This is a genomic window from Gordonia bronchialis DSM 43247, from assembly GCF_000024785.1.
GTDB classification, from domain to species: domain Bacteria; phylum Actinomycetota; class Actinomycetes; order Mycobacteriales; family Mycobacteriaceae; genus Gordonia; species Gordonia bronchialis.
On sequence record NC_013441.1, the window covers coordinates 3,148,727 to 3,264,069 of the forward strand.

108 protein-coding genes (2 of these 108 running past the window's edge) are annotated in these 115,343 nt (G+C 68.4%); 21 read left to right on the top strand and 87 right to left on the bottom strand.

Annotated features, from left to right (window positions below; translation table 11 throughout):
- From gltB to GBRO_RS14735, 25 genes are all read right to left on the bottom strand, one after another.
- On the bottom strand, positions 1–1,271 hold the beginning of the coding sequence (gltB, locus tag GBRO_RS14615) for a glutamate synthase large subunit (protein WP_012834666.1). Its footprint begins 3,304 nt before the window's first position; only the first 1,271 of its 4,575 coding nucleotides appear in the window; it begins with the start codon at positions 1,269–1,271; its stop codon lies beyond the left edge, outside the window.
- Positions 1,272–1,479: 208 nt separating this feature from the next.
- Positions 1,480–1,728: a hypothetical protein gene (locus GBRO_RS14620; protein WP_012834667.1), complete on the bottom strand. Its 249-nt coding sequence runs from the start codon at positions 1,726–1,728 to the stop codon at positions 1,480–1,482.
- Complete coding sequence (locus tag GBRO_RS14625; protein WP_012834668.1) at positions 1,725–2,009, bottom strand: hypothetical protein; 285 nt, start codon at positions 2,007–2,009, stop codon at positions 1,725–1,727. The genes GBRO_RS14620 and GBRO_RS14625 overlap by 4 nt, the downstream gene beginning before the upstream one ends.
- 200 nt (positions 2,010–2,209) lie before the next feature.
- Complete coding sequence (gene lgt / locus GBRO_RS14630; protein WP_012834669.1) at positions 2,210–3,967, bottom strand: prolipoprotein diacylglyceryl transferase; 1,758 nt, start codon at positions 3,965–3,967, stop codon at positions 2,210–2,212.
- Between the two features lie 22 nt (positions 3,968–3,989).
- Entirely contained in the window at positions 3,990–4,817 is an 828-nt protein-coding gene (gene trpA / locus GBRO_RS14635) for a tryptophan synthase subunit alpha (RefSeq protein ID WP_012834670.1), read from the bottom strand.
- Positions 4,814–6,181 (bottom strand): tryptophan synthase subunit beta, encoded by a 1,368-nt coding sequence (trpB, locus tag GBRO_RS14640; protein WP_012834671.1) that lies wholly within the window; start codon positions 6,179–6,181, stop codon positions 4,814–4,816. Before trpB ends, trpA begins: the two co-directional genes overlap by 4 nt.
- 55 nt (positions 6,182–6,236) lie before the next feature.
- A complete protein-coding gene (gene trpC / locus GBRO_RS14645; RefSeq protein WP_012834672.1) occupies positions 6,237–7,055 on the bottom strand; it encodes an indole-3-glycerol phosphate synthase TrpC in 819 nt (272 codons plus the stop codon).
- Positions 7,056–7,167: 112 nt separating this feature from the next.
- Positions 7,168–7,905 carry a TIGR02234 family membrane protein gene (locus GBRO_RS14650; protein WP_012834673.1) on the bottom strand — a complete coding sequence of 246 codons (738 nt, stop codon included), beginning with the start codon at positions 7,903–7,905 and terminating at the stop codon, positions 7,168–7,170.
- Positions 7,902–9,479, bottom strand: a complete 1,578-nt coding sequence (locus GBRO_RS14655) for an anthranilate synthase component I (RefSeq protein WP_012834674.1) — start codon at positions 9,477–9,479, stop codon at positions 7,902–7,904. Before GBRO_RS14655 ends, GBRO_RS14650 begins: the two co-directional genes overlap by 4 nt.
- Positions 9,476–9,655 (bottom strand): tautomerase family protein, encoded by a 180-nt coding sequence (locus tag GBRO_RS14660; protein WP_012834675.1) that lies wholly within the window; start codon positions 9,653–9,655, stop codon positions 9,476–9,478. The genes GBRO_RS14655 and GBRO_RS14660 overlap by 4 nt, the downstream gene beginning before the upstream one ends.
- A gap of 55 nt (positions 9,656–9,710) precedes the next feature.
- Positions 9,711–10,061, bottom strand: a complete 351-nt coding sequence (gene hisI, locus GBRO_RS14665) for a phosphoribosyl-AMP cyclohydrolase (protein ID WP_012834676.1) — start codon at positions 10,059–10,061, stop codon at positions 9,711–9,713.
- 72 nt (positions 10,062–10,133) lie between these two features.
- Positions 10,134–10,907 (bottom strand): imidazole glycerol phosphate synthase subunit HisF, encoded by a 774-nt coding sequence (gene hisF, locus GBRO_RS14670; protein ID WP_012834677.1) that lies wholly within the window; start codon positions 10,905–10,907, stop codon positions 10,134–10,136.
- The gene (locus GBRO_RS14675; RefSeq protein WP_012834678.1) at positions 10,904–11,764 is read right to left on the bottom strand and encodes an inositol monophosphatase family protein; all 861 of its coding nucleotides are present in this window, start codon (positions 11,762–11,764) and stop codon (positions 10,904–10,906) included. The genes hisF and GBRO_RS14675 overlap by 4 nt, the downstream gene beginning before the upstream one ends.
- Positions 11,761–12,504 (bottom strand): bifunctional 1-(5-phosphoribosyl)-5-((5-phosphoribosylamino)methylideneamino)imidazole-4-carboxamide isomerase/phosphoribosylanthranilate isomerase PriA, encoded by a 744-nt coding sequence (priA, locus tag GBRO_RS14680; RefSeq protein ID WP_012834679.1) that lies wholly within the window; start codon positions 12,502–12,504, stop codon positions 11,761–11,763. The genes GBRO_RS14675 and priA overlap by 4 nt, the downstream gene beginning before the upstream one ends.
- A 42-nt stretch (positions 12,505–12,546) precedes the next feature.
- Positions 12,547–12,861 carry a hypothetical protein gene (locus tag GBRO_RS14685; RefSeq protein ID WP_012834680.1) on the bottom strand — a complete coding sequence of 105 codons (315 nt, stop codon included), beginning with the start codon at positions 12,859–12,861 and terminating at the stop codon, positions 12,547–12,549.
- A complete protein-coding gene (gene hisH / locus GBRO_RS14690; RefSeq protein WP_012834681.1) occupies positions 12,858–13,493 on the bottom strand; it encodes an imidazole glycerol phosphate synthase subunit HisH in 636 nt (211 codons plus the stop codon). The genes GBRO_RS14685 and hisH overlap by 4 nt, the downstream gene beginning before the upstream one ends.
- Positions 13,494–14,108, bottom strand: a complete 615-nt coding sequence (gene hisB / locus GBRO_RS14695) for an imidazoleglycerol-phosphate dehydratase HisB (RefSeq protein WP_012834682.1) — start codon at positions 14,106–14,108, stop codon at positions 13,494–13,496.
- The gene (locus GBRO_RS14700; protein WP_012834683.1) at positions 14,105–15,229 is read right to left on the bottom strand and encodes a histidinol-phosphate transaminase; all 1,125 of its coding nucleotides are present in this window, start codon (positions 15,227–15,229) and stop codon (positions 14,105–14,107) included. Before GBRO_RS14700 ends, hisB begins: the two co-directional genes overlap by 4 nt.
- Complete coding sequence (gene hisD / locus GBRO_RS14705; RefSeq protein WP_012834684.1) at positions 15,226–16,551, bottom strand: histidinol dehydrogenase; 1,326 nt, start codon at positions 16,549–16,551, stop codon at positions 15,226–15,228. The genes GBRO_RS14700 and hisD overlap by 4 nt, the downstream gene beginning before the upstream one ends.
- 47 nt (positions 16,552–16,598) lie before the next feature.
- Positions 16,599–17,042: a PIN domain-containing protein gene (locus tag GBRO_RS14710; protein ID WP_012834685.1), complete on the bottom strand. Its 444-nt coding sequence runs from the start codon at positions 17,040–17,042 to the stop codon at positions 16,599–16,601.
- Positions 17,039–17,275 carry a DUF6364 family protein gene (locus GBRO_RS14715; RefSeq protein ID WP_012834686.1) on the bottom strand — a complete coding sequence of 79 codons (237 nt, stop codon included), beginning with the start codon at positions 17,273–17,275 and terminating at the stop codon, positions 17,039–17,041. The genes GBRO_RS14710 and GBRO_RS14715 overlap by 4 nt, the downstream gene beginning before the upstream one ends.
- Positions 17,276–17,359: 84 nt before the next feature.
- On the bottom strand, positions 17,360–17,914 hold the full coding sequence (locus tag GBRO_RS24750; protein WP_012834687.1) for a hypothetical protein: 555 nt from the start codon (positions 17,912–17,914) through the stop codon (positions 17,360–17,362).
- Between the two features lie 43 nt (positions 17,915–17,957).
- On the bottom strand, positions 17,958–18,863 hold the full coding sequence (gene nadC, locus GBRO_RS14725) for a carboxylating nicotinate-nucleotide diphosphorylase (protein WP_012834688.1): 906 nt from the start codon (positions 18,861–18,863) through the stop codon (positions 17,958–17,960).
- The gene (gene nadA / locus GBRO_RS14730; RefSeq protein ID WP_012834689.1) at positions 18,856–19,902 is read right to left on the bottom strand and encodes a quinolinate synthase NadA; all 1,047 of its coding nucleotides are present in this window, start codon (positions 19,900–19,902) and stop codon (positions 18,856–18,858) included. The genes nadC and nadA overlap by 8 nt, the downstream gene beginning before the upstream one ends.
- A gap of 137 nt (positions 19,903–20,039) precedes the next feature.
- Complete coding sequence (locus tag GBRO_RS14735) at positions 20,040–20,300, bottom strand: helix-turn-helix domain-containing protein (RefSeq protein ID WP_012834690.1); 261 nt, start codon at positions 20,298–20,300, stop codon at positions 20,040–20,042.
- Between the two features lie 81 nt (positions 20,301–20,381).
- On the opposite strand from GBRO_RS14735, the gene map reads away from it, so the two are divergent.
- Both map and GBRO_RS14745 read left to right on the top strand, forming a co-directional pair.
- Positions 20,382–21,143 carry a type I methionyl aminopeptidase gene (gene map / locus GBRO_RS14740; RefSeq protein ID WP_012834691.1) on the top strand — a complete coding sequence of 254 codons (762 nt, stop codon included), beginning with the start codon at positions 20,382–20,384 and terminating at the stop codon, positions 21,141–21,143.
- Positions 21,144–21,205: 62 nt separating this feature from the next.
- Positions 21,206–21,940, top strand: coding sequence for an NUDIX hydrolase (locus GBRO_RS14745; RefSeq protein WP_041919912.1), 735 nt, complete (start codon positions 21,206–21,208; stop codon positions 21,938–21,940).
- On the opposite strand, the gene GBRO_RS14750 is transcribed toward GBRO_RS14745, so the two are convergent.
- The 7 genes from GBRO_RS14750 to GBRO_RS14780 form a co-directional block, all read right to left on the bottom strand.
- On the bottom strand, positions 21,923–22,465 hold the full coding sequence (locus tag GBRO_RS14750; RefSeq protein WP_012834693.1) for a GNAT family N-acetyltransferase: 543 nt from the start codon (positions 22,463–22,465) through the stop codon (positions 21,923–21,925). The genes GBRO_RS14745 and GBRO_RS14750 overlap by 18 nt on opposite strands.
- A gap of 11 nt (positions 22,466–22,476) precedes the next feature.
- Complete coding sequence (locus GBRO_RS14755) at positions 22,477–23,160, bottom strand: DUF2567 domain-containing protein (protein WP_052298283.1); 684 nt, start codon at positions 23,158–23,160, stop codon at positions 22,477–22,479.
- A gap of 2 nt (positions 23,161–23,162) precedes the next feature.
- Positions 23,163–23,402: a biotin synthase auxiliary protein BsaP gene (bsaP, locus tag GBRO_RS14760; RefSeq protein ID WP_006898423.1), complete on the bottom strand. Its 240-nt coding sequence runs from the start codon at positions 23,400–23,402 to the stop codon at positions 23,163–23,165.
- Positions 23,403–23,478: 76 nt separating this feature from the next.
- On the bottom strand, positions 23,479–24,516 hold the full coding sequence (gene bioB, locus GBRO_RS14765) for a biotin synthase BioB (RefSeq protein ID WP_012834696.1): 1,038 nt from the start codon (positions 24,514–24,516) through the stop codon (positions 23,479–23,481).
- On the bottom strand, positions 24,513–25,331 hold the full coding sequence (bioD, locus tag GBRO_RS14770; protein ID WP_012834697.1) for a dethiobiotin synthase: 819 nt from the start codon (positions 25,329–25,331) through the stop codon (positions 24,513–24,515). The genes bioB and bioD overlap by 4 nt, the downstream gene beginning before the upstream one ends.
- Positions 25,328–26,470, bottom strand: a complete 1,143-nt coding sequence (locus GBRO_RS14775; protein ID WP_052298412.1) for an 8-amino-7-oxononanoate synthase — start codon at positions 26,468–26,470, stop codon at positions 25,328–25,330. Before GBRO_RS14775 ends, bioD begins: the two co-directional genes overlap by 4 nt.
- A gap of 62 nt (positions 26,471–26,532) precedes the next feature.
- The gene (locus GBRO_RS14780; RefSeq protein WP_012834699.1) at positions 26,533–27,834 is read right to left on the bottom strand and encodes an adenosylmethionine--8-amino-7-oxononanoate transaminase; all 1,302 of its coding nucleotides are present in this window, start codon (positions 27,832–27,834) and stop codon (positions 26,533–26,535) included.
- Between the two features lie 142 nt (positions 27,835–27,976).
- On the opposite strand from GBRO_RS14780, the gene GBRO_RS14785 reads away from it, so the two are divergent.
- The 4 genes from GBRO_RS14785 to treY all read left to right on the top strand — a co-directional run bounded on the left by GBRO_RS14785 (position 27,977) and on the right by treY (position 36,084).
- Positions 27,977–28,576, top strand: a complete 600-nt coding sequence (locus GBRO_RS14785; RefSeq protein WP_012834700.1) for a TetR/AcrR family transcriptional regulator — start codon at positions 27,977–27,979, stop codon at positions 28,574–28,576.
- A 141-nt stretch (positions 28,577–28,717) separates the two neighbouring features.
- Positions 28,718–30,934, top strand: a complete 2,217-nt coding sequence (locus tag GBRO_RS14790) for an acyltransferase family protein (RefSeq protein ID WP_041919913.1) — start codon at positions 28,718–28,720, stop codon at positions 30,932–30,934.
- Between the two features lie 163 nt (positions 30,935–31,097).
- Complete coding sequence (gene glgX / locus GBRO_RS14795; protein ID WP_041919914.1) at positions 31,098–33,761, top strand: glycogen debranching protein GlgX; 2,664 nt, start codon at positions 31,098–31,100, stop codon at positions 33,759–33,761.
- A gap of 4 nt (positions 33,762–33,765) precedes the next feature.
- Complete coding sequence (gene treY / locus GBRO_RS14800; protein WP_012834703.1) at positions 33,766–36,084, top strand: malto-oligosyltrehalose synthase; 2,319 nt, start codon at positions 33,766–33,768, stop codon at positions 36,082–36,084.
- Positions 36,085–36,163: 79 nt separating this feature from the next.
- On the opposite strand, the gene GBRO_RS24755 is transcribed toward treY, so the two are convergent.
- The 9 genes from GBRO_RS24755 to GBRO_RS14845 all read right to left on the bottom strand — a co-directional run bounded on the left by GBRO_RS24755 (position 36,164) and on the right by GBRO_RS14845 (position 45,914).
- Positions 36,164–37,192: a hypothetical protein gene (locus tag GBRO_RS24755; RefSeq protein WP_012834704.1), complete on the bottom strand. Its 1,029-nt coding sequence runs from the start codon at positions 37,190–37,192 to the stop codon at positions 36,164–36,166.
- 166 nt (positions 37,193–37,358) lie between these two features.
- Positions 37,359–38,531: an MlaD family protein gene (locus GBRO_RS14810; protein WP_012834705.1), complete on the bottom strand. Its 1,173-nt coding sequence runs from the start codon at positions 38,529–38,531 to the stop codon at positions 37,359–37,361.
- On the bottom strand, positions 38,528–39,673 hold the full coding sequence (locus tag GBRO_RS14815) for an MlaD family protein (protein WP_012834706.1): 1,146 nt from the start codon (positions 39,671–39,673) through the stop codon (positions 38,528–38,530). The genes GBRO_RS14810 and GBRO_RS14815 overlap by 4 nt, the downstream gene beginning before the upstream one ends.
- Positions 39,670–40,854 (bottom strand): MCE family protein, encoded by a 1,185-nt coding sequence (locus tag GBRO_RS14820; RefSeq protein WP_012834707.1) that lies wholly within the window; start codon positions 40,852–40,854, stop codon positions 39,670–39,672. The genes GBRO_RS14815 and GBRO_RS14820 overlap by 4 nt, the downstream gene beginning before the upstream one ends.
- Complete coding sequence (locus GBRO_RS14825) at positions 40,848–41,837, bottom strand: MCE family protein (RefSeq protein WP_012834708.1); 990 nt, start codon at positions 41,835–41,837, stop codon at positions 40,848–40,850. Before GBRO_RS14825 ends, GBRO_RS14820 begins: the two co-directional genes overlap by 7 nt.
- Complete coding sequence (locus GBRO_RS14830; RefSeq protein WP_012834709.1) at positions 41,834–42,868, bottom strand: MlaD family protein; 1,035 nt, start codon at positions 42,866–42,868, stop codon at positions 41,834–41,836. The genes GBRO_RS14825 and GBRO_RS14830 overlap by 4 nt, the downstream gene beginning before the upstream one ends.
- Entirely contained in the window at positions 42,865–44,175 is a 1,311-nt protein-coding gene (locus GBRO_RS14835) for an MCE family protein (protein ID WP_012834710.1), read from the bottom strand. The genes GBRO_RS14830 and GBRO_RS14835 overlap by 4 nt, the downstream gene beginning before the upstream one ends.
- 13 nt (positions 44,176–44,188) lie before the next feature.
- Positions 44,189–45,055 carry an MlaE family ABC transporter permease gene (locus GBRO_RS14840; protein WP_012834711.1) on the bottom strand — a complete coding sequence of 289 codons (867 nt, stop codon included), beginning with the start codon at positions 45,053–45,055 and terminating at the stop codon, positions 44,189–44,191.
- 1 nt (position 45,056) lies between these two features.
- Positions 45,057–45,914, bottom strand: a complete 858-nt coding sequence (locus tag GBRO_RS14845; RefSeq protein WP_012834712.1) for an MlaE family ABC transporter permease — start codon at positions 45,912–45,914, stop codon at positions 45,057–45,059.
- Between the two features lie 331 nt (positions 45,915–46,245).
- Here GBRO_RS14845 and treZ point away from each other — a divergent pair, with 331 nt between their 5' ends.
- A complete protein-coding gene (gene treZ / locus GBRO_RS14850; RefSeq protein ID WP_041920557.1) occupies positions 46,246–47,964 on the top strand; it encodes a malto-oligosyltrehalose trehalohydrolase in 1,719 nt (572 codons plus the stop codon).
- 34 nt (positions 47,965–47,998) lie between these two features.
- Here the strand turns inward: treZ and ilvA are convergent, their stop codons facing one another.
- Entirely contained in the window at positions 47,999–49,372 is a 1,374-nt protein-coding gene (gene ilvA, locus GBRO_RS14855; protein WP_012834714.1) for a threonine ammonia-lyase IlvA, read from the bottom strand.
- Positions 49,373–49,539: 167 nt separating this feature from the next.
- Here ilvA and GBRO_RS14860 point away from each other — a divergent pair, with 167 nt between their 5' ends.
- Positions 49,540–50,505, top strand: a complete 966-nt coding sequence (locus GBRO_RS14860) for an SMP-30/gluconolactonase/LRE family protein (RefSeq protein ID WP_012834715.1) — start codon at positions 49,540–49,542, stop codon at positions 50,503–50,505.
- On the opposite strand, the gene GBRO_RS14865 is transcribed toward GBRO_RS14860, so the two are convergent.
- The 5 genes from GBRO_RS14865 to lspA all read right to left on the bottom strand — a co-directional run bounded on the left by GBRO_RS14865 (position 50,468) and on the right by lspA (position 57,717).
- On the bottom strand, positions 50,468–50,746 hold the full coding sequence (locus GBRO_RS14865; RefSeq protein WP_012834716.1) for a hypothetical protein: 279 nt from the start codon (positions 50,744–50,746) through the stop codon (positions 50,468–50,470). The two genes, GBRO_RS14860 and GBRO_RS14865, sit on opposite strands and share 38 nt — an antisense overlap.
- A gap of 200 nt (positions 50,747–50,946) precedes the next feature.
- Positions 50,947–54,489: a DNA polymerase III subunit alpha gene (gene dnaE / locus GBRO_RS14870; protein WP_012834717.1), complete on the bottom strand. Its 3,543-nt coding sequence runs from the start codon at positions 54,487–54,489 to the stop codon at positions 50,947–50,949.
- A gap of 169 nt (positions 54,490–54,658) precedes the next feature.
- The gene (locus GBRO_RS14875; protein WP_041920559.1) at positions 54,659–56,086 is read right to left on the bottom strand and encodes a serine/threonine-protein kinase; all 1,428 of its coding nucleotides are present in this window, start codon (positions 56,084–56,086) and stop codon (positions 54,659–54,661) included.
- 52 nt (positions 56,087–56,138) lie between these two features.
- The gene (locus tag GBRO_RS14880) at positions 56,139–57,065 is read right to left on the bottom strand and encodes an RluA family pseudouridine synthase (protein ID WP_012834719.1); all 927 of its coding nucleotides are present in this window, start codon (positions 57,063–57,065) and stop codon (positions 56,139–56,141) included.
- Positions 57,058–57,717, bottom strand: coding sequence for a signal peptidase II (lspA, locus tag GBRO_RS14885; protein WP_012834720.1), 660 nt, complete (start codon positions 57,715–57,717; stop codon positions 57,058–57,060). Before lspA ends, GBRO_RS14880 begins: the two co-directional genes overlap by 8 nt.
- Positions 57,718–57,741: 24 nt before the next feature.
- Here lspA and GBRO_RS14890 point away from each other — a divergent pair, with 24 nt between their 5' ends.
- A complete protein-coding gene (locus GBRO_RS14890; RefSeq protein WP_012834721.1) occupies positions 57,742–58,683 on the top strand; it encodes a hypothetical protein in 942 nt (313 codons plus the stop codon).
- Positions 58,684–58,823: 140 nt separating this feature from the next.
- Here the strand turns inward: GBRO_RS14890 and GBRO_RS14895 are convergent, their stop codons facing one another.
- Positions 58,824–59,357: a hypothetical protein gene (locus GBRO_RS14895; RefSeq protein WP_012834722.1), complete on the bottom strand. Its 534-nt coding sequence runs from the start codon at positions 59,355–59,357 to the stop codon at positions 58,824–58,826.
- A gap of 181 nt (positions 59,358–59,538) precedes the next feature.
- Between GBRO_RS14895 and GBRO_RS14900 the strand changes: the two genes are divergently transcribed.
- The 3 genes from GBRO_RS14900 to GBRO_RS14910 are packed head-to-tail and all read left to right on the top strand — an operon-like array spanning position 59,539 to position 61,480.
- Positions 59,539–60,525, top strand: a complete 987-nt coding sequence (locus GBRO_RS14900) for an asparaginase (protein WP_012834723.1) — start codon at positions 59,539–59,541, stop codon at positions 60,523–60,525.
- A gap of 14 nt (positions 60,526–60,539) precedes the next feature.
- Entirely contained in the window at positions 60,540–61,292 is a 753-nt protein-coding gene (locus GBRO_RS14905) for a hypothetical protein (RefSeq protein ID WP_041919915.1), read from the top strand.
- Positions 61,292–61,480 (top strand): hypothetical protein, encoded by a 189-nt coding sequence (locus GBRO_RS14910; RefSeq protein WP_012834725.1) that lies wholly within the window; start codon positions 61,292–61,294, stop codon positions 61,478–61,480. The genes GBRO_RS14905 and GBRO_RS14910 overlap by 1 nt, the downstream gene beginning before the upstream one ends.
- Before the next feature lie 51 nt (positions 61,481–61,531).
- Here the strand turns inward: GBRO_RS14910 and GBRO_RS14915 are convergent, their stop codons facing one another.
- Together GBRO_RS14915 and GBRO_RS14920 are read right to left on the bottom strand one after the other, a co-directional pair.
- Positions 61,532–62,881 carry a DNA polymerase IV gene (locus GBRO_RS14915; RefSeq protein ID WP_012834726.1) on the bottom strand — a complete coding sequence of 450 codons (1,350 nt, stop codon included), beginning with the start codon at positions 62,879–62,881 and terminating at the stop codon, positions 61,532–61,534.
- Positions 62,882–62,984: 103 nt separating this feature from the next.
- Positions 62,985–63,431 carry a nitroreductase/quinone reductase family protein gene (locus tag GBRO_RS14920; RefSeq protein WP_012834727.1) on the bottom strand — a complete coding sequence of 149 codons (447 nt, stop codon included), beginning with the start codon at positions 63,429–63,431 and terminating at the stop codon, positions 62,985–62,987.
- A 110-nt stretch (positions 63,432–63,541) separates the two neighbouring features.
- Between GBRO_RS14920 and GBRO_RS14925 the strand changes: the two genes are divergently transcribed.
- Positions 63,542–64,234: a TetR/AcrR family transcriptional regulator gene (locus GBRO_RS14925; RefSeq protein ID WP_012834728.1), complete on the top strand. Its 693-nt coding sequence runs from the start codon at positions 63,542–63,544 to the stop codon at positions 64,232–64,234.
- 3 nt (positions 64,235–64,237) lie between these two features.
- Here the strand turns inward: GBRO_RS14925 and sigJ are convergent, their stop codons facing one another.
- From sigJ to GBRO_RS15045, 24 genes are all read right to left on the bottom strand, one after another.
- A complete protein-coding gene (gene sigJ / locus GBRO_RS14930) occupies positions 64,238–65,140 on the bottom strand; it encodes an RNA polymerase sigma factor SigJ (RefSeq protein ID WP_012834729.1) in 903 nt (300 codons plus the stop codon).
- Positions 65,140–66,369, bottom strand: coding sequence for an NAD(P)/FAD-dependent oxidoreductase (locus GBRO_RS14935; RefSeq protein ID WP_012834730.1), 1,230 nt, complete (start codon positions 66,367–66,369; stop codon positions 65,140–65,142). Before GBRO_RS14935 ends, sigJ begins: the two co-directional genes overlap by 1 nt.
- A 133-nt stretch (positions 66,370–66,502) precedes the next feature.
- Positions 66,503–69,640 carry an isoleucine--tRNA ligase gene (gene ileS, locus GBRO_RS14940; RefSeq protein WP_052298413.1) on the bottom strand — a complete coding sequence of 1,046 codons (3,138 nt, stop codon included), beginning with the start codon at positions 69,638–69,640 and terminating at the stop codon, positions 66,503–66,505.
- 444 nt (positions 69,641–70,084) lie between these two features.
- Complete coding sequence (locus GBRO_RS14945; protein ID WP_012834732.1) at positions 70,085–70,876, bottom strand: hypothetical protein; 792 nt, start codon at positions 70,874–70,876, stop codon at positions 70,085–70,087.
- 39 nt (positions 70,877–70,915) lie between these two features.
- Entirely contained in the window at positions 70,916–71,746 is an 831-nt protein-coding gene (gene wag31 / locus GBRO_RS14950) for a DivIVA-like cell division protein Wag31 (protein WP_012834733.1), read from the bottom strand.
- Positions 71,747–72,111: 365 nt separating this feature from the next.
- Positions 72,112–72,441 (bottom strand): YggT family protein, encoded by a 330-nt coding sequence (locus GBRO_RS14955; protein ID WP_012834734.1) that lies wholly within the window; start codon positions 72,439–72,441, stop codon positions 72,112–72,114.
- A gap of 57 nt (positions 72,442–72,498) precedes the next feature.
- A complete protein-coding gene (locus GBRO_RS14960; protein WP_012834735.1) occupies positions 72,499–73,266 on the bottom strand; it encodes a cell division protein SepF in 768 nt (255 codons plus the stop codon).
- Between the two features lie 94 nt (positions 73,267–73,360).
- The gene (locus tag GBRO_RS14965) at positions 73,361–74,140 is read right to left on the bottom strand and encodes a YggS family pyridoxal phosphate-dependent enzyme (RefSeq protein WP_012834736.1); all 780 of its coding nucleotides are present in this window, start codon (positions 74,138–74,140) and stop codon (positions 73,361–73,363) included.
- A gap of 5 nt (positions 74,141–74,145) precedes the next feature.
- Complete coding sequence (gene pgeF, locus GBRO_RS14970) at positions 74,146–74,904, bottom strand: peptidoglycan editing factor PgeF (protein WP_012834737.1); 759 nt, start codon at positions 74,902–74,904, stop codon at positions 74,146–74,148.
- Positions 74,905–74,912: 8 nt separating this feature from the next.
- A complete protein-coding gene (gene ftsZ, locus GBRO_RS14975; RefSeq protein WP_012834738.1) occupies positions 74,913–76,082 on the bottom strand; it encodes a cell division protein FtsZ in 1,170 nt (389 codons plus the stop codon).
- Between the two features lie 224 nt (positions 76,083–76,306).
- Complete coding sequence (locus tag GBRO_RS14980) at positions 76,307–77,005, bottom strand: cell division protein FtsQ/DivIB (protein WP_012834739.1); 699 nt, start codon at positions 77,003–77,005, stop codon at positions 76,307–76,309.
- A complete protein-coding gene (gene murC / locus GBRO_RS14985; protein ID WP_012834740.1) occupies positions 77,002–78,591 on the bottom strand; it encodes a UDP-N-acetylmuramate--L-alanine ligase in 1,590 nt (529 codons plus the stop codon). The genes GBRO_RS14980 and murC overlap by 4 nt, the downstream gene beginning before the upstream one ends.
- 76 nt (positions 78,592–78,667) lie before the next feature.
- Entirely contained in the window at positions 78,668–79,882 is a 1,215-nt protein-coding gene (gene murG, locus GBRO_RS14990; RefSeq protein WP_041920562.1) for an undecaprenyldiphospho-muramoylpentapeptide beta-N-acetylglucosaminyltransferase, read from the bottom strand.
- 50 nt (positions 79,883–79,932) lie between these two features.
- The gene (gene ftsW, locus GBRO_RS14995; protein ID WP_012834742.1) at positions 79,933–81,645 is read right to left on the bottom strand and encodes a putative lipid II flippase FtsW; all 1,713 of its coding nucleotides are present in this window, start codon (positions 81,643–81,645) and stop codon (positions 79,933–79,935) included.
- A 359-nt stretch (positions 81,646–82,004) separates the two neighbouring features.
- Positions 82,005–83,543 (bottom strand): UDP-N-acetylmuramoyl-L-alanine--D-glutamate ligase, encoded by a 1,539-nt coding sequence (gene murD / locus GBRO_RS15000; protein ID WP_012834743.1) that lies wholly within the window; start codon positions 83,541–83,543, stop codon positions 82,005–82,007.
- Positions 83,536–84,633, bottom strand: a complete 1,098-nt coding sequence (gene mraY, locus GBRO_RS15005; RefSeq protein WP_012834744.1) for a phospho-N-acetylmuramoyl-pentapeptide-transferase — start codon at positions 84,631–84,633, stop codon at positions 83,536–83,538. Before mraY ends, murD begins: the two co-directional genes overlap by 8 nt.
- The gene (locus GBRO_RS15010; protein WP_223374510.1) at positions 84,630–85,202 is read right to left on the bottom strand and encodes a UDP-N-acetylmuramoyl-tripeptide--D-alanyl-D-alanine ligase; all 573 of its coding nucleotides are present in this window, start codon (positions 85,200–85,202) and stop codon (positions 84,630–84,632) included. Before GBRO_RS15010 ends, mraY begins: the two co-directional genes overlap by 4 nt.
- Positions 85,199–86,869, bottom strand: coding sequence for a UDP-N-acetylmuramoyl-L-alanyl-D-glutamate--2,6-diaminopimelate ligase (locus tag GBRO_RS15015; RefSeq protein ID WP_012834745.1), 1,671 nt, complete (start codon positions 86,867–86,869; stop codon positions 85,199–85,201). The genes GBRO_RS15010 and GBRO_RS15015 overlap by 4 nt, the downstream gene beginning before the upstream one ends.
- A 103-nt stretch (positions 86,870–86,972) precedes the next feature.
- Positions 86,973–88,877, bottom strand: a complete 1,905-nt coding sequence (locus tag GBRO_RS15020) for a peptidoglycan D,D-transpeptidase FtsI family protein (RefSeq protein WP_012834746.1) — start codon at positions 88,875–88,877, stop codon at positions 86,973–86,975.
- Between the two features lie 84 nt (positions 88,878–88,961).
- A complete protein-coding gene (locus GBRO_RS15025) occupies positions 88,962–89,762 on the bottom strand; it encodes a hypothetical protein (protein ID WP_012834747.1) in 801 nt (266 codons plus the stop codon).
- A complete protein-coding gene (rsmH, locus tag GBRO_RS15030; protein ID WP_231140566.1) occupies positions 89,759–90,700 on the bottom strand; it encodes a 16S rRNA (cytosine(1402)-N(4))-methyltransferase RsmH in 942 nt (313 codons plus the stop codon). Before rsmH ends, GBRO_RS15025 begins: the two co-directional genes overlap by 4 nt.
- 212 nt (positions 90,701–90,912) lie before the next feature.
- Positions 90,913–91,353 (bottom strand): division/cell wall cluster transcriptional repressor MraZ, encoded by a 441-nt coding sequence (mraZ, locus tag GBRO_RS15035; protein ID WP_012834749.1) that lies wholly within the window; start codon positions 91,351–91,353, stop codon positions 90,913–90,915.
- Between the two features lie 502 nt (positions 91,354–91,855).
- Positions 91,856–92,254 (bottom strand): DUF3040 domain-containing protein, encoded by a 399-nt coding sequence (locus GBRO_RS15040; RefSeq protein ID WP_012834750.1) that lies wholly within the window; start codon positions 92,252–92,254, stop codon positions 91,856–91,858.
- Positions 92,255–92,439: 185 nt separating this feature from the next.
- Positions 92,440–92,937, bottom strand: coding sequence for an SAV_6107 family HEPN domain-containing protein (locus GBRO_RS15045; RefSeq protein WP_012834751.1), 498 nt, complete (start codon positions 92,935–92,937; stop codon positions 92,440–92,442).
- A gap of 286 nt (positions 92,938–93,223) precedes the next feature.
- On the opposite strand from GBRO_RS15045, the gene GBRO_RS15050 reads away from it, so the two are divergent.
- The 3 genes from GBRO_RS15050 to GBRO_RS15060 are packed head-to-tail and all read left to right on the top strand — an operon-like array spanning position 93,224 to position 96,476.
- The gene (locus tag GBRO_RS15050) at positions 93,224–93,895 is read left to right on the top strand and encodes a GNAT family N-acetyltransferase (RefSeq protein WP_012834752.1); all 672 of its coding nucleotides are present in this window, start codon (positions 93,224–93,226) and stop codon (positions 93,893–93,895) included.
- Positions 93,892–95,547, top strand: coding sequence for a phytoene desaturase family protein (locus GBRO_RS15055; protein ID WP_012834753.1), 1,656 nt, complete (start codon positions 93,892–93,894; stop codon positions 95,545–95,547). Before GBRO_RS15050 ends, GBRO_RS15055 begins: the two co-directional genes overlap by 4 nt.
- Positions 95,544–96,476 (top strand): LppM family (lipo)protein, encoded by a 933-nt coding sequence (locus GBRO_RS15060; protein ID WP_012834754.1) that lies wholly within the window; start codon positions 95,544–95,546, stop codon positions 96,474–96,476. The genes GBRO_RS15055 and GBRO_RS15060 overlap by 4 nt, the downstream gene beginning before the upstream one ends.
- A gap of 20 nt (positions 96,477–96,496) precedes the next feature.
- Here GBRO_RS15060 and GBRO_RS15065 read toward each other — a convergent pair whose 3' ends face one another.
- Complete coding sequence (locus GBRO_RS15065; protein WP_041919916.1) at positions 96,497–97,510, bottom strand: methylenetetrahydrofolate reductase; 1,014 nt, start codon at positions 97,508–97,510, stop codon at positions 96,497–96,499.
- An 11-nt stretch (positions 97,511–97,521) separates the two neighbouring features.
- On the opposite strand from GBRO_RS15065, the gene GBRO_RS15070 reads away from it, so the two are divergent.
- Both GBRO_RS15070 and GBRO_RS15075 read left to right on the top strand, forming a co-directional pair.
- Positions 97,522–98,652, top strand: coding sequence for a polyprenyl synthetase family protein (locus GBRO_RS15070; RefSeq protein WP_012834756.1), 1,131 nt, complete (start codon positions 97,522–97,524; stop codon positions 98,650–98,652).
- A 3-nt stretch (positions 98,653–98,655) separates the two neighbouring features.
- Positions 98,656–100,173: an alpha-(1->6)-mannopyranosyltransferase A gene (locus tag GBRO_RS15075; protein WP_012834757.1), complete on the top strand. Its 1,518-nt coding sequence runs from the start codon at positions 98,656–98,658 to the stop codon at positions 100,171–100,173.
- 21 nt (positions 100,174–100,194) lie between these two features.
- Here GBRO_RS15075 and GBRO_RS15080 read toward each other — a convergent pair whose 3' ends face one another.
- A complete protein-coding gene (locus tag GBRO_RS15080) occupies positions 100,195–100,560 on the bottom strand; it encodes an Rv2175c family DNA-binding protein (RefSeq protein WP_041920566.1) in 366 nt (121 codons plus the stop codon).
- A gap of 120 nt (positions 100,561–100,680) precedes the next feature.
- On the opposite strand from GBRO_RS15080, the gene GBRO_RS15085 reads away from it, so the two are divergent.
- A complete protein-coding gene (locus GBRO_RS15085; RefSeq protein WP_012834759.1) occupies positions 100,681–101,901 on the top strand; it encodes a protein kinase domain-containing protein in 1,221 nt (406 codons plus the stop codon).
- A 13-nt stretch (positions 101,902–101,914) separates the two neighbouring features.
- Here GBRO_RS15085 and GBRO_RS15090 read toward each other — a convergent pair whose 3' ends face one another.
- Together GBRO_RS15090 and GBRO_RS15095 are read right to left on the bottom strand one after the other, a co-directional pair.
- The gene (locus tag GBRO_RS15090; protein ID WP_012834760.1) at positions 101,915–103,321 is read right to left on the bottom strand and encodes a class II 3-deoxy-7-phosphoheptulonate synthase; all 1,407 of its coding nucleotides are present in this window, start codon (positions 103,319–103,321) and stop codon (positions 101,915–101,917) included.
- 58 nt (positions 103,322–103,379) lie between these two features.
- Positions 103,380–103,862: a polyadenylate-specific 3'-exoribonuclease AS gene (locus GBRO_RS15095; RefSeq protein WP_012834761.1), complete on the bottom strand. Its 483-nt coding sequence runs from the start codon at positions 103,860–103,862 to the stop codon at positions 103,380–103,382.
- A gap of 80 nt (positions 103,863–103,942) precedes the next feature.
- On the opposite strand from GBRO_RS15095, the gene GBRO_RS15100 reads away from it, so the two are divergent.
- On the top strand, positions 103,943–105,655 hold the full coding sequence (locus GBRO_RS15100; RefSeq protein ID WP_012834762.1) for a mannosyltransferase: 1,713 nt from the start codon (positions 103,943–103,945) through the stop codon (positions 105,653–105,655).
- Between the two features lie 34 nt (positions 105,656–105,689).
- Here GBRO_RS15100 and GBRO_RS15105 read toward each other — a convergent pair whose 3' ends face one another.
- From GBRO_RS15105 to GBRO_RS15130, 6 genes are all read right to left on the bottom strand, one after another.
- Positions 105,690–106,400 carry a lysophospholipid acyltransferase family protein gene (locus GBRO_RS15105; protein WP_012834763.1) on the bottom strand — a complete coding sequence of 237 codons (711 nt, stop codon included), beginning with the start codon at positions 106,398–106,400 and terminating at the stop codon, positions 105,690–105,692.
- 83 nt (positions 106,401–106,483) lie between these two features.
- Positions 106,484–107,548 carry an ROK family protein gene (locus GBRO_RS15110; RefSeq protein WP_012834764.1) on the bottom strand — a complete coding sequence of 355 codons (1,065 nt, stop codon included), beginning with the start codon at positions 107,546–107,548 and terminating at the stop codon, positions 106,484–106,486.
- Positions 107,548–108,078: a hypothetical protein gene (locus GBRO_RS15115; protein ID WP_012834765.1), complete on the bottom strand. Its 531-nt coding sequence runs from the start codon at positions 108,076–108,078 to the stop codon at positions 107,548–107,550. The genes GBRO_RS15110 and GBRO_RS15115 overlap by 1 nt, the downstream gene beginning before the upstream one ends.
- A 104-nt stretch (positions 108,079–108,182) precedes the next feature.
- Positions 108,183–109,400 (bottom strand): ArsA family ATPase, encoded by a 1,218-nt coding sequence (locus GBRO_RS15120; protein WP_012834766.1) that lies wholly within the window; start codon positions 109,398–109,400, stop codon positions 108,183–108,185.
- A 20-nt stretch (positions 109,401–109,420) separates the two neighbouring features.
- The gene (locus GBRO_RS15125; RefSeq protein ID WP_012834767.1) at positions 109,421–109,858 is read right to left on the bottom strand and encodes an SRPBCC family protein; all 438 of its coding nucleotides are present in this window, start codon (positions 109,856–109,858) and stop codon (positions 109,421–109,423) included.
- Positions 109,858–110,265, bottom strand: coding sequence for a hypothetical protein (locus tag GBRO_RS15130; protein ID WP_041919918.1), 408 nt, complete (start codon positions 110,263–110,265; stop codon positions 109,858–109,860). The genes GBRO_RS15125 and GBRO_RS15130 overlap by 1 nt, the downstream gene beginning before the upstream one ends.
- Positions 110,266–110,474: 209 nt before the next feature.
- On the opposite strand from GBRO_RS15130, the gene GBRO_RS15135 reads away from it, so the two are divergent.
- Positions 110,475–112,298, top strand: a complete 1,824-nt coding sequence (locus GBRO_RS15135; RefSeq protein ID WP_012834769.1) for an AMP-dependent synthetase/ligase — start codon at positions 110,475–110,477, stop codon at positions 112,296–112,298.
- A 28-nt stretch (positions 112,299–112,326) separates the two neighbouring features.
- Here the strand turns inward: GBRO_RS15135 and GBRO_RS15140 are convergent, their stop codons facing one another.
- The 3 genes in view from GBRO_RS15140 to GBRO_RS15150 are tightly spaced (at most 46 nt apart) and all read right to left on the bottom strand, a layout consistent with a single transcriptional unit that may run on beyond the window.
- Positions 112,327–113,451, bottom strand: coding sequence for a glycosyltransferase family 4 protein (locus GBRO_RS15140; RefSeq protein WP_012834770.1), 1,125 nt, complete (start codon positions 113,449–113,451; stop codon positions 112,327–112,329).
- Between the two features lie 17 nt (positions 113,452–113,468).
- Positions 113,469–114,857, bottom strand: a complete 1,389-nt coding sequence (locus GBRO_RS15145) for a hypothetical protein (protein WP_012834771.1) — start codon at positions 114,855–114,857, stop codon at positions 113,469–113,471.
- A 46-nt stretch (positions 114,858–114,903) separates the two neighbouring features.
- Positions 114,904–115,343 carry the end of a C40 family peptidase gene (locus tag GBRO_RS15150; RefSeq protein WP_083775604.1) on the bottom strand. The gene runs 643 nt beyond the window's last position, so the window shows 440 of its 1,083 coding nt (coding positions 644–1,083); its start codon lies beyond the right edge, outside the window; the stop codon is at positions 114,904–114,906.

The following is a 115,343-nucleotide window of genomic DNA, read 5'->3' on the forward strand; positions in this document are numbered from 1 at the left end:
AACATCCGTCCCGGTTCGAGGCGGCCCTTGGAGACAACGTCGTCGACCGGGACGTCGAGCACGCCGGCTTCCGACGCGAGGATCACCCGCCCGTCGCGCGTCTGCCACCACCGGCCGGGGCGCAGCCCGTTGCGGTCGAGTACTGCGCCGACCACGGTCCCGTCGGTGAACGTGACACAGGCCGGCCCGTCCCACGCCTCCATCAGCGATGCGTTGAACTGCAGGAAGGCGCGGCGTCGGGGATCCATGTCGGCGACGTTCTCCCACGCCTCGGGGACCATCATCATCACCGCGTGCGCCACGCTGCGGCCACCGAGATGCAGGAGTTCGAGAACTTCGTCGAGCGAGGCGGAATCGGAGGCCTCCGGGGTGCAGATCGGGAACGCACGTGTGAGGTCACCGGGGATGAGGTCGGTCTCGAGGAGCGCCTCACGGGCCCGCATCCGGTTGCGGTTGCCGCGCACCGTGTTGATCTCGCCGTTGTGCGCGACGAAGCGGAACGGATGCGCCAGCGGCCACGACGGGAAGGTGTTGGTGGAGAAGCGGGAATGGACGATGGCGATGGCACTGAGACACCGGTCGTCGCGCAGGTCGTCGTAATACAGCGGCAGCTGCATCGTGGTGAGCATGCCCTTGTAGACGATGGTGCGGCTCGACAGCGACGGGAAGTACAGCCCGGTGCCGGCTTCCTCGATCTCCGGGGTAACACGCTCGGCCTGCTTACGAAACGGGTAGATGTAGCGGTCGAGGGCGAGGCCGGAGAGCCGGTCACCGCCCGGTCGCTCGGGTTCGACGGTGACAAAGAGCTGCATCATGTGCGGCATGCACCCGAGGGCGGTGTCGCCGATGTCGGCGCGTTCGGCATCGACCGGCAGGTCGCGCCAGCCCAGGATGGTCACACCCTCGGCCTCGGCGAGGGCGGCGACACGGTCGATGGCCGCTTGGCGGAGTGCCGGGTCCACAGGCAGGAAGCAGACACCGGCCGCGTAGGTGTTGGAGCCGTCGGTTGCGGGCGTGGGCAGGTCGAAGTCCACGGAGTTGCGTAGCAGTTCGTCGGGCAGCTGGATCAGGATGCCGGCACCATCACCGCTGTTGACCTCGGCGCCGGCCGCCCCACGATGTTCGAGGTTCTCCAGTGCGAGCAGGCCGTCGGCGACGATCGAGTGGGAACGTCGGCCGTGGATGTCGGCGACCATGGCCACGCCGCAGGAATCGACCTCGGCCTCCGGGTCGTACAGGCCCTGTTTGGCCGGAAGTGCAGAAAATAACATCACTACCTCCACTCGATCCGGGACGAATCGCATGCTGGGAGTCCGTTGGGACAGCACTGGCCCGTGGAGCAGACTGGCGGCACTCGGGTCACCGACGTCGATGTGAGGCTGCATCGTCGGGGACCGGGTGTGTCGCGAAATTGCAGTCTATCCGACCCGGACCGTGGTTGCCGCCGGTGCGGACCGCAGTGCGAGCGGGAGATACGCCCTAATCGATCGGGACCACGAACACAGCTCCGAATCCGATCGTCACCGTGAGAAACCCACAGGCGATGCCGGTAGCGATCGGTCGCGAGTCGGCGGACACGAGCATCGCCAGTCCAGCGGCGATGACGACCACGGCGTCGATGATGAGACCCCACAGCAGGAAGAGGGAGAAGGCGTACAACGCCACCACCGACGCGACGATGGCGGCGAAGGGTGTCGCCGGCCCGAAGAATCTCTTGTCCACGCTCATCCGCCGATCGGGATCAGGGCGACGGCAGCGGCACACGCAGCGGCTGCGATCACCGCTGCCCACCGGTAGGCGGCCGGACGATGAAAGTTGACGACGACGCAGGCGAGGACGACTGAAATCGCGACGATCGACCACCGCTGTGCGGTGACCGAGAGAATGTGGACGTGGTACGGCGCGAGGTAGATCGTCGTCAATAGTGCCAGGGCAACGACCGTCTGAGCGGCGTGCTCACGCTGGCCCGAGTTCGTCCGGCTGGCAGCGGTGCCGTCGTGGGAGGTCACGCGGTACTCAAATGTGCGGTACTCAAATGTTCCGAAGGCGCACTCTCAGGTCTGCACTCGCAGCAACGTCGACTACTGAATTCCTTCTCTCGTGTCATCCAGTCCCCTCCACCTGGGCGGACCATCAGGATCTTAGTGCGGTGGCTACGCGTCGGACATCTCTCTCTGACGCTCGTTGATGTGCCGCGACGCTGTCGCTGTCAGGTGTTGTCACCCTCGGAGGACGCGGCCTCATGCTCGTCGTCCATGGAGCCGCCCTCAGCCGTCTGGGCGTCGGACCCCTTCGCGATCCCGGCCTCAGGTATCGCGGCCTCAGCGGATCTCGACTCGGGACCAACCTGGTCGTCAGACGAGGTGTCTTCGCTGTCAGGCGCGGTAGCCTCGACGGACTCGACTGTGTTGTCAACGTCGTCCGGTTCGGCGCCATCGCCGGAATGTGGAGTGCCCTCCGCGTCGGACTCAGAGCTCTCAGCGGAGTCCGAGGTGCTATCGGCTAGATCTGCGGTGCCCTCGGCGTCAGATGTGTTGTCGCCGGCGTCGGACTCGGAGTCCTCGGTGGAGTCTGCGGCGCCGTCGGCGGAATCGGCGGTGCCCTCGACGTCAGACTCGGTGCTCTCGCCGGAATCTGCGGTGCCCTCGGCGTCAGACCCGGTGCTGTCGGCATCGGCCTCGGTGCCCTCGCCGGAATCTGCGGTGCCCTCGGCGTCAGACCCGGTGCTGTCGGCATCGGCCTCGGTGCCCTCGCCGGAATCTGCGGTGCCCTCGGCGTCAGACCCGGTGCTGTCGGCATCGGCCTCGGTGCCCTCGCCGGAATCTGCGGTGCCCTCGGCGTCAGACCCGGTGCTGTCGGCGTCGGGTTCGGTGCTGTCGGCGGAATCTGCGGTGCCGTCGGCGGTGGACTTCTCGAGATCGACTGCGGGTGGTTCGTCGACTGCGGGTGGTTCGTCGTCGACTTCGTCTTCCAGGGTCGAATCGAGTTCGTGCGTAGGCTCGATGGATTCGTCCGGCTCGTCGAGGTCTTCGTCGTACCAGTCGTCGACGTAGCCGGCGACACCTTGTTCCTCGAGTTCGGCGGCACGCGCCGGGTGATACATCTCCAGACCCTGCTCGCGTCCCCGCGGCGCTATGACGAAATAGGCCGCCGCGCAGGCGAACACGATGGCTGCGGTGAAGACGTTGATGCGGATGCCGGCGATGAGGGTGGCCGGATCCGAGCGCAACAGTTCCACTCCGAGGCGGCCCACGCAGTAACCGGCCACATAGAGGGCGAACAGACGACCATGCCCGATGCGGAACCGGCGGTCGATGTACACCAGCGCCACCACGACGGCGACATTCCACAACAGTTCATAGAGGAACGTCGGGTGCACCACGGCCACCACGTCACCGTTGGAGACACCGCTGATCAGACCGGGGTCGCGATGGCCTGAGGAGTCGGTGCGCTCATAGATCTCCAGACCCCACGGCACCGCGGTCTCCCGGCCGTAGAGCTCCTGGTTGAAGTAGTTGCCGAGCCGGCCGATGGCCTGCGCCAGCAGGATGGGGGGTGCGATGGCATCGCCGAAGGCGGGCAGCCGGATGCCGTGCCGCCGCGCGCCGATCCACGCGCCGAGGGCGCCGAAGAACACCGCCCCCCAGATGCCGAGACCACCGTCCCAGATCTTCAGCGCGTCGATCGGGTCCTTGGGACCGTCGCCGAAATACGTACGCCAGTCGGTGATCAGGTGGTAGATGCGGCCACCGATCAGGCCGAAGGGCACCGCCCAGATGGCGACGTCGAGGACCTCGCCATCCTGGCCGCCCCGGGCGATCCAGCGCCGGTTTCCCCACCAGACGGCGACGATGATGCCGACGATGATGCACAGCGCGTAGGCGCGGAGCGGGAAGGGCCCGATGTTCCACACGCCCTGCGGCGGACTCGGGATGTAGGCCAGCAACGTCGTGGTCGGTGCGATCACGCTGCCACCCTAACCGACCCGCTCAGGCCGAGTCGTGATGGCCACGCACTCCCTCGGCGAGTTCGGCGACCAGTGCACCGAGGCGGTCCTGCCCGGCCTTGGCGGCGGTGACCAGCGCCGAGCCCACGATCACGCCGTCGGCGTACGCGGCGATCTCGGCGGCCTGTTCCCGGTTGCGCACACCGAGGCCCACGCCGATCGGGATATCGGCGTAGTCACGCACCCGCCGGCACAGTTCGGGGGCCATGTCGGAGACGGCGTCACGTGCGCCGGTCACACCCATCGTCGACGCCGCGTACACGAAGCCGCGGGAGGAGTCGACGGTCAGCGCGATCCGCTCGGTGGTCGATGACGGCGCCACCAGATAGATCCGGTCCAGGCCGTACTGGTCGGAGGCGGCATGCCATTGCGCACCCTCCTCCGGAATGAGATTGGGTGTGATGAGCCCCGCCCCGCCGGCCGCGGCCAGATCGCGGGAGAAGTTCTCGACGCCGTACTGCAGCACCGGATTCCAGTAACTCATCACCACCGAGCTGCCACCTGCCGAAGCGATGGTCTCGACCGCGCGGAAGACGTCACGCACGCGAACCCCGTTGCGCAGGGCCATGTCTGCGGCGTCCTGGATCGTCGGACCGTCCATCACGGGATCGGAGTAGGGCACGCCCACCTCGATGATGTCGCAGCCGGCCTCGACCATGGTCCGGAACGAGTCCAGCGACTCATCCACGGTCGGGAAGCCGACGGGCAGATACCCGATCAGCGCTGCGCGCTTCTCGGCACGGCACTTCTCGAAGACCGGACCGAGTTTCGAGGAGACACCGGCGTCCGATGCGGTGGCGGCCTGGCTCATCGGTCGGCTCCTGACTGCGCATGACCGGCGTCGGGATCGGTTGGGGCGTCCGGCGATTGCGCCGCCTCGTCCTGCGAGGGCGGCGGATCGAACAGGTGGAACCACCGGGCCGCGGTGTCGACGTCCTTGTCACCCCGGCCGGACAGGCTGACGACGATGATCTGGCCCTCGCCGAGTTCCTGCCCCAGCTTCAGCGCCCCCGCCACCGCGTGGGCGGACTCGATGGCCGGGATGATGCCTTCGCGGCGACTGAGCAGGGCGAGCGCGTCCATCGCCTCTGTGTCGGTGATCGGCCGGTACTCGGCGCGTCCGCTGTCCTTGAGGTAGGCGTGCTCGGGCCCCACCCCCGGATAGTCCAAACCCGCTGAGATGGAATGGGATTCGATGGTCTGCCCGTCCTCGTCCTGCAGCAGGTACGAGTAGGCGCCCTGGAAGGCACCCGGCGTCCCACCGGTGAAGGTCGCCGCGTGCCGACCGGTCTCCACCCCGTCGCCGGCGGCCTCGTAGCCGACGAGGCGCACCGTCGCGTCGTCGATGAACGGATGGAAGATGCCGATGGCGTTGGAGCCACCGCCGACGCAGGCGACGACGGCGTCGGGCAGCCGCCCGGCCAGTTCGAGGATCTGCGCGCGCGCCTCGAGTCCGACGACGCGCTGCAGGTCGCGCACCATCGTCGGGAAGGGGTGGGGTCCGGCCGCGGTGCCGAAGCAGTAATAGGTGTTGTGCGCGTTGGTGACCCAGTCGCGCATCGCCTCGTTGATCGCGTCCTTCAGCGTGGCCGATCCGTTGTCGACGGCCACCACCTCCGCCCCGAGCAGCCGCATCCGCGCGACGTTGAGGGCCTGCCGGTCGGTGTCCACCCGCCCCATGTAGACGATGCACTCGAGACCCAGTAGCGCACATGCGGTCGCGGTCGCCACGCCGTGCTGACCGGCTCCGGTTTCGGCGATGATGCGAGTCTTGCCCATCCGCTGCGCGAGCAGGGCCTGCCCGAGCACATTGTTGATCTTGTGCGATCCGGTGTGATTGAGGTCCTCGCGCTTGAGGAAGATCCGCGCGCCACCGGCCTGGTCGCTCAGTCGGGTGGCCTCATACAGCGGCGACGGGCGCCCGGTGTACTGGCGCTGGAGTCGGTCGAGTTCGGCGAGGTAGTCCTCGTCGGTGCGCATCTTGAGATAGGTGGCGGTGACCTCGTCGATGACCGCCATCAGCGCCTCGGGCACATGCCGTCCCCCGTACACACCGAAGTGGCCACCCTCGTCGGGTTCGAGGGAGGTACGAGTGGTCAGTCCGACGCTGGCCGCGGGCAGTGCGGCGTCGTCACGACTGCCGGTCTCGGATGGCGAATGCGCTCGAGCGGTCACACGATCTCACAGACTCTTCGGGCTCACACGGCGTAGGGATCACCCACAGCCGTTGTCAGCGAACAGGTTTCGGACAAGACGGATGCGTACCCGCGGTCACCAGTTCACTCACCGCGGCCCGCGGATTCCCACTGGTCACCAGCGCCTCACCGACCAGGACCGCATCGGCCCCGGCACCGGCGAAGGCGAGCAGATCGGCGGTCCCCCGCACGCCCGACTCGGCGATCCGGATGGTTTCCGTCGGCAGTCCGGGTGCGATCCGTCCGAAGCAGTCCCGGTCGACCTCGAGGGTCTTCAGGTTGCGGTTGTTGACGCCGATGACCGAGGCCCCGGCCTCGAGTGCGCGGCTCGCCTCTTCCTCGGTGTGCACCTCGACGAGCGCGGTCATGCCCAGGCTCTCGGTCCGGTCGAGCAGCGCGGCCAGCACATTCTGCTCGAGCGCGGCAACGATCAGCAGGATCACATCGGCGCCGTGTGCGCGGGCCTCATGAATCTGATACGGCCCGACGATGAAATCCTTACGCAGGACCGGGATGTCGACGGCGGCACGAACGCTGTCGAGATCGGCGAGGGAGCCGTGGAAACGTCGTTCCTCGGTCAGCACGCTGATGATCCGAGCTCCGGCCGACTCGTACATCGTGGCCAATTCGGCCGGGTCGGGGATGTCGGCGAGCGCCCCCTTGGAGGGGCTCGCGCGCTTCACCTCGGCGATCACGCCGATTCCCGGCTTACGCAGCGCGGCCAGCGCGTCGCGCGGTGCAGGAGCCTTCGCAGAGGCCGCCTTCACCGCCGCGTAGTCGACGACGGCTTCGCGTGCGGCGACGTCGGCTTTCACTCCCTCGATGATCGAATCGAGAACGGTGGGCGTGCTCACGGCGACTGGCTCCCTTTCGCTCGTCGTGTGTCCTCAGGGTAGACCGCGGCGCAGAACGACTCGCTTTCGGGTTGGCCGCTGCGCGGTCGGCCACTGCGGGAGCGGTGACGGGTCAGTTCTTGTCGTCGGTCGGTGCGCCGTCGGTGGGGTCTATGCCGGTGTCGAGCGCGTCCCACATCATGCGTTCATTGGCGGTGGGTTCAGGGGAATCCGGCGTGGTTTCCCCGCCGGCCCCCGGCGGTGGGGCGGCCTCGGTGGCGGCGGCCTTGCGTCGCTCGTGATCGGCGAAGATCTTGCGTTCCAGCTCCTCGCGGCGCGCGGCCGGCGTCTGGTACTTCGACGACATCGCGGCACCGTTGGCAATCCGCAACAACGCGACCCCGGCGATGACGCAGCAGACGGTGCCGATCAGCACCACCGCGGCGACCCAGCCGTTGGTGTCGATCCCGAGGATCTGGAATCGGTCGGGGATGTCGCCGGCTTGTGCGGCGTAGGCCGAGTCGGCGCCCCCGGTCACCAACGAGATCGCCGGGAACGCGGCGAGCACACCACCGGCGGCCACCAGGATGGCGAGCGCTCGCAATGCCCACCCGCGCACGGAGAACGCGGCGGCGATCGCGGCGAGCAGGACCAGTGCGAGCGGCGTCAGCCAGGGGCTCCAGTCGGCGCCGGACACCGTGAACTCCCGGTTGGGCGACAAGTGGTCCTCGGCGAACACGGTCGCCCAGGTGAGCCGCGACGCCACCCAGAAGGCGAGCGCCGCCGCTGCCAGCAACACCGCGGCGACCAGCTGGTGACGGCGCACGGATGTGCGGCGGATGGTCGCGACGTCGTCGTCGGTGAGTTTCACGACTGCTCGCCCCCGTCGTCGCCGCCGGTCGCGACCCGGCGCATCGTCTCAGCCGCCGCAACCGCGCTGAGCACCGTGCTCGCCTTGTTTCGGGCCTCGTTGTACTCGTACTCGGGTTCCGAGTCGGCGACGACCCCGGCGCCCGCCTGCACGTAGGCGCGCCCGTCGGTCATCACCGCGGTGCGGATGGCGATGGCGGTATCCGCGTTGCCGGCGAAGTCGAGGTATCCGACGATGCCGCCGTAGAGTCCGCGCCGGGTCTTCTCGTGCTCGTCGATCAGTTCCATCGCGCGCACCTTGGGAGCGCCGGTCAGCGTCCCCGCCGGGAAACAGGCCGTCACCGCATCGAGGGCGTCCTTGTCGTCGCGCAGCGCGCCGGAAACCGTCGAGACCAGGTGCATGACGTGGCTGTATCGCTCGATGTGGCGATAATCGCCGACCTTCACCGTGCCGGGCACGCACACGCGGCCCAGGTCGTTGCGCGCGAGATCCACCAGCATCAGGTGCTCGGCGTTCTCCTTCTCGTCTTCCATGAGGTCCTTGCCGAGTAGCAGGTCTTCCTCCTCGGTCGCCCCGCGCCAGCGGGTTCCCGCGATCGGGTGCGTGGTGGCCACCCGATCGGACACCGTGACCAGCGCCTCCGGGCTGCTACCCACGATGGTGAAGGACACCCCGTCGTCGTCGGTGCCGCCGGGCATCCGCAGCAGGTACATGTAGGGGCTCGGATTTGAGGCCCGCAGCGCGCGGTAAACGTCGAGCGGGTCGGCCTCGGTGTCCATCTCGAACCGCATCGACGGGACCACCTGGAAGGCCTCCCCGGCCTCGATCTCGCCGACCAGGCTGGTGACGATCGCACCGAATTCCTGCGGCGTTCGTTGCGCGCGAAACTCGGGGGCGGGTCGCGAGAACCGCGAGACGGTCGACTCGGCGGGAGCGGCCAGCGCGTTGGTCATCCGGTCGAGTCGCTCGACCGCGTCGGCGTAGGCCGCTCCGGCGCGGGCGTCGGTGCCGTCCCAGTTGACCGCGTTGGCGATCAGCGTGATGGTGCCCTCGTGGTGATCGACGGCCGCGAGGTCTGCGGCGAGCACCATCGTCATGTCGGGTAGTCGCAGATCATCGACGGTGGTCTCGGGGAGCCGCTCGAGGCGTCGGACCATGTCGTAGGCCATGAACCCCACGAACCCGCCGGTGAGAGGTGGCATACCGGGCAGCGGGTCGGTGGCCAGCAGACGCAACGACTCGGCCAGCGTGGCCAGCGGGTCACCACCGTCGGGTGCCCCGGCCGGCACCGACCCCCACCAGCGGGCCTGCCCGTCGACGACGGTGAGTGCCGACGGTGAGCCGGCCCCGATGAACGACCACCGTGACCAGGACCGGCCGTTCTCCGCCGATTCCAGCAGGAAGGTGCCGGGACGTTCCCCGGCGAGTTTGCGGTATGCCGACAGCGGCGTCTCCGAATCGGCCAGCACCTTGCGGGTCACCGGCACGACGCGATGGTCGCGGGCGAGGTCGAGGAACTCCTCGAGGGTGGTGGTGTCGGAGTCCGGCTGCTGCGGCGCCGAGCGCCGGCTCATCCGAGCGGCTCGCCGCCGACGCCCCATTGCTGACGCGGGATCTCGTTGATCGTGACCCAGACCGAGTCGGGGTTCTTGCCGGTCGCCATGGCGTAGGCCTCGGTGACCGCGGCGATGGTCTCGCGCTTGACCCGGTCGCTCAGACCCGGGGTCTGGGTGATCTGGATGAGGGGCATGCGGGGTGCACCGCCTTTCTGTTCGGGGATCCCGGAGGACGGGACCCATTGTTCCTCAGCGCGCGTCGGCGAACGGCAGCGAAGCGGTGTCGAAGCAGCTGTGGTTGCCGGTGTGGCAGGCCGCGCCGACCTGGTCGACGACGAGCAGGACGGTGTCGCCGTCGCAGTCGAGGCGCGCATCGTGCACGTACTGGGTGTGGCCGCTGGTCTCGCCCTTGACCCAGTACTCCTGGCGCGAGCGCGAGTAGTAGGTGGCGCGCCGGGTCGCCAGCGTGCGTTCCAGGGCGGTGTCGTCCATCCACGCGACCATCAGGACGGTCCCGGTGTCCCGTTCCTGCGCGACGGCGGTGAACAGTCCGTCGTCGTTGCGTTTCAGCCGGGCGGCGAGGTCGGGGTCGAGTGCCATAGAGTCCAGTTTCCTCCCGGGCGGCGACGATGGGTCAGGTGGGTCCCCGGCGAACCGCGGTCACCGATCAGGTCAGCGCACCGTGATGCCCGCGGCCCGCATGGCCGTCTTGACGTCGCCGATGGTGAGTTCGCCGAAGTGGAAGACGGATGCCGCGAGCACCGCGTCGGCGCCGGCCTGCACAGCGGGTGCGAAGTCATCGACCGAACCGGCACCGCCGCTGGCGATCACCGGTACTGTCACCGCCTCTCGCACCGCGTGCAGCATGCGTAGGTCGAAACCCTGTTTGGTGCCGTCAGCATCCATCGAGTTCAGCAGGATCTCGCCGACGCCGAGTTCCTGACCGCGGCGCGCCCATTCGATGGCGTCGATGCCGGTGCCCTTGCGGCCGCCGTGGGTGGTGACCTCCCAGCCCGACGGGGTGGGCGTGGCATCGGCGGGCACGGTGCGTGCGTCCACCGACAGCACGATGCACTGTGAGCCGAAGCGTCGGCTCATCTCTTCGAGGACTTCCGGGCGCGCGATGGCGGCGGTGTTGACCGACACCTTGTCGGCACCGGCCCGCAGCATGGCGTCGACGTCGTCGACGGTGCGGATACCGCCGCCCACGGTGAGCGGGATGAAGACCTGATCGGCGGTCCGTTTGACCACGTCGATCATCGTCGAGCGTCCCGAACTCGACGCCGTCACGTCCAGGAAGGTCAGTTCGTCGGCGCCTTCGGCGTCGTAGCGTTCGGCGAGTTCCACCGGGTCGCCGGCGTCGCGCAGGTTGGCGAAGTTGACGCCCTTCACCACCCGCCCGGCGTCCACATCCAGGCAGGGAATGACTCGAGTCGCAAGAGTCATCGGACTTCTCCTTCTTCGCGGCCGAATTCCTCAGGCCGCGTTGACCATTCGTCACCGGTCGTTTCAGAGATGATGGACAGGAGTTCGTCGTGCAGACCCGGTGCGCCTGTGACGATGCCCACCGAATGCGCGTTCCACGGGGTGCCGCCGAGATCGGTCGCCAGCCCACCGGCGGCACGGACGAGTGCCGCTCCGGCCACGTTGTCCCAGGGATGGCGCCCGAAGGCGATGGCCCCACCGAAGATGCCGGCGGCGGTGAACGCGAGGTCCACCCCGGTGCTGCCGGTCATCCGGATGCGGGCGACGCGGGCGCTGAGTTCGCGGATGACGTCGGCGCGCAACGCCCCCGCGTAGCGGCCGCCGTGTGCGGAGTTGAACGGGCCGTAGGCCACGGCCGCGGTGGCGAGTTCGGTGTGCGTCAATGGCGGGGCGGGACGGCCGTCGATCAGCAGTGGGCCGTCGGCGTGACCCGCGTAGCGACGGTTCTGCAACGGTAGCCAGGTGAGGCCGAGGACGGGCTCGCCGTCGACCAGCAGGCCGAGCAGGATGCCGGTCAGCGGCATCCCGGTCGAGTAGTTGTAGGTGCCGTCGATGGGGTCGAGGACCCACACCGCCCCCTCGTCGACGGGTGGCCCGCCGAACTCCTCGCCGTGCACCGGGATCTGGGTGGCCTGGGCGATCTCGTCGGCGATCCGTCGTTCGAGATCAAGGTCGACCTGGGTGGCGAAGTCGGTGGCGCTCTTGGTGACCGCGCTGGGTGCGCCGACGCCGGCGACGAAGTCGTCGACTGCGGAGTCGAGGACCGAACCCGCGACATCGAGGAGTCGCGGAAAGTCGAGGGTGGCGGGAGCGGTCATGCGTTCGCGACGGCGGTCAGCGCCTCGGGCAGGGTGAACCGCCCCGCGTAGAGCGCCTTGCCGACGATGGCGCCTTCCACTCCCTGACCGACCAGACCCGCGATGGCGACCAGATCGTCGACGGCGGACACGCCGCCGGAAGCGACGATCGGCGCCGAGGTGGCCGCGGCGACCTCGGCGAGGAGGTCCAGGTTCGGGCCCGCCAAGGTGCCGTCCTTGGACACGTCGGTGACCACGTACCGGGCACAGCCGTCGCGGTCGAGTCGGGTCAGGACCTCCCAGAGGTCGCCGCCGTCGGTGACCCATCCGCGACCGCGCAGCCGGTAGGACTCGCCGTCACGGATCACGTCGAGGCCCACCGCGATGCGGTCGCCGTGTTCGGCGATGGCGCGAGCACACCATTCAGGGTTCTCCAGGGCGGCGGTGCCGAGGTTGACGCGGGTGCAACCGGTGGCGAGTGCGGCGGCCAGTGACTCGTCGTCGCGGATGCCGCCGGACAGTTCGACCTTCACGTCGAGTTCACCGACGACGGCCGCGAGCAGGTCCCGGTTGTCGCCACGTCCGAAGGCGGCGTCGAGGTCCACCAGATGGATCCACTCCGCGCCGTCATTCTGCCAGGCGAGGGCGGCGTCTCGGGGTGACCCGTAGGAGGTCTCGGAGCCGGCGGCACCCTGCACCAGCCGGACCGCCTGCCCGTCGGCGACGTCGACTGCGGGGAGGAGCTCAAGGGTGGTACCCATCGGTGTCGGTGTTCCTGTCTGTCGGTTGGTGTGGGCTGGTGGTCAGTTGGTGTCGGGACGCTGCTGTTGCGCGGTCAGGTAGTCGTCTCGGGCAGAGTTCACCATCCGGGTTGCCACCGTACCGATCGCCGCGATCACCGCGACGACGGCGATCAGCACCGCGACGAGACCGGCGATGGGTGACCAGCGGGCCGCGACGACGATGATCGGGACCGAGATGGCGAGGACCACGACGCCCGCGCCGAGGGCGTAGAGCGCGAGTTTGGCGATGGAGAAGCGCAGCCGGGGCGTGGTCCCGTCAGGTGCGTGTGCCGGGCCGGGGGCGTGGGTACCGTCGGGTCCACCGTTGCGGGTCACGACAGACCCTGCACCCAATTGAGCAGCAGTTGCGCGCCGGCGTCACCGGACTTCTCGGGGTGGAACTGCGTCGCCGACAACGCCCCGTTCTCCACCGCGGCGAGGAAGGGTCCACCGTGCTGCGACCACGTCAATTTCGGCGCGGCCAACGGGGATCCGAGGTTGTCCATCTCCCATTGCTGCGCGGCGTAGGAGTGCACGAAGTAGAAGCGGTCCTCCGCGTCGAGCCCGGCGAACAGCACCGACCCCTCGGCCGCGGCGACGGTGTTCCAACCCATGTGCGGCAGGACGGGGGCGGGCAGCTGGGTGACGGCGCCGGGCCACTCTCCGCAACCGGCTGCCTCGACCCCGAATTCGACGCCGCGGTCGAAGAGGATCTGCATGCCGACGCAGATCCCGAGGACGGGCCGGCCACCGGCGAGACGGCGTCCGATGATCCGGTCGCCACGTACCGCTCGCAATCCCTCCATGCAGGCGGCGAACGCGCCCACTCCGGGGACCACCAGCCCGTCGGCGTTCTCGGCGATCTCGGGGTCGGCGGTCACGGTGACCTGCGCCCCGGTGCGTTCGAGAGCGCGCTGTGCCGACCGCAGGTTGCCCGACCCGTAGTCGAGGATCGTGACGTCCACCATCTACAGGGAGCCCTTCGTCGACGGCACGCCGCTGACTCGCGCGTCGGATTCGGTGGCGGCCCGCAACGCGCGGGCAACGGCCTTGAACTCGGCCTCGGTGATGTGGTGCTGGTCGCGGCCGTAGAGCACGCGGACGTGCAGGGCGATGCGCGCGTTGAGGGCGATCGACTCGAAGACGTGGCGGTTGATGACCGTCGAATACGGCACGCCGGGATATCCGCCGATGACCGCGGACAGCATGTGATCTGGTTCGCCGGAGTGCACGCAGTACGGGCGGCCGGACACGTCGACGACGGCTTGCGCGAGCGTCTCGTCCATCGGGATCCACGCGTCGCCGAAGCGGCGGATGCCCTTCTTGTCGCCGAGTGCCTGACCGAGCGCCTGACCGAGGACGATGGCGGTGTCCTCGATGGTGTGGTGCCCCTCGACCTCGACGTCGCCCTTGGCGTGCACCCTCAGATCGAAGCTGCCGTGCTGGCCGAAGGCGCCCAGCATGTGGTCGAAGAAGGCGATGCCGGTCGAGATGTCGGTGACCCCGGTGCCGTCGAGATTCAGTTCGACGGAGATCGAGGACTCCTTGGTGGTGCGTTCGACCTTGGCGATACGCGGTGTCACGTGGTGGTCTCCAGATCTGTCTCGGAAAGCGTGCGGCTGACGTCGAGGAAGGCGTCGTTCTCGGCGGGCAACCCGATGGTGACACGCAGATGTCCACCGATTCCGACATCGCGGATCAACACGCCGTGGTCGAGGTAACGCTGCCAGGACGCCGATGCATCCCGGAAGCGCCCGAACAGCACGAAGTTGGCGTCGGAATCGATCACGTCGAAGCCGGCCGAGGTCAGTTCACCGACGACGCGTTCACGTTCGGCGACGATCGCGGCGACCCCGGCCAGCGTCTCGTCGCTGTGGCGCAACGCGGCACGGGCCGCGGCCTGGGTCAGCACCGACAGGTGATACGGCAGACGCACCAGCAGCAGGGCTTCGACGATGGCCGGCGATGCCGCGAGATAGCCGAGGCGCCCACCGGCGAACGCAAAGGCCTTGCTCATGGTGCGGCTGACGACGACCTTGGCCGGGTAGGCGTCGATGAGTTCGACCGCGCTGGGTTGTGCGGAGAACTCGGCGTAGGCCTCGTCGACGATCACGATGCCCGGCGCCGCCGCCACGATGCGGCGCAGGTCGTCGAGTGCGATCGATCCGCCGGTCGGGTTGTTCGGTGAGGTCACGAAGACGACGTCGGGTCTGCGCGCCTCGATTTCGAGGACGGCGAAGTCGACCTCGAGCCCGAACCGACTGTCCCGCTTGGCTTCCAGCCAGGTGGTGTCGGTGCCGTCGGAGATGATGGGGTGCATCGAGTACGACGGGACGAAGCCGAGCGCCGAGCGCCCGGGACCGGCGAAGGCCTGCAATAGCTGCTGCAGGATCTCATTGGAACCGTTTGCCGCCCAGAGGTTCTCGACACCGAGCTCGACGCCGGTGGCACGGCTGAGGTACGCGGCGAGGTCGGTGCGCAGGGCCACAGCGTCCCGGTCGGGATAGCGGTGCAGTTCAGCAGCGGCCGACCGCACCGACTCAGCGATGTCGTCGACGAGCGCCGAAGTCGGCGGATACGGGTTCTCGTTGGTGTTGAGCACCACCGGAACCTTCAGTTGCGGTGCGCCGTAAGCACTCTTGCCGCGGAGATTGTCGCGCAGCGGCAGATCGTCGGTGGTGATCGCCGTTCCGGGCGCGCTCACGCGACTCCCCCGCCGAATCGCTGTGTGACCGCATCGCCGTGTCCGGGCAGATCTTCGGCGTCGGCAAGGGTGACGACCTTGTCGGCGACCGAGCGCAGCGCGGCCTCGTCGTAGTCGATGACATGCACGCCCTTGAGGAAGGTCTGCACCGACAGCCCGGAGGCGAACCGGGCCGAACCCGACGTCGGCAGAACGTGATTGGAGCCGGCGCAGTAGTCGCCGAGGCTCACCGGCGCGTACGGTCCGACGAAGATCGCGCCCGCGTTGTGTACGCGATCGGCCACCGTGGCCGCGTCGCGCGTCTGGATCTCGAGGTGTTCGGCGGCATAGGCGTCCACCACGGCGAGCCCGGCTTCGAGGTCGTCGACGAGGACGATCCCGGACTGCTCTCCGGACAGCGCGGTGGTGACGCGTTCGCGGTGCTTGGTGGCGGCCACCTGCTGCTCGAGCGCGGCGTCGACGGCGTCGGCGAGCTCGGCGCTGTCGGTGACCAGCACCGACGCGGCCAGGACGTCGTGCTCGGCCTGACTGATCAGGTCGGAGGCGAGGATGCCGGCATCGGCCGAGTCGTCGGCGAGGATGGCGATCTCGGTGGGACCGGCCTCGGAGTCGATGCCCACCACGCCCCGGCAGAGCCGCTTGGCCGCGGTCACGTAGATGTTGCCCGGCCCGGTGATGAGATCGACGGGATCAAGGACCGAACCGTCGGTTTCCTCCCCGCCGTAGGTGAGCAATGCGATGCCCTGGGCGCCGCCGACGGCCCACACCTCGTCGACCCCGAGCAGCGCGCAGGCGGCCAGGATCGTCGGATGCGGCCATCCACCGAAGTCCTTCTGGGGCGGAGATGCGACGACCAGCGAACCGACCCCGGCTTCCTGGGCGGGCACCACGTTCATGATCACGCTGGACGGGTAGACGGCGTTGCCGCCTGGTACGTACAAACCGACGCGACGCACCGGAATCCACTTCTCGCTGACCACACCACCGTCGACGACCTGGGTGCGGGTGGTCTCGCGGCGCTGGTCGGCGTGCACCTTGCGGGCCCGGGTGATCGATTCGCGCAGCGCATCGGCGATTGCCGGGTCGAGGCGCTCGAGGGCTTCGGAGATGGCATCGGCCGGTACCCGCACGCTCGCCGGGCGTACCCCGTCGAAGCGTTCCCCGTAGGAGAGCGCGGCTTCGACGCCGTGCTCGGCCACCGCATGCACCACCGGCTCCACCGTGTCGAGGACGGCGTTGACATCGGTGCCCCCGCGGGGCAGCGCACGACGCAACTGCGCCAGTGTCGGGGTGCTACCACGCAGGTCGGTTCGGGCGAGCATGATCTCTCCTGGTTGTAAAGGGTTCGTGTCCAGGATATGGGGTCATGTCATCCGGATTCGAATCCGGCGTCGCCGGAGGCGAATGGGTTCCGGACACGGACGCCTGCGATGACCTGACCGTCGTTGAGATCTTCGCTCCACAGCGTGTCGCATCCCATCCGCTGTGCGCTTCTGATCACCATCGCATCCCAGAACGAGAGTTGGGCAGACTCGGCAATCTCGGCGGCGGCGATCACGTCGGATGCCAGTGGTGAATGTGCCGGCCAGCGGCTCAACGTCCGAAGAATCTCCCGCGCGGTAGGCGGATCGAGTGGCACGCGAACCTTCCGCGTCACGTTGACGTAGAACTCCTGCAGCACCTGAACGCTCAGCACCCCCGCGCGCGACCTGCCGAGATCGGCGACCAACTCGAGCGCACGATCGTGGCGATGATCGCCGCCATCGTCGTAGGCATACAGAAGGACATTGGTGTCGACGAATTCGCCGGTCATCGGTCGTGCAACTGATCGCGGGTCCAGGTGACGTCCCCCACCGACATGCCACTGTGCGTCATGCGGTCAATCTCATGCGCCCAGGCGCGATCGAAGTCTTCTGAACCCCCGGCCAGATGCTCGACGAGTTCGGCGACGAGTGCGGACACCGACGTGTCACGTTCCGCGGCGATGACCTTGGCCTTGCGCACCAGTTCTTCGGGCAGCGACAGCGTGATGTTTCGATTGGCCACGTGATCCAGCGTAGCACTGGATCACAGTCGTTCTTCGGCCTCGGCCATCACCCTGAGATGAGGGGCGATTCGAGGTTTGGGCACTCAGTTGGGTAGACCCAGGTCCGGACGGTAGTGCCGGAGCCAGGCGCCGATCGTGCCCTGCGACCAATTCTCTTCGAACTCGGCTGGGAAGACGAGTCCGCTGTCGGATGAGAAGGGCTGTCCACCAGCCAGATTCGAGAGTCCGCCGTTGAGGCGGTCGTGGGCGCGCAGTTCGGCGCGCCGAGCATCGGGCAGCGGCGTGATGACGGCGTGGCCGACGATTCCCACGGCGATCTTGCGTTGGGACGCGGCGATACCGGCATTGGCGACCATCCCGGCCGGACCCGCGATGACGCCCGCCTTGCGGGTCGACAGCGCGGAGTTGCGCTCTTCGAGCCGCAGGATCCCCCGCAGGGTTTGCGACGCACCGATCACGACGAGCGCGACGAACCCCGCGAACAGGAACGTCACGATCGTCAGCGGGATTGCGCGCTTGAGTTCACCGGTTGGCGTCATCACACACCGCAGTTCAACCGGTGTGGTGAAGTCGCCACGGCCGGAGCCGGCCGGCGTCGGCGTCCCGGACGGATTCGGTGGCAGGTCGGATGTGCTCATGGCACCCAGTATTCACACGCGGGGCCGACCGATCCGCCGGGTGTCAGGGCGCCGGGATGTCGAGACCGAGGTCCAGGACCCGCACCGAGTGGGTGAGCGCGCCGACCGCGAGGTAGTCGACACCCGTCCGCGCGTAGTCCGCGGCGACGTCGAGGGTCAGGCCACCCGAGCTCTCCAGCTTGGTCTCTGGTGAGCGGGCATCGCGTCGCTGCACCGCCATCTGGGTTTCCCAGGGCTCGAAATTGTCCAGCAACACGAGCTGCGGACGCAGTGGCAACACCTCGTCGAGCTGCGCGAGCGAATCGACCTCGACCTCCACCGGGAGGTGCGGCGCGGCGGCCCGCACCGCCGCCAGTGCGGCACTGACCGATCCGGCGGCGACGACGTGATTGTCCTTGATGAGCGCGGCGTCACCGAGACCCATCCGATGATTGACACCGCCACCCGCGCGGACGGCGTACTTCTGCAGATACCGCATGCCCGGCAACGTCTTTCGCGAATCGCGGATGCGTGCGCCATGGTCGGAGACCGCGTCGACCCACTCGGCGGTCGCGGTGGCGATGCCCGACAGGTGGCAGATCAGGTTGAGGGCCGTGCGTTCGGCGGTGAGCAGCGCCGCGGTCGGCGCGTGGACCGCGAGCACCACGTCGCCGCGCGCCACCCGTGTCCCGTCGGGCACCGACGACGTCAACGTGTACGCGTCCGGCCCGATCACCTCGTCGAAGACGGCGAGGACTACCGGCACGCCGGCGATCACGCCGTCGGCGCGGCTGACGATCGCCGCGTCGGTCTCCGCTCCGGCGGGGACGGTCGACGCGGTGGTCACGTCGGGTCCGTACCGCAGATCCTCATCGAGTGCGGTGCGGATCAGGGCACGGACCTCGTCGGTGACGACGAAGTCGAGAGCCGGCGTCGACGTCGCCTGCCCGACGAATCCGGCCTCACTCACCGGAACCGGGGTTGCCGATGGCGATCATGCGCTCCACGCTCTTGCGGGCGCGTTCGGCGACGTCGTCGGCGACGAAGACCTCGTCACGTCCCTCCCGCAACGCCCGCAGCAATGCGGCCGGCGTGATCATCTTCATGTACGGGCAGGAGGCGCGGTCGTTGACGGCCTGGAAGTCGATACCCGGCGCGGCCTTGCGCAGCTGGTGCAGCATGCCGACCTCGGTGGCGACGAGGACCTGCGTGGCGCCCGTCTCCCGTGCGGCGTCGATCATGCCGCCGGTGGACAGGATCTTGACCCGGTTGTCGGGTACCGCACCTTCGCCGGCCAGGTAGAGAGCCGAAGTCGCGCAACCACATTCGGGGTGGATGAACAGGTCGGCGTCGGGATGAGCTGCAGCCTGCTCGGTGAGTTCGTCGCCGTTGATCCCGGCGTGGACGTGGCATTCGCCGGCCCAGATGTGGATGTTGTCGCGGCCGGTCTCCCGCTTGACGTGTGCACCGAGGAACTGGTCGGGCAGGAACAGGACGTCCCGATCGGGGTCGATGGAGGCCACCACGTCGACCGCATTCGACGACGTGCAGCAGATGTCGGTGAGTCCCTTCACCTCCGCGGTGGTGTTCACATAGGAGACGACGACGGCGTCGGGGAACTCGGCTTTCCACTCTCGCAGATCGTCGGCGGTGATCGAGTCGGCAAGCGAACAGCCGGCCCGTGCGTCGGGGATCAGCACCCGCTTGCGCGGGCTGAGGATCTTCGCGGTCTCGGCCATGAAGTGGACGCCACAGAAAACGATCTCGTCGGAGTCGACCTCGGCGGCGATCCGGGACAGTGCCAGCGAGTCACCCACATGGTCGGCGACGTCCTGGATGGCGGGCAGCTCGTAGTTGTGGGCGAGCAGCGTCGCGTTGCGCGCGCGGGCCAGGCGTCGGACCTCGTCAGCCCACTCCTGCGTCGGCTCCACCCCGGTGAAACCCGCCGGGGTGTCGTACCACTGCGCGTCGATCAGACCGTGTGCGGGACGGTCGCTGGTGATGCTCATAGCCACTCCTGTCGCCTGCCCTGATCGGGCGGGTTTCCCCGCACACGGGCCGTGTGTACCGGGAGGTTTTCGACTGGTGGTCGAAAACGCTGCCCATGGTAACACCCGCCACACTTCGGCCATTCCCGCGTGATCGCTCAGCGCACCGTCGCAGCATCGACCTCGAGGGCGCGAGCGAGATCGTCGAGGTCGGCGTCGAGGGCACGGGACAGCGCGACGATGGTCGCGAAGGCCGGTGTCGGCATGCGCCCGGTCTCGATCTTGCGCAGGGTCTCCGGCGAGATCCCGGCCACCGAAGCGATGTCGGCCGACGGGCGATCGCCGCGCAGCTCGCGCAATCGGGCACCGAGCCGGCGTCCCGCAGCGATCTGCGCGGGGGTCAGGGGATTACGCACCATGGCACCGAGGTTATCCGATGCGGTATACAAATACCATGGTATTTCTATACCGACCGATTACCGTGCGAGGAGGCTACCGAGATGGTCGAACTGAAGACGCCCGACGAAGTGGAGTCGATGAGTGTGACCGGCAGCTTCATCGCCGGACTGCTCGACGACCTGACCGAACACGCCGATGTCGGGGTCAACCTGCTCGACCTCGAGCATCGTGCCCGCGACCTGATCCGTGATCGCGGGGCGGAGTCCTGCTATTGGGACTATGCACCGTCCTTCGGGCGCGGTCCGTTCCACAACGTCATCTGCCTGTCCGTCAACGACGCGGTCCTGCATGGCCTACCCCACGACTATGTCCTGCGCGACGGTGATCTCCTCAGCCTCGACATAGCGGTATCGATCGACGGCTGGGTGGCCGACTCGGCGCGCAGCATCATCGTGGGTCATGCACGCCCGGCGGATCGTCGTCTCGTCGACGCCATTGAGGCAGCACTGGCCGCGGGCATCGACGCGGCCCGCCCGGATGCCCGGCTCGGCGACATCTCCGCGGCGATCGGGTCCGTCGCGCACGCGTACGGCTATCGGGTCAACACGCAGTTCGGTGGTCACGGGCTGGGACGCACCATGCACGAGGACCCGCACGTCGCCAACGTCGGCCGCCCCGGTCGCGGGATGCGGTTGCGGCCCGGACTGACCCTGGCGCTCGAACCGTGGTTCACCCTCGGCACCGACCGCATCATCTACGACGACGACGGCTGGACCATCCGGTCGGCCGACGGATCACGCGGGGCGCACAGCGAACACACGATCGCCGTCACCGACGGTGCGGCCCGGGTGCTCACCCGCTGAGCAGTTGGGCGCAACGGTCCGGTAGCCACGGCTCGATGGGTGCGGACTCTACAATCGACGCCATGTCAGCCGCCGGGTCTCAGTCGCCCTCCACCGACGACACATCCCCGACCGGCTCGAATGACCTGCGTGTCGAAGTCCTCAGCGTGGTGTTCAAGGTCCGCGAGGTGCAGCCCGACACTCCCCCGGCATTGTGCGTGTTGCTCACCCGGTCCGACGCCGCCCGGCCGTGGGCGCTGCCCGGCGGTGATGTCGGGGCGTCGGAGACATTGTCGGCGAGCGCGCGGCGATTGTTGGCCGAGAAGATGGACGTCCGCAAAGTCGCCCACCTCGAACAACTCTCGGTCTTCTCCGACCCCGACCGGGTGCCCGGCGCCCGCACGATCGCATCGACATATGTGGGTCTCGTTCCCACCGACGCGCCGGCGCGGCTACCCGACGAGGCGGCCTGGCAGCAGGTCGACGCGCTGCCCGAGTTGGCCTACGACCACGCACAGATCATCACTGCCGCGCGGCATCGGATCGCGGCGAAACTCTCCTACACCAATATCGCCTTCGCCTTGGCGCCGGCCCGTTTCCCGATGTCGGAGCTATCCGAGATCTATTGCGCGGCACTTGGTTACGCAGTAGACACGACCAACCTGCTGCGCATCCTGAGTCGCCGCGCGGTGGTGGTGTCGACGGGTACGGTCCGCAAGACCGGTCGTACCGGCGGGCGACCGCCAGCACTGTATGCCTTCGCCGACAACGAGTTACGGGTCACCGACGAGTTCGCCACACTACGTCCGCCGATGTGAGGATGCGCGCATCACGCGGGTGATGCCGAAGCGCAACGAGTCTCGCAACCGCCCACGAATCTCCAGGTGGTCGCGGATCAAGCCCTCGTAGCGCATGCCGGCTTTCTCGAGCACTCGGGCCGATGCGACGTTTGCCGGATCGCAGGTGGCCCAGACGCGGTTGACGTCGAAATGATCGAAGGCGAGATCGATCAGCAGCGCCGCGGCTTCACTGGCGTATCCACGCCCCCACACGCCGGCCGCAAACGCATAACCGATCTCGGCCGCCCCGTCACCGGCCGAGACGTCGATGTCGGCGGTGCCGATCAGTCGCTCATTCAGCCGAACCGCGGCCGTCAGCTTGGCGTCGTCGGGACGGTGTGCCCGGTCGAGGAACTCGCGCGTGTCGGCGACGGAGTTGGGTCCCCATGCCATGAATTCGACGACGCGCGAGTCGGAACCGATGGCGTGAACCTCGGCGAAGTCGCCTTCGTCGAATGAGGTCAACGATATCCGCGGGCCGCGGGCGTGGACGGTCGGGGGCATGACCGCCGAGACTACCGTGGCGATTCCGGTTGGTCACCCGGATTCTCGCCGGGTGGTACCGGTAACGGCCCGTCCCGATGCGGTCCGACCGCGAAACCACCGGCGCCCGGCGCTCCGGTCGTGGCACCCGCATAGGCCGGATCAGCAACGGCCGGTGCGTCGTCCAGATCGCCCACGCCGAGATCGGCTGTGCGCGAGGCCAGTACGCAGATGAGGTAGACCAGCGTGAGGATGAACGGCGCGCAGATGAGCAGAATCCACTGCTGCGCAGGGCCATCCACGGTTCCGCCGCGCAACCAGAGCCGTGGGATGACTTCGGCGGTGTCGCCGATCCGCACGGATCCGCGGTCGTCGCGTCGCCAGTCGATCACCCGCATTCCCACCTCGACGGCCAGGGCCGAACCCGCCACCGTCGCGATGAGTACGGCCAGGTAGCCGATGACTCCGCGCCAGGTGCGAGCCGCGAACCACGCGACGAGGGCCGCGACGAGGCCGTACACCGCCATCACGAACCCGAAGGTGGCGACGCTGCTGAACAGTCGCGCCGCCTCCTCGGGGGATCGGATGATGAAACCACCCTGCACCGCCTCCGCGGTGGCGGTCGGGGTGATCGCCGCCCAGGTGGCACCACCGACGACACCGAGCAACAGCACCACACCGACCACGGCCAGCAGAACGGGGAGGCGTCGGGGCACCCTCACCGTCGGCCCAGCTCTGCCGAGTCGACGGTGCCGTGCCGGGAACACCGGGCACTCCAGCCGTCCGGTCGCACCTGCACCACCATCCGGCGGCCGCACTGACCGCAGAATCGTGGCGGTTCCAGACCCAGCCGCGCGGCAGGCGGGATCGCGTCGGGCGACTGGAGTTCGAGTTCGATTCCGGTGTACACGCCGTAGCGGCACGGCTCGGCGAGCGGACCGGGGACGGTGTCGATCATGTCGGGCACGCCTTCGATGGTGTCACGCACGCCGGCGTGATGCGTCGGATGGTGTCACGCACGGTGGCCGAACCGGTCAGATCGTGTCGTTCAGCGTCTTGATCGGCATCGACAGGTCGCTCAGCAGATCGAGGTCATCCTCGGCGGGCCGGCCGAGGGTGGTGAGGTAGTTGCCGACGATGACCGCGTTGATACCGCCGAGAATGCCCTGCTTGGCGCCGAGATCGCCGAGGGTGATCTCGCGCCCGCCGGCGAAACGCAGGATGGTGCGCGGCAGGGCGAGGCGGAAGGCGGCCACCGCCTTGAGTGCCTCCGACGCGGGCAACACCTCGAGATCACCGAACGGAGTGCCCGGCCGCGGGTTGAGGAAGTTCAGCGGCACCTCGTCGGGCTCGAGTGAGGCGAGATCGGCGGCGAACTCGGCGCGCTGCTCCAGGCTCTCGCCCATGCCGAGGATTCCGCCGCAGCAGACCTCCATGCCGGCGTCACGGACCATGCGCAGCGTGTCCCACCGCTCCTCCCACGTGTGGGTGGTGACGACGTTCGGGAAGTGGCTGCGCGCGGTCTCGAGGTTGTGGTTGTAGCGATGCACGCCCATGTCGCGCAGTTGATCGACCTGCTCCTGGGTGAGCATGCCCAGGCTGCACGCGATCTGGATGTCGACCTCGTTGCGGATGGCCTCGATGCCGGCCGCGACCTGGCTCAGCAGCCGCTTGTCGGGGCCGCGGACGGCGGCGACGATGCAGAACTCGGTGGCACCGGTCTTGGCGGTCTGCTTGGCCGCCTCCACCAGCGACGGGATGTCGATCCAGGCGCTGCGCACCGGCGACGCGAACAAGCCCGACTGGGAACAGAAGTGGCAGTCCTCGGGGCAGCCGCCGGTCTTGAGCGAGATGATGCCCTCCACCTCGACTTCCGGTCCGCACCACCGCATCCGCACGTCGTGGGCGAGTTGCAGCAACTCGGTGAGACGATCGTCGGGAAGGCGGAGCACGGTCAGTACCTGGTCGCGGTCGAGTGCCTCGCCGCGTTCGAGCACCTGCGCTCGGGCCACGGCGAGGATGTCGTCGGATTCGGTGACGACGGTTCCGGAGGCAACGGTTGCCTGGGTCACGAGAGAACTCCTTCATGGGTGCTGGTGAAAGCGGTTGCTGCCGAACGAGATCGTGGTGCTGTCGGCGAGATTTGCGGTGCTGTCGCGGGGTTTCCGGGGGCCGGCCGGTGAAGACCAGGAGGCCGGCGGATCTCGGCGTCGAGCCAGTCGGTGTCGATCCAGCCGGGGGCAGCCGCGCGGAAGGCGGCGCGATCGAGTGCGCCGGCACCGGCGTCGATCACCCCGACGACCGGGACACCGGTGAGGCGCGGCAGGTCGTCGCGGTTGGTGCGCATGGCCAGGTCGGGACGCTCGGGCCAGGTGCCGATGACGAGACCGGCCGGCTCCAGGCCCCGCGCGCGGATGGCGTCGACGGTCAGCTCGGCGTGGTTGAGGGCGCCGAGTCCGGGGGGCACCACCACGACCACCCGCGCGGCGAGGTCCGCGGCCACGTCGAGCAGGGTCAGCGATTCGGCCAGCCGCACCAGCACCCCACCCGCACCTTCGACGAGGGTCAGATCATGAGTGGTAGCAAGTTCTTCGACGGCACAACGGATGTCGGGCCGCCGGACCGGTGGCAGTCCGCGCAGCCGTGCTGCCGTCTCCGGTGCGAGCGGGTCGGGATACCGGGCGCATTCGGTGGTGGTCACCGGTCCGGCGAGACCTGCGATGGTGTCGAGATCGCCCGGCTCGCCGGGCTCGACGCCGGTCTGAGCGGGCTTGCAGACGCCGACCGTCGCGCCCCGGGCCTGAGCCGCCGCCGCCAGCGCCGCGGTCACGATCGTCTTGCCGACGTCGGTCGATGTGCCGGTCACGGCCAGGATCGCGCCGCTCATCGGACGCCGACCTCACGTAACGCGGCGTCGACGACGTCGGCCACCCGATCAACGGTGGCCGCGTCGAGGTCCGCCCGGACCGTGATCCGCAAGCGCGACGTCCCCGCCGGCACCGACGGCGGGCGGAAGCAGCCCACCAGCACACCCCGGTCCCGGCAGGCGGCGGCTGCGGCGACGGCTTGCCGGGGATCGCCGACGATCAGCGAGATCACCGCGGCGGCGGGCACCGACGCACCACACCGCTGGGCGAGGCGTCGGGCGTTGTCGCTCAGGCGGGTCGGCAGTTCCGGATGGGCACGCAGGTGGGCCAGCGCCGCGCGGGCAGCGCCGACCGCGGCCGGGTTGAGTCCGGTGTCGAAGATGAAGGTCCGGGCGCAGTCGATCAGGTGGGTCCGCACGGCCCGCGAGCCGAGCACGACACCACCTTGAGCGCCAAGCGATTTCGACATCACCGCGGTGACGACCAGGTCGGGCGCACCCGACAGGCCCGCCTCGGCGATCAGGCCGCGTCCACCCGGTCCGCGGACCCCGAGCGCGTGTGCCTCGTCGACGAGCAACACGGCGCCGTGGGCGCGAGCCGCCGAGTACAGCTCGGCGATCGGTGCGGGTTCGCCGTCGATGCTGTACACCGAGTCGGTGACCACCAGGGCACGCTCCTCGGTGCGCTCGGCGAGCGCTGCGCGCACCGCGTCGTGGTCACCGCGCTCGACGACCACCACGCGCGCACGGGAAAGCCGGCATCCGTCGATCAGTGATGCGTGCGTACCCGTGTCGCTGACGATGAGGTCACCACGCCCGGCGAGGGCGCAGATCGCGCCGACGTTACCCAGATAGCCGGACGAGAAGGACAGTGCGGCTTCGAATCCGAGGAAATCGGCGATCTCCTCTTCGAAGTCGACGTGGGCTTGGGTGGTCCCGACGACGAGCCGCGACGCGGTCGATCCCGCTCCCCACTGCGCCAGTGCCGCCTGCGCGCCGGCGACGACGGCGGGATGGGTGGAGAGCCCGAGGTAGTCGTTGGATGCGAGATTGATGAGGTGCTCGTCGCTGCGTCGAACGTGCGGATCGCGATGCAGGCCGGCGGCCGACCGCGCGGCGGCGGCATCGTCGAGCCAGTCGAGCCCGGTCTGCGGTGCCATCGGCGCGAAATCCGTTGCTGCCGAGGCGAAGTCCACTGCTGTCGGGGAGAATTCGGGTGCGCTCACGAGGATGCTCCTGCCGGGACGGGGGTTGCGATGGTGGCCGTCACCGCGGCATGGATACCGTCGACGATGGTCGCGATGTCGTCGGCGTCACACAGGTAGGGCGGCATCGTGTAGACGAGATTGCGGAACGGCCGCAGCCACGCACCGGCTGCCACGGTGGCCGCGGTTGCCGCGGCCATGTCGACCGGCCGGTCGAGTTCCACCACACCGATCGCCCCGAGCACCCGGACCTCGCGAACACCGTCGAGGCGGCTCAGGGGTGCCAGACCGGCCCGAAGTTGCGCCTCGATGCGCGCGACCCGATCCCGCCAGGTGCCGTCGGCCAGCAGATCCATTGAGGCCACCGCGACCGCGCAGGCGAGCGGGTTGGCCATGAACGTCGGTCCGTGAGCCAGGCCGCCGGCCTCCCCCGCGCTGATGACCGTGGCGATCTCGTCGGTGCACAGGGTTGCCGCGAGCGTCAGGTAGCCGCCGGTGAGGGCCTTGCCGACGCACATGATGTCCGGCGAGACCCCGGCCTGCTCGGTGGCGAACATCGTTCCGGTACGGCCGAATCCGGTGGCGATCTCGTCGAAGATCAACAGCACGCCCTGCTCGTCGCAGATGCGGCGCAGATCGGCGAGGTATCGGGGATCGTGGAATCGCATGCCCCCCGCGCCCTGGACGACCGGTTCGACGATGATCGCCGCGAGCTCGTCACGATGGGCCCAGACCGCGGCTTCCAGGGTCGCCACGTAGTCGGCCCGGTAGTCGGCCGGCGGGGCGGGGACGAAAACCTGCGCGGCGAGCACATCGGTCCACATCGAGTGCATGCCGCCCTCGGGATCGCAGACACTCATCGGGGTGAAGGTGTCGCCGTGGTAGCCGCCCCGCCAGGTCAGCAGTCGGGTGCGCCCCGGACGCCCCCGACTGCGCCAGTATTGCAGCGCCATCTTCACCGCGACCTCCACCGACACCGAGCCGGAATCGCAGAAGAACACCTTCTGCAGCGACTCGGGCGTCAGCCGGATCAGGCGCCGTGCCAGTTGGGCGGCCGGTTCGTGGGTGAGACCACCGAACATGACGTGCGACATCCGGCCCACCTGCGCGCTCACCGCGGCGTCGAGGACCGGGTGCCCGTAACCGTGGATCGCGGCCCACCACGAGCTCATGCCGTCGATCACCTCCCGGCCGTCGGCCAGGCGCAGGCGCACCCCGTGCGCCGACTCGACGACCAGCGGCCGGGTACTCGGCGGCATCGCACCGTAGGGATGCCAGATGTGGTCGGCATCGATGCGGCTGATGGTGGCCTCGTCCACGGCAGACATTCCTCGGGGTCGAACGGGTTCGGGCGGTCGGCGACGCGATGAAGTGGGCTGGCTCACGCGTCGTCCTGGACACTGTACAGGCGTTGCCTGGACGGTGTACAGGCAGCGCGCGCCGGGGTCTTAGGGTGGAGCTGTGAGCAACAGTCGTGCCGATGTCCTGCGTGCCGCCCGCGACATCCTCATCGACCACAGCCTCGCCGACCTCTCGATGCGACGCCTGGCGACCGAACTCGGGGTCCGGCCCAACGCGTTGTACTGGCACTTCCCCAACAAGCAGACGCTCCTGGCCGCCCTGGCCGACGACATCCTGGGCCGGGTCGCGATCCCGGGTACCGACCTGGCATGGACCGAGCGGCTCGACTCCCTGGCCACCGGTATGCGCGAGGCATTGCTCGCCGTTCCGGACAGCGCCGAGGTGGTGTCGTCGAGCTGGGCGAGCGGCCTGTCGGTGAAAGCGATCGCCGCCGACATCACGGCCGCGGCCCGCGCCGGCGGCCTGCCGCTGCGCGACGCGGAGGCCGTCAGCACCGCGATCTGTCAGCTGGTCATCGGGCTCACCATCGAGGAGCAGACCCGCGCGCAGATGGAGCGGCTCGGGGTCATCGAACCGTCCGGACGCGACTTCGACGGGGAGTTCGCCGACGGCCTCGCGATCATCCTCGACGGTGCCCGTGCACGCAGCGCCGCCGACGCCGCAGTCGCCGCGATGACGGGTCAGAGTAAAGAAAAGTAAAGGTCAGCGCCCCGTGTGTCGTCGGGCACCGAGTCGATTTTTCACAGGTTCGGCAGGTACATTGCTACCCGATCCGCACAGTGGGCGCCCCCGCGCCGGCACGTGCCGTCCACCTCGCCGAGAGACAGAGAGCCCGATCCGTTGGCAGCCCCGACCCGTGTAGCGCCGCAGACGACCACTGCTTCGTCGGCGTCGCCACCGGTCTATCGGACCGACCTCGACGGCCTTCGGGGTATCGCGATCACTCTGGTCGCCTGCTTCCATGTGTGGTTCGGCAAGGTCTCCGGCGGCGTCGACGTCTTCCTCACCCTGTCCGGGTACTTCTTCGTCGGCTCGCTGCTGCGCCACGCCATCCACAGCCAATCGGCGCGCATCACCTTCCGCGACGCGATGAACCCGTGGCCGCGACTGTCCCGGCTGCTGCGCAGGCTGCTGCCCGCACTGCTGACCGTGCTCATCGCGGTGGCGGTCGGAACAGTGCTGATCCTGCCGCAGGTGCGCTGGTCCAACATCGGCCGCGAGTTGTTCGCCAGCGCCACCTACTGGCAGAACTGGTACCTGGCGTGGAACTCGCAGGATTACACCGCGGCGAGTTCGGCGAACAGCCCGCTGCAGCACCTGTGGTCGATGTCGATGCAGGGCCAGTTCTTCCTCATCACGCTGCTGACCGCCCTCGCGGTCACCGTGGTCATCAAACTGCTCGCCCGGGTGGTGTCGGTGGTCGCCGACCCGCGGGTGATCCGCGTGCTCGTCGGCCTCTCGGTCCTGCTGGTCGCACTCGCCTCGTTCTGGTGGGCGCATCGCGGTCTGGTCCTGCATCAGCCGTACAACTACTACGACACCTGGTCGCGGCTCTGGGAACCGCTCGCCGGCGGCCTCCTCGCGGTGTGGCTGCCGCGCTGGCGGCTGCCGAACTGGTTGCGAAACCTCGCCACCGCCGTCGCCCTGGGGCTGATCGTCACCTGCGGATGGTGGATCGTCGGGGTCGAGCAGTATCCGGGTCCGTGGGCGCTGGTCCCGGTCGGCGCCACCCTGCTGATCATCTGGGCGGGTGCCACCGACCTGCAGCGCGCGCGCCGCGCCAGCGATACCGAGTCCCCGACAGCGGCTCCGAGCGCTCCCGACCCGATGCCGATGCTCAACCGGGCGCTGGCAAGCCGATGGCCGGTCTGGCTGGGCACCATCGCCTACAGCCTCTACCTGTGGCACTGGCCGCTGCTGATCTTCTATCTGACGTGGCGAGAGAAGGAACACGCCTCGGTGATCGAGGGCGTCGGAATCCTGGCCGTCTCGATCGGATTGGCTGCGACGACCAAACGATTCGTCGAGGACCCGCTGCGCGGTGGGGACCGGGCCAAACTCAACCACGGGGACCGGTCCGGCCATCGCCGCTGGATCAACTACACCTCGGTGGTCACCAGCATCCTGCTGATCGGCACGATCGCCGTCGGTGTCGGCATCAAGGCATGGGATCGCCACGTCGCAACCATCTCGGTCGACACCCTCAACCTGGATCCGCGTGACTATCCGGGCGCCCGTGCCCTGCTCGACGGCACGCCGGTGCCCAAACTCGATCCGGTGCCCCAGCCGCTGGCGGTGATCAAGGACTTCCCCGAGACGTCCACCGACGGGTTCACCAGTGACTTCAAGGACGGCAGCATCCACGTCGGCGTGTACGGCGATCGGGCGGCCACGCGCACCATCGCACTGGCCGGCGGGTCGCACGCGGAGATGTGGATCTCGGCGCTCGACATGATCGGCAAACGCAACCACTTCAAGGTGACCACGTACATCAAGATGGGATGTCCGTTGTCCACCAACCCGGTTCCGCGCCAGCAGGGCGAACCGTATCCCCAGTGCTACGACTGGGGTCAGCGAGTCATCGCCGCGATCATCAAGGCCAAACCGGATGCCGTGTTCACCAATTCGACGCGTCCGCGCGACTACGAGAACGGCGACTGGACACCACCGGACTACACGCCGATCTTCGACCGGTTCATCGCCGGCGGGGTTCCCGTCCTGGGCATCCGCGACACGCCGTGGCCCATCCGCTCCGGCGTCGACACACCGATCTGCCTCAACGACGGCGGCACGGCGGAGAGCTGCAGAACCAAGCGGGTGGTCTCCATGGCACCGACCGATCCCGCCGAGCAGCTTCGGGCGACGCGACCGGATTTCCACCCGCTGGATCTGACCAACGGCATCTGCACCGCCGACTTCTGCCCGGCCATCGTGGGCAACATCATCGTCTACAAGGACCCACATCACCTCAGTGCGACCTATGTGCGCAGCCTGGCTGACGAACTCGAGCGACAGATGAAGCTCGCGATGCCGTGGATCGGCCAGCAGAAGCCGTGACCCGCGGAAACTGACGGACGTGCGTGGTGGCGACCACAATGGAAACCGAACCAGGCGCTCGAGATGACCGGGCGCCGCAACGCGACTACTGTCGGTCCATGACACCAGGCGTCGTCACCGGAGTATCCGGCGGAGCGTTGGTTCCCCGACAAGAAGGGTGGGTATGACCGTACCGCCAACCACCGGCGACCAGCCCGCCCCGGAAACCGTCGCGCCCACACCGGCACCCGACGCCTCGACACCGCCAGCGCCACCGGCGGCCGGCGAAGGGCGGGTGGCCACCGACATCACGACGGCTGCGCCACTGAGCAACGACGACGCCGGCTCCGCGCCCACCACCCTGCCCCCCTCGCCCGCTCAGGCGGACGCCCTGGTGGAGCCCGAGCCCGCACCGATCCCGGTGTGGCCGGGCACGGCCTTTCCGCTCGGCGCCACCTACGACGGTGTCGGCACCAACTTCTCGCTGTTCTCCGAGGTCGCCGAGGCTGTCGAGCTGTGCCTGATCGACCGGGACGGCCGGGAACGGCGGATCCGGCTCGACGAGGTCGACGGCTACTGCTGGCACTGCTATCTGCCGAATGTGGGCCCCGGACAGTTCTACGGCTTCCGGGTGTACGGCCCCTATGACCCGGCCCGCGGCCTGCGGTGCGACCCGAGCAAGTTACTCCTGGACCCGTACGGCAAGGCATTTCACGGCGACTTCGACGGTGACGCCTCCCTGTTCTCCTACCCGCTCCCGAAACCTCCTGCCACGGAACCCCCTACTGCGGAACCTACTACTGCGGAACCTTCTGCCACGAAACCTTCTGCGCCCGAGTCCGATTCGGCATCCAGCGCGGAGCAACACGCGGCGGTACCGGAATCCGATGGCGGCACCACATCGGGCGACGACGTCGCCGCCGACGATGCCGCGCCGGAGACGCCGCAAGCCGCCGACGGCGAGACACCCGGCGACGGCCCGGGTGCGAACGATGCGGCCGATACCGAGAACGGCGCGGACACAGAGGTTTCCGCAGCCGACGAGTCACCGCACGACGACGAGATCCCGGAGAGCACCCCGGAGAACCCGATGCCCCAGCTCGATTCGCTGGGACACACCATGGTGTCGGTGGTCATCAATCCGTACTTCGACTGGCAGAACGACCGTTCTCCACACCGGCCGTATCACCAGACGGTGATCTACGAGGCCCATGTCAAAGGCATGACGGCCACCCACCCCGACATCCCCGAACGGCTCCGCGGCACCTACGCGGGGCTGTGCCATCCGGTGATCATCGATCACCTGAAGTCACTGGGCATCACCGCGATCGAACTCATGCCCGTACATCAGTTCATGCAGGATTTCGTCTTGCGGGACAAGGGACTTCGCAACTACTGGGGGTACAACACCTTCGGGTTCATGGCCCCGCATCTGGAGTACGCGTCCAATCGCGACCAGCCGGGCAGTGCCGTCACCGAGTTCAAGGCGATGGTCCGTGAGTTCCACAACGCGGGCATCGAAGTCATCCTCGACGTGGTCTACAACCACACCGCCGAGGGCAACCACCTCGGCCCGACCATCTGCTTCCGTGGCATCGACAACGCCGCCTACTACCGGCTGGTCGACGGGCAGCCCGAGATGTACATGGACTACACCGGCACCGGCAACAGCCTCAACGGCCGGCACCCGCACACGCTGCAGCTGATCATGGATTCGCTGCGCTACTGGGTTCTCGAGATGCATGTCGACGGCTTCCGGTTCGATCTCGCGTCGACCCTGGCCCGCGAACTGCACGACGTCGACCGCCTCTCGGCGTTCTTCGATCTGGTGCAACAGGATCCGGTGGTCAGTCAGGTCAAGCTCATCGCCGAGCCGTGGGACATCGGTGAAGGCGGATATCAGGTCGGCAACTTCCCGCCGCTGTGGACCGAGTGGAACGGAAAGTACCGCGACACCGTCCGCGACTACTGGCGCGGGGAGCCGGCGACGTTGGGCGAGTTCGCCTCTCGGCTCACCGGGTCGTCGGATCTGTACGAGGCGACCGGCCGGCGCCCGCTGGCCAGCATCAACTTCGTGATCGCCCACGACGGTTTCACGTTGCGAGACCTGGTCTCCTACAACGAGAAACACAACATGGCCAACGGTGAGGACAATCGCGATGGCGAAAGTCACAACCGCTCGTGGAACTGCGGGGTCGAGGGACCCACGGACGATCCCGAGGTGCTCGAGCTGCGGGCCCGCCAGCAACGCAACATCCTGGCGACGCTGTTCCTGTCACAGGGCACGCCGATGCTCGCCCACGGCGACGAGATCGGCCGGACCCAGCAGGGCAACAACAACGTCTACTGCCAGGACTCCGAATTGTCCTGGATGGACTGGAGTCTCGCGGAGAAGAACGCCGAACTGCTCGAATTCACCCGCAGGGCCATCGCGTTGCGCACCCGGCATCCGGTGTTCCGGCGTCGCCGGTTCTTTGCCGGCAAGCCGATCCGCTGGGGCGCGGACACCCTCGACATCGTGTGGCTCACCCCGTCCGGCGAGGCGATGACGACCGACGACTGGGACAGCGGTTTCGGCAAGAGTCTCGCGGTGTTCCTCAACGGTGCCGGCATCGGCGAGAAGGACGAGCGTGGGGAACCGATCGTCGACGACAGCTTCATGATCTGCTTCAACGCCCACTACGAGGACATCGACTTCCGGATGCCCAGCGACCGCCTGGGACTGGAATGGGAAGGCGTGCTGTCCACCTCCCACCCGACCGGCGAGTCCGACATCGCGAGCGTGGCCTGCGGGGACTCCGTCGCGATCGCCGCACGATCGCTACTCGTCCTGCGTAAGGTCGCCTGAGGCGATGGCCGATCGTCGCCAACCGCGCGCCACCTACCGCGTGCAGTTGCACCCCGGGTTCGGATTCGCCGACACCGCAGGCATTCTGGGGCATCTGAGCGAGCTGGGTATCAGCCACCTCTACCTGTCCCCGATCGGTCGCGCGTCGGCGGGCTCCACCCACGGCTACGACTGGCTGCCGCCGCCGGAGGTCGCACCGGCCCTCGGCGGCCTCGACGGACTGCGGGAGCTGCGCGGGGCGGCGAACGCCGTCGACATCGGCCTGATCATCGACATCGTCCCCAATCACACCGGGGTCGCCGACGCCATGGCCAATCCGTGGTTCGCCGATGTCCTGCGCCACGGGCGGCACTCGGACTACAGCTCCTACTTCGACATCGACTTCTCGACCGGCAACGGCGCCGACGGCGCGATCGCCCTCCCGGTCCTCGCCGCCGACGGCGACCTCTCGCCGCTGGAGATCCACGACGACGAGTTGCGCTACTTCGAGCACCACTTCCCCATCGCCCCCGGGACCCTCGGCGGCACACCGACCGACGTGCACGACCGGCAGCACTACCGCCTGGTGCCCTGGAACAGCGGGCTGATCGGATATCGCCGGTTCTTCACCGTCAACGAACTCGCGGGTCTGTGCCAGGAGGACCCGAAGGTCTATGCGGCCACCCACGCCTGGCTGCGCGAGCTCATCGCCGAGGACCTGATCGACGGGGTACGCGTTGATCATCCGGACGGCCTGTGGGACCCGCAGGGATATCTACGGCGCCTGCGGGCCGACGTCGGGCGTGACCGGCTCATCTACGTGGAGAAGATCCTCGCCTCCGACGAGCCGCTGGAGCCGACGCTGCCCGTGGAGGGCACCACCGGATACGAGCAGATGCGCATCATCGACGCACTATTCGTCGCACCGTCGGGCGTGATCGAGCTCGCCGAGATCCATGACCGGGTGACCGGTGTACCCGGCGACTCGCGCTGGATCGAGACGACCGAGCACGAGCGAAAGCTGGTGACACTCACCGAGTCCTTTCCCACCGAGCACCGCAGACTCGTCCACACACTGACCCACTCCGATCCCGATGCCGACGAACCGGCGGTGGCGCACGCGACCGCCGAACTGATCGCGGGTCTGGGCGTGTACCGCGCCGACTATCCGACGCTGCGTCCGCGTCTCGTCGAGGCCGCGGCGTCGATCGCGCGGCGTCGGCCCGCGCTCGCCGATGCCCTGGCGCTCGTCGTCGCACAAACCGCCTCTCCCGGCGCGGCGGCGTCGCGGCTGGCCCAGACCTGCGGGGCGGTCACGGCCAAGAGCGTCGAGGACAGCCTGTTCTACCGGACCGCGCGCCTGGTATCGGCCCAGGAGGTCGGCGGCGACCCGGCGCATCCGGCCATGAGTCTGGACACCTTCCACGAGCACAATGCGACCCGGGCGGCGGAGTGGCCGCTGGCGATGACGGCCTCCTCCACCCACGACACCAAACGCGGCGAGGATGTCCGGGCCCGCATCGCGATGCTCGCCCAGATACCGGAGCGGTGGTCGCTCGTCGTGGACCGGATCTGGCGAACCACCGCAATTCCGGACGATCTGACGTGCTACTTCCTGCTGCAGAACATCGTCGGGGTCTGGCCGATCGGGGCGCCGGTATCTGCTGCCCTACGCGGCCGGCTGCACGAGTACGCGCGAAAAGCGATGCGCGAAGCCGGTTTACGCACCACCTGGACCGAGGTCGACGACGACTTCGAGTCCGCGGTACTCGACTGGATCGACGCGGTGACCGCCGACCCGGTCGCCGGTGTGATCACCGACCTGGTGGCCCGGATCGCCGATTCCTGGGAGCAGGAAGCGTTGGCGCGCAAGGCTATCGCGATCCTCGGGCCCGGCGTACCCGACATCTATCAGGGCACCGAGTGGTGGGACGACTCGCTGGTCGATCCCGACAACCGCCGGCCCGTCGACTTCACCCGCGGCATGGATCATCCCAAGGCGGCGCTGGTCCGCGCCGCGCTGTCGTTGCGTGCCGCCCACCCCGCCGCCTTCGGGACCCACGGGACCTACCGCCGTCTCAATGCCGATGGCCCGGCGGCCGACCACGCGGTAGCCTTCGCCCGGGGAGACGGCCGATCGGCGACGGTCGTGGTGGTGACGGCGCGATTCACCCACAGCCTGCGCGCGGACAGCGCTCGCGCCACCGCGGTCGTGCTGCCACCGGGCCGGTGGCGCAATGTGCTGACCGACGAAACACACTCCGGGACCGTCGATCTCGCAACTCTGCGCGCCACTCATCCGGTGGCGATGCTGGAAGTCGCGCCGACCTCCAACGCTCCCTGAGCTTCGAGGAGCGGGGCGAGCCACGAAAAGTGGGGAAGGAAATCCATCCCCTACTTTTGTCAGCCCGCACGCCCGAGCGTCAGCCGCCCGGTGCCGGTGTCGGCGCGGGTGCCGGGGCACCCGGGGTCGGGTTTGGCGCGCCCGGCGTGGGCGCCGGGGCATTCGGCGTGACCTCTGTTCCGTCGCCGAACAGCACGCTGCGGCCGGGCGCGTTCCCCAGATCGGAGACCAGCCATTTGCCGTCGTGCTTCTCCAGCGTGATGAGGTAGAAGATCGTCATCTTCTGCGGGGTGGTCGCTGCCGCACCGGTCGCGGTGACCTCGACCTGCAGCATCGTGGTCGCGGTATCGGCGGAGAACTTCTCGACCGTGGCCAGCTTGATGTCCGCGTTCGCACTCGTGACCTTGATGTCGCGCACCTGCTGCTCGGTGTCGGTGCGCTCGCGTTCCAGCGTCTTCTGGAAGTCGCCGGTGCTCAACGGGCCGAGCCGCTCCTTGTACTGGTCGGCGGTGTTGGTCGTCATCGTGCCGACCAACTCGTTGATGAAGTGCTTGGACGCCGCGAGGCTGTCGTCGAAGGCCTGGAGTTTCTGGTTCTGCTCGTAGACCTTCCAGCCCAGGAACCCGGCGCCCGCGATGACGGCGACCACCACCGGGACTGCCGCGGCACGCAGCAGCCCCCGACCGGTGATGGTGAGGGTGAATTCCTTCTTGCCCGCGGTCTTACTGGGTTCGGTCTTCTCGGTTTCGGTCTTCTCGGGGTCCGCCTTGTTGTCGTTCGCGGTGGGGGCGTCGCGATCGCGGGCGTTCTTCTTGCCGACCACGGGCGCCGTCACGGTGTCGTCGTCGGCACCGTCGGAGTCATCGCTGTCCGATGCCCGGGCCGCGGTGCCACGCACGCGCTTGCCCGCTTTCCCCTGTGGCGTCCGAGACGTACTCGATGCGGCATCCTTCTTCAGCACCACGGTGTCGTCGTCTGAACTGTCCACCTCGGTGAAGTCGTCGGCCGCTGTGGCATCCCCGGTCGTCGGGGAATCCACGGACTCCGCAGACGTGGTCTCGGCGTCGGTTTCGGCGCTGCTGTTGTCACGATCAGTCATCTCGGTCATCTCTGGTGTCTCTCCCCCGATGGGCACGTCCCGGCGTCTCCGGTGGGCACGGGCGGGGCACCCACCCGGAACTCCCCGCTGCCTTTCCTTCCCCGCTGCCTTCACCCCAGTGCTCGCGCACCGTGGTGCCCGCCCCGTGTGCGGGTCTGCTGCCGAAGCGGACAGGTCACCTGTCCATCGGCACGGTTCGTGCGTTCGGGTCGTAACCCGGTGGCGGACCGGCGGTGTCGTCGCCCTGGGGTCGGGGCGCGTTGGCCGATCCACGGATCTGCTGGTTCGGATCCTCCGTCACACAGTACAGATTCACCGGAACCGACAATTCGAGGATCTGCGTCGGACGTCGCGGCGTGACCGGGTAGTTGCAGGCCGGGCGCGGATAGACCGACCCGAATGCCCACCAGGCGCCGTCATGGAACATGGTCAGGCTCTTGATGCTCGCATCCCGGATGGCCGGCAGCAGGTTGGCGATCGCCGGTGCCCGCAGCGCGCCCTGGCGGGCCACATCGAGCATCTGGGTGAGCAAGTCGGCCAGCGGATCGTTCAGCTGACCCAACGAACCCGTCAGGCTGGTCAGTTGAGTCGGGCCGCGGTCGAGCAGGGTGCGGATCTCCTTGTCGGAGGCGACCGCGGCGTTCACGATCGAGCTGATCGAGGACACCGTGGTGCCCAGGTCGGGCTGGATACCCGCCGTGGTCTTGAGGATGGTGCCGCTGTCCTGGATCAGCTTCGTCGTCTGAGGTAGGACCCGGTAGAGACTGGCGAAGATCGTGCCACCCGAGTCGAACAGTGTGTGGAGCTGATTCTGACCGTCGTCACTGGTGACTGCGGTGTTCAGGTTGTCGATGATCGAGCGCAGCTTCTGCGGATCGATCTGCTCGATCAGGTCCAGCGACGATTCGAGCAACTGCGGGAACGGGGTCGTCACACGCGTCTGCCCGGCGTTGATGGTGTCGCCGTCGGCGAAGTACGGGCCATCGGCGCTCGGGGGCTGAAAGTCGACGTACTGTTCGCCCGCCGCCGAGAGTCCGAGTGCCGCCACGACCGCGTTCCGGTTGATCTTCACATCGTCGTCGACCGACACCTTGACCTGGACCGAATTCGGTTGCACCCGAATCGAATCGACGTCACCCACCTTGGTGCCGCGCAGCGTGACCCGGGAGGTGTCCTGCAGGCCGCCGGAGATCGGGAAGTTGATGGTGAGGTGATATTTCCCGGTGAACGGCTGCCAGCGCAGCGTCCCGAAGGCGAGGTAGGCGAACCCGATCAGCATCACCACGATGAGGGCGAGGTTGCCGAGTAGCACCGAGTGCTTCCGGAGGAAGCCGAACAGCCCGCTCATCCGCAGCACCCCCGTGTCCCGGTCAATCGTGCGAGCAGGCGGGTCAGCGTCTGCTGCAGTGCCGCCGACCCCGCGTCGAGGTCACCCATCTCGGGTAGCCGGCTCGCCGAGTCGAAGCCGACGCCCGGATTGAGCCAGTACACCTTGGCCGACAACGCGGCCGCACTGCCCTGCGTCGTCTTCACCCACCGGGGTACCAGGATGTGCAGGTTGTCCGACAGTGACCCGACGGTGCCCGACGCCTGACGCAGTCCCGACAGCACCGTCGCCAGGTGACCGATCATCTCGACCAGGTTGTCGCCGTTGGTGTTCAGGAAGTCGTTGGTCGCCGCGGTCACCGACTGGGTCTTGTCCAGCGTCGTCAGGATCGAACCGATCTGTCCGTTGACCGCGTTCACGGCCGGGCCGAGTTTGTTGATCGAGGCCATGATCTGTGCGCGCCCGGCCGCCAGCTCACCGGTCAGCACGCGGGTGTTGGCCATTGCCTCGTCGACCTCACCCGCATTCTGGTTGAACTTGCGGATGGCCGTGGTGAGGCCTTGGATCGAATCGTTCAACTCGGTGGGATGCGGTGAGACCGCAGCGCTGAGCTCGGTGATGATCGTCGTCAGCGAGTTGAGCGAGCCGCTGTCCACCACGCCGCTGACACTGATCAGGAGGTCTTCGACCGTCGCCGCCGCCGAGGTCGGTCCGGTCAGGGTGTCCCCCTCGCGGAGGAAACCCTTGGCCGCGCCGGGCGGCGGGAGCAGCGCGACGAACACGTCGCCGAGCGGCGTGGCCTGCCGCAATTCGGCGCCCGTGCCCACCGGCAGCTGCGTCGACTTGCTGACATCCATCTTGACGATCGCCCGGTAGTCCTTGGCGCTGATCTCGGTGACCTGACCGACGTCGGTGCCGTTGAGCTTCACCTTGGCACGCGAGGGCAGGTTGAGCGCGTTGTCGAAGGTGGCGGTCAGCTCGATGGCCTCACCGATGTTGCCCGGCGCCGGCAGCGGGATCTGTTCGACGGTGAGACCCGGCAGCGCACCGCACCCGGTCAGTCCCATCAATCCCACGACGAGGACGACGAGCAGACCACCGCGACGCAGCGGGCGGCGGGCCCGGCGTCGACGCACCGGCGAGGTGGTGATGTCAGCGCTCATTTGGTCAGCTCCAGCAGTCCCGAGTAGATGCCGAGATCCGGTCCGAAGTCCTTCAGCTTTCCGGTGCGGCAACCGTCCTTGTGCAGGTTGATCGTCTCGCAGAACTTCGCGAGCAGTTCGTTGTCGAGCAGCGACTTGTCCAGCAGTACCTGGGCGCGCCATGCTCCCTGCTCGGCCGAGACCGAGTTGCTCAGGTTCTGGAACAGCAGCGGCCCGAGGTCGATGGTCTCCACGACCTGCCGGGAGAAGTCACTCAGGTTCGCGGCCAGGGCGGCCAGCCGGCCCAGCGAGCTGCTGATGGTGCCGGTGTTGTTCTGCAGGAAACTCGTGGTGTTCTGCAACGCGGTGTTCAGGTCGCCCAACGTCGCGAGCAGACCCGGAGACTGCTCCCGCAACAGCATGGCGACCTGGTTGACCGAGTTGGAGAAGGCGGTCATCTTGGGATAGTTCGCGACCAGCTTGGAGGTCAGTCCCTGGATGGTGATGACCAGCTGGCGCAATGTGTCGCTGTTGCCGGACACCACCTCGGAGGCCGACCCGAGCTGATTGAGGGCCTCCCGGATGGCCTGCCCGTTGCCGGAGGCGATTCCGGAGGTGATGTCGATCATGTCGGCGAGCGGGCCGGCACCGTTGCCGTCGCCACCGAGTGCGACGACGAGCTGGTCGATCGAGTCGAAGAGTTCGCCCACCGACACCGGCGCCTTTGTCTGCTTGACGACGCCGCCGTCCTCGAGCTTGGGTCCCCCCTCATAGGCGGGGCTCAGTTCGATGTGGCGGGTCGTCACGATCGAGGTGTTGACGATGGCCGCGGTCGCCTCGGCCGGGACCGGTACGTCCTTGTTGATGGTGAAGGTCACCTTCACCCGGTTGCCCTGCGGCTCGACCTTGGTGACCTGCCCGACCGGCATGCCGAGCACCGCGACATCGTTGCTCTCGTAGAGGCCCGCGACGTTGTCGAAGTAGGCGGTGACCTCGATCGCCTGTCCCAGCCCGACCTTCCAGCCGGCCGGGATGAAGGAGCATCCCGAGACCCCGACGACGATGAACAACGCCAGGCATACCAGCCAGGCGGAGCGCTTGAGCCGGGAACGTGACCGGGCGGCCGAGTCGACGCCGGCGCCGGGACGTGTGGCCGACGAGTCCGGAGTCGGGTGATCGGTGGCGTGCTGGTTGGTCAGCATCCGTCCACCACCCGTGCCAGGCAGAGCCAGTTGTCGGGGAAGATGCCCCACGGCAGATATCCGTTCGCGTACGGCCCGTCACCGATGACGTTGTTGGTCAGTCGGGCGGTGACCGGCAGGATCTCGAGGAGCTTGCGCAGATTCGCGCGGTTCTTCTCCAGGCCCTGGGTGATGGTGTTCAGGTTCGCCATGATCGGCGCGAACTGGTTGCCGTTCTCCCCGGCGACCAGTTTGGCCTGTTCGGAGAGGGCGGCGATACCGTCGAGCATCCGCTTGACCAGCACATCGCGGGTGGCGATCTTCTGGGCCAGCTCACGCCCCTGGCCGACGATGATGGCGAGCTGGGCCTGGTTGTCGTCGACGATCGAGGTGACCGTCTTGGTGTCGGCGAGCAACTGGTTGATCTGGTCCTTGCGGTTGGTGATGACCTTGGACATCTCGGTGAGTGCGTCGACGGTGGGCTTGGTCACCGCGGGTGCGCCGGCGAGCTGCCGGTTGAGCGTCCGGATGCTGTTCGCGAGTTCGGGACTGTCGACGTTGTTCAGGATCGGGGCACCGGCCTCGATGGTGCGCTGCAGATCGTAGGGGACCCGCGTCTGTTCGATCTTTCCGTCCTTGAGGCCTTCGGTGGAGTCGCCGAGGGACAGATCGATGTACCGCTGACCGAGCAGTGTCGACAACTTGATCTCGGCCGAGCCGTTGGCCGTGACGTGGACGTCGTTGTCGACCTTCATCGTGATAGTGATGTGGTTGCCGTTGAGCTCGGTATCGGACACCTCACCTTTGTCGATCCCGGCGACGCGGACCTTGTCGCCGGGGCGGACGCCACCGGCCTGGGCGAAGTCACCGGTCAGCGTCTGCTTGCCGATATGGGCGGTCGCCAGGGCGGTCACGCCGAGGAGGATCACCACGATCACCGCGGCACCGATCAGCCCGTACCAGAATCGCTTGTTGTTGCGGAAATGCCCGCCGAGTCTGCTCATCGGCACACCACCGAGTGGTTGGTGCCACCGATCTTGTTGATCAGACCGGGCGGGAGCAGGACGTCACCGATCGCGATGTCGAGATCGCACGCGTAGATGTTCAGATACGAGCCCTCACCGAGAACCAGTGGGAAGTGACCGAGGAAGATCGGCAACTCCACCGCGAGCCGGTCGAGTTTGGGGCCGATCCCGATCAGTGTCCGGGTGGCGATGCGGGCGTCGGTGGCGGCCGAGGCGAGGTCGGCGCGGCTACGGGTCAACACGTCGGCGAATCCGCTCGCGGTCTTCCCGACGTCGGTGACCACGCGCCCGAACTTGGCCGAGTTCCCGTTGAGATCACCGATCAGGGTGCTGATGCTCTGGATGACGGTGCCGACCTGATTGCCCTGCCGGGAGAGGTCGCGCATCACCCCGCTGAGGTTGTCGATGACGGCGCCGATCACGGCGTCGCGGTTGGCGGTGTCGGCCGCCAGCCGGCCGACCTCCTCGACGGTCGAGCTCAGCGACACGTCATCACCCTGGAAGGCCTTGATCAGACCGAGCGAGAGCGCGTTGACCTGATCGGCGTCCAGGGTCTCGAAGACGGGCTGGAAACCGGCGAGCAACCGCGAGACGTCGAAGGAGTCCTCGGAGGGCAGCTTGAGTGCCGAACCGGCCGACAGCGGCTGCGACGGTGCGCCCTGTTGCAGGGCCAGGTTCAGGTATCGCTGGCCGATGAGGTTCTGATACCGGATGGCCGCCTTGGTGTTGGTGAACATCGGCTGGTCCTTCTGGACCTCGAAGTCCACTCGCGCCCGGCCGTTGTCGAGTTCGATCTTGTCGACGCGTCCGACGCGCACACCGGCCATCCGGACGTCGTCGCCCTTGGCCAGTCCGGAGGCGTCGTTGAAGAACGTCGTGTAGGTGTTCGTCGAACCCGACACCGAGCGTTCCAGCGTCGAGTAGATGATGTAGGTGAGCAGCAACGCGATCACACCGAAGATCGCAAAACCCAACAGCGGCTTGCGGATCGAAGCCTTACCGGCGCTCATCGTCCCCCTCCCTGGTCGTTGTCGCGCGCATCGACGGCCTGCACGAGCGGCCCCAGCATCAGTGCGTCGGCGGTGCTGGGTGTGCGACGCAGCGCCGTGCTGAGAGTCTTGGCGTCGTTGCCGGTGGTCACCATCCCGACGGGGCGATTACGCCGCATGCCGTCGGACGGATAGATCTGCAGTGGTCCCGAACTGGTGGGCCCGGTCCCGGTGCCCGGGCCGGTACATCCCGGTCCGCGTAGCTGCCCGTAGGGACCACCGTTGTACACCGGGCAGTTCTGGCGCGTGTAGCGCATGAACGCACCGAAGCTGACACCGATGTTGAGCTGGGCATGCCCGTTGACCCCGGTGAACACGGTCAGCACCTTGGCCGCCAGATTGTTCAGTGCGGTCAGGGCCTGGGGCAGGGCCTGCGGTTCGAGTACCGCGGCGCCGATCATGCGGTTGAGATCGGCGACGATGCGTTTGCCACCGTCGCCGTTGCGCGCGAACAGGACCTGGGTCTGATCGAGGACGCCCTGACCGGCCGACAGCAGCGCCGCGAGATCCTGCTGCTTCTCGGCGATCGTCATCGCCGGGATCACGCTGCGGCCGAGGGCGTCGAGCAGTTGCGGTGCCGACTGGGCCAGCCCGCGGACCGCGTTGTTGAAGTTGTCGAAGCCGGGCGGCGCCCCGGGCGGGAACTGATCGTTGATCGTCCGGAAATAAGTGTTCAGGATGCCCACGAACGATCCGAAGACCGCACCGCCGCCGTCGAGCGCGTCGGCGATCGTGCCGAGCAGGCCGGCGAGTTGTTCCGGCGGCACCGCCTTCAACAGGGTCCGCAGCTCGTTCTGCGCGTCCTGCAGACGAATGGTGGGCAGCGAGGTGTCGGCAGGGATCTGCGCGTCGTCGGAGATCCGGTCGGTGCTCGGGTTCGCCGGTGGCACCAGTTCCACCGAGTTCACACCGAAGAGGTTCGACGGCACCGTGCGGGCGGTGACGTTGGCCGGGATGCCGTCGGCCTGATCGGGCACCAGATCGATGTCGACGATCTTGAGCTGCGCGCTGCCGGTGGCGTCGGAGTCGTCGAGTCCGATCGATTTCACCGAGCCGACGATGAGGCCGTTGTAGCGGACGTCGGTGCCACTGATGAGGCCGTCACCCACGTCGTGCATCTTCGCGGTGACCGGGACCATCGAGCTGAACACGCCCTGATAGCGCATGATCAGCAGCGCCGCGATGATCGCCATCACGAGCAGGAAGGCGACGCCGCGCAGCACGTACTGCAGCAGCGACGGATTGCGGCCGTCGGTTGCGATGTTCATCTGCCCACTCCCCCTAACCCGAGATCTTGATGCCGGGCGAGGTGCCCCAGAACACCAGCGTCATGACGAGATTGGCGAACACGATGACGATGATCGCCAGCCGGATCGCGTGTCCGGCAGCAACTCCCACACCTTCCGGGCCACCGGAGGCGAAGTAGCCGTAATAGCACTGGATGAACGTCGTCAACAGCACGAAGATGATCACCTTGATGAAGGAGAACACCACGTCCCACGACACCAGGAACTGCGTGAAGTAGTACAGGTAGGTCCCCGCGCCCTGCCCGCTCTGGAACTGGAACATCACCTGACAGGCGATGTAGTTGGCGGCCAGCGAGACCGAGTACAGCGGGACGATCGCGAGGACCGCGGCGAGCATCCGGGTGGTCACCAGGTACGGCAGCGGCCGGATGGCGATGGCCTCGAGGGCGTCGATCTCCTCGGCGATCCGCATCGAGCCGAGCTGCGCGGTGAAGCGGCAGCCGGACTGGGCGGTGAAGGCGGTGGCCGCGAGCAGCGGTGCGATCTCGCGGGTGGTCGCGAACGCCGACAGACCACCGGTGACCGGGGCCATGCCGAGCAGGTTCAGCGCGGTATAGGCCTCGATACCCACCGTCGCTCCACCCATGATCCCGAGGATCACCATGACGCCGACGGTGCCGCCGCCGACGACGATCGCGCCGTTACCCCAGGCGACGTCGGCCAGCAGACGCCAGACCTCTTTGCTGTAGTGCCGGAAGGCCAGCGGTACCGAACTGATCGACCGGACCAGGAAGGTGATGAGGTGCCCCATCGCCGCCAGCGCGTCGCGCGGACCACGGTAGAGACCCTTGGCGGCCTCGAGGGGCCGCAGGGCCGGCGGTGTGTACCGAGATGCGGTCACCTCACACCACCTTCGCCGGTACGAGGATCGCGAACAACTGGGTCAGGATGACGTTGACGGTGAACAGCAACAGCACCGAGTTGACCACGGCGGCGTTCACCGAGTTGGCCACGCCGGCCGGTCCACCCTTGGTGGACAGGCCTCGGTCGCAGGCGACCACCGCCACGATCGCACCAAATATCACCGCTTTCCCGAGCGCGAACAACAGATCGGATGTCGAGGCAAAGGACGCGAAGGTGCCCGTGTAACTGCCTGGTGTGCCCCCCTGGAAATACACGTTGAAGGCGTAGCCGGTGATGAAGCCGACGAAGCAGACGAAGCCGCAGAGCAGGAAGCTGACCACCATGGTCGCGAGCAGTCGCGGCGAGATGAGGCGCTGGATCGGATTGACACCCATGACACGCATCGCGTCGATCTCGTCGCGGATGGTGCGTGAACCGAGGTCGGCGGCGATGGCCGACCCGACCGCGCCGGCGAGCAGCAGCGAGGTGACCAGCGGGGCGCCCTGCCGGATGACGCCGAGGCCGGTGGCCGCACCGGAGAACGAGGTGGCACCGATCTGGCCGGCGATGTTGGAGACCTGGATGGACACGATCACACCGATGGGGATGGCGACGAGCAGCGTCGGGAACACCGACGTCGACGACATGAACGCGCATTGACGGATGAACTCACCGAAGGGGAATCGCCGCTTGAAGATGTCGACGAACAACACCTTGAACACCTCGACGAACATGCCCATCTGGCGTCCGAAGGTGTCGAACGACGCCATGACGTGATCGCGGAACCACGACCTCACCGCGCCGGGGCGTCGTGTGCCCACTTTCTCGTCGTCCGACGTGGCTGTGTTTGTGCTCAATCCCTACCCTTGCGTCTCGGCTTCCGGATCGATGGTCGGTCGAAATCGAATATGAAACATGCCCCCCAGGGCAGGTGCGTGCGTAATATACCTCGCTCCCCCGGGTTATCGTGCCTCGCCTCACATCACCATGGGAGTGCGACGCGCTCGGGATGGACCTACCTTGTGTTGGGTGACCGATCCGTCGAGTGCCGCACCCCGCGATGTGACGCGCAATACAGCTGGTGTCGAGAGCCCCATAACTGGGTCGGTCGACCAATGGGCACCAAACCCCCCGTTTGGGACTTCGACGAGTCGTCGCCGGACGCCGCGGACCCTGTCCGACGTGCAGATCTGGGCGCCGAACGCGACGACGGTCGATGTGGTGACCACAACACACGGCACCGTCGGGATGACGCGACAGCCGGGCGGATGGTGGGTACTCGAGCAGACCTTCGGCGTCGAGCCGGACGTCCGCTACGCGATCTCCGTCGACGGAGGTGACCCGCGACCCGACCCGCGATCGGCCCGTCAGCCCGACGGCGTGCACGCACCTTCGGCGTTGTTCACCGTTGACGACACGGCCTTCTCCGATACCTCATGGCCCGGACGCAGCGTGGCCGGGGCGATTCTCTACGAACTCCATGTGGGCACGTTCACCTCCGATGGCACGCTCGACGCGGCGATCGAGCGACTCGACCATCTCGTCGACCTCGGCGTCGACTTCGTCGAACTGATGCCGGTGAACGCCTTCAACGGCGAGAACGGGTGGGGCTACGACGGCGTGGGCTGGTATGCGGTGCACGAGCCGTACGGCGGGCCGGCGGCACTGGTGCGGTTCGTGGACGCCTGTCATGCACGCGGTCTGGGTGTGGTGCTCGACGTGGTCTACAACCATCTGGGACCGTCGGGGAACTATCTGCCGGAGTTCGGTCCGTATCTCACCGAGGGCACCAACAGCTGGGGGTCGTCGCTGAACCTGTCCGAACCGGATTCCGACGAGGTCCGCTCCTTCATCCTCGCTTCGGCATTGCGCTGGTTCGCCGAGTTCCACATCGACGCGCTGCGACTCGACGCGGTGCATGCGCTCGTCGACCATTCCGCGGTGCACATCCTGGAGGAACTCGCCGCCGCCACCGACGCCCTGTCGGCCGAGCTCGGACGTCCGCTGTCGCTGATCGCCGAAAGCGATCTGAACGATCCGCGGATGATCCTGCCGCGGACATCGGGCGGTCACGGTCTGGCCGCACAGTGGGACGACGACGTCCATCACGCCGTACACGCCACGGTGTCCGGCGAGCGGCAGGGCTACTACTACGATTTCGGCGGCTCCGCCTCGCTCGCAAAGGTCTTGCGCGGCGGGTTCTTCCACGACGGCACGTACTCGTCGTTCCGGCGGCGACGCCACGGCCGGCCGATCCCCACCTCCCGGGTGCGCGCGTCCTCGCTGGTGGCCTACACCTGCAATCACGATCAGATCGGCAACCGCGCCCTCGGTGACCGACCCACCGCATACCTCGACGAGGGACAGCTCGCGATCAAGGCCGCGCTGGTGTTGCTCGCGCCGTTCACCCCGATGCTGTTCATGGGTGAGGAATGGGCGGCGACGACCCCGTTCGCCTTCTTCACCTCCCACCCGGAACCCGAACTCGGCGAGGCGGTGCGCACGGGCAGGCGCGGCGAGTTCGCCGAACACGGCTGGGACACCGAGGACGTGCCCGATCCGCAGGACCCGGCGACGTTCACGGCGTCGAAGCTGGACTGGTCGGAACCCGATCGTCCCGGCCACCGCCGGATGCTCGACTTCTACCGAGCCCTCATCGCGCTGCGGAAGACGCAGCCGGATCTGCACGCCGACGCATTCGACACCGTCGGCGTCGAGTTCGACGAGCAGGCAGGCTGGTTCGCCATGCATCGGGGCCGATGGTCGGTGATCTGCGTCCTGTCCGATTCCGAGACGGACGTACCGATCGCGGTGGACCCGGAACTGGTGTGGGAGCCGGTGTCGCCCGGCGCTGCCGGGTTCACGTCACCCGGGCACAACGTCGTCGTCGGCCGCCGCCGGAACTGACCTCCCGCCGTCGGCGAGAAAGCGGTGCCGTCGGTCAGGTGAGGTAGTCGTAGGCCGGCGTCCCGGGTTCGAGGCGCTCGCAGTTCAGACGTGAGTGCGCCATCCGATCCATCAGATCCGAAAGCCCGTCGGGTGAACCGAGTTCGACGCCGACGAGCGCCGCACCGGTCTCCCGGTTGTTGCGCTTGACGTACTCGAAGAGGGTGATGTCGTCGTCGGGTCCGAGCACCTCGTCGAGGAAGCGGCGCAGCGCGCCCGGCTCCTGCGGGAAGTCCACCAGGAAGTAGTGCTTGAGTCCGCGATGCACCAAGGAGCGTTCGATGATCTCGCCGTAGCGGGAGACATCATTGTTGCCCCCGGACACCAGGCATGCGACGGTCGCATCCGCGGGCAGGCGCAACCGGTCGAGTGCCGCGACCGCGAGCGCCCCGGCCGGTTCGGCGATGATGCCCTCGTTCTGATAGAGCTCGAGCATCGCCGAGCAGATCGCACCCTCGTCCACGTGCGTGATGTGGGTGGTGCCCGCGTGCACCTCGATCGGATCGTCGGTCAGGACGCGGGTCGTCGAGTGCACCGGTACCTCCGCGAGGGCCGGGTGGTCGGAGACGGCGGCACCCATGCCCGCCAGCACACCGTGTCCGATCGAACCGATTCGTTTGACCGCGGCACCGTCGACGAAGGGATCGATGGTGGGCAGCGTGTAGGGACCGCCGTGTACGAGGGCGGCGGTCAACGAGATCGCTCCCGTCGGTTCGACGCCGACGATCGCGACGTCGGGTCGTCGGGCCCGGAAGTAGGTGACCATGCCGGCCAGGCAGCCGCCACCGCCGACCGGTGCGACCACGACGTCGGGAACCCTACCGAGCTGATCGACGATCTCGAAGGCGATGGTGCCCTGCCCCGCCGCGGTGCGCGGGTCGTCGAAGGCGTGGATCCAGGTGGCGCCGGTTCGCAAGACGTCGGCCTGTGCCGCGGCGGCCGCAGCGTCATAGGTGTCCCCCACCGCCAGCAGTTCGACGAATTCTCCGCCATGCCAACTGATGCGGTCGCGCTTCTGCTTGGGGGTGGTGGTCGGCACGTAGATGCGGCCGTGCACGCCCATGGTGCGGCACGCGTAGGCGACGCCCTGCGCATGATTGCCCGCGCTGGCCGCCACGACGCCCCTGTCGAGCTCGGACCGGCTCAGTTGCGCCATCACGTTGTACGCGCCGCGGATCTTGTAGGACCGAACCGACTGCAGGTCCTCGCGTTTGAGGTGGATCTGCGCGCCGGTCGACGCCGAGATCCGCGGACAGGCCTCGAGCGGAGTGCGAATGACCGCGGGCGCGATACGCAACGACGCAGCCTCGATCGCGTCGGCGGTCAGCTCCGATGGGTGCTCGGGAACGGTCTCGGGTCGGCTATTCACGACGTCAATGTTCTCACCGGCGCCCTTGACCCGACGAACTGCGGGTCGTGGCGGCGTCGGTGCCCATACACTCGAGGACGCCGCCCGGACCGGACTGTAGCCCCCGGTACGGATCACCGAGCCGCGAAACGGACACCTCGTGTCCCCCCATCGACGCTCGGAGTGCCATGACACACCAGCCCAGATCACTCCTCGCCCGCACCGCCGCTGTCCTCGCCGGTGCCGCCCTCACCGCAGGACTCGCCACCGCTGTCGTCTCGTCGCCCGCCTCGGCTGCGCCCTGTGCGGGTGCGACGGCCCCACGGCTGGTCGGGTCGGTTCCCGGCGCGGCCCTCGAGGGTCTCACCGTGGACGCCTCGGGACGGCTCTATGCCACCGACCTGATCAGCGGTCAGGTGTTCCGGCTCACCCGTCCGGGTGCGCCGGCGGTACCGATCGCGCGGGTCCCCGGCGGGAGTGGGGCCGGCGCGCTGGCCTGGACCCCCGACGGTGTGCTCCTCGTCGGCTACGGCGCCGACCCCCGGGTCATCGTCGGCGACGTGATCCGCCATGCCGGGATCGCGCGACTCAACGTGACCACCCGCGCCATCCGGCCGTGGGTGGGCGGACTGTCGGCGGCCAACGGCATGGATGTGTCGGCCCGCGGAAACGTGTACGCCACCAACGACTTCGGCAATCTCATCGGTCGGGTCAGTCCCAACGGATTCGTGAACGCCGCCTGGGGTGTGCTGCCCAGCGCCAATGGTGCGGTGCTCAGTCGCGACGACCAATGGCTCTACGTGTCGCGCACGTTCGTCAACCCCGGTGTCAGCCGCATCTCGACCACCAATCCCCGAGTGGTGCAGAGTCTGCTGTCGGTGGGTGGCAACGCAACTCCCGACGGGCTGACCCTCGATGCGCAGGGCCGCCCGATCGTGCCGTTCAACGCGGCCGGCGAAGTGGTCCGGTTGACCTCACCCGGCCGCTACTGCGTCCTCGCCTCGGGTATGCCGCTGTCCAGTGTCGTCAGCTACGGCCGCGGTGATCGCGGATTCTCCACGGGACGACTCTTCCGGGCGGGCTTCGACGGGCGGATCTATGAGATCCCGGCCGGATTCAGCCGTGGAGCGACGGCGGCGTTCCCGGGGAGGTAGCGCGCAGAGCTGGAGCCAGCATCCGGCCACCCCACCAGACGGTCAGCACTGCGACAGCGGTGACCCACATGGTGATCTGACCGGAACCGGTGATGAGCAGGGCCCCGAGTCCCGCGAGCAGACCACCGATCACCGCGTACAGCTTGTACACCGGCCAGGCGACACCCGCAACGTCAACGGTGCGCGAGGTGCGCTCGGTGTGGTGCGTGGGGCCGTGCACGATCTCGATCAGCGTGGTCATCTGCCATCTCCTTATCAGGGGGCTGCCTGATACCAACACCGTACCATGTCGAAACGAAAAGTTCGGTGAGCCGAACACTTCACCGCGCACGCCGGGTGACCTGGGGTCAGTTCGATGGATCGACGCCACGCCGCAGCGTCGCGAGCAGCTTGTGACAGGGTTCGATGAGGTCGGCCGGGGTCCCCGGCCGACCGGCGTACTCAGCCCAGACAGCTCGGGCCGAGCAGTGCCTTGAGGTCACCCATCAGCGCCGACGACGGCGTCACCCGCAGTGACTCCGTGAGCCGAAGTTGCGTCTGCCGTTCATCACTGACCAGCGTGACGTGCACATCCGCGCTCCCGGGATGCCGGGTGAGTACCTGCTTGAGGGCCTGGACCCGGTCGGGTGTACACAACCGCGCGGACAGGGTGAGGGCGACGGGTTTGGTGGCGCCCGCCGACGACAGATCGGGAACGGCGAGGTCGTTGGCCGAGATCATCATCGAATCGTCGCGCAGGTTGACCCGCGCCTTGATGAGCACGATGTTGTCGGCGACGATGTCCATCCCGTAGGCGGCGAAAGCACGCGGGAAGAAGTACACCTCCACACCACCGACCATGTCCTCGAGGGTGACCGCCGCCCACGGTTCGCCCTTCTTGTTCACCCGGCGCGTCACCGACGAGATGATGCCGCCGATGGTGATCTGGGCGCCGTCGGCGATGTTGCCTTCGAGCAGGGTGGTGATCGAGGTGTCGGTGTGTGCGGCGATCGCGTGTTCGACGCCACTGAGCGGATGCCCGGACACGTAGAGCCCCAACATCTCTCGCTCGATGGCGAGTTTGTGTTTGGTGTCCCACTCCTCGTCGGGCACCTTGACCGCGAAGACCTCGGCCATGGTGTCGTCGGCTCCGCCCGCATCGCCGAACAGATCGAATTGTCCGATGGCCTCGGCCTTCTTGGTGCCGAGCACCGATTCGACGGCCTCACCGTGAACCAGGAACAGACCCTTGCGCGGATGCGCCAGCGAGTCGAAGGCACCGGCCTTGATCAGCGATTCCGTCACCTTCTTGTTGCAGGCGGTGACGTCGATCTTGCCGAGATAGTCCGAGAAGCTGGTGAACTTTCCCTTCTCCTCGCGCGCGGCCAGGATCGAGGAGACCACCCCGCTGCCGACGTTGCGGATGGCGGCCAGGCCGAAGCGGATGTCGGTGCCGACGGCCGCGAAGTTGCGCTGGGACTCGTTGACGTCGGGTGGTAGCACCGTGATGCCGAGCTTGCGGCAGTCGGCGAGATAGATTGCGGCCTTGTCCTTGTCGTCGCCGACGGAGGTGAGCAGCCCGGCCATGTACTCGGCGGGATAATTCGCCTTGAGGTAGGCCGTCCAGAACGAGACGAGCCCATAGCCGGCGGCGTGGGACTTGTTGAACGCGTATCCGGCGAACGGGAGGATCGTGTCCCAGAGCGCCTTGATGGCCGGCCCGGAGAACCCGTTGGCCTTCATGCCCGCCTCGAACCCCTCGAATTCGGCGGCGAGGACCTCGGCCTTCTTCTTGCCCATCGCGCGGCGCAGGATGTCGGCTCGGCCGAGTGAGTACCCGGCCACCTTCTGCGCGATCTGCATGATCTGCTCTTGGTAGACGATCAGACCGTAGGTGTCGGCGAGAATCTCCTTGAGCGGCTCGGCCAATTCCGGATGGATCGGTTTGACCTCTTGGCGACCGTTCTTGCGGTCGGCGTAATCGTTGTGGGCGTTCATGCCCATCGGACCCGGCCGATAGAGCGCGAGGACGGCGACGATGTCCTCGAATCCGGTGGGCTGCATGCGTTTCAGGAGTTCGCGCATGGCCCCGCCGTCGAGCTGGAACACGCCCAGCGTGTCACCTCGGGCGAGCAGCTCGTAGGTCTTGGGGTCGTCGAGCGGGGCGTCGTCGAGGTCGAGATCGAAGCCGCGGTTGATCTTGATGTTCTCGATGGCGTCACCGATGACGGTGAGGTTGCGCAACCCCAGGAAGTCCATCTTCAACAGGCCGATGGCCTCACAGGACGGGTAATCCCAGCCGGTGATGATGGCGCCGTCCTGGGCGCGCCGCCACACCGGGATGGCGTCGGTGAGCGGCTCCGAGGACATGATCACCGCACACGCGTGCACACCGGCGTTGCGGATCAGGCCTTCCAGGCCCAGTGCGGTGTCGTAGATCTTCTTGACGTCGGGATCGGTCTCGATGAGCGAGCGGACCTCGGCGGCCTCGTTGAACCGTTCGTGATCCGGATCGGTGATGCCCCAGACCGGGATGTCCTTGGCCATGATGGGCGGCGGCAGCGCCTTGGTGATCCGGTCGGCGATGGAGAAGCCGGGCTGCCCGAACTGCACCCGGGCGGAGTCCTTGATGGCAGCCTTGGTCTTGATGGTGCCGAAGGTGATGACCTGGGCGACCTTGTCGCTGCCCCACCGGTCGGTGGCGTAGCGCACCATCTCACCGCGCCGACGATCGTCGAAGTCGATGTCGATGTCGGGCATCGAGACGCGTTCGGGGTTGAGGAACCGCTCAAATAGCAGTCCGTGCGGGATGGGGTCGATGTTGGTGATGCCCAACGCCCACGCGACCAGGGACCCGGCCGCCGATCCACGGCCCGGTCCGACGCGGATGCCGACCTCCTGGGCGTGCCGGATGAGGTCGCCGACCACCAGGAAGTAGGCCGGGAACCCCATCTGGATGATGACGTCGAGCTCATAGTTCGCGCGCTCCTGATACTCCCGCGGCACCTCGGCGCCCGCGAAGCGGCGTTCGGCGAGACCCTTGGCGACCTCTTTGCGCAACCACGTCTGCTGGGATTCGCCTTCGGGCACCGGGAAGACCGGCATACGGTCGCGGTGGGTGAAGACGTCGGCGTAGCTCTGGACCCGTTCGCCGATCTCCAGGGTGTTGTCGCAGGCGCCCGGAACCACCGAATCCCACAGCTCGCGCATCTCGGCGGCGGACTTCAGGTAGTAACCGTCGCCGTCGAACTTGAAGCGGGTCGGGTCGGAGAGGGTCTTACCGGTCTGTACGCACAGCAGCGCCTCGTGGCTCTTGGCGTGATCCTTGGTTACGTAGTGGCAGTCGTTGGTCACCAACGGTTTGATGCCGAGCTTGCGGCCGACCTCGAGCAGCCCGTCGCGGACCCGCCGCTCGATCTCGAGGCCGTGCTCCATGAGTTCGAGGTAGAAGTTCTCCTTGCCGAAGATCTCCTGCCATTTGGCCGCCGCCTCGAGCGCCTCACGCTCATGCCCGAGGCGCAGGCGGGTCTGGACCTCGCCGGACGGACAGCCGGTGGTCGCGATGATGCCCTCGGCGTATTCGGCGATGATGTCGGCGTCCATGCGCGCCCACTTGCCGAGCTGTCCTTCGATGGAGGCCAGCGACGACAGCTTGAACAGGTTGCGCAGACCGGTGGCGTTCTCGGCCACCATGGTCATGTGGGTGTAGGCGCCGCTACCCGAGACGTCGTCGTCCTTCTGATCGCGGGTACCCCACGTGACGCGCTTGGTCTCGAAGCGCGACGCCGGCGCGACGTAGGCCTCGATGCCGATGATCGGCTTGATGTCGTTCTTGACTGCCGTGTTGTAGAACTCACTGGCGCCGAACATGTTTCCGTGGTCGGTCATGCCGATGGCGGTCATGCCCAGCCGTTTGGCCTCCGCGAACAGCGGCGCCACCTTGGCGGCACCGTCGAGCATCGAGTACTCGGTGTGGTTGTGCAGATGGACAAACGAATCGGTCACAGCGCCTCTTCAGCTACCTAGCGGTGGAAGTCGGTGGATCAGTCGATGAGAGTGGTCGGGGTAAGTCGCGATCCACTGTATTCGCTCCTACCGACAGCGCTGTGCAGGCGCCCCGGGCAGTGACAGATGTGACGCGACGGACGGGCGCGGGTGGCAACGGGGACACATCTCAGAGCGCCACCCCGAGCACGATCGCGGTCACGAGGAGCAGCAGGATCACCCCGACGACGCCGACTATCACGACCGGGTTGACCCCGCCCGAGGTCAGTGGAACTGGCTGGTCGGCCGGTGGCCGCCGACCGATCGGACCCGACGGTCCGCCCGGCGGATTCACCGACCTGGGAACAACCGCAGCGGGTCCGCTCGCCGCCGGGGGTCGCCGCAGCGGACCCGACGGCCCGGACCGGCCCCGCCCGGGCGGCGCGGCGCGCGGGAGATCGTCGGTCTGCCTGCGCGGCGTCGGGTTCGACGGATGCGGGGAGACCTGGGTGCGAGCCCAGGCGGCCTGATCGGGACGACCCTGGGGCCCCGGGGCGGGTCGTCGCGCCGGTGGCGGCGCCGGCGACGACGAACGGGGCGGAGGATGCGGCGCGGGCACCGGTCCCGGGGGCCGCGGTGGGGCGCCGGGAGGGCCGGCCGGACGGTGGCGCGGCGGGGCAATCCGGCCCGGCGGGCCCGCGGAGTGGACGGGCCGCCGGACGGCGGGACGGGTGTGGACCGCCACACTCAGCGCGGCGGCGAACTCGCGGCACGTGCCGAAGCGGTCGGCCGCGGATTTCGCCATCGCCCGGGCGATAACCGCGTCGACGGTGGGCGGGACGTCGCCGATCACCCCGGACACCTTGGGTACCGGGGTGTCGAGGTGGGCGGCGATGATCGCGGCGGTGTCCCGGTCGTCGAAGGGGACCCGGCCGGCCATCAGGTGAAACGCCGTGGCGGCCAACGAATACTGGTCGGTCCGACCGTCGAGACGTTCACCCGACAGTTGTTCCGGGGAGGCATAGGACAGGGTGGCGAGCACCGTGCCGACCGAGGTGAGTCCCTCGACCTCGTCGGTGATCTTGGCGACACCGAAGTCGGTCAGCACCACCCGCTGCTCGTCGAGGCCGGTCGCGCCGACGTCGTCGGACACCTTGGACAACAGGATGTTGGCCGGCTTGATGTCGCGGTGCAGCAGACCGTGTCGGTGTGCGTGGTCGAGGCCGCGCGCGATCTCGGTCACGATCCGCGCGACCCGCCGCGGCGAGAGCCGTCCCCGCGCGTCCACCTCCCGGGCGGCGTCGGTCCCGGCGACGTACTGCATCGCGATCCAGAGCAGGTCGTTGCTGCCCGACGAGTGTCCCGGGGGCGCTTCGGCCCGCCCACGGTTGTAGATGGTGACGATGTTCGGGTGATCGAGGGTCGCGGCGACCTCCGCTTCCCGCAGGAACCGCTTGCGGAACTGCTCATCGGCTGCCCCACCGGACGCGTTGAGCACCTTCAGGGCATCCGATCGCGGGAGTTCCGGATGCCGGGCGAGATAGACCGAACCCATGCCTCCGCTGCCGAGGACCCGCTCGATGCGGTACCCGGCGACAGACGTTCCCGGTTCGAGCACCTTCACAGGCTACCGAGAGACGCGCGGCGTTTCGTGCCGATCGCCGGGCCGGTCAGGTCTCCCGCAGCACGTCGAGTGCGTGTTGCAGGTCGTGCGGGTAGGGACTGGTGAACTCGACGCGGCGTCCGTCGGCCGGGTGTGCGAAGCCCAGCGACCGCGCGTGCAGCCACTGCCGGTCGAGGCCGAGCCGCTTGGCCAGCACCGGGTCGCCGCCATAGGTCGGGTCACCGCAACACGGGTGGTGCAGAGCGGCGAAATGGACGCGGATCTGGTGTGTCCGACCGGTTTCCAGATGGATGTCGAGCAAGGAGGCGGCAGCGAACATCTCGAGGGTCTCGTAGTGGGTGATGCTCGGTTTGCCGTTCGCGGTCACCGCGAACCGCCAGTCGCTTCCGGGATGGCGGCCGATGGGTGCGTCGATCGTGCCCGTCGGCGGGTCGAGGTGGCCCTGCACCAGGGCGTGATAGCCCTTGTCCACGGTCCGCTGTTTGAATGCCCGCTTCAGCACGCTGTAGGCCCGCTCGGAGACCGCGACGACCATCACACCGGAGGTTCCCACGTCCAGGCGCGACACGATGCCCTGCCGTTCCGGCGCGCCCGACGTCGAGATCCGGTAGCCGGCGGCGTCGAGGGCGCCGAGCACCGTGGGTCCGCTCCAGCCGAGCGACGGATGCGCCGCCACCCCGACCGGCTTGTCGACGACGATGATGTCGGAGTCGTGGTAGATCACGTCGAGATCCTCGACGGGGGTGGGCTCGACCTGCAGCGGACGTTCCGGCTCGGGCAACGTCACGTGCAGCAACGCCCCGGCCGCGAGGCGGTGGGACTTGCCCACGGCCACACCGTCGACGGTCACGTCGCCGTCGTCGGCGAGCCCGGCCACCACGGTCCGCGAGAGTCCCAGCATCCGGGCCAGCGCGGCGTCGAGGCGCATGCCGTCGAGTCCGTCGGGTACCGGCAGCATGCGCGACTCACGCATGAGAACCCCCTTCGGTGCGCGGCTGTACCTCGTCGGTGGCATCGTCGGCGGGCGCGTCGTGGTGGTCGCGCCGCGCGGCCCAGCCGGTGCGGCTGCCGTCGTAGTCGTAGCCGAGCAGGGAGAGGACGACCAGCAGGATCGCGCCGCACACCACGGCGGAGTCGGCGACGTTGAAGACCGGCCACCAGCCGACCTTGACGAAATCGACGACGTGGCCCTGCAGCGGTTGGGGCGCGCGGAAGATCCGGTCCACCAGGTTGCCGATCGCGCCTCCGAGCACCATGCCGAGTCCCAGGACCCACCACGCCGAGCGCAACCGGCCGCTGTAGCGGACGATGACGACGACCACGACCAACGCGATGCACGACAGGATCCAGGTGTATCCCGAGGCCATCGAGAATGCCGCGCCGCTGTTGCGGACCAGGTACAGCTGCACGGCGTCGCCGATCACGTTGACCCCGACGCCGGGATCGAGGAGCGCGACGGCGAGCATCTTGGTCAGCAGATCCAGGCCGACGACGATCACCGCGATGCCCAGCAACGTCAGCATCACGCGCGTCGAGCGGCGCCGGACGGGAGTGGTTCCGTCACGGTCGGATTCCACGCGATCAGGGGTGTCGGGTGCAGCGTCATCCACCCCCTCATCATCCATGACTCGTGCAATACGCTGGCTGCCGTGTCCCCCAGCCGCCGCCCGAGCTCCCGTCTGATCACCACGCTCGCCCCGGCGATCGCCGCGATCGTCCTCGTCGCCGGCTGCGGCGACAGTGCCGACGACGGCGCCGCATCATCGTCGGCCGACGCCGAGTGTGCCACCGAGAACACCTCCGGTCGCGAGGGGGTCAACCTGATCCCGATCCCACCCGCGAAGGTCACCGTCACCGGGCATGGCACCGAGCCACGCCGGGCGCCCGCCGCGGCACCCGATCTGGCCGCCGCCCAGCGGGCGACGGTGGTGACCACGTCGACAGTGGCCTCGCGAGGCACCACCGAGGCGCAAACCGTCGACCTGTCGATGACCGCACGGTTCGCGTGCACCGACCCCACCGACCTGGAGATGGACCTCGGAACCACCACCTCGCCCGATCCGGCACTCGACGGACAACTCGCCGCCATCGACGGCAGCCGCGCGGGGATGGCGATCGCACCGGGTCTTGCCCCGATCTCGCTGCGTCTGATGCCCGACGACGATGCCGGTTCCGAAGCCCGGCTGGCCGTCGAGCAGGCCCTCATCGGCGCGTTGACCCGCTCGGTACCGATGCCCACCGAACCGGTCGGCGTCGGCGCCACGTGGCGCGTCCAACGAGTCGTCAGTGCGGCCGCCACCGTCACCCAGACCATCGAGGCACGGATCACCGCCTGGACGGGTAACCGGGTGACGATCACCTACACCGCCGACGAGACACCGGTGAACTCGGTGTTCGCGATTCCCGGCGGCAATCAGACGCTGACCATCGCGCGCTACAGCTTCACCGGGTCCGGGACGGTGATCATGGACCTCACCCGCGGCCTACCGGTCGGTGGCGAGGCGACCTATCGCGGGGCGCGGGAACTCGTCGGCGCGGACGCCTCGCGGCCGCTGCTACAGCAGACCGGGTTTACCCTGTCCTGGCGGTGATCCCGCCACCGCGTCGACCACTCGAGCCTGCCGTGCGCCCGAATCCGTTGACCGGTTTCCACCGACGGAACCGACGACCGCGGCCCGGCGTTCGCAGTGAACGCCGGGCCGCGGTTGTGGTCGGGATACCGATCCGGAGATCAGTTCGACGGCCGGGTGCTGCTCTTGCGGGACGAGGTCGTGCTACCCGGGCACATCGGGCTCTCGACCTGATAGGCGGAGAGCAGCGTGCAAACCGTCGCGTTCGACAGCTTCCATCGACCCTGCTGGTAGACGATGGTCGCCTCGACCGGCGTCGGCGGGTTGCCCTCGCTGGTCACCTGCACCGTCACGCGGGCCTTGTTGGGACCCTGACGGATCGGCGGGTTGGTCACCGCGTAGCTGATGCCCTGGTTCTCTTCCTTGGCCTGCACCAGCTTGTCGAAGATGTCCGGGTCACGCTCGGCGCCCTCGACGAGCAGAACCTTCTGCGCGTTCGGCACGTTGGGATCGAGGGCCTCGTTGATCATGGCCTCGATCGTCTGGGCGGTGGGGGGCTTGCTGCCGTCGGTGCGCTGGTCAGCAGCGCTGGTGCCGCTGCCGTTGGCAGACGTGGCCGCGACGGACGGTACCGGCGGGCTGTCATTGTCGTCGCTGCCACAGGCCGCGACCGTCAACAGGGCAGCCGCGATCATGGTCGCGCTTACGAGCTTCGGTAACTTCAACGATCTCCCTCACTGTGTTGTCTGCGGGCGGCCGAGTCGCTGCACAACCTCGGCGAGAGCCCACACCACTATGCCAAATCGTGCCGGGGTGCCCAACAAAGCAGCCCGACGATGCGGCCGCCGGACATCTGGTCGGCCAGAATGGACTCCCATGGTGACCGACAACGCACACGTCGTCCTGATCAGCACCGGCGGCACCATCGCCGCTCAGGCCACAGCCGACGGTGCCGTCCCGATTCTGAGCGCCGACGACCTGCTCGGCTCCGTCCCCGCCGGGACGGCCGACGGGCCCATGGTGTCCACCGTCGACCTGATGTCGGTGGACTCGTCTGCCATGCGCGTGCGCGATCAGTTCGCCGTCGTCGCCGCTGTCGCCGACGCGTTGGCCGACCCGGCGGTCGACGGTGTCGTCGTCACCCACGGCACCGACACGATGGAAGAAACCGCCTTCCTCGCCGACCTTTACGCCGTCGACGAACGTCCGGTCGTCTTCACCGGCGCCCAGTTCCCCGCCGACCATCCGGACTCCGACGGTCCGGCCAACATGGCCGCGGCACTCTCGGTCGCGTCCGACCCGGCGATGCGCGGACGTGGGGTCCTCATCGCGCTCGGCGGCCGGGTCCTCCCGGCGCGCGGCACCTTCAAGGTCTCGACGACGCGATCCCTGGCGTTCGACACCGTCCGCGACGATCTGCCCCGGCCGACACTGTCCGGCCCGGTACCGGCCGGCCGGTTCGCCCGCGTTGACGCCTTCACCCTCTATCCCGGCGTCTCGCCTGGGCTGATCGCCGCGGCCGTCGCCCAGAATGCGGCCGGAATCGTCTTGGCCGCAACGGGTTCGGGAAACTCCCAGCCCGACATCACCGCCGAGGTGAGTCTCGCGGTCCAACACGGCGTGGTCGTGGTCATCACGTCTCGAGTGCCCTACGGCGAGGTCCGGCCGACCTATGGGGGCGGCGGTGGTGGCGTCGACCTCGAACGCGCCGGCGCCGTCGTCTCCCCGTGGCTGCGTGCCCCGCAGGCACGGATGACACTCGTGGCATTGCTGACGGCGGGGGAACCCGCATCGGGGATCGTCGAATTCTTCAGTGGCGCAGACACTCCCACCGACACGGGCTCGTCGGATTCAGGTGTGTGACATGATCTGCGCCAGTGCTCGTCGTTCATGCACTGACCCGGCTCGTCACCTGCGACCGAAAGAAGCTGCACATGCCGGTAGTCGTCCTACACCGTGGTCCTGGTGACCTCGCCAACCGCCTGTGCGAGGACGGAGTTGCGGTCAGAACCTACTCGGGCCGCAATGAAGAAGGATACGTGGGACTGTGCTCCGACCCGGCCCCGGTGGTGTCGAACGAGGGCATTCTCGTCTTCCACGAGGACAAAGACAATCACGGCGACCTCTGGGTGACCTCGCGTAGCGGCGGACTCGGCGCGATCTATTCCGAGGACACCCGCATCGACACCGAGGTCATGACAGGATCGCCGGGGGCCGTCGCCGTCGACAACGCGGTGTACGTCTTTTATCAGCAACACGCCAAGTACGGATACTGGCTTGCCGGCCGGCGTTTCATCGGTCCTGCCAGCACAACCAGTGGCGGTTTCGCATCGACCGGGATCACCGGTAGCCCGCGCGCAGTCGTGTTCAGCGGCTGGACCTATATATTCCACCGTGGGCGGGCCGATGGCTACGGCAACGAACACCAGTTGTTCTTCAACAGGGCCCGCGGCTTCGACGTCGAAGGCGAGCAGGCCGTCCCGTCCGTGCGAGCATCGAACAATCCGGCACCGTCGTCTTCGACGACGATCTCTACGTGTTCTATCAGGACGAGAATGAACTCGGCGACCTATGTGTGGCGATTCTTCACAAGGGGAAGTGGCGACACGAATGCATCTCATCGAGGGTGATGTCGAAGAGTCCCACGGCGGTCGTGGCGCCGGACAACCAAGGCAACGACCGCCTCATCGTCTTCTACCAGGGCTATCGAAAGAACGGATCGCTGTGCTCAACGACGTTCGACGGAACGACGTGGTCGGAGTACCGCAAGCCGTCGGAAAACTACCTCACGGGGAGCCCGAGCGCGGTCTATCGCTAGCGAGTTGACCAGCCACCCGGCATCTGAAGCTGGTGCGCGAAGACCAAGACCCTAGTGGCTCGTATCGGCGTCGACCCCAGGCCACTCAAGGCTGTCGAGGGGATCCGCCAGGGTCAGCAACGGGTCGTCGACAGCGAAGGTGCGGGTACGTCCGGGTCCGGTGGTCCGGGTCTCGAAGCGCACGGTGACCACACCGTGACCGCTGCCCTGCACCCAGCCGTGCCCGAACTCGGGATGGCGCACGTCACGGCCGGCGACCAGCCGCGACGACGACACATCCTCGGCGACAGCGTCATCCGGTGCCGACGTGTCGCGGGATGACACCACGGCGGACTGCGCGATCGCATCATCGACGGGATCGCCGAACAGCGCGTACTGCTGCACACTGCTCAGTCCGGAGTATCCGACCCCGACGAGTCTGATGGGCCCGATCGATCGCGGGTCGAGGGCGAGACGCTGTGCGGCGCGGTCGAGCTCGTCGAGATCGGTTGTCGCCGTGGGCAACGTCGCCGATCGGGTGAGCACCGACATGTCCGAGCGCTTCAGCTTCACCACCACCGTCCGCGCCCCACGGCCGTCGGCCAGCAGACGACGATGCGCATCGGCCGCGGCCTTGTCGATCGCCTGCCGCAGTTCGGGGAGGTCGACAATGTCGGCGGCGAAGGTCGATTCGGCGCTGATCTGTTTGGCCGAGGCACGCTCGGTCACCGGCCGCTCGTCGATCCCCTGGGCCAGCCGGTGCAATGCCGGGCCGACGGTGGCACCGAGCACCGACGACACCTCCACCGGTGCCATCGCCGCGAGGTCGCCGATGGTGTCGATTCCCAAGCGGGACAACTTGTCCCCCGACACCGGTCCGATCCCCCACAGCTTGCGCACCGGAAGTTCGTGGAGGAACGCCAGTTCGGCCGACGGCGGGATCACCATCACCCCATCGGGTTTCGCCTGCCCGGAGGCGATCTTGGCGATCTGTTTGCCACTGCCGAATCCGACCGACGCCGCAAGGCCCACCTCGTCGCGGATGATGCCACGGATGCGCTCGGCGAAGTCGGCGGCGGCCGAGGCGGGTGCGCCGGCGAGTTCGGCGGGTTCGGCGAAGGCCTCGTCGAAGGACAGCATCTCGATCACCGGCACCGCCCGACGCACGAGGGCGAAGATGCGAGAGCTGACCACGCGGTAGACGCTGCCGCGGGGCGGAACAACCACCGCCGTCGGCCCCACCAGTCGCCGGGCCTGATGCATCGGCATCGCCGAGCCGGCCCCGAAGGCGCGTGCCTCGTAGCTGGCGCCGGCCACCACGCCCCGCCCGCCGGTTCCGCCGACCAGGACCGGTCGGCCCCGGAGTGTGGGCCGGGTGAGTTGCTCCACCGACGCGAAGAACGCGTCCATGTCCAGATGCATCACCCAGCGCGCACTGCGCTCCGCACCGGCCGACGGCCGCGGCGAATCCTGGGGTGACACACCGGTCAGTCTAAATCCGTGCGCGAACACACCTGCCGATGCGTCAGCGCGCGATGACGAAAACCGGTAGCTGATGGGCGTGCGCGGCCAGTTCGTCGTCGCCGGCATCGACCGACAGTCCCTCGGGGAGGAATCGTTTGACCTCCCATCCCCACTTCGCCAGGTACGTCCGCAGGATCGGGACGCGCTGAGCCGGGTCCACCTCGTGCAGTGCGACGGTGCGTCGACGCCGACCGCGCCGAAGTTCGACGGTCCCGGCGGCACGCGCGTTGCGCACCCACTGCGTCTCGCCGCGGATGCCGATGAGGTATTCGGCACCCTCGAAGCGCAGCGGGTTGACCGGCACCTTCTGGGGCGTCCCGCTCACCCGTCCGACCACGGTGAGGGTGTGCGCGCCGGCGAGGTTCACGCCGTGATCGGCGAGCCAGCCGACCACGCGATTGAAGACCCGGTCCGGGGTGGCCGGCGGGATGTAGTGGGTGTCGTTCATGACTGTCCTTCCGAGGTCCGATGATCGAGAGCACTGATCTCGTTTTGAGTGTGCGCCCCTCGGAGCCGAAAATCAAGAGCACTGCTCTCGTTCTGTGCGAGAATGCGATCATGGCAGCAAAGACGACCCGGGCCGAGAACCGCGCGACGATGGAGGCACGGATCCGGCGGCTCGGCCGCGAGCATCTGAGCACCCATGGCGCAGCGGGGCTGTCGCTGCGGGCGATCGCACGGGATCTCGGGGTGGTGTCCTCGGCCGTCTACCGGTACGTACCCTCGCGTGATGATCTGCTGACCGCATTGGTGGTGGAGGCCTACAGCGACCTCGCCGACACCGTGGAACGCGCCGTCACCGAGCACGACCCGGATCGGCCGCACGACCGGCTGTTCGCGGCCTGCCGGACGATGCGGGCGTGGGCCGTGGCCGATCCGCCACGCTGGGCGTTGCTCTACGGCAGCCCGGTCCCCGGGTACGCCGCGCCTGCCGAACAGACCGTCGGCCCCGGCACCCGGGTGATCGCGATGGTGATCGGTGAGCTGGCACGCGCGGAGTCGGCCGGCCTGTTGACCCCGCGCGCGAGGCCGGTGCCGGTCGAGCTCAGTGACGACTTCGGCGCCATCCGAACCGAATTCGGCTCGACCATCTCCGACGACGCGCTCCTGGTCGCGACCGCACTCTGGTCGACGACGATCGGCGCCATCGGCCTCGAGGTGTTCGGACAGTACGGGCCTGACACCTTTTCCGCACCGGAACTCCTCTTCGACGCCCAGATCGCCGGTGCGCTCGCCGACGTCGACCGGTGAGAGTCACCGCGCGATCGACCGTGGCGTCGCGATGCCGATCAGCTTGTCGGGGTTGCGGATGGCGTAGATGTTGCGAACCACACCGTCGCCGACCTCGAGGACGAAGACGCCCTGCAACGCACCGTCGAAGTACACCCGGAGTCCGGGCAGGCTGTTGAAGATCGCCGACTCCACCCGAAGGTCGTCGACCTTGGCCCCGACTTGCGTGAAAGCGGCGAGAAGCCGGGCCACTGCGAGTGCACCGCGCACCGGCCGCCGGACCGCGGACGCCTTGCCGTCACTGTCGGCGACGAACTGCACCTCGGGCGCGAGGATCGTCATCAGCGTTGTCACGTCGCCGGATTCGGCAGCCGCCAGGAACGACGCGGTGATCTCGGCCGTGCGGGCCGCGTCCACCGGCTCGAAGCGCGGCCGGCGGGCCGCGACGTGCGCACGGGCACGGTGGGCGATCTGGCGAACCGACGTCGCCGTGCGCCCGACCATCTCCGCGATCTCGTCGTGACCGAAACCGAAGACCTCACGAAGCACGAACACCGCGCGCTCATCGGGGCCGAGGGTTTCCAGGACCACCAGCATCGCGGTCGAAACCGATTCCGCGAGCAGCACATCGGCGGCCGCGTCGTGTTCGTCGAGCAGGATCGGCTCGGGTAACCACGGACCCACATAGTCCTCCCGTCGCCGAGAGCGTGCGCGCACCACGTTCAGCGACTGTCGGGTGACCACCTTGGCCAGATAGGCCCGATCCTCCCGGACCTCGTCGAGGTCGACCTCGGCCCATCGTAGGTACGCGTCCTGGAGCACGTCGTCGGATTCGGTTGCCGAGCCCAGGATCTCGTAGGCGATGGTGAACAGCAGAGGTCGCAATTCGACGAATCGCGCGGCGTGTTCGTCGCTTCCGACGGCCATCAGATGATCCCCTCGGACGCAGTGCTACCCGCCGGCACCTCGAGTACACGTTCCTGCCCGCCGACCGACGGCGACGAACCGGGGCGCCGCTTCTCCATCCGCAGGCTCCAGATGACGCTGCGGCACACCAGTTCCTTGAGCGCCGCACCGGTTCGTCCGGAGATCACGACGCGGGCCGGGGTGTCGTCGCGATGCGTGCCCTGGATCACCGCGCCGTGGCGGCCCAGCGACGTGCACTGCCCGACGAAGGCGACCGAGACCGGCGCGGGCGCTTCGCCGCGGAGCCGGGCGAGGACCGTGTCGGCGGCGTGCGGACCGAGTTGCGTGGCGGCCTGGCAGCTCATCCGGAAGGGCACACCCGAGGGCGCCACCGCATCACCGGCGCCGACGATACGCGGATCATCGATGCTGGTCAGCGTCTCGTCGGCGAGGAGCCGGCCGATCGGATCGGTGCGCAGACCGCTCACCGCGGCCAGCTCGGGCACCCCGAATCCGGCGGCGACGATCGACGTCACACTGGGCAGCGTCTGCATCCGGCCATCAGGTCCCACAACGGTCACGGTATCGGCCGCAACCGCCGCCACACGATGGTCTTCGATGATCTCGACACCGAGTCGGCGCAGCGTCCGGCGCGCGATGCGCCGGGCGCGGGTGCCGAACGCCGGCGCCAGCGGTCCGCGGCACACCAGTCGGACGGTACGCCCGGCCTCAGCGAGTTCGGCGGCCAGTTCGATGCCGGTGAAACCGCCGCCGATCACCGTCGTCGGCGAGGCCGGCGCCGTCGTGGCGAGATGTCCCCGAAGTTCCTGTGCCACTTCCCAGTCGCCGAACACGAAGCCGTGCTCGGCAACACCGTCGATGGTGACCGGCGCACGACCGGTCGAGCCGACGGCGTAGATCAGCTGGTCATAGGGCAGCGATTCTCCGGACGCGAGTTCGACACGGCCCGCCGCGACATCGATTCGGGTCGCGGTGTCGACGACGAGACGTACGTCGTCGGCCAGCACCGTGCCGTATTCGGCGTCGGCGACGCCGGTCCCGGTGGCCCACTGGTGCAACCGAATCCGATGCACGAAATGCGGCCGTGGGTTCACCAGGTTCACCTGTGCGGCGCCGGCGCGTACGGCGGCACCGAGCCGGTTGGCCGCCAGCGTGCCCGCGTAACCGCCGCCGATCACGACGATGCGAGGCGCGGTGGGCTCTTCGGCGCTGTGCGGTGTGGTGTTCATGATTGCTCCTCGGATTGACGTCTGACGACAACCCTGAGACACCGCGCCGCGCCGAAATGTGACAGTGGCGCCTATGACGTCAGCCCACCATTGGTTTCGACGCGGCTCGGGCTCAACCAACAGGTAGGCGCAGTCAGGACACCTTGGTGAGGTCCGCGCTGACCCCGTCACCGAGCTCGATCGCCCCGGTGGCGTCCGCGAGCACCTCGAACCGCACCGCAAGAACCTCACCCGCGATCAGCCCGGCGTGCCGGGTGGCCCAGTCGAGACGGGTGTCGGGAACATACAGCCGCACCTCGATGCGGTCGGACACATCGAGTCCGGCGTTGCGGCGCGCATCCTGCAGTTCGCGAATCCGGTCCTTGGCCCACCCCTCGGCCTCGAGTTCCTCGGTGACCGTGGTGTCGAGGACAACGAGCCCGCGCCCACCGGGCAGTTCCGCCGTCGAATCCGGTTCCACCGCGACGAGTTTGCGCGTGTACTCACCCTCGGCGAGGTCGATACCGTCGGCGCTGACCACGTCGGAACCGTCGTCACCGGCACGAACCGACCAGTTGCCGGCCTTGACCGCCTTGATGACCCGCTGGACATCCTTGCCGAGCCGCGGGCCGGCCGCCCGCGCGTTCACCACGAGTTCGTAGCGTCCGTAGGCTGCGGTGTCAGTGGACAACGACACCTCCTTGACGTTCATCTCGTCGGCGATGAGCGCGGTGAACGGCTGCAGCCGCTCAGCGGTCGGCGAGGCAACGGTCAACCGCGACAACGGGAGTCGCACCCGCAACTGGTTGGCCTTGCGGACACTCGACGCGGTCGAGCACACCTGCTGGACCTCGTCCATCGCGGCCACCAGCTCGGCGTCGGCAGGCAGTTCGTCGGCCGCCGGCCAGTCCGTCAGATGCACCGAACGCTCGCCGGTCAGGCCGCGCCAGATCGCCTCGGTGGCCAGCGGCAGCAGCGGGGCGGCCAGCCGGGCGGCCACCTCGAGCACGGTGTACAGCGTGTCGAAGGCGTCCGGATCGGTGTCCTGCCCTGCCCAGAATCGTGAACGGGACCGTCGCACATACCAATTGGTCAGGGACTCGACGAAGCCGCGGAACGATTCGCAGGCACCGGCGATGTCGTAGACGTCGAGCGCCGCGGTCATCGTCTCCCGCGTGGTCGCCAGCTTGGCCAGGATGTAGCGATCCAGCACGTGCGTCGAATCGGTCCGCCAGGTGGCCGGACGCTCGGCGTAGAGCTGCAAGAAGCTGTAGGCGTTCCACAGCGGCAGCAGCGCCTGCCGCACGCCCTCACGGATTCCGCGCTCGGTGACCACGAGGTTGCCGCCGCGCAGCACCGGTGAGGCCATCAGGAACCAGCGCATCGCGTCGGAGCCGTCACGGTCGAAGACCTCGTTGACGTCGGGATAGTTGCGCTTGGATTTCGACATCTTCTGGCCGTCGTCGCCGAGCACGATGCCGTGGGCGATCACGCTCTTGAACGCCGGCCGGTCGAACAGCGCAGTGGCCAGGACATGCAAGTTGTAGAACCAGCCACGGGTCTGCCCGTTGTACTCGACGATGAAATCGCCTGGATTGTGCGGCAATTCGCCCGCGGCGTCATCCCCGTCGAACCAGTCGGCGTTCTCGAAGGGATAATGCACCTGCGCATACGGCATCGACCCGGATTCGAACCAGCAGTCGAGAACCTCGGGGACCCGGCGCATCGTCGAATTGCCGGTCGGGTCATCGGGATTGGGCCGGGTCAGCTCATCGATGTAGGGCCGGTGCAGGTTGTCCGGCCGCACGCCGAAGTCGCGTTCGAGTTCGTCCAGGGATCCGTACACGTCCACGCGCGGGTACTCCGGGTCGTCGGAGATCCACACCGGGATCGGCGCTCCCCAGAACCGGTTTCGGCTGATATTCCAATCGCGCGCACCCTCGAGCCACTTGCCGAACTGCCCGTCGCGGATGTGTTCGGGTGACCAGGTGATCTGCTTGTTCAGTTCGAGCATCCGCTCCTTGATCGGGCCCACAGCCACGAACCACGACGGAACCGCCATGTAGATCAACGGTTTTCCGGACCGCCACGAATGCGGATAGGAGTGCTCGATGGTCTCGTGCCGCAGCACCCGACCGGCCGCCTTGAGGTCCTTGATGATCACCGGGTTGGCGTCGAAGACCATCAGACCCTCGTACGGCGGGACCTGCGCGGTGAAGCGTCCGCCCGGATCGAGCGGCTGCACCACCTCGATGCCGTTGGCGGTCGCGAGTTCCATGTCCTCCTCACCGAAGGCGGGAGCGAGGTGCACGATGCCGGTGCCGTCCTCGGTGGTCACGTAGTCGCCCAACAGCACCCGGTGGGCGCCCGGATGTCCGACGAAGAAGTCGAACGGCGGTGTGTAGGAAAGACCTTCGAGCTCCGATCCGCGGTAGCTCCCGAGGACCTCGGTCTCACCGAGTTCCTTGGCGTAGCTGCCCAGCAGCGCCTTCGCGAGCAGATACTGCTGACCGTCGGACGATGCGACGTGCACGTACTCGACGTCGGGATGCACGGCAACGGCCAGGTTGGACGGCAGGGTCCACGGCGTGGTCGTCCAGATCAGCGCGTTGACCCCGTCGAGCGGTGATCCGGGCGCCCGCAACGGCATTCGCACGGTGACTGCCGGGTCCTGCCGCATGCGGTAGGCGTCGTCGAGTTTGGACTCCTGGTTGCTCAGCGGCGTCTGTTCGTACCAGCTGTACGGCAGGACCCGGTAGCCCTGATAGATCAGGCCCTTGTCGTGCAGCCGCTTGAACGCCCACATCACCGACTCCATGAAGTCGATGTCCAGGGTCTTGTAGTCGTTGTCGAAGTCCACCCAGCGTGCCTGCCGGGTCACATAGTCGCGCCATTCGCCGGTGTAGCGCAGCACCGAGTCGCGACAGAAGGCGTTGAATTTCTCCACGCCCATCGTCTCGATCTCGGACTTGTCGGTGATGCCGAGTTGGCGTTCGGCCTCGAGTTCGGCGGGCAGGCCGTGGGTGTCCCAGCCGAAGCGGCGTTCCACCCTCTTGCCGCGCATGGTCTGGTAACGCGGCACCACGTCTTTGACGTAGCCGGTCAGCAGATGACCGTAGTGCGGCAGGCCGTTGGCGAACGGTGGGCCGTCGTAGAAGACGAACTCCGGGCTGCCGGACCGGTTCTCGATGGAGGCGGCAAAGGTGTTGTCGGCGTCCCAGTAGCTCAGCACGTGCTGCTCGACGTCCGGGAACGACGGGGTGCTGCGTCCGGTCTCACCGCCGGCCGTCATGTCGACGACGGGGTAGACGCGGCCGGTCTGGGGTGCCTTCTCCGCGGCTACCTTCTCCTGGGATGCGCCGTCCTGGGATGCGCTGTTCGGGTCCGTCACGGTCGGTCTCCTCGTGCCAGTGTTGGTCGGCACGGGGACGCACACCGGAGGCCTGCGCGGTACCACCCCGCTTGCGCCGGGTACACCCGACGCCACTCACGAACCGCGTTCGGATGACCTCGTCGCATGAGATCTTCTTGCGGCCCTACGGCTGTGTCGGGCCGCACCCGCCCGGTTCTACTGGGAATCCCGACGCAGAGATCGTGCGCCTGGCTTCCGTTCTTCCGGGTGCTCCCCGGTGATGGCCGGATCAACGCGGTACTCAGTGTAGCGAGCGTTCGTGGACGACCGCCAATTGATTACGCGGACCCGCGCGGACCGAGGTGCCGGCTCGCCACAGGCCACTCAGTCCAGTGGCGGGCGCCAGTTGGGATCGAGCGGATCGAATGTCGGTTTGGGCCGCTCCGGTTCGGTGGGACGCGCGCCCGGCTCGGGTGTGCGGCCGCCCCGCGGGTCCTCCCCGCGCTGGGGGTCGCTCCCGGGCCGGGGGTCGCTTCCGGGCTGGGGGTAGGGACGTGCTTGGTAGCCGCCGGGACCGTATCGGCCCGGCCCCTGCTCGGATGGCCCCTGCTCGAATGGACGCTGGGGGGAAGGAACCGGCTGATCACCGGAACGCCACCCTCCGGTGTTCCCCGGCGTCGGGGGCGCCGGCGTCCGGTACGGGGCGGTGTCGGGTTGCGGCCGGGCGGGCGTCTCGGATCCACCGACGGATCTCAGGTAGTCCTCGAGTCCACCTTCGCGCGCCTGTTCGGGCGGCGTGTCCGGCGACACCGCGGAATGCCGCCCACTGTCTGTCGTGGTGGTGTGGCCGTCAGTGGTGCGGGGGCCGGACGTGTGCTCGTCCGGGACACCATTCCCGCCACCGGGCGCGGCGAGGTGCTCGGTCGGCGCGTCGACGCGATCGGTGACCGGTTCCGCGGCGTGCTCGGCGTCCGCGTCGTCGGCTCCCGGAACGAGGTCCTCGATGGAACGGGAGTTGCCACGCCGGCCCGATCCGATGACGTCGATCAAGAGGAACGCCAGACCGATCAGGCAGATCACGATGCAGGCGACCGCCAACCACACCTGGCCGGTGATCAGGCCGAGGATGAGCAACACGAACCCGACGAGGGTTGCGGCCAGCGCCAGGGTCAGCACGTCACCCGCCGCCTAAGCTTGCGCATCGAGGGGCAGTACTCAGCTCGGCGAGTAGCTGCTGTACCCGCCGCTACCCGGATCCGTCTGGAAGGAGGGATCGGGACGGCCGTTCTCGACGGGCGCCGCGCTGCCGCGTTGCTGCAGTTCCTCGAGCTGGGATTCCAGGTAGGTCTTCAGCCGGGTGCGGTACTCGCGTTCGAACGTCTTGAGTTGTTCGATACGGCCCTCGAGAACCACACGCTGCTGGTTGATGGTGCCCATGATCTCCGAGTGTTTGCGCTCGGCGTCGCTCTGCAGGGCGTCGGCACGTTCCTGGGCCTGCCGCAGCTGGGCCTCCGAACGGGTCTGCGCGTCGGCGAGGATCGCCTCCGAGCGCTGCCGCGCATCGGCGAGCATCGCGTCGGACTTGGTCTGGGCCTCCGACACCATGGCGTCGGCCCGGGCGTGCGCGTCGGCCAGCATCGCGTCGGCGTCGCTGCGTGCGCTGCTGGTCAGACGATCGGCGGTGTCCTGGGCGAGCGCCAGCACGCGAGCGGCGCGCACATGCGAGTCGTCCTGCTCACCGCCGCCGGTGGGTGCCGCCGGTGCCGCGGGCGCCGGGGCCGGCGTCGGCTCGGGGGTGGCGACGGCGAAAGCCTGGGTCCGGTCGTCGGTCGTGCTGGTCGCACCACCCGACGACTTGGCATCGGCGAGCTCACCTTCGAGCTCTTCGACGCGCTGTTTGAGATCGGAGTTCTCCTCGATCAGGCGGGCCAGCTCCGCCTCGACAAAGTCGAGGAACTGGTCGACTTCATCCTCGTTGTAGCCGCGCTTACCGATAGGCGGTTTGCTGAACGCGACGTTGTGCACATCAGCTGGAGTCAGCCGCATGTCGGTTCCCCTCATGTCGTTTGGAGCGTTGTCTTCAGTTTGTGGGACGCACACCCTGAGGCCGGAATCTCGATGACCCATTCTCCAGGCTGCACTACCCATACATACCAGTCAAAATCTGTAACTGGCGTCCCATCCTGTCACACCCGAACCGTTCGTTGCAGTCCTTCGATGCGCTCTCGCAATGAAACGGTCACTCGATGATGACATTTAACGGTAGAACATCCCACCGCGGACAGGTAGTGACCTGCGAATAGTTTTCTCCGACGACGCTGGTACGTCCGTACCGGACGTCATTCACGCATGTCCCGGGGGTAAGGACTACGCCTGCGAGAAATCAGGAAAACGGTTTCGGCGGAGCGAGCTCAGATCACTCCGGCGGCCATCAGCGCAGAGGCCATCGCACTGTTGCGCAGACCGGACACGACGTTCATCGCGATGATCACCACGATCATGACGATCATCAGCGAGAGATCGAGCCGTACCGGCCCCAGCGGGATCGGCGGGAGAACCCGACGCAACGCCTTGATCGGCGGATCCGTTGTCGTGAAGATCACTTCCAGGATCACCACGGTGACTCCGGTTGGCCGCCAGTCCCGGGCAAAAGTCCGCACCAGTTCGACGACGAGCCGAGCCAGTAGGAGCAACCAATAGATCAGCAGGAGGAAGTAGAGAACATCCCAGATAACCGCCACGGGTCAAGATTGCCTGAAAGGTCGGGTCGTCTGCGAATCCGCCGGTGTATCCGCTGCTCAGCTGTGGTTGTAGAAGCCGGTCTCGGCGATCTTGCGCCGATCCTCGGGCGACACGTCCACGTCCGCCGGCGAGAGGAGGAAGACCTTGGTGGCCACCTTGTCGAAGGAGCCGCGCAAGGCGAAGGCCAGACCCGCGGCGAAATCGACGAGACGCTTGGCGTCGTCGTTGCTCATGTCGACGAGATCCATGATGACCGGATTGCCGTCGCGGAACCGCTCACCGATGGTGCGTGCCTCGCTGTAATCCGAAGGCCGCAGCGTGGTGATCTTCTGCAGCGGACTGTCGGCGAAGACGCGCTCGAGTTCGGCACGCTGCTCGGCACTCATCGCACGCGGACCGGCCGCCCGCAGTGCCGCGCTGCTGGTCCGCTGCAGCGGCTCGAGCCGCGCCCCACCGCGCAGATCGCCGCCGCGCAGATCAGCACCCCGCAGTTCGCCGACGGCGCGGACCCGATCCATCGCCTCCACCGACGGACGTGCACCCGCGTAGGCGTATTCGGGCTCGAAACCCGTGTCGTAGCCGGCGTAGCGACGCTCCTCGGCGTAGGCGAGGTCCACGTCGCGGTAACCGAGGTCGCGCATCGGAGGTTCGCCGTAGCCGGGCTCGTAACCGTCTCCGTAGTAGTCGTCACCGCGAACGTCGTTGCGGTAGCCGCGATCTCGCGAACCGCGCATGGGGCCGGCCGGCTCGTCGAGGTAATCGTCCTCGTACTCGCTCGGCGGCACCATGCCGAAATACGCCTTGAACTTCTGCATCGTGGTCATATTCGGCCTCCCTGTCGACGACGCCGCTTCGCTGCCGTGCCCGGTGTTGCTTGAGTTGTCGGTGTTCTGCTTGGTTCTGTTGTGACTAATGTGATTACTGAGAGAGTAGCGGCCGCTCTCCCAGGATCGCGGTACCGACACGCACGCATGTCGAGCCATGTGCCACGGCGATTTCCAGGTCCCCCGACATTCCGGCGGAGAGCTCGGTCGCGTCGGGATGTGACCGGGTGAAGTCCGCGTGGATGCGAGCGAGCTCGGCCATCCAGTGCGCACGCTCACCGGCGAGCGGCGCGATCGCCATCAGCCCACGCAGAGACAGCGCCGGCGACCCGGCCACGGCGTCGGCGACATCGGCAAGGTCGGCTTCGAGGAGCCCGCCGCGGTGCGGATCCCCGTCCAGGCTCACCTGCAGCAGCACTCCGAGCGGATCGTCGCGGTCGCCGGCGTCGAGCGCGGCCTGCGCGGCGTCGGCGAGCCGCTCGGCGAGCTTGCGGCGGTCGACGGAGTGCACGGCGCGGGCCCAGCGAGCCACACCACCGGCCTTCTTGGTCTGCACCGTGCCGATCATGTCGAAGGTGGGCGGCGGGGTGATCTCGCCACCCGCGCGGACCTCGGCGATCTTGCGGCCGGCCTCCGGCTCCCGCGATTCGCCGAAGGTGCGTACCCCGAGCCCGATCAGTCGACGCACGTCGTCCGCCGGGAAGAACTTCGTCACCACCAGCAGTTCGACCGCACCGGCCGGCCGGTGGGCAGCGGCAACCGCGGCGTCGAGGCGCTCCCGCACCGCACGCAGGCGAGCCGCCAGTTCCGTGGTCCGCGCATCCCGCGATGCGGAGAAATCCGAGCCGGTGCCGTCCGTGCCGGGATCATTCATGCCCGTCACCCCGCCGAATCGGACTCGACGCCCCTGGTTCCGCCCGATTCTCCGGTGGCGTCGGCATCCATCCAGATCACCGAGGCAAGACGGCCGGTCGGCGCGCCGCGGCGATGACTGTACAGTCCGGTGTCGGAGATGGTGCAGCGCGGGTCGACGGCGACCGCGGCGACTCCCGCGTCGAGCAGCTGACGACGCAACCCGGCACGCAGATCCAGCCCGGGAGTCCCCTGCACGGTGCGGCAGGCGCTTCCGGGCAGGTGCTTTTCAACGTCACGCTGCATCTCGGCGGGCACCTCGTAGCGTTCACCGCTTGCGGCCGGCCCGAGAAAGGCACCGATCCGATCGATCCGGGCACCGAGTTCGACCATCACCCGCAACGTCTCGCCGACGATCCCGATCCGGGCCCCGACCCGCCCCGCGTGGACCCCGGCGATCACCCCGGCCTCGTCGTCGCTCAGCAGCACCGGCACACAGTCGGCCGACAGTACGGCGAGCGCGAGCCCCGGGGTCGAGGTCACCAGGGCGTCGGTGGCCGGCACCGCAGCGGACACCGGCTCGTCGACGACCGTGACGTTGCGACTGTGGATCTGTTCCATCCACACCACCGAGCCGGGTGCGACGCCGATCTGCTCGGCAAGCCGAATCCGGTTGGCCGCGACGGCTTTCGGGTCGTCGCCGACGTGATCGCCCAGGTTGAACGAGTCGTACGGCGCGGCCGAGACGCCGCCGGACCGGGTGGTGATCACACGACGCACCCGCATCGCGTGGCTCAGCGCTTCATGAAGGACGGTACGTCGACGTCGTCGTCGTCGAGCCGAACGGTGTTGCGCCGCGGCGGTTCCGGCTGCTGTTCGGCAAAGGGGTCACCCTTGCTGGCGGGCATCTCACTGAACAGCGGATCGTTCTTGCGCGGCGGCGTGACGGCACCGGCCTGTCCCTGACCGACCGCGGTGTGACCGGTCGCGGCGGGAGTGTCGGTGCGCTTGCGCGGTGCGCCACCGTCGAATCCGGCGGCGATCACCGTCACGCGCACCTCGTCGCCGAGGTTGTCGTCGATGACGGTACCGAAGATGATGTTCGCGTCCTCGTGGGCGGCTTCCTGGACCTGGGTGGCAGCGTTGTGGATCTCGAACAGGCCGAGGTCACTGCCGCCGGCGATCGAGATGAGCACGCCGCGCGCACCCTCCATCGACGCCTCGAGCAGCGGCGAGTTGATCGCCGACTCGGCCGCCTTCTTCGCACGGTCCTCGCCGCGCGACGAACCGATCCCCATCAGCGCGCTGCCCGCGTCACTCATGACGCCCTTGACGTCGGCGAAGTCGACGTTGATCAGGCCGGGCGTGGTGATCAGGTCGGTGATGCCCTGCACGCCGTTGAGCAGTACCTCGTCGGCGCTGCGGAACGCGTCCATCAAGCTCACCTGGGCGTCGCCGAGCTGCAGCAGACGGTCGTTGGGGATCACGATCAGCGTGTCGCAGGACTCGCGCAGCGCGGTGATGCCCGCCTCGGCCTGGCCCCCGCGACGCTTGCCCTCGAAGGAGAACGGCCGGGTCACCACACCGACGGTGAGGGCGCCGAGCTTGCGCGCGATCGACGCGACCACCGGCGCGCCACCGGTGCCGGTGCCACCACCCTCGCCCGCGGTGACGAAGACCATGTCGGCACCCTTGAGCAGTTCCTCGATCTCGTCGCGCGCGTCCTCGGCGGCTCGCCGTCCGACCTCCGGGTCGGCACCGGCGCCGAGACCACGGGTCGAGTCGCGACCGACGTCGAGCTTGACGTCGGCATCGCTCATCAACAGCGCCTGCGCGTCGGTGTTGATGGCGATGAACTCGACCCCCTTGAGTCCTTGTTCGATCATCCGATTGACGGCGTTGACGCCGCCGCCGCCGATGCCGACGACCTTGATCACGGCCAGGTAGTTGTGCGGTGGCGTCATGCGCTCGCCTTCCTCATTCGTCTCAAAACTGACTAACTCGGTCATCCGGTGACGAAACCCTAAACCTGAACCATAGATTTAGAGTTATGTCAAGTAGTTCCGTGTTGGACTGAACGCTAGGCATCCGACGGCCCGCGAGCCAGGTTCGGCGTCGGCGTGTCGTGAAGTTGATGCGAGAAATCGTGCCGGAGAACGCGAAAGCGGACTCTTCGGCCCGCGTCGGATCACTTCAGTGCCGGAAAGTCCGGACTCGAGACGTTGTAGGTCGACGCCTTCCGGGTCAGGATGTCCCCCAGCGTGCGTGCCTTGTCGGCACCGCGTTCGCTGTCCCCCCACACCACGGTGCGCTTGCCGGTGAGGGTGAGTTCGATGGCCACCGGGGAGGTCGCCGAGACCCGGATCACCTGTCGCAGCAACGACTCGGGTAGCCCGGAGACCACTTCGAGGGTCGCCTTGGTGGTGGGATCGGTCGGCCCGGGCGTCGGCGTGACGAGTTCGGGCAGCTTGAGCATCTCCGGCGGGACACCTTGGCGCCGATCGTAATTCAGGTACGCCACCCCGGTGCGATCGAGCACGTGCACCTTGGTGTCCTCGTTGATGATCACCACCGGCGTGCGCTCGGTGACCGTGATCAGCAACGAGGACGGATACGACCGTTGCACCCGAACCGATTCCACCGACGGGATGGCCGCCACCCGCTGCGCCACGGCACGGGTGTCGACCTGCAGGAGCGGTGTGCCCTCGGGCACCTCGGCGACCCACAGGATCTCGTCGGTCGGGACCGCCTTGTTGTCGCGGACCTCGGTGCTGCGCACCGACATCAACGGAGTGAGATAGGCGATCAGCACCAGACCGACGCCGATCAGGATCACCATCAGCGTGCCGAACAGCAGCCGCGACCGACGAGATCGCGCGCCGGTCATGACACGCGTCCCGGACGGTCGGACTCGTCGGCTCCCTCCGTGGCCCCGGCGTCGTCACGCGCCGCATTCCCGGGCAGGATGTCCTCGGGCATGACATTTTCGAGCGCGGCCAGGATCTCCGGGCCCTGCATGGTGATGTCACCGGCCCCCAGCGTCAGGACGATGTCCCCGGGCCGGGTGATCTGCGCCACCTGTGCGGCCAGCCGCGACAGGTCGGGGGCGAACTGCGCCGGAATGTGCATGCGGTCGGCGATGATCCGGCCACTCACCCCGGGGATCGGCTGCTCACGCGCACCGTAGACGTCGGCGATCACCGCGGCATCCGCGTGATCGAGTGCGGTGGCGAATTCTCCGGCGAACTCCATCGTCCGTGAGTACAGGTGCGGCTGAAAGACCGCGATGACACGTCCCGCCCGGCCGGTGGCCGGACCGTCCGTGCGTGCGGTCACCATGTCCCGGGCCGCGGTCAGCACGGCCGCCACCTCGGTCGGATGATGTGCGTAGTCGTCGATCACGTCCACCCCGCCACACCGGCCCCGGAACTCGAACCGGCGGTGCACCCCCCCGAACGCCCCGATGCCGGAGATGACGCCGGCGAGGTCGGCACCGAGCCGGGCGCACCCGATGATCGCGCCGATTCCGTTGAGCGACATGTGTTTTCCAGGCAAAGTCAGTCCGACGGTGAACTCCGACGGCTCGTCGACGAGAGGTGCGGTGAACCGGACCCGGGCCTGGCCGCCGGTGGCCGAAGCCGACCACGACAGCAGGTGCGCCACGTGGTGGACACCGGGCGCGAGGCCGGCGTGCACGCCTTCGCCGTATCCGAGTACCGCGACGCCGCGGTCACCGAGTCGCGCCGCGACCCGGCCGCCGAGTGCTGCGGCACCGGGATCGTCGAGGCACACCACCAGCGTCCCGCCGTCGACGATCCGGTCGGCGAAGTCGTCGAAGACGGCGACGTATCGCTCGATGGTGCCGAAGAAATCGAGATGATCGACGTCGATGTTGGTCACGACCACCACATCCGGCGTGTACTCCAGCAGCGAACCGTCGCTCTCGTCGGCCTCCGCGACGAACACTCCGTCGTGGCCGTGATGCGCGTTGGTGCCCGACTCGTTGAGCTCTCCCCCGATCGCGAAGGACGGATCCTGGCCGCAATGCTGCAGCGCGACGACGGCCATCGACGTCGTCGACGTCTTGCCGTGGGTGCCCGCGATCAGCAGCGTGCGATGACCGGCCATCAGCTCGGCGAGAACCCGCGGCCGCAACAGGATCGGGATGCCCCGCGAGCGCGCCGCCACGAGTTCGGGATTGGTCTTGGGGATGGCCGCGTGGGTCGTCACGATCACCGACGGGCCGCCCGGGATCTGGTCGAGCGCCGACGGATCGTGCCCCACCTGGATTCGGGCTCCGCGTGTGCGCAGTTCGAGGATGCCGCGGCTGTTCTTGGCGTCCGACCCGGACACCTGCCCGCCCCGGGCGAGCAGAATGCGGGCCAGACCCGACATGCCGGCCCCGCCGATCCCCACCATGTGCACGCGCCGGAGCTGTTCGGGCAGGGAGTCGACCTCTCCGGGATCGGTCATCTCGTCACCTCCTGCAGCGCGCCTCGGGCGGCGGTCGCCGCGATCGGATCGTCGCGGTCGCGCCACTGTCCCATTGTCACCGCGGATCGCTCGAACCCGGTGAACGAAACGCCCCCGACCGACGTCCGCGACGAGAGCCGGCGGCCGCCCGGTGACGCGCGGCGAGCTCGAGGGCCGCCGAGGCGACCGCACTCGCCGCGTCGCGGTGTCCGGTCCCGGCCGCGGCATGCGACATCGCGGTCAGCCGGTCGGCATCGGACAACAGGGCGGGCACCTCGCGGGCCACCCAGTCGGCGGTGATCTCGTCGTTGTCCACCAGCACCCCACCGCCGGCCTCGACGACGGGCAGCGCGTTGAGTCGTTGCTCACCATTGCCGTGCGGGAGCGGGACGTAGATGGCGGGCAGCCCGGTCGCCGACACCTCGGCGACCGTCATCGCCCCCGATCGGCACATGACGAGGTCGGCTGCGGCATAGGCCAGGTCCATCCGCTTGAGGTAGCCGACGGCCCGGTAGGGCGGAGCGCCGTCGGGGACCTCGGGGTCGATCGAGTTCTTGGGTCCGTAGGCGTGCAGGACACCGATCCCGGCCGCACCGAGCGTGGGCGCCGCTCCGGCGACCGCCTCGTTGAGACGCTGCGCCCCCTGGGAACCACCGAACACCAGCAGCGTCGGCGCATCGTCGGCGAGACCGAAGTAGTGCCGGGCCTTGGCACGTAGTTCGGATCGGTCGAGTTCGGCGAGGACCCCGCGCACCGGGATGCCCACCACACTGGCGTCGTCGAGGCCGGATCCGGCGACGGCCGCCATCACCCGATCAGCGAAGCGGGCACCGACCTTGTTCGCGATCCCGGCACTCGCATTTGCCTCATGGATGACGATCGGGATTCGGCCGGCTCCCCGGACGTGGGCCCGGGCCGCCAGATACGCGGGCAGCGCGACGTAGCCGCCGAAGCCGATCACGACGTCGGCGCCGACCGCGGCGAGCACCCGACGGGTCGCGGCGACCGACCGGATCAACCGCGCGGGTGTGCGGGCCAACTCGAGTCCGGGTTTGCGTGGCAACGGCACCGGCGGGATGAGTTCGAGGTCGTATCCGCGCTCGGGCACCAGAGTGACCTCGAGACCGCGATGGGTGCCCAGCGCGGTGATCCGGGCGGTGGGGTCGAGCAGGGCGACGGCGTCGGCGACGGCGAGCGCCGGCTCGATGTGACCCGCGGTACCACCGCCGGCAACCACCACCGACAGTGGCCTCGAGGCGCTCGTATCCTTTTGTCCTGCAGCCGAACTCACGCGTACATCCACCTGATCGTAGGCTCTGGCGCGCTCCGCACGCCCTGTCGTCACCGGGACCCTGCGGGCCGACGGGGCACAGCTCCCCGATGGCTCGTGCCCCGGTAGCTCGTATCCCGGTGGCTCGCATCACGGTGGCTCGTACCCCACGAACCGGCGGTGGTCCGTGGTCGCTCGGGTTGCCCGTGCGCGCGGCGAGCACGCGGGGAGGCCGATCCGATGTCCCGGTACCCGCCACGGTAGTCGACCCGCGACCACGACCCGGCGCCCGACCCGGCGGCCGTCTGCCGCGTCCGCGGCGGCGGGCTCGGCGGTGTCTGCGACCGGCGCCACGGCGGAGTGAAGCCGCGCTTGGGCGACTCCTGCCGAACCTGGTCGCGAGCACCCCGGCCGCGGGCGGATGGCTGCGCCGACCGGCCACGGACACCGCGCGGGGGCCGATGCGGTGTGCCGGTGCGCTTGCGGTCCATCCGGTCGCGCAGGTTCTCCGCACGCGTCTTGCGGTAGGCCACCGGAGTGGGCAGCCGGAGCAGGCGCGACATCCGCGACGGACGCCCGGTGGTGAGCGCGGCGACCGCCTCCGGTTCGTGCCGGGCCGCGTTGGCCAGCAGGCCCAGCATCGCGAGGATGGTGAGGGTGGAGGTACCGCCGGCCGACAACAGCGGCAACTGGATTCCGGTGACGGGCAGCAGCCCGATCACGTAGCCGATGTTGATCAGTGCCTGCGCGGTGATGAGCACCGTGATGGTGGCCGACATCAATCGGAGGAACGGATCGGTCGAACGGTGCGCGATGCGGAACCCGACGTAGGCGAGCACCACGAACAGGAAGACGACGAGCAGACCGCCGAGCAGACCGAGTTCTTCACCGATGATCGCGAAGATGAAGTCGTTGTGGGCGTTGGGCAGATAGTTCCACTTGGCCCGGCTCTGCCCGAGCCCGACGCCGAAGACTCCCCCGTTGGCCAGCGCATAGGTGGCCTGCCGTTCCTGGTATCCGGCGCCCTGCGGATCGTCGATGTTGTTGAGGAAGCTCATCACGCGCTGGGACCGATAGCCCTCGACGAGAGCCAACATCACCGCGATGCCGATCGCGCTGATCGCGAAGGTGAGGAAGACCTTGATCGGCAGTCCCGCGAACCACAGCAACGCACCGATGATGATCGCGATGGTGATGGTGGTACTCAGGTTGGGTTCCAGGATGATCAGCAGACAGATCAGCAGGCCCACCGGCACCAGCGGAACCAGCAGTTCGCGCAATGACGCGTTGTCCTGACGACGTGATGCGAGCAGGTGGGCACCCCAGACACACAGGGCCACCTTGACCAGCTCCGAGGGCTGCACCGAGAGCCCGTAGATGACGAACCAGCGCCGCGCACCCTGACTCAGGGTGCCGATACCGGGGATGAGCACCAGCGCGAGGAGCACGGTGGTGACGATCATCAGCGGGGCCGCGGCACGTCGCAGGAAGCGAACCGGCACCCGCAGCGTGAGGTAGAAGACGAAGAACCCGAGGAACGCGAAGATCACCTGGGTGGAGAACAGCCCGTAGGCCGATCCCTCCTTGGAATAGCCCTCCACCGACGACGCCGAGAGCACCATGACCAGACCGAAGCTGGTGAGCAGGAAGGCCATCGTCACAATCAGGTGATAGGACGCGAGCGGGCGCGCCAGCAGGTTGCGGATGGCCTCGGCGATCGCGGCCGGCGCGGAGGCACCCACCGCCGCCGCGGACCGGGCGGCCTCGACGGTGGTGGTCGCCATGGCGCGGGCACCGGTCAGCGTGGACGTGCGAGTGGCGGAAGTGCGAGTCGACGGCGTACCCGTGGCCGACGTGCGGTCGGTGGCTTCTCGGGCGGACCCTTCCCGCGTGGTCGAGTCACGGGTTTTCCGGTCTCCCCGTGCGGTGCCCGCCTTCGGGGTACGGGAACCGCGGGAGCTGCCGTCGGACTTCGAAGCGGATTCGTCGCCGGGTGCGCCGGGATCGCCGTCCGCGTCCGGATCGCCGACGGCCCGGCCGGCGGTCCCCGTCGCCGCGCCGTCGGCACTGATGGCGTCTGGTTCCGGCTGGTCGCCGGACGATTTCGGGTCGGGTGTGTCGGTGTCGGTGTCGGTGCGGGGGCTCATCGTCGGGACGCCTCGTCGTCGGCCAGACGCCGGGCAGCGGCCGCGAACGCGTCGCCGCGTCGGCCGTATCCGGCGAACATGTCCAACGACGCGGCGGCCGGCGCCAGCAGCACTGCCTGTGGTGTCGGGTCCGCGGCACCGGCGAGATGCCAGGCCTCGACGACGGCGCGATCCATGACCGCGACGGCCGGATCGGTGGGCGATCCGGGCGAGACGGGGTCCGCGTGATTCCGGGCTGAAGCCAGATTCCGGGCGCAAGCCATGCGATGGACGTTCACCCCGCCATCGTCCCCTGTGAATACTGTGACTGTTGGGACTTCTGGGGCGTGTCGCGCGATCGCGTCGACGATGATGTCCCGATCCTGGCCGATGGCGACGACGCCGGCGAGACGATGGCGGACGGCATCGATCATCCGGTCGACCGACGCACCCTTGAGCAGTCCGCCGGCGATCAGGACGACCCGGTCGAATCCGGCGATCGCCGCCTGTGCGGCATGCGGGTTGGTGGCCTTGGAGTCGTCGACGAAGCGAATCCCCGCGCTCTCGGCGACGACCTCTCCGCGGTGGCCTGCCGGGCGGAACGCGGTGAGCGCGTCGGCGACGGCCGCGCGGTCGACGCCGGCGGCCAGCGCCAGCGCCGAGGCGGCCAGCGCGTCGGACAGACCGGACGGACCGGGCGGGTGGATGGCCTCGGCGGCGAGCAGGACACCGGAACCGAAGGCCCGGTCCACCAGCTCGGCCCCGACGACGCCGAGGTCGTCGGGCCCCGGCTCACCGAGGGTGAATCCCACGCGCCGGCCCTGCGTCGGGAGCCCTCCGGCCACCTCGTCGTCGAGCCCGACGACCGACACGGCGCCGGTCAGCGCACGCGTCTTGGCGCCGGCGTACCCGTCGAAACCGCCATGCCAGTCCAGGTGATCCTCGGCGACGTTGAGGACCACCCCGGCGTCGGGACGCACCGACGGTGCCCAGTGCAATTGGAAGGACGAGAGCTCGGCGCACAGGACATCCACGCGCGGCGCCATCAGCATCGCGTCGAGGACCGGCAACCCGATGTTGCCGCAAGCGATACCCGAACGTCCTCCCGCGACGACGATGTCGGCGAGCATCGAGGTGGTGGTCGTCTTGCCGTTGGTCCCGGTGACGACCAGCCACGTGCGCGGCGGGCCGAGGATGCCGGCGCGGTCCACCCGCCAGGCGAGCTCCACCTCGCCCCACACCGGAACGGATCCGTCCGCCGCGGCGACGGCCACGGGGTGAGTCGGCGCGAAACCCGGCGACACCACCACCAGATCGGTGCGCGCGGTCCAGTCGTCGTCGGCGAGCAGATCATCGACGGTGACGAGTCCGGCACCGCGATCACGGAGTTCGGCAGCACCCGGTATCTGCGACCCGGCCACCTCGCCGGCGAACCGCGCGTCGGCCAGCGTCACGAACGCCCCCGCGTCGAGGAGAAACCGCGCGGCCGACATGCCTGCGGTGCCGGCGCCGGCGACCACCACGGCCCGGCCGTCGAGGATCAACGGCTCAGCCATTGGTGGTGAGGAACTCGCCGTAGAACAGCGACAGACCCAGCGCACACGCGATGGCGGTGAGCAGCCAGAACCTGATGATCACCGTGGTCTCCGCCCAACCGCCGAGTTCGAAGTGGTGGTGGAAGGGCGCCATCCGGAACACCCGTCTGCCCGTCGTGCGGAAGAACGCGATCTGGATGACCACCGACATGATCTCGGCGACGAAGAGCGCCCCGATCACGACGGCAAGCAGTTCGGTGCGCGAACAGATCGAGATGCCGGCGAGCATGCCGCCGAGTGCCAGCGAGCCGGTGTCGCCCATGAAGATCTTGGCCGGGGCCGCGTTCCACCACAGGAACCCCAGGCAGGCACCTCCACCGGCGACGGCGATCAGGGCCAGATCGAGCGGGTCGCGCACGGGATAACAGGCGCGCGAGATCTCCGTGGTCGACTTCACGCCGCCGCGGCAGGCGTTGACGAACTGGAAGAACGTGACCAACACGTAGGACCCGAGCACCATCGCCATCGAACCGGCGGCGAGACCGTCGAGGCCATCGGTGAAGTTCACCGCGTTCGACCAGGCCGCGACCACCAGCCAACAGAACACCACGAAGGCGACCGAGCCCATCGAGATCGCGTTGATGTCACGCACATACGACAGGTTGGTGCTGGCCGGCGTGTAGTCGTACTCGTTGTGGAACTGCAGGACGAGCACACCGAACAGGATCGCCGCGGCGAACTGTCCGATGGATTTGGCGGTCTTGTTCAACCCGAGGTTGCGGTGTTTGCGGATCTTGATGATGTCGTCGAGGAATCCGACGCCGCCGAGGACGGTGGCCAGTCCCAGGACCAACAGGCCCGACGCCGTGGGGCCGTTGCCGCCGTCGAGGAACAGACCCGCCAGGTGGGCGCCGAAGTAGCCCACCCAGAGGGCCGCGATGATGGCCACCCCACCCATCGACGGGGTGCCCCGCTTGGTCTGGTGACTCTTGGGACCCTCGACGCGGATCTCCTGGCCGAAGCCCTGACGCGAGAAGACCTTGATGAGCACGGGTGTCAGCAGGATGGAGACGGCCACCGCGATCGCACCCGCGATGAGAATCTGTATCACTGCTCATCCCCCTTGGTCGGTGTTGGTCCGGCGTGCTCGTCGGTGCTGTCGTAAGACCGGACGGCCAGTCCCAGTTCGGCGGCCACCCCGCCGAGCAGACCGGCCAGATCGGTTCGGTCGGCGGCCACGAGTATCACGTCTGCGGCCCCCGGCCGCCAATCCGGGTCGTCGCGCACAAGCTCACGTGCCTCCTCGGTGGACTCCACCAGACGCACCTCGTCGCCCCATGAGCCTTCCATGACCGCCCCCTGGGTCAGCGCGCGGACCGACCGGGAGTCACCGACGCACAGGGTCTTGTCGACGGCCAGACGCACGGCGAGTCGCCCCACGTGATCGTGTTCGACGACGGCCTCGTTCTCGGTGAGTCCCGCATCGACGGCGAGTTCGCCCAGCCACGCCCACGTCCGCGGGGTGCGGCCGCTCTCGGCGGAGGCGCGCAGCGCATCGCGCACCTCGGCGAGGGTGCGCAGCAGCACCCGCACCTGCGCGGCGGTGACCCCGGTGGGAGCGGTGATCACGGTCAGCGGCGGCGCAACCTCGTGGCCGGTGGCCGGCGTCGGATCGGTCATGCGTCACCGTCCGCGTCGTCGGTCACCAGACCGTCGAGGACCTGCGCGACCACGTCTCGATCGTCGAAGGGATGTTTCACCCCGTTGATCTCCTGTCCCGTCTCATGTCCCTTGCCCGCGATGAGCACGGTGTCGCCCGGCCGCGCCCAGTGCAGGGCCGTGGCGATGGCCTCGGCGCGCCCGCCCACCTCACGGACCTCCTCCGCGCCGGCCGGCCGGTCCGCCCGTCCGACGGCCCGCGCCCCGGCCAGAACCTCGGCCCGGATGGCCGCGGGGTCCTCGGTGCGCGGGTTGTCGTCGGTGACCACGACGAATTCGGCGCCGCGGGCCGCTGCCTCCCCCATGAGCGGCCGCTTGGCGGTGTCACGGTCACCGCCCGCACCGATCACGATGGCCACCCGACCCGCCTCGGCGCGCGCCGCCGCCTGTGCTCGCAGGGTCGCGAGCACGGCCTGCACCGCTCCGGGTTTGTGGGCATAGTCGACGAGCGCGAGAAACGGCTGTCCCCGATCGACCCGCTGAAGTCGGCCCGGTACCGACACCGTCGCGATCGCACCGATCGCCGTCGCCGCGTCCACCCCCGCGCAGTCGGCGACCGCGACCGCGAGCAACGCGTTGGCCACGTTGTATCGCCCGGGCAGCGGGACGACGAGTTCGGCGTCACCGTCCGTCCCGGTGATCGGGGTGCGCGACGTTCCGTCGGCGTCGACGACGGACTCCGCGGCATGCCACTGCGCGGGTACCCCTCCGGTCGACACCGTGACCGGCTGCCGTGCACTCTGACGCGCGGCCGGACGTGCGAGTTCGGCCATCCGGGCGCCCCACTCGTCGTCGACGCAGATGACCGATCGGACCGCGTGGACCGGGGACGACGGAACGAATAACTGCGCCTTGGCCTCGAAGTAGGCGGCCATCGTCGGGTGGAAGTCGAGGTGATCCTGGGACAGGTTGGTGAAGGCGCCCAGTGCGAAATGCGATCCGTCGACCCGGCCGAGGGCCAGGGCGTGGCTCGACACCTCCATCACCACCGCGTCGACGCCGCGCTCGAGCATCACCGCCAGCAGTGCCTGCAGGGTCGGGGCCTCCGGTGTGGTCAGCGAACTCGGCTGCGCCACACCGTCGATGCGGGTCTCGACCGTGCCGATCAGTCCTACCGACGAGCCGGCGGCCAGCAATGCCGCCTCCACCATGTACGAGGTCGTGGTCTTGCCGGACGTGCCGGTGATGCCGATCAGTTTGAGTCGCTGGGAGGGATTGCCGTAGATCCGTGCCGACACGCCGCCGAGGACCGTCCGCGGCTCCGGGTGCACAAGCGCCACCACGGACGCCTCGGGCGGCAGCACGCGCGACAGTTCGGCCCGGCCGGCCGGATCGGTGAGGATCGCGGTCGCGCCCGCGGCGACCGCATCGGCGGCGAATCGGGCTCCGTGGGTGGTGCTTCCGGGCAGCGCCGCGAACAGATCACCGCTGCGCACCTCCTGCGCGCGCAGCGTGACGCCGGTGACCTCGGTAGCGGATTCGGCACCACCGATCAGGTCGAGGCGGGCCCCGGTGGACGTCGAGAGAACTGACACCGCGGTGGGCGCGACGCTCGTCGGCCGCAGCGCTGCGGACACCTGCCGACCGGCCTTCGACGTGCCACGGGAGGGACGACGACCAGACGCCATTGCGTATCCGCCTCCTCACTCCGGTCCCGGAACGAACTCACGATACCGGCTCACCCGGTGTGGACGACGTGGCGGTGGGATCGCCCGTCGGGCTTGCCCGGACTCAGCCGGCCGTCAGGACGAGTCTCGGTGTGGGCCGTGGCGACTGCGGAATCCGGTCGCGCTGCAACATCCACGACGCGATCGAACTGAACAGCGGCGCGGCCGACTGGCCCCCGGAGCCGTCCGAGCTGCGGCGCGGGTTGTCGAGCATGATGCCGATCACGAACCGCGGGTCGTCGGCGGGCGCGATCCCGGCGAAAGTGATGTTGTAACGCGAATTGGAGTAGCAGCCGCACGACGGGTCGACCTGCTGGGCGGTGCCGGTCTTGCCGGACACCTGATAGCCGGCGACCGCTGCCTTGGCGCCGGTCCCGTTCTGGATGCCCATCGGATCGTCCTGGATCACCGCCCGGAACATGTCGCGCACGGTGCGGGCCGTCGTCGGGTCCACCACGCGCACCGGGTCGGGCCGGATGGCCGGCCGGTCGGCGCCACCGTCTCGCTGTTCGGACAGCATGATTCGTGGGGGCACCCGCAGCCCGTCGTTGGCGATCGCCTGATACATCGCGGTCATCTGCAGCAAGGTCATCGAAAGTCCTTGCCCGATGGGCAGGTTGGCGAAGGAACCACCCGACCACTGACTCAGCGCGGGCACCTCTCCGGCGCTCTCCGCGGGCAGGCCCACCCCGGTCCGCTGGCCCAGGCCGAAGCGATTGACCATGTCCGCGAAGCGTTCCTCACCGATCTGCCGGGCCAGCATCAGCGTGCCGACGTTGGAGGACTTCCCGAAGATGCCGGTGGTGGTGTATGGCTCCACGCCGTGCGACCAGGCGTCGTTCACGGTGACCCCGGCCATCCGGATACTCCCCGGAACACGATGAACCTCGGTGGGCGTGGTGATGCCGTATTCGATGGCAGCTGTCGCAGCGATGATCTTGTTGACCGAGCCCGGCTCGAAAGGCGATGTGACCGAGGGATTCCCGAGGTCTGCATCGGGTTGCTCAGACAGCGGCCGCGACGCGTTGAAAGTGCCGTCATTGGCCATCGCGAGCACCTCGCCGGTGTGCGAATCGAGCACCACGACCGATGCGCCGCGCGCACCCGAGGCGACCTTGGCCCGTGCGACCGCACTCTGCACGTACCACTGCAGATCCGCGTCGAGCGTCAGGCGGACCGTCGCGCCGTCGATGGCCGGATGGACGTTGCGGGTACTGCCCGGGATGATCGCACCGTCCGAACCGCGGTCATAGGTCTTGGAACCGTTGGTGCCGGCCAGAAGTGAGTCCAGCGACGCCTCGAGCCCGATCAGCCCGTTGCCGTCGTAGTTGACGTCACCGACGACATTGGCGGCCAGCGAGCCGCCGGGATAGAGCCGGATGCTCTGCGGGTCGGCACCGACCTCGGGATACTCCGTGGTGATCTTGGCCGCGACGTCCGGACTCACCGACCGTGCGAGGTAGACGAAGGTCTCGTCGCTGGTGAGCTTGGCCAGGATGTCCGGCTCGGCGATCGACCCACCGAGGGCCTCCGAGACCCCGTGGGCGATCTCCCGCAGCCGGGTGTTCGCGTCGGGAAGTGCCGGATTGTCCCGGTGTTCGGCATCGATCGATTTGCGTACGGCGCGCGGCAGAAAGGTCAGCGCGCGGGCCTCGTCGGTGTAGGCCAGCGGACGTCCGTTCCGGTCGAGGATGGAACCCCGCTTGGCAGTGAGGATCTGCGTGTACTCGCGCTGCTGGGCGGCCTCGGCCGCGATGGACGGCGCGTCGATGGTGTGCACGATGATCATCCGTACGGCCACTGCGATCACGGCGAGGACCACCAGCGCACCGGCAATGCGGGCGCGGAAGAAGAAGGTCTGCGGTCCGTGCGGCGCCGCTCCGGCGGACGCCGATCGCGGTGCCGGACGCAGCCGGTTGTGCCCACCGGTCCCGCGGGCGCCGGGACGGTCGGTTGTCGCACGTTTCATGACGTCAATTGTCCACCGGATCAAGGGCATTCCCCGGAATTTGCGGTCGGCGGGTTGCGATTGCCGGGTGTGACCGTCGGATGATCAGGGAGTTGCCCCCGGCGACGGGATGGGATCGGTGCTCGGTACCACCGAGTCGTCCACGGACGGGGTGGGTGACGGCGTCGGCGCAGAAGGAGTTGTGGCCGAGGGTGTTGCGGCCGACGGTGTGGTGGCCGACGGTGTTGGTACAGAGGGGTTCTGGGTGCCGCTCGGCTGCCCGGAGGGACCGCCGAGGCCGATCGAGTCGTCGACCTGCCGGGGATCGATGGTCGCAGTGGGTTCCGGTGTGGTCCGCTTGTTCAGCGGCGGCATCGGGACCCCGGTGGCCGGCGTCGGCGTGCCGACGACCCGTGGCCGTTTGCCGGGCTCGACGACCATCCGGGCCGGATTCTGCGCCGGGATCATTCCGAGTTGTGCTGCCTTGTAGGCCAATTCGGGTGCCGAGTCGCCAGATTCATAATCCCGCTTCAGCGCGTCGACCTGATCGTTGAGGGACTGATTCGTCTTGCGCTGTACCCCGAGTTCGTAGGAGTCCTGTGCCGCGCGGGTGGACAGCCAGAGGCTGAGTCCGAGACCGAACACGAGGATCAGGATCACCGGCACCACGAACGGGATGTGCCGGAGCTGTTCGCGCAGCGACGTTCGGGGGGCCGTCGATGCCCGTGTCCGCGATTGCCGGACAGGGGCATCGGCCTCGACACGGCGACGACGACGCTCCAACGCCCGTTCGGCTGCGGCCGAGCGGGTGGGGCGGTCCGATTCGACCCGACGACGACGCTCGGCTCGGCGTTCACGCTGCCCCGACGACACCTTCTCCTGGGGTGCATCCTGCAGGATTGTCATGCCCGTGAACCCCTTTCGGCCGTGTGATCCGCGGCGACCCGTTCGATTACCCGGACTCGCACCGGAGCCGAACGCGGATTGCGTTCGAGTTCGGCGGCGTCGGGCCGCTCGGCACCACGCGTGATGAGCCGGAACCGCGGTGCGGTACCGGGTAATTCCACCGGCAAACCCCGAGGCGATGTGGAGGTGGTTCGGGTTGCGAACTCGCGCTTGATGATTCGATCCTCGAGCGACTGATAGCTCATCACTGCGACGCGTCCACCCACACGGGTGGCATCCAGCGCGGCCGGCACGGCGGCACGGATCGCGTCGAGTTCGTGGTTCACCTCGATCCGCAATGCCTGGAACGTCCGCTTGGCCGGATGTCCGCCGGTGCGGCGGGTGGCCGCCGGAATCGCCTGGTACAGAAGGGCAACCAGACGCGCACTGGTGGTGAAGGGCTCCTTCTCGCGTTCGGCGATGACGGCCGACGCGATCCGGCCGGCAAAGCGTTCCTCACCGTATTCGGACAGGACGCGGGCCAATTCGCCGTGCGAGTAGGTGTTGAGGACATCGGCGGCGGTCAATCCGTCCTCGTCGTTCATCCGCATGTCCAGGGGCGCGTCGATGGCGTAGGCGAAACCGCGACCGGGTTGGTCGAGTTGCATCGACGACACGCCGAGATCGAAGAGAGCTCCGTCGATTCCGTCGATCGCGGCGTCAGCCAGCACCTGGGGCAGCTGGTCGAATCTGGCCTGGTGCAACGAGATCCGGTCGGCCATGGGCGCCAGGCGCTTCTCCGCTATGGCCAGCGCGTGTGCGTCGCGGTCGATTCCGACGAGTCGCAGGTTCGGGAAACGGTTCAGCATGAGTTCGGCATGCCCGCCGGCGCCGAGGGTGGCGTCGACGAGAACACGCTCATCGCCGGACTCGAGGGAGGGGGCGAGGAGCTCGGCCATCCGGGCGGCCAGCACCGGGAGGTGGCCGTGGTCGCGATCATCGCCCTGATCGCCGATCTGTGCGTCCACGGCAGCACCCCTCGGAATTCGTCGGGTGGGGCGGGGTCCCGGTCCGGTCACGCACCTGGCGTTGGGGAAGTACGCCAGGGTCGAACCGGGCCGGGGCCTCGTACCACCCGAAGCCCTGCTCATCTGTCCGCCCGTCATCTCGCCTACAGGACCGCGTTCAACGCGGCCGAGTTCGCAGCCGAGAAGTTCTCCTCGTGTTGGCTCTGGTAGTCGCGCCAAGCGGCCGCATCCCAGATCTCCAGGTGATCGAAACTGCCGAACACCACACATTCCTTGGACAGTCCCGCGTACGACCGATGATCGGCGGACAACGTGATCCGGCCCTGTCCGTCGGGTCGCTGCTCTTCCGAGCTGGCGAAGAAGTACCGCTGGAAAGCGCGCGCCTCGGGATCGTTGCGCGACGCCTCCACGATCTTCCCCGCGATCACATCGAACTCCTCGGCTCGATACACCGACAGGCTGTGGTCCTGGCCTTTGGTGACCATCACTCCTCCTGCCAATGCGTCGCGGAACCGTGCGGGCAACGTGAGCCGCCCCTTGTCGTCCAGCTTGGGCGTGTAGGTACCGACGAATCGCACTGACATGTCGGCACCTCCCGCCCACCGGGTTCGGCATTCCGGTCTGCCTCACCCGGTGCTGCCACAGTACCCCACTTTCCTCCACTTTCCACCCCTGAAGGCCACAGCGTCATTGACTCACCAGTGAATTACCAGTTCAGAGGACTGATACCGGGTGGGTGACGATCTGCGCCCCGGCGTGTTCGGGCGCGTGCTAGGCGTGATCAGAGTGACAAATGAGGCTTGAGAGAGGTTGGTCGCCGGCATTTTGTCCGTGGTGGGGCAATGTGGGGCATCCGGGTGGGGCGATGTGGGGGCAGTAGTGGGGGGAGGTGGGGCGCCGCCCAAAGCCGCACGCCCGACGCCGCCCGCGTGCACCTTCCGCCTGCCCGGGCCCGCGCCTACAGACGTCGTCGCGGCGCGCACACGACGAGAGCCGCACACCGGTCACGGTGTGCGGCTCTCGTGTGGGGTCGTGAGCGCTGAGCGGGTTTCAGCGCCAGGGGTTCAGCTCAATACGAGCGGATGTCTACTCCTGCTCGAAGCGGCGATTGAAACGCTCTTCCATCCGCTCGGACAGCTTGCGCTTGGGCCCGCTCGCGGTGCCCGACTTCTTGCCCGAGCGTCGGCCGTGGTCGCCACCGGCCGGGCTGCCCCCGCCCCAGAGGGCGAAAAGACCCGCACCGAACATCACCAGGAAGCCGATGAGGCTGACGATGGGGAACCCGCCGATGCGGACCCCCACGATGAGGCCCCCGACGAGAAGCACCAACCCGAGGACGAAGACCGCGACGGCCTGCAGCCGCCGACGGCCGCTCGCCCGGCCGAGGCGCCGACGCTTGACACTGGACGCAAACTTGGGGTCTTCCGCGTACAGAGCGTTTTCGATCTGTTCGAGCATGCGCTGCTCGTGCTCCGAAAGTGGCACCGACCCTCCTTCTCCAACGGACCGCTGACGCCGAAGGCGACGTCACCCAGGGGCACGTTCGGAACGAATGCGCCCGCTCTGGTTCCATGATACGAGGTGAATGCAGCGGCGACCACCATAACCTGCCGCTAGGCGCCGATCTCGTCGCCGCAACGACCACGCGGACCGTCGGCCGGCAGCAACGGTCACGCGGTGTGACCCATCGCATCCGTCTGTTGTTCGAGCCGTCCCTGCTCGTAGGCGATGATCAGATCCTCCACGCGGCGCAGGAATCCGGTCACCGCCGCCCGCATCGCGGTCACATACTTCGTGTCGATCGTTCGGACGATTCCCGATTCGATGCGCATCCGGGTGGGCGACAGCGACGCGAACACGTCCGCCTCGCCAGCCAGTGCCGGTGCGACGACGGCGATCCGCGACCACGCGTTGGCCGAGCCGCGACGACGCGGACGGCCCGGGGGCTCGTAGACGGCCAGCGCCGCACCCGCGCCCCGCAGAGCGGCCAGGTAGTACTGGCGGAACCGCTCTGCGCCGTCGGCCACACCGTCGGCGTTGTCGAGCAGGACGTACGCACGTTCCAACAGATCTCGTGACCGGCTCACCATGATCGGATCCACGACGGGCCGGGTCGCCCTCGCATCGCGCCCGGTGACGGAGCGGCGCCGCGAGCTGTTGTACTGCATCGTTCCTCCCGGAGGTCGTCAGGCGATCCGGCGGCAGGCGCTTCCCTCGCCCACCGCCGGACCGCGGCGTCGTCGGGTGTGACGGTGAACAGCTTGCGGAGGCACATTCATCGAACACCCGTTCGACACGTTCAATATAGCTAGCTCCGCGCTCAGGTTCAAGGCGTCCGCGGGGTCCCGCTCCAAAATCACACTCGGTCGGCCACCGGGAACCATCGCCACACTCATCAGCATTGAACACCGCGACACCGACACTCCTTCCCGGCACAGAAAGGACAGCGACGCGTTGACGATCCGGCTGGTCACCCTCACCGGGCAGGATGCCCGCGTGTGGCTCGAGCCCGCTCTCGACATCTATGTCACCGCGATGGAGTATCCGCGCGGCACCGAGATCCACCGCGCCGCCTTGTGGCGCGACCACATCGGACGACCCGGCTGGCGCGCCTTCGGCGCCGTCCTCACCGTGGCCCCCCACGAGGCCCACACACAGCCCGGAGCCCGACGACGCGTGGCCTCGCCGGTGGGCTCCACCGAGAACGATCTCCTCGTCGGGATCGCCTACGGCTACACCGGCGCGCCGGACCAATGGTGGAATCAGCAACTCCGGCACGGCCTGCGCAGGCGCGGATACCCGCCCGAGGCGGTCGACGCGATCGCGGCAGACTACTTCGAACTCACCGAACTCCACGTACATCCGACCGTCCAGGGACGCGGGATAGGACAGCTGCTCCTGCGGCGGCTGCTCGCCGAGCGTCACGAGGCCCGGGTCCTGCTGTCCACCCCTGAGATCCCCGACGAGCGCAACCGGGCGTGGTCGCTGTATCGCCGGATGGGATTCACCGACGTGTTGCGCGATTTCACCTTCACCGGCGACCCCCGCCCCTTCGCCTTCCTCGGCCGCCGGCTGCCGCTGCCCGCCCCGCCGATCCCGGGCTCGCCGGGCGGACCGGGCCGGTGACCCACCCGGTTCACGACGCCGTCGTCGTCGGCGCCGGCCACAACGGGCTGGTGGCCGCGGCGTATCTGGCACAGGCCGGGCGCGATGTCGCGGTGATCGAACGCGACACCGTCGCCGGGGGCGCCACCTCCACGGTGGAACGGTTCCCGGGCTACCGGGTCGACCGCGGGTCGTCGGCGCACCTGATGATCCGGCACTCCCCCGTCATCGACGAGCTGCGGCTCACCGATGCCGGTCTGCGCTATGTGGACTGCGACCCGTGGGCGTTCATCCCGGCCACCGGATCGGCCCCTGCGATCGTGTTCCGCACCGACCTCGACGCGACCTGCGCGTCGATCGAACGCGCTTGCGGCGCAGCCGATGCCGCCGCCTATCGACGTTTCGTCGCGACCTGGACCCCGCGGGCCCGGGCAGTGATGCGCGCCTTCTACCGCCCGCCGACCACGGGCCGGTTCGGCACCACCTTCCTCGGGCTCGACGGCACCGCGGACACCGCGTGGCGCGGAGTCGTCACCCGGCGAACCGGCCGGATGGCGGCGCTGACCCAGGAACTGATGGGGTCGGGTGACGCACTGCTCGACCGGTGGTTCTCCTCGGAACACCTCAAGGCCGGGCTGGCCTGGTTCGGTGCCCAGTCAGGTCCGCCGATGAGCGCACCCGGTACCGCACCGATGGTCGGTTTCGCCGCACTGATGCACACCATCCCGCCGGGCCGCGCCGTCGGCGGCAGCGGCGCCCTCGCGGACGCTCTGATCACGCGACTCACCGCCCACGGTGGCACCGTGCACCTTGGCACGCCCGCTCGCTCGATCACCCGGTGCGGTGACCACTGGCGCATCGACGCCGCCGGCGCACCGAGCCGGTGTACCCGCGTCGTGATCGCCGCCTGCCATGTCCTGACCACGCTGGACCTCCTGGCCGCCGGCGGATACGACCCGACGACCATCCGACGCTGGCGGGACTCGATCGTGGTGGGCAACGGCATCGGGATGGCGGTGCGCCTGGGCACAAGCGCGTTACCCGTCTACCGTGATCTGCCGTCCGGCCTGCCCGCCCACGGCGTGCACTCCGGACTCGGCCTGCTGGTCACCGAGCGCGCACACCTGATCCGCGCGAATGCCGCCGCAGCGGTCGGGGAACTGCCCGAGCGCCCCGCCTGCGTCGCGATGAGCTACTCCGCCATCGACCCGACCCTCGCCCCGCCCGACCGGCACCTGATCACCCTGTGGGCCCAGTGGCATCCGTACCGGCTCACCGGTGACCCCGACTGGGCGACGTCGGGCCGGCGTGCCGCTGAGGCCATCCGAGCCGAGATCGACCGGCACGCACCGGGATTCAGTGACTCCATCGAACACACCCACATCCAGACGCCCCGGCTGCTGGAATCCGAGCTGGGGATGGTCGGCGGCAACATCATGCATGTGGAGATGTCGATCGACCAGATGTTCCGGTGGCGCCCGCATCCCGACCTCGCCACGCACCGGGTCCCCGGCGCCGACGGCGTCCTGCTCGCCGGTGCCTCGATGCATCCCGGCGGCGGCGTCACCGGGGCGAGCGGACGGATCGTGGCGGCCATGGCGCTGCGCGGACGCCGAACGCGCACACGCCCACGCGGCGCTGGCGGCCGGTGGCGTGGCGGTCTGGCACGATGAGCATCGTGCGATCCTCACCCCGCGCGGCGACCCGCCGGCTCTCGATGGTGGCGGCCCTGATCATGCTGGTCGCCTCCCCGCTGCTCTCCGGCTGTCTCGAACGCTCGACGACCGTCGGTGACCGCTACTCCGGCACCGTCATCGTCGCGACCTCACCGGACAATCCGCGCGGCGCGCCGAAGCTCGACCTGCCCGAGTCGATGGCCTCGCGGGTCTCGATCACCGACTACCGCGAGACGCCGCAACCGGCGGGCGCGTCGACGCCCCCGTCCGGCGCGAGCACGACCACCACGGCACCGAGGAGCACGCCGGGCCTGCCGTCCGAAGAGGATCGGGCCACCCGGGTCGGCACCCGCGCCACGTTCTCCGGACTGACCGCAGGCCAGTTCGGGCAGCTCGGCAACATCGTCGCCGACGCCTTCGGCGACACCGCGGTGACCATGGATCTGGACGCCAAACGCAGCGGCGAGGTGGTGCGGTTCCGCGGCACCACCGATCTCTCCGATCTCAACGCGCAACGGGATTTCGTCCAGTTGACGGTCACCTTCGCCGGACCGATCACCGCCACCAACGGCGAGCAGACCGGCGAGTCCTCGGTCACCTGGACCCCCGAGCCGGGCAAACCGTCGGACTTCAGCGCGGACGCCACCTATCCGGATCCGGCGACCGCGGCGGTCAGCAGCTGGTCGTGGTTCATCGCCATCGTCTGTGTGATCGTCGTGATCGTGATCATCGTGATCGCCTACCAGTCACGTGATCGCAGCCCGCGTCCGGGACGCCCGAAGAAGACTGGCGGTAGCCCCAAGTCGACGACCGGCACCGCGTCGTCGTCGGCGACCTCGGCGAAGGCCGGCAGCTCAGCGAAAACCGGCAGCACGACAGCCGGCAACACGACGGCTGGCAACACGACACGGGCAGACCAGAGCTGACCGGCCGGAGCTTGACGGCCTCAGGCTCCGACCGGGGCGCCGAGGGCGTCGCGGACGTCCACCCCGAGACGTTCGAGCACCTCGCTGGTCGCCTTCGCGAAGTTGAGGCTGCAGAAGTGCAGGCACGGCACGCCTTCGGCGATGAGCCGCTGCGCCATCTCGGTGGCCAGGTCGATACCCACCGCGCGGACCGCGGCGCGATCCTCCTCGGGACCGTCACCGGCGGCCGTCGAGAGGCGTTCCTCGACGGTAGGCGGCAGCACCGACCCGGACAGCTCCACCATGCGCCGCACACTGGCCAGCGAGGTGATCGGCATCAGGCCGGGGATCAGTGGTTTGGCGGCCTGCTCGGCATCGGCGGCCGCCAGCCGGTCACGCAGCCGCAGGAAATGCTCGACGTCGAAGAACATCTGGGTGATCGAATATTCGGCACCGGCGCGCAACTTGCGGACCAGGTTCGCGGTGTCGTGGTCGAGGTCGGGCGCGCGGTGGTGGCCCTCGGGGAACGAGGCGACACCGACGTGAAAATCGCCCAGGGTGTCGATGAGCCGCACGAGTTCTTCCGCGTACTCGACGCCCTCGGGGTGCGCGACCCACTCGCCGAGGGGATCGCCCGGCGGATCACCGCGCAACGCGAGGATGTTGGTGATCCCCTGATCGGCATAGGCGCCGACGAGGGCGCGCAACTCGGCGATGCTGTGGTTGACCGCGGTCAGGTGCGCCACCGGCAGCAACGTGGTCTGCGCGGCGAGCTCCCCGGTGATCCGCACGGTCCGGTCGCGGGTCGAGCCGCCCGCGCCGTAGGTCATGGACACGAACGCCGGTGACAGCCGCTCGAAGATGCGCACCGCACGCCACAGCCGTCCCTCGGCCTCGGCGTCGCGGGGCGGGAAGAACTCGACCGAGAACGGCACCGGCCCGCGATGCGGTGCCGACAGGCGTTCGACGATCGACGGCGCACAGCCGGATCGGGGCTGACCTGCGCGGTCCGGAACGGTTGGAGTCACCCGACCATGATACGGATGGTGTCGCATAGCCTGACAGGGTGACCTCCACGATCCCGACGCCCACCTCGCTCGACGAGGTGCCCGCCGCCGTCGAGGCGCGGCTGCGCGAGTTCTTCGCTGCCGCACTCCCCGTCGCGGAAGCGATCTCCCCCGCCGTCGGCGCGGCCGCCGAGGTGGTCCGGGACTTCGTGCTGCAGGGCGGCAAACGCATCCGTCCGGTGTTCGTCTACGCCGGATGGCGGTGTGGGATCAGCGCTCGCGCCGCGGGGGCCGACGCAGCTGAGGCCGCCGACACCTTGCGGGTATGCGCGGCACTCGAGCTGGTGCAGGCCTGCGCCCTCATCCACGACGACATCATCGACCGCTCCGACACCCGGCGCGGCCGGCCGACCGTTCACCGCGACTTCGAGCACCGCCACCGCGACCGGCAGTGGTCGGGCGACCCCGGCGGTTTCGGCGTCGCCGCGGCAATCCTCGCCGGAGATCTCGCCCTCGCCTGGGCCGACGACCTCGTCCATGGACTCGCTCCGGGTGCGGCACCCGACGACGACGCGACCCCGCTGCCCGCGCCGGTGGGCGCCACCTGGGCGTCGATGCGCACCGAGGTGCTCGGTGGGCAGTACCTCGACATCGTGAACGAGGCGGCCGGTGACGAGTCGGTGCAGGCCGCGTATCAGGTGATGGAGTACAAGACCGCCGCCTACACCGTGGCCAGGCCCCTGGAGCTCGGTGCCCGGATGGCCGGGGCGCCGGCCGATCTCATCGCCGATCTGCGGTCGGTCGGTCACGATCTGGGGATCGCCTTCCAACTGCGCGACGACCTGCTCGGCGTCTTCGGCGACCCGGCCCGGACCGGCAAACCGTCCGGCGACGACCTCATCTCAGGCAAGCGGACCGCCCTGCTCGCGACCGCGCTGCGTCGCGCCGGCGACACCGGTCCCCGCCTCGCCGCACAGTTGCGCGACGCCATCGGCCGTGAGCTCTCCGACGACGAACTTGATTCGGCGCGTTCGATTCTCGTCGACGTCGGAGCCGTCGACGAGGTCGAGTCCACCATCTCCGAACTCCTCACGTCGGCGTTGTCGGTGCTCGCCCGCGCAGACATCGGCCCACAGATCCGCAGCGAACTCACCGCGGTCGCCCACCGCACCGCGCACCGCGAGGCGTGATCGGTGCCTGAGGTGACCACCACCGAGCGGGCCACCGAGTCCGCCCTGCGCGGACGCGCACGCTCCGACCTCACCCTGGGCCTGATCGGCTCGATCATGGTGTGCCTGGGCGCCTTCGGCGTGGGTGACCCACCGCGCAACAGCGCCCTACTGACCGATCTGCATCTGAGCGCGATCGCCTACGGGCACGGCAAGCACCTGAGCGCGATCGTGTTCTGGGCGGGTGTCGCGGCCATGGTCATCGCCTGGGTCCGGGTGGGCCGACGGATCTCCCGCGGCGGGGAGCAGGCACCGAGTGTGCGTTCCCTGCAACGCTGGGTGCTCGCCTGGGCGGCCCCCCTGATGGTCACCGTGCCCGTCTACAGCCGGGACGTCTACGCCTACCTCGCACAGGGTGCGCTTTTCGGAGCCGGCTTCAACCCATACGCCGACGGCCCGGCCCACCGGCCGGGGCCGCTGGTGGACAGCATGGCGCAGGTGTGGGCGACCACCACCGCGCCCTACGGACCGTTCTTCGTCGGCATGATCCGCGCCGTCACCGAGGTCACCGGAGATCACGTCATCGTCGGGGTCCTGGTGATGCGGCTGGTCCTGCTGCCGGGATTGTTCTTGTCGCTGTGGGCGATTCCGCGTCTGGCCGCCCATTTCGGTGCCTCCGGGCAGGCCGGCCTGTGGCTCGCACTGTTCAATCCGATGGTGTTGATTCATCTGGTCGCCGGGCCGCACGTCGAGTTGCTGATGATGGGCGTCCTGGTCGCCGGGGTGGTCCTGGTGGTGCGGGGCAGACACGTCACCGGACTCGTCGTCCTCGGGATGGCCGTCTCCATCAAGATCACCGCCGGCATCGCGATCCCGTTCGTGCTGTGGATCTGGCTGGGCCACATCCGTTCCCGGCGCCCCGTCACCACTCGCGACGTCCTCGGATGTTTCGCGGCCGTCGCCGCCGTCACGGTGGCCGTCTTCGGATTCTGGACGCTGGTCATCGGACTCGGGTTCGGTTGGCTGACCGGCCTCGGCTGGGCGGACATCATCATCAACTGGTTCACCATCCCGACCCTTGTGGCGCATCTGGTCACGCTGGTCGCCGCGCCGTGGGTCGCGCTGAATCTGCAACCGGTACTGGAGATCACCCGTGCGATCGGTTCGGCCGTTCTCGCCGTGACCCTGGTGGTGCTGTGGTGGCGGCATCGCCACGACGAGCGTGACGCGGTGGCCGGCATGGCATGGGCGATGCTCGCGGTGCTCCTACTGGAACCGTCGACCCTGCCCTGGTACTACACGTGGGCGCTGGGACTCGCGGTGGCCTTCACCCTGCCGCTGTGGGCGCGTGCGGCGATCGTCGCGACGTCGAACTTCATGCTCATCGTCTTCCAGCCCGACGATGCCATCGCCTTCTACCAGCCGGTTCCGCTGCTCATCGCCGCTGCGCTCTCGGGACTGGCGGCCTGGTCGCTGATCCGGCCGGATCCGTTGCGGCTGGGCACTTTTGTCCGCCGCGCGTGGGGATCGCCGACGACCTGAGCGATCTGAGATCGACGCGGGTCAGAACGCCTGCGCCTGAGCCCGGCGGATGACCTCGCGCGCCGAGTGGGTGTGCAGCGCCGCCGCGGGATGCATCCCGAGGTCGTCCTGCACGGTGAACAGCCACGCCATCACCTCGTCGCGGGAGTAACCGCCGTCGAGCAGGACCTCGACGAGCCCGGTGAAGTGTTTGACGATGCCCAGGTCGTCGAAGAACAGTGCCGGCACGGCGGGCTCGCCACCCCGGGAGACGCCGAGCAGGTGGTGATCGCGGATCAGGTTGCGCACCCGGTTGGCGGAAACGTGCAGTCGCCTGGCCACCTCGTCGACGGAGAGGGTGTCCACATCGGACGGCAGGGTGTCTTGCGAGAGCGGTAGTGAACTCACACCGAGAAGAGTAGCGGTTACCGAGCCGTTCATGACGGGTGCCGTCGATCCCGCCGGAGACCACCGAACGCAGGACACCGCTACCGCGCACAGTCGCGTCGTGACGGTACATTCAGCGACATGAACAGCACCGCCGACCCGCTCCTCGGCGCCGTCATCGAGGGGCGGTACCGCATCGACGCGCCGATCGCGCGGGGCGGCATGTCGGCGGTGTACCTGGCCGTCGACCTGCGACTCGGCCGGGACGTCGCGGTGAAGATCATGGACGACCGGTATTCCGGTGACCCACTGTTTTTGCGGCGCTTCGAATTCGAGGCACGAGCGGTGGCCGGTCTCAAACATCCCGGCCTGGTGGCCGTCTACGACCAGGGCATCGATCATCAGATCGCCTTCCTCGTCATGGAGTTGGTGGACGGTGGCAGTCTGCGCGAGCTCCTGCGCGAACGCGGTCCCATGCCGCCGCATGCGGTGGTCGCGGTCGCCGATCCGGTGCTGGGCGGACTCGGCACGGCGCATGCGGCGGGTCTGGTGCATCGCGACGTGAAGCCGGAGAACGTGCTGATCTCGGATGCCGGTGAGGTCAAGGTCGCCGACTTCGGGCTCGTGCGCGCCGTCGCCGAAGCCGGGGTGACCTCGGCCAGCGTGATCTTGGGCACCGCGGCCTACCTGTCGCCCGAGCAGGTGGAGTCCTCACACGCCGACGCGCGCAGCGACGTTTACTCGATGGGCGTCATGCTCTTCGAATTACTCACCGGCCGAACACCTTTCCGCGGTGACACCCCGCTGGCCCTGGCGTATCAGCGGCTCAACTACGACGTCCCCGCGCCCGGCGACGTGATCGCCGGGGTGCCCGAGGAACTCGACGAGATCATCCTGCGCGCCACCGAACGTGATCCGGCACACCGCTATTCCGACGGATTCGCGATGCGCCACGCGTTGCTCGCGATGGCCGAGGATCTCGACCTGCCACCGTTCACCGTCCCCGCACCGCGCCGTTCGGCCGAACGTGTCACCATGGCCCGCTACCGCCCCGCCGGTCCGCGCTTGCAGGGCACCCGCGCGCAGTCGGTTCCGGGACCGTACGCGGCCGGCGACCGGCCGGCCGCATCCGCCGAGCAGCGCCCTACACCGGTGGCCGACATCGATGACGAGGCCCAGGACACCCGAGCCGCCCGGCCGAGCGCGGTCATGAGCCGACGATCCTCCGCACTCGACGACGTGGAACCGCAGACCGGCAGCCGCCTGCGCTCGGTCCTGTGGCTGTTGTTCGTGGTCGTACTCGCCGTCGGCCTCGGCGCGGCCGGCTGGTGGACCGGGCACCACTACCTGGGCATCCGCTGACCCGGCGGGTTCGCTATCCGCGCAGCATCTCCGCGACCAGGAAAGCGAGCTCCAAGGACTGCTGGGTGTTGAGCCGGGGATCGCAGGCCGTCTCGTAGCGTCCGGCCAGATCGAGATCCGAGATGTCCTGCGCGCCACCGAGACACTCGGTGACATCCTCGCCGGTCAGTTCCACGTGCACACCACCGGGGTGGGTGCCGAGCGCGTGATGCACCTCGAAGAAACCCTGGACCTCGTCGACGATGCGGTCGAAGTGGCGGGTCTTGAACCCGGTCGACGCCTCGTGGGTGTTGCCGTGCATCGGGTCGCACTGCCAGATCACCTTGTGCCCGGTCGCCTCGACCGCCGACACGATCGCCGGAAGCACCTCGCGCACTTTGCCGTTGCCCATCCGGGCGACCAGGGTCAGCCGGCCCGGCTGCTTGTGCGGGTCGAGCAGTTCGACGTACTCGACGGCCTGCTCGGGGGTCGTGGTCGGACCGATCTTGACACCGATCGGGTTGTTGATGAGTTCGGCAAACGCGATGTGGGCACCGTCGAGCTGGCGGGTGCGCTCCCCGATCCACAGGAAATGCGCCGACAGGTCGTAGAGGACCTTGCCGCGCGAGTCGTCCTCGGTCGCTCGGGGATCGTCGGCCATGCGCAGCATCGCCCGCTCGTAGTCCAGGACGAGGGCCTCGTGGGAGGCGAAGATCGCCGCCGACGCCAGGCTGGAGTCGGTGACCCCGCAGGCGTCCATGAATCGCAGGCCGCGATCGATCTCGGCGGCGAGCGCCTCGTACCGGGCCCCGGCGGGCGAGGTCCGGACGAACTCGCGGTTCCAGTCGTGCACACGTCGCAGGTCCGCCTCGGAACCGGTCAACGCGCGGACCAGGTTCATCGCGGCGGCCGCGTTGGCGTAGGCACGCACCAGGCGGGACGGATCGTGAATGCGGGCGGTCTCGTCGGCCGGGAAACCGTTCACCATGTCACCGCGGTAGGACTGCAGGTCCAGCGCGTCGGTATTCGATGAACGGGGTTTCGCGTACTGGCCGGCGATGCGCGCCACCTTGACGACCGGCATGCTCGCGCCGTAGGTCAGCACGACCGCCATCTGCAGCAACGTGCGGATGTTGCCCTTGATGTGCGGTTCGGTGTTGGCCGCGAAGGTCTCCGCGCAGTCGCCGCCCTGCAGGAGGAACGCGCGGCCCTCGGCGACCTCGGCCAGCTGCGCCGACAGCGCCTCGACCTCGGCCGGCATGCAGATCGGCGGCACACTCTCGAGGACCGTCCGCATCTTGCGGGCCTCGTCGGCGGGCCAGTTCGGTTGCTGCAGGGCCGGACGGTTGATCGCGTCATGGAAGCGGTCGCCGAGCTCACCCGGCAGGGGCGGGAGTTCGGGGAGTTCGTCGATCGGAACGTCTACGGTCCAGTTCACCACGGTGCCCAGGGTAGTTCAGAGGCCCACCGACCCCGGTGCGGGGTTCACCGCCTGGTCCTCACCGCGCTGCAGCGGCCGCGATCGCGTTCCACTTGCGGAGGTTGTGGCGCGCGTCGGTCAGCGCGTCATGCGCGTCGCGCGGCGACGGCGGCAGTGACGGACGTCCGGCCGCCTCCCAGTGCTGACGCAATTCGCGCGTGAAGCGCGGGATCTCGCGGGGCAGCGCCGTCATCGGACCCCACAGCTGGCAGAGCACCACGTGGTCGTAGGCACCGACCCACGCCCAGAGCTCCACGTCGTCGGCGGCGGTGAAGAACTCGTAGAGGTCGTCACGGATGCGGCGGCGGTCCCGCCACAGCGACGACGACGGCGACGGCAGCTTGGGCAGGACGTTGGCACGTACCCAGTCGCCGGCCCGGGCCGGGTCGAACTCGGTGGAGACCGCATAGTATTCCCGGCCGTCTTCGGCGACGACACCGATCGACACCAACTCGATTGTCGTACCGTCCTCGATAAACTCCGTGTCATAGAAGTACCGCATACAGGTAAGTATTCGTCACCACCCGCGGACGAGGTGCACATGAGGGTATCGGCACGGCCCCGCCGGGGTGGCGAGAGCTCATGACAGACCCACCCCGGGGGCGCTCGGCGGCCATGCCGACGCCGCCGATGCCGCGCGGGTCGCTACGCTGGGATCTCGTGCGCTCCAGGTCTGTGCTGGCGACCGCGATCCTGGCGGCGTCCATCATCGTGCGTCTGCTGTGGGACACACTGACGGTCAACGGCCGAAACTTCGTGGACCTGCACGTCTACCGGGACGGCTCGGCCGGTCTCGCCGACGGTTCGCTGTATCTGTTCACCTACAGCGGTTCCACCGACTTCGCGCTCCCCTTCACCTACCCGCCCTTCGCGGCGGTGGTGCTGTACCCGCTCTCGCTGCTGCCGTGGGGACTCGTCGCCCTGCTGTGGGAACTGGCGACCTTCGCGGCCCTGTACGGCGGCGTCGTCCTCGCCCTGCGGCTGTGCGGTCGCCGATCCGGCGCATACACACTTGCGGCGGTGTGGTCGGCGATCGCGATCTGGTGCGAGCCGGTTCGGGTGACCCTGGACTACGGCCAGATCAACGTGTACCTGATGTTCGCCACCCTGCTCGCGGTGTCGTGGGCCCGCAGCCGACGCGGCCAGCTCGCCGGTGGTGCACTCATCGGCCTGATCGCCGGGATCAAGCTGACGCCGGCCATCACCGGGCTCTGGTATCTGGCGGTGCGCAAACCACTCGGTGCGGTGGCGGCCGCGCTCGCCTTCGGCGCCACCATCCTGGGCTGCCTCATCTTCTTCCCGGAGGTCACCCGGACCTACTACGGTTCGCTGATCGGTGACGCCGACCGGATCGGCCCGGTGGCCCGCGTCATCAACCAGAGTCTGCGCGGGGCGCTCTCCCGGATCGCCGGACACGACATCGGCAGCTCATGGCTCTGGCTGGCAGCGGTCGCCGTCGCAGTGGTGTTCGCCGTCGCCACCTGGCGCGCGGTCCGCGACGACGCCTTCGGCGTCCTGATGGTCGTCCAGCTCCTCGGACTCCTGGTGTCGCCGATCTCGTGGGTCCATCACTGGGTGTGGCTGCTGCCGCTGGCCATCTGGCTAGTCCACGGCAACGGGGCACGCCGCACGGGGGCTCGAGTGCTGCTCGGACTGTGGGTCGTGGTCGCGGCCGCCGGAATTCCCTGGATTCTCAAGATGATCGAGCAGTCCCGGTACGAGCTGGCCCCGGCGGCGACCGCGATCCTGGGCACCGCGTGGTCGGTGCTGGCGCTGGCCACCCTCGCCTGGATCGCCCTCGCGCCGACCACGCGCCGACGCACCGAGGTGGTCGCGGCCGCCATCATCGACGACGGGCGGCTGTTGCTGGCCCAGCGATCCAAACCCACCGATCTCGCCGGTAAGTGGGAGCTGCCCGGCGGGCGTGTGGAAGCGGGTGAGACCGCGCACGAGGCCGTCCGCCGCGAGATCCGCGAGGAACTCGGCGTCGACGTCGAACCACTTCAGCGGGTGGGCGGCGAGGTGCCGCTGCGCGACGACCTGGTGCTGCGTGCCTACGCGGCGCGGCTGACCGCCGGGACGCCGCGCGCCCTCGAGCATCTGGATCTGCGGTGGATGTCGGCCGACGACCTGCGGACCGTGGACCTCGACGACGTGGTCCCGGCCGACCGGGAATGGCTGCCCACGCTCATCGGGATGCTCGCCACGTCAGGCGTCGAACCGGATGGGCCGGAACCACGGGCCAACGGCACCGTCGGCTCGCCCACGGTCGACGAGCCGCATTCGGCCGGCTGAACCGCCCTGCACGAGCCCGATCGGACGTGCCGGTTCAGGCTGCCGAGGCCGAGGGCGGTTGCGCCGCAGGCTTGTTCTTGTCCTTGAGCGAGGCGGCGTAGATGTCGACGTACTGCTGACCGGTCAGCTGCATCAGTTCGTACATGATCTCGTCGGTCACGGCCCGCTCGATGAAGCGGTTGCCCTGCATGCCCTCGTAGCGGGCGAAGTCGAGCGGCTTGCCGACCTTGACCGTCACCTTCGCCGGGCGGGGCAGCACGCTGCCGGGCGGGTTGAACTTGTTGGTTCCGATCATCGCGACCGGAATGACCGGCACCCCGGTGTCCAGCGCGATCCGCGCGAGGCCGGTCTTGCCCTTGAACAGTCGACCGTCGGGTGAGCGGGTGCCCTCGGGGTACATCCCCATCAGCTCACCCTTCTCGAGTTGCCGGCGCGCCGAGATCAACGCCCCCTCGGCGGCCTGCGCGCCGGAACGGTCGATGGGGATCTGTCCGACGGCGGTGAAGAACCATTTCTGGAACCGGCCCTTGAGCCCGGTACCGGTGAAGTACTCGGACTTGGCCAGGAAGTAGATCCGCCGGTTGACCATCAGCGGCAGGAAGAAGCTGTCCATCACCGCGAGATGGTTGCTCGCCAGGATGGCCGGTCCACGGTCCGGGATGTTCTCCAGGCCTTCGATGCGCGGCCTGCCGAGCACTCTGAGCAGCGGACCGAGAAACACGTACTTGAACGCCCAGTACCACATCGCAACTCTCCCTCACCGCTTCGCACCGCTACGCCGAAGTGACCATACCCGCACGAAACTCTACCCACCCGGCGTGGTGTTCGTCAGGGGTTGACCGTCCCCGCGGCGGCGTCGGGCACCCTCTCCGACACCGGTTGCGGTGCCGGTCGAGTCTGTTGGCGCACAAGATCATCCGGGTCGGCCGCGGCGGCGAGTCGGGCGTGCAGACCCTGCCGGGCGACTTCGGCGGCCCCGACCACACCGGCCGACTCGCCGAGTTGCGTGCCGCGGATCCGGGCCAGCTGCCGGTGGCCGGCACCGGTGACCAGCCGGGCGTAGTGTTCGCGTGCCTCGTCGAGGAACAACCCCGACGCGGCGCCCACACCGCCGGCGAGGACGATCAGGTCCGGGTCGAAGATGTCGGCGATCATCGCGAGTCCCGCGCCCAGCGAGGCGGCGAACTGGGCGAAGGCGGCGAGCGCCACCGCATCCCCGTCGGCCGCCGCGCCGGCCACCCGACGCCCGGTCAACGATCCCGGGTCGGCTGCGACGTCGGCGGCCAGCTGGCTGCGGCCCCAGTTGCCGTCGGCGAGGAGTTCGACGACCGTGTCCACCAGGGCGGTGCCACTGCAGTAGCGCTCCCAGCAGCCACGTTTGCCGCAGGAGCACACCCGGCCGTCGGGAACGATGGTCAGATGTCCCAGTTCCGGTGCGACACCGAAACTCCCGCGATAGATCTCGCCGTCGATGAGCAGTCCCGCGCCGATGCCGGTGCCGATCGCGAGCACCAGCGAGTTGTGGCCGCGGGCCGCGGCTCCGAACCGGTATTCGGCCACCGCCGCGGAGTTCGCGTCGTGTTCGGCGAAGACCGGGATACCGATCCGGCGGGTCATCTCCTCGGCGACCCGCGCCTCCCGCCACGGCAGATGCGGGGCGAACCGGATCATCTGCCGGTCGGGTGTCAGGAAACCGGCGATCGCGAGACCGACCGCCTTGGCCGCCCACCGGGAGGTGAGCTCACCGACCAGCCGGTCGAGGCAGTGTTCGAGGGCCTGGGCCGTGGGTGGGGTCGCCGCACGCAGGGTGTCGAGCATGACGCCGTGGTCGTCGACGACCGAGGCGCGGACGCTGGTGCCGCCGATGTCGATCCCGATGGTCAACTCGCCCATCAGTTCTCCTCTTCCGGGTGCGGTTGCGGCTGGGGGGTTCTCGTCGGCCCTGGGTTCCTCGTCCGCCCGTGATCGGTCGTCCCGGCCACGTCGATGCGCACCGCGATCGGCTCGTAGTGGCGGGGCGCGCCCGGATCTGCGGGCGTCGACCGCAGGGCCTTGGCGATGGCCTCGAGCACCGCGATGAGCGCGGCGATCAACCGGGCGAGCAGATCGCCGATCTCGGCCAGCAGCGTGGTGATCTCACCCGACACGTCGCCGAGCCCGTGCACCCCAGACGCTTCGCCCCCGGCAGGATCACAACCAGGCCCGTCGAAACCAGGGTTGCCGAAACCTGCGAACGCCGAGGTACCGAAGCCCCCTGCCTCGGACGATCCGTCCGCCGCGGGCCGACGCGTGCGGCCACCCCCGAACAGGGCGGCGAGCTGATCGATCTGGGCGGCCAGCCCGAGCAGCAGATCACGCACCGGGTCGCCGGCCGGCGGTCCGTCACGTCGACGGTCGCGTTCGTTCTCGTCGTCCGCGGTCATCGCCGGGCACTCTCCTCGTCTGCCATGGGCACAGGTCAGAAACGGTACCCGGTGGCGCATCGGCGCGCACACACGTCCGCCGCACACGCCGATTCAGCCCGGCGTCACCGTTTCGGCCAGACCGACGGGTCGGGGACGAACCGGATCGCCAGGCGCGCCCCGTCCCACCCGGCGTCGACGACGGTGCATCGTCGCAGGACCGACGGCAACCGGATCGGATGCCGGAACCCCGACACCGTCACCAGCAGATCGTCGCCGCTGCGGCCGAGGGCCAGGGCGTCGGGGTCGGGCAGGCGCTGCGGCCACGACATCTCGTACACCGTCTCCGCACCGGAGCCCTCCACCGGTGTGACCACGGCGGCCGCCGATCCCTGCGGCTCCCCATGCGGGCCGGCCAGCGAGATCCCGAGCTTGCGCAGCCTGGCGAAGCGATCGATGGTCTCGGCGGACCGGGCGACCCGCACGGTCGTCGCCGTCGGACCCGACTCGGCCGCGCGCCGCGCGAGCGACGCCGCCACCTCGTCGAAGGTCGCCGACACCACGTCCTCCTCGGCAGCCGATCCGGTGCCCTCATTGATCATCACCGACGCCAACGGCAGGCCCATCACGTCCGCCTCCGCGAGCATCGGCAACGCGAGGCGCCGCGACCGGTCGTCGCCGCCGAGCACGAGATGCGTTGCCACCGAATGCGGATCGGTGATGAGTTCGGTGATGTCGGCGCAGTCCCGGTCGATGGCGTCCACCGCGGCGGTGAGGGTGGCCATCGCGGGACGTTCGGCTGCCGCGGCCAGCCGCCGGTGCCGTGGCCAGAAGCGGTTGAGGGCCTGGGTCAACACGGCACCCGCGCGTAGGAAGGCGAACGGATCGCCGCATCCCGAACAGTCGACGACGATGCGCTGCCACTCTCCGCTCACCGCCTCGTCGCGAATCCGGCGCAGCAGCAGGAAGTCGTCCACGCCGGGCAGCGCGGTCAGTTCGGCGGCGTCGATGCCGGCGACGGTCCCCACACCGGGCAGCCCGACCTTCGAGCGTCGCACCGTCTCTCCGAGGATGTCGACGAAGGCCGACCACGTCCGTTCGGTGAGCGCGAGCCGGTCAAGCGTCAGCAGATGCAGGTACTTCGACACCGCGACGGGCTCGCCGGGCGCGCGGTACACCCCCGCCCACGATGCGACCGGCGAATGCCGGTCAACGGTGATCAGCAAGGTGTGCCGGGCGGCCCGGGTGACCGTGTCCCTGCTGTCGCGACGGGCGCTCGGTCGTTCCGCCGCACCGCCCGCCGCAACGACGGACACACCGGAACCCCCGGGGCCGAGCACCACATGGATGGGTGTGAGATCGATCAGCCTTCGACCCTCTTCTTGAGATCGTGCAGCGCGGCGTCCGTGATCGCCTTCTCCGCACGGCGTTTCAGCGCGCCGATCAGCGGTACGACGAGATCGACCATCAGCTCATAGGTCACCTTGGTCGATCCGGGCACCTGCTCGGTGAGCACGTATCGTCCCCGCTGGTCGCGCTGCAGATCACTGGACACCAGTCGCCACGAGACCTCCGTGCCCTTCGGATCCCATTCGTAGGCAAGGACATACGTGTCCTGCAGCACACCCGCGTCGAGGACGAAACGCACCTGGGAGGCCCGGCCCCGGGCGTCGGTCGCCAAGACCTCGACCTCTCGGGCGGCCGACACCCACTGCGGGTAGTTCTCGAAATCGGCGATCACGGCGAGGATGTCGGCCGCGTCGGCGTTGATGATGATGTCGCGCTCGGTGTGATCGGCCATCAGCCGGCCCCCACTGCGACGGCGGGTCCACCGACGATCCGGCCGGCCTCGAGTTCCTCTTTGACCGCGAACGACATCACCTTGCCGGCCACCCGTCGCCGCTTGTTCTGATCGGCGAGGGCGTCGGCGCGCGACCGCTCGTCGCCGGGCAGTGGCGTGATGGGTTCGGCGTGCAGAAAATAGTGGAGCACAAAGCCGTCGAGCACCGGCTCGCACCAGATCTCCATCGTCCCCGTCAACGCTCCCCCGACTGTCCATCGCACGCCCACCGGGCCGCGATCCTCGGTGACGGTGAGCGATAGATCCGGCCACCATCGCCGCCACCGGCCCCGGTCGGTGATGACGTCGGCCACCGACGCCGGCGCGGCCGCCACGAACGTCGCATCGGCCACCTGAATACTCGTCACGACATTAGCTTCACATATGCACCGCGAGTGACGGTAGGGCACCCATCCGCCGAGGCCCGACGGCCGGGGCCGGTGGCCGGGCAGTTTCCGAGGTGGCAGAACACCGCGGATTCGGCTTCTCGGACATCCCCGTCGAACGGATACGACGCGGGGATACGATCGATGACAACGACGATCGACAACATCGACACAGCGGAAGGTGCCGGCAGATGACGAGGTCCGAGATCACGGCGTTCGACGTACCGGCGAAATTCACCATCGCCGACGACGAGAACTGCACCGGCATCATCTTCGACATCGCCGAGAAGAGTCCCGACCGCACGGTGTTCAGGCACAAGGTCGACGGCCGGTGGACCCCGGTCAGTGCCCGCGAGTCCGCCGACCGCATCGTCGCGATCGCCAAGGGTCTGATCGCGTCGGGCGTCAATCCCGGTGACCGCGTGGCACTTCTGTCCCGGACCCGCCTCGAGTGGACCCTGCTCGACTTCGCGATCTGGTCGGCGGGTGCGATCACGGTTCCCATCTACGATTCCTCGTCGGCAGGCCAGATCGAGTGGATCATGCAGGACTCCGGTGCCACCGCGATCATCCTCGAGGACGACAACCATCGCGACGCGTTCCGGTCGATCCAGACGCTGCCCGAGTCGATCACGGTGTTCCAGATCGATCGGACCGACGGACCCAGCGCGATACCCCAGCTCATCGAAGCCGGTGCCGACCTCCACGACGACGAGGTCGCCAAGCGGCGCGCCACCGTCGGCTCGGCCGACCCGGCCACCCTCATCTACACCTCCGGCACCACCGGCCGGCCCAAGGGATGTGAGCTCACCCACGCCAACATGCTCTCCGAGGTGCGGGCCGTCCTCGAAGGCGACCTCCTCGACGAACTGCGCCGACGCCCCGAGAAGCGGCTGCTGATGTTCCTGCCCCTGGCGCATGTCCTGGCCCGCGCCATCACCCTGGTGGCCATCGAGGCCGGCGCCGAGGTCGGACACACCAGCGACACCGCCAATCTGGTTCCCGAGTTCGCCGCTTTCAAGCCGTCGCTGATCCTGTCGGTGCCGCGCGTCTTCGAGAAGGTCTACAACACCGCTCGCCAGGGTGCCCACGACAGCGGCAAGGGCAAGATCTTCGACGCCGCCGCCGACACCGCGGTCGCGTTCTCGAAGGCCTCCGAGCGAGGCAGCGTCGGACTGGTGCTGAAGGCCAAACACGCCGTCTTCGACGCCCTGGTCTACAAGAAGCTGCGCACCGCTCTCGGCGGCGAATGCGCGATGGCCATCTCCGGCGGCGCCCCGCTGGGCGCACGTCTCGGGCACTTCTTCTCCGGCGTCGGCATCCCGGTGTACGAGGGTTACGGCCTGACCGAGACCACCGCCGCGTTCAGCGTCAACACCCCGGCGGCCAGCCGGATAGGTACGGTCGGGAAACCGTTGGCGGGCAACGCAGTTCGCATCGGCGACGATGGTGAGGTGCTGCTGCGCGGCGGGGTGGTGTTCCGCGAGTACTGGCGCAACCCCGAGGCCACCGCGGATGCGATCACCGATGGATGGTTCCACACCGGAGACCTGGGCACTGTGGACCGCGAGGGCTTCATCACCATCACCGGCCGCAAGAAGGAACTGATCGTCACCGCCGGCGGCAAGAACGTCTCCCCGGCCGGCCTCGAAGACGTGATCCGCGCCAGCGCACTGGTGTCGCAGGCCATGGTGGTCGGCGACCAGAAGCCGTTCATCGCCGCACTCATCACCATCGATCCGGAGGCGTTCCCGGCGTGGAAGGAGCGCAACGGCAAGCCCGCGTCGGCGAGTGTGTCCGACCTCGCCGACGACGCGGATCTGCGCGCCGAGGTGCAGGCCGCCATCGACGACGCCAACAAGACGGTGTCTCACGCCGAGGCGATCAAGAAGTTCCGCATCCTGCCCGACGACTTCACCGAGGAGACCGGTGAGATGACCCCCACCCTCAAGGTGAAGCGCAACGTGGTCACCGAGAAGTTCGCCGACGACATCGAGGCGATCTACCAGAAATAGGCGCGCCAAAAGTCGGAGGCCGCAGCGCTCACAGCAGCTGGCGCAGACGCGCGGCGATGTGCTGCCACTGCCAGTTGTCGACGACGAATTCCCTTCCCCGCCTGCCCATCTCGGCCGCGGCCGCGGGGTCGCGGATGATGGACAAGATCGCCAGCGCGACGGCATCGACGTCCGTCCCGTCCACCACGGTGCCGGTGACCGACTCGATCACCGTCTCCGGCGCGCCGCCGGACTGCCCGGCCACCACCGGCACCCCGGTGGCCGATGCCTCGAGGTAGACGATGCCCAGCCCCTCCACATCCAGCCCGCCACCGCGGGTGCGGGCCGGCATGGCGAAGACGTCGGCGATGTTATGGTAGGCCGGGAGTTCTTGTGCGGCAACGGTTCCGGTGAAGAAGACATGATCGGTCATGCCGGTCTCGCCGGCGATCCGGTGCAGCGTGTCGGCGTAGGGCCCGCCGCCGACGATGACCAGCGCCGCGTCGGGCACCTCCCGCCGGATCAGCGGGAGCGCACGGATCAGCATGTCCTGCCCCTTGCGCGGTACCAGCCGCGACAGACACAGAATGGTCGGCCGCTGCGCCAGTCCCAGACGGCGGCGGGTGTCGGCACGCAGCGCGGCGTCGGGGGCGAACCGCGTCACGTCCACCCCGGGCGGCAGATACTCCAGGGCCGCTTGCGCGCCGAAGGCCGACGCGAACCGGCCGCGGGTGTAGCGGCTGACGAAGGTGACGACGTCGACGTGCCGGCCGATGTACCCCAACACCTGACGTGCCACCGGCAACATCGACCAGCCCACCTCGTGACCGTGGGTGCTCGCGATGACGCGCCCGGCCCCGGCCCGGCGCACCGCGGGAGCCAGCACCGCCAGCGGCGCCGCGGCCCCGAACCACACGGTCTCGATGTTCTCGGTCCGGATGATCTGCGCGGCACGGCGCGCGACGAACGGGGTCGGCAGCATCAGCGTCGTCGGATGCCGGTACACGCGATAGGGCACGGCTGCGTCGAACTCGATGTGACTGCGGCGGCGCCACCGCGGTGCGTAGACGACGATGTCTTCCGGCGGCAGCAGATCCACCAGGTTCTGCAGGTACGACTGGATGCCGCCGGGCCGGGGCGGAAAGTCATTGGTGATCAGCAGTGTTCTACGCATGATGGGTCCGGCGCATCTTATCGGACCTGATCGACCAGCCAGCGCCGCCACTCGGTGACCAGCGCGTCGCGCCCGATGCCCAGAGTCGCTCGGATCGCGTCGTTCTGCCGTGCGGTGTCGGCGGTGCCGGCCACGCCGAGATAGAGCTGTCGCAGGCGCGGCTCGTCCCACTTCTGCGCGACGAAGGCCGCGAATGACCAGGCCGACTGGTAGGCCAGTTGTGAATCGGGCCCGGCGACCGCGAACTCGGCGTCCTCGGGCAGGCGACCGGGCGGGCCGTCCTCGATGATGCGGTCCGCGAGTTGTGGTGCGGCGTCGGCGAATCGACGGTAGGTGCCCTTGCGTCCGACATACTCGGGTACGCCTTCGGTGATCCACATCGGGGCCCCGACCGCGGTGGATGTGCGCGCGGCGACGTGGGTCAGTTCGTGTCGCAGCACCACGCCGAGCGCGGGCTCCGGCAACGCGCGTGCCTGTGGGGTGAGGACGACCCGTACTCCGACGGCCGTCCGGTTGCGGGTGTCGATGCGGTCGAAGACGGTCGCCGCGGCCGCACCCGGCCCGGTGGCGCCGGACGCCAGCGCCTCGAACTCGGCCGGCCGACCGGTGGTCACCACCGCCGCCCGCTGCGGCCAGTCGCTCCCCCAGAACGCGGTGACGACCGCCACGGCACCCGGCAGCAGCCTCGGCAGATGTCCCACGGTGGCCGCGGTCCCCGGGTAGGACGCGATCACCGACACGCCGCCGGCCGTCGGCACATCGAGCGCTGCCAGGCCCGGCAATCCCCACAGCTGGATCTGGGGTTCCGGCCCGCCCGACATGGTGGCGTCACCGACGATCTTCCATCCATCGCCGTAGCGGGCGAGGACGAGCTGCGCGGAGGTGACGATCTCGGGTTCGGCGAGACCGGGTAGCGCCGCACCACCGAGCGCGTGATGCAGTTCCACCGGGGCCACCCAGGAATCCGAACTGCCCTGGGCGTCGAGCTTCGCCTGCACGGCCGGGGCCACCAGCGCCTCGGCCTCCTCGGTGGGGGCCAGCGCAAACCGGAACGTCGCGGGCCGCAGCCCCGAACCGCGCCCGCGGCTATCGGCCGCACGCGCGCCGAAGTTGTCCGCGGCCACCATCAGCCGATCGCGAAAAGCCGTCGGCGCACTGGCATCGAGCAGACCGGCCACCGCGGTCCGATCACCGCGCAACAGTGCCGCGCCGAGATCGTCGAGGACGACGGTGACCGCGGCCGCACGCTGTTCCTCGTACAGATTGGGCGCGGTGGAAACGGTCGTGGTCGTCGAACCCTGGTCGGCTGCGCTCGACGATGACGCCGACGGATCGCCACCGGAACCGCATGCTGCCGACGCGAGGACCGCGCCGGTGATCGATATCGCGATCAGGACACGCACCACACGCGGCGTCGCGTCCGGGGTCCATCGCCGCACGTGGTGGCTGCGATCAGTAGCGACGGGCCGCGTTGTACGGACCGGCCTCGTCGATCGGGACGACCTTGACCGGGACGCCGAAGGTGGACGCGTGGATCACGTATCCGTCGCCGACGTACATGCCGACGTGATGGGCATCGGGGTAGTAGATGATCAGATCACCGGGCTGCAGATCATTGCGGTCGACGGCCCGTCCGGACGCCATCTGGGCCTCGCTCGAGCGTGGCAGCGTCTTCCCGGCCTGCTTGTACGCCCAGACCATGAGACCGGAACAATCGAAGGACGACGGTCCGGTGGCACCCCACACGTAGGGATCACCGATGCGGCTCAGGGCGGCCTGCACCGCGACCAGCGCGATGGAGGTGCCGCGCGGGACCAGCCGCGGATCGAAGGTGAACTTGGGACCCTGCAGCTCGGCGAGCTGCCGCCCGGTCATGGACCGGTAGACGGCCC

What these genes read in the sequence shown, in the direction of transcription:
- priA (WP_012834679.1), bottom strand. Translation starts at nt 12,504, where the DNA reads ATGGGTACCACCCTTGAGCTCCTCCCCGCAGTCGACGTCGCCGACGGG.
- murD (WP_012834743.1), bottom strand. Translation starts at nt 83,543, where the DNA reads ATGGCTGAGCCGTTGATCCTCGACGGCCGGGCCGTGGTGGTCGCCGGC.
- GBRO_RS14710 (WP_012834685.1), bottom strand. Translation starts at nt 17,042, where the DNA reads ATGACCGGCGAATTCGTCGACACCAATGTCCTTCTGTATGCCTACGAC.
- GBRO_RS15115 (WP_012834765.1), bottom strand. Translation starts at nt 108,078, where the DNA reads ATGACCGCGGACGACGAGAACGAACGCGACCGTCGACGTGACGGACCG.
- mraZ (WP_012834749.1), bottom strand. Translation starts at nt 91,353, where the DNA reads ATGTCAGTGCGATTCGTCGGTACCTACACGCCCAAGCTGGACGACAAG.
- nadA (WP_012834689.1), bottom strand. Translation starts at nt 19,902, where the DNA reads ATGAGCATCACCAGCGACCGTCCCGCACACGGTCTGATCGACGCGCAG.
- GBRO_RS15110 (WP_012834764.1), bottom strand. Translation starts at nt 107,548, where the DNA reads ATGGGCGAGTTGACCATCGGGATCGACATCGGCGGCACCAGCGTCCGC.
- GBRO_RS14965 (WP_012834736.1), bottom strand. Translation starts at nt 74,140, where the DNA reads ATGAATGATCCCGGCACGGACGGCACCGGCTCGGATTTCTCCGCATCG.
- GBRO_RS14775 (WP_052298412.1), bottom strand. Translation starts at nt 26,470, where the DNA reads ATGGCACCGCAGACCGGGCTCGACTGGCTCGACGATGCCGCCGCCGCG.
- hisH (WP_012834681.1), bottom strand. Translation starts at nt 13,493, where the DNA reads ATGGTGGACGTCACGATCCTCGACTACGGGTCGGGCAACCTGCGGTCG.
- sigJ (WP_012834729.1), bottom strand. Translation starts at nt 65,140, where the DNA reads ATGGCCGTCGGAAGCGACGAACACGCCGCGCGATTCGTCGAATTGCGA.
- GBRO_RS14830 (WP_012834709.1), bottom strand. Translation starts at nt 42,868, where the DNA reads ATGAGCGCCGGTAAGGCTTCGATCCGCAAGCCGCTGTTGGGTTTTGCG.
- GBRO_RS15135 (WP_012834769.1), top strand. Translation starts at nt 110,475, where the DNA reads ATGACGAGGTCCGAGATCACGGCGTTCGACGTACCGGCGAAATTCACC.
- hisF (WP_012834677.1), bottom strand. Translation starts at nt 10,907, where the DNA reads ATGACTCTTGCGACTCGAGTCATTCCCTGCCTGGATGTGGACGCCGGG.
- GBRO_RS15015 (WP_012834745.1), bottom strand. Translation starts at nt 86,869, where the DNA reads ATGGCGTCTGGTCGTCGTCCCTCCCGTGGCACGTCGAAGGCCGGTCGG.
- GBRO_RS15065 (WP_041919916.1), bottom strand. Translation starts at nt 97,510, where the DNA reads ATGCGACACCATCCGTATCATGGTCGGGTGACTCCAACCGTTCCGGAC.
- GBRO_RS14935 (WP_012834730.1), bottom strand. Translation starts at nt 66,369, where the DNA reads ATGAACACCACACCGCACAGCGCCGAAGAGCCCACCGCGCCTCGCATC.
- GBRO_RS24755 (WP_012834704.1), bottom strand. Translation starts at nt 37,192, where the DNA reads ATGACCGAGATGACTGATCGTGACAACAGCAGCGCCGAAACCGACGCC.
- GBRO_RS14660 (WP_012834675.1), bottom strand. Translation starts at nt 9,655, where the DNA reads ATGCCCCTCATCCAGATCACCCAGACCCCGGGTCTGAGCGACCGGGTC.
- GBRO_RS14750 (WP_012834693.1), bottom strand. Translation starts at nt 22,465, where the DNA reads ATGCCCCCGACCGTCCACGCCCGCGGCCCGCGGATATCGTTGACCTCA.
- GBRO_RS14865 (WP_012834716.1), bottom strand. Translation starts at nt 50,746, where the DNA reads ATGACCACGCTGATCGAGATCGTGCACGGCCCCACGCACCACACCGAG.
- GBRO_RS14925 (WP_012834728.1), top strand. Translation starts at nt 63,542, where the DNA reads ATGGCAGCAAAGACGACCCGGGCCGAGAACCGCGCGACGATGGAGGCA.
- GBRO_RS15045 (WP_012834751.1), bottom strand. Translation starts at nt 92,937, where the DNA reads ATGCAGTACAACAGCTCGCGGCGCCGCTCCGTCACCGGGCGCGATGCG.
- trpA (WP_012834670.1), bottom strand. Translation starts at nt 4,817, where the DNA reads ATGAGCCAGGCCGCCACCGCATCGGACGCCGGTGTCTCCTCGAAACTC.
- map (WP_012834691.1), top strand. Translation starts at nt 20,382, where the DNA reads ATGGTCGAACTGAAGACGCCCGACGAAGTGGAGTCGATGAGTGTGACC.
- GBRO_RS15010 (WP_223374510.1), bottom strand. Translation starts at nt 85,202, where the DNA reads ATGACCGATCCGACGCCGGCCACCGGCCACGAGGTTGCGCCGCCGCTG.
- GBRO_RS15100 (WP_012834762.1), top strand. Translation starts at nt 103,943, where the DNA reads ATGACAGACCCACCCCGGGGGCGCTCGGCGGCCATGCCGACGCCGCCG.
- bioD (WP_012834697.1), bottom strand. Translation starts at nt 25,331, where the DNA reads ATGAGCGGCGCGATCCTGGCCGTGACCGGCACATCGACCGACGTCGGC.
- ftsW (WP_012834742.1), bottom strand. Translation starts at nt 81,645, where the DNA reads ATGGCGACCACCACCGTCGAGGCCGCCCGGTCCGCGGCGGCGGTGGGT.
- GBRO_RS14880 (WP_012834719.1), bottom strand. Translation starts at nt 57,065, where the DNA reads ATGCGTGAGTCGCGCATGCTGCCGGTACCCGACGGACTCGACGGCATG.
- wag31 (WP_012834733.1), bottom strand. Translation starts at nt 71,746, where the DNA reads ATGCGGCTGACTCCAGCTGATGTGCACAACGTCGCGTTCAGCAAACCG.
- bsaP (WP_006898423.1), bottom strand. Translation starts at nt 23,402, where the DNA reads ATGATCGACACCGTCCCCGGTCCGCTCGCCGAGCCGTGCCGCTACGGC.
- GBRO_RS14735 (WP_012834690.1), bottom strand. Translation starts at nt 20,300, where the DNA reads ATGGTGCGTAATCCCCTGACCCCCGCGCAGATCGCTGCGGGACGCCGG.
- GBRO_RS15095 (WP_012834761.1), bottom strand. Translation starts at nt 103,862, where the DNA reads ATGCGGTACTTCTATGACACGGAGTTTATCGAGGACGGTACGACAATC.
- GBRO_RS15140 (WP_012834770.1), bottom strand. Translation starts at nt 113,451, where the DNA reads ATGCGTAGAACACTGCTGATCACCAATGACTTTCCGCCCCGGCCCGGC.
- GBRO_RS15125 (WP_012834767.1), bottom strand. Translation starts at nt 109,858, where the DNA reads ATGGCCGATCACACCGAGCGCGACATCATCATCAACGCCGACGCGGCC.
- GBRO_RS24750 (WP_012834687.1), bottom strand. Translation starts at nt 17,914, where the DNA reads ATGAGCACATCCGACCTGCCACCGAATCCGTCCGGGACGCCGACGCCG.
- GBRO_RS14895 (WP_012834722.1), bottom strand. Translation starts at nt 59,357, where the DNA reads ATGATCGCGGCTGCCCTGTTGACGGTCGCGGCCTGTGGCAGCGACGAC.
- pgeF (WP_012834737.1), bottom strand. Translation starts at nt 74,904, where the DNA reads ATGCGGGTGCGTCGTGTGATCACCACCCGGTCCGGCGGCGTCTCGGCC.
- GBRO_RS15025 (WP_012834747.1), bottom strand. Translation starts at nt 89,762, where the DNA reads ATGACAATCCTGCAGGATGCACCCCAGGAGAAGGTGTCGTCGGGGCAG.
- murC (WP_012834740.1), bottom strand. Translation starts at nt 78,591, where the DNA reads ATGACCGATCCCGGAGAGGTCGACTCCCTGCCCGAACAGCTCCGGCGC.
- GBRO_RS14675 (WP_012834678.1), bottom strand. Translation starts at nt 11,764, where the DNA reads ATGACCGCTCCCGCCACCCTCGACTTTCCGCGACTCCTCGATGTCGCG.
- GBRO_RS15060 (WP_012834754.1), top strand. Translation starts at nt 95,544, where the DNA reads ATGAGCATCGTGCGATCCTCACCCCGCGCGGCGACCCGCCGGCTCTCG.
- ileS (WP_052298413.1), bottom strand. Translation starts at nt 69,640, where the DNA reads ATGACGGCCGGCGGTGAGACCGGACGCAGCACCCCGTCGTTCCCGGAC.
- treY (WP_012834703.1), top strand. Translation starts at nt 33,766, where the DNA reads ATGGCCGATCGTCGCCAACCGCGCGCCACCTACCGCGTGCAGTTGCAC.
- GBRO_RS14910 (WP_012834725.1), top strand. Translation starts at nt 61,292, where the DNA reads ATGTCGAAGAGTCCCACGGCGGTCGTGGCGCCGGACAACCAAGGCAAC.
- GBRO_RS14915 (WP_012834726.1), bottom strand. Translation starts at nt 62,881, where the DNA reads ATGCATCTGGACATGGACGCGTTCTTCGCGTCGGTGGAGCAACTCACC.
- ftsZ (WP_012834738.1), bottom strand. Translation starts at nt 76,082, where the DNA reads ATGACGCCACCGCACAACTACCTGGCCGTGATCAAGGTCGTCGGCATC.
- GBRO_RS15105 (WP_012834763.1), bottom strand. Translation starts at nt 106,400, where the DNA reads ATGTGGTACTGGGCGTTCAAGTACGTGTTTCTCGGTCCGCTGCTCAGA.
- GBRO_RS14655 (WP_012834674.1), bottom strand. Translation starts at nt 9,479, where the DNA reads ATGAGCCGGCGCTCGGCGCCGCAGCAGCCGGACTCCGACACCACCACC.
- rsmH (WP_231140566.1), bottom strand. Translation starts at nt 90,700, where the DNA reads ATGGCCGAGCTCCTCGCCCCCTCCCTCGAGTCCGGCGATGAGCGTGTT.
- GBRO_RS14920 (WP_012834727.1), bottom strand. Translation starts at nt 63,431, where the DNA reads ATGAACGACACCCACTACATCCCGCCGGCCACCCCGGACCGGGTCTTC.
- GBRO_RS15085 (WP_012834759.1), top strand. Translation starts at nt 100,681, where the DNA reads ATGAACAGCACCGCCGACCCGCTCCTCGGCGCCGTCATCGAGGGGCGG.
- GBRO_RS14820 (WP_012834707.1), bottom strand. Translation starts at nt 40,854, where the DNA reads ATGCTGACCAACCAGCACGCCACCGATCACCCGACTCCGGACTCGTCG.
- GBRO_RS14745 (WP_041919912.1), top strand. Translation starts at nt 21,206, where the DNA reads ATGTCAGCCGCCGGGTCTCAGTCGCCCTCCACCGACGACACATCCCCG.
- GBRO_RS15020 (WP_012834746.1), bottom strand. Translation starts at nt 88,877, where the DNA reads ATGAAACGTGCGACAACCGACCGTCCCGGCGCCCGCGGGACCGGTGGG.
- GBRO_RS14815 (WP_012834706.1), bottom strand. Translation starts at nt 39,673, where the DNA reads ATGAGCGCTGACATCACCACCTCGCCGGTGCGTCGACGCCGGGCCCGC.
- glgX (WP_041919914.1), top strand. Translation starts at nt 31,098, where the DNA reads ATGACCGTACCGCCAACCACCGGCGACCAGCCCGCCCCGGAAACCGTC.
- GBRO_RS14620 (WP_012834667.1), bottom strand. Translation starts at nt 1,728, where the DNA reads ATGAGCGTGGACAAGAGATTCTTCGGGCCGGCGACACCCTTCGCCGCC.
- hisD (WP_012834684.1), bottom strand. Translation starts at nt 16,551, where the DNA reads ATGCTCGCCCGAACCGACCTGCGTGGTAGCACCCCGACACTGGCGCAG.
- lspA (WP_012834720.1), bottom strand. Translation starts at nt 57,717, where the DNA reads ATGGATGATGAGGGGGTGGATGACGCTGCACCCGACACCCCTGATCGC.
- GBRO_RS14825 (WP_012834708.1), bottom strand. Translation starts at nt 41,837, where the DNA reads ATGAGCAGACTCGGCGGGCATTTCCGCAACAACAAGCGATTCTGGTAC.
- GBRO_RS14980 (WP_012834739.1), bottom strand. Translation starts at nt 77,005, where the DNA reads ATGACCGGCGCGCGATCTCGTCGGTCGCGGCTGCTGTTCGGCACGCTG.
- GBRO_RS14900 (WP_012834723.1), top strand. Translation starts at nt 59,539, where the DNA reads ATGGTGACCGACAACGCACACGTCGTCCTGATCAGCACCGGCGGCACC.
- hisI (WP_012834676.1), bottom strand. Translation starts at nt 10,061, where the DNA reads ATGGCACTCGACCCCGACCTCGCCGCCCGGCTGAAACGCAACGACGAC.
- GBRO_RS14860 (WP_012834715.1), top strand. Translation starts at nt 49,540, where the DNA reads ATGACACACCAGCCCAGATCACTCCTCGCCCGCACCGCCGCTGTCCTC.
- GBRO_RS14960 (WP_012834735.1), bottom strand. Translation starts at nt 73,266, where the DNA reads ATGACCACGATGCAGAAGTTCAAGGCGTATTTCGGCATGGTGCCGCCG.
- GBRO_RS14810 (WP_012834705.1), bottom strand. Translation starts at nt 38,531, where the DNA reads ATGAGCGGGCTGTTCGGCTTCCTCCGGAAGCACTCGGTGCTACTCGGC.
- GBRO_RS14835 (WP_012834710.1), bottom strand. Translation starts at nt 44,175, where the DNA reads ATGAACATCGCAACCGACGGCCGCAATCCGTCGCTGCTGCAGTACGTG.